The following is a 100,166-nucleotide window of genomic DNA, read 5'->3' as shown; positions in this document are numbered from 1 at the left end:
GGGACGGCGACTGAGGGCCTGTTTCATCCCGGTCGACGTTCCCCCTCGGGCGGGCAGGATCAGGTCGCCCGGAAGGGGCCGTCGGCGACTCCGACTGATCCTGGAACAGGCCGGTTTGAACCTCCCGGCCCCGTCGACCCTTGCCGTCCAGCGCTCGCCCGTTCCGGGCCTTGGGACCTTCTGAGCCCCGCTTCCCGCAACGATCCGCCCGCCGGGCCGGCTCGGCCCCGCTCGGTTCCATCCCCATCGCCTGCTTGGGCCGGTACCAAGAGCCCTCCCCGTGATGGTGACGGTTCTGATTGTGCGGGAGGTTTGAACCCTGGCGCGTTTGTGACGCTGCTTTTTCTTCAGGGCGTTGGAAAGGTTGGGATTCTTCTCGGCGTTCGCGGGGATAAAGGCGGCTTGATMCCCGCGCCGGGAACATGCTCTCACGGCAAGGCGTCTGAAATTCCGCCACGGCGATCGGGGTGAGTGCGTGTCCCCACCTTCGCCCCGAGCGCGTCCGGCAAGTCCACGGCCGACTTTGGGGACACGCACTCACCCAAACGCCACGCAAACCTGGCAGCCGCTTCGTCGTGAGTGCATGTCCCCGCCGGCCCAAGCTGCAGCCTTGCCCCCTTCCCGGTATCGCCCTACCTCAGGGTCGCAAACCGGGAGTCGTCGAATGCGTCCGTGGATCTCCAGCCTCGCCCTCGCCGCCGCCCTGCTGGCGACCACGCCGAGCCTGGCCGCGCCGCCGCCCGTCGCGGTGGCCGCGGCGCCCGACGCGGCCCTGGCCGCCCGGCTGGACAAGGTGGTCGACGCCGCCCTCGCCGAGCAGCGGCTGGTCGGGACGGTGGTGCTGGTCGCCCGCGACGGCAAGGTCGTCTACCACCGCGCCGCCGGCCTGGCCGACCGCGAGGCCGGACGCCCGATGCGCGAGGACGCGGTCTTCCGCTACTCGTCGGTCACCAAGCCCTTTGTCAGCATGGCGGTGATGAAGCAGGTCGAGGACGGCGTGCTGAACCTGGACGATCCGGTGACCAAGTGGCTGCCGGACTTCAAGCCGAAGCTGGCCGACGGGACGACGCCGGTCATCACGATCCGCCAGTTGCTGACCCACACCAGCGGCCTGACCTACGGCCTGGCCGAGCCGCCGTCGCATCCATACCACACGCTGGGCGTCTCGGACGGCATCGACCTGTCCGGCATCACCCTCGACGAGGACCTGCGCCGCCTTGCCCAGGCGCCCCTCGCCTTCCCGCCCGGCTCGGCGTGGCGCTACTCGCTGGCCATCGACGTGCTGGGCGCGTTGCTGGAGAAGGCGACCGGCAAGCCCCTGCCCCAGGTGGTGGCCGAGACCGTGACCGGGCCGCTGAGCCTGGCCGACGCCGGCTTCGTCGCCCGCGACCCGGCGCGGCTGACGGCGGCCTATGTCAACGCCCAGCCCGCGCCCCAGCGGATGACCGACGGCAACCAGGACGTGCCGATCGGCCCGACCGCCGTCCGCTTCTCGCCCACGCGCGCCCTCGACAAGACCGCCTTCCCGTCCGGCGGCGCGGGCATGGTCGGCACGGCCGGCGACGTCCTGACCCTGCTGGAGACCGTCCGCCAGGGCGGTGTCCCGATCCTGAAGCCCGCGACCGTGGCCCAGATGACCAAGGACCAGGTCGGCCAACAGGCCCGGACCCAGGGTCCCGGCTGGGGCTTCGGCTATGGCTGGGCGGTGCTGGACGATCCCGCCGCCGGCAAGACCCCGCAAGGCGCCGGCACGATGGCCTGGGGCGGGGTCTACGGCCACAACTGGTTCGTGGACCCGCAAAGCCGCCTGACCGTTGTGATCATGACCAATACCGCGTTCGAGGGCATGAACGGCCCCTTCACCGCCCAGGTGCGCGACGCCGTCTACGGACGCTGAGGCCGCGCGCCGCGCTTCCGCTGGAGGCCTGCCGGGCGTATCGTGCCCGGGTCGCCGTCACGCGACGGCGCGGCCGTTGGCTCAGGGACCCTCGGCCTCGTGGAGAGGTCCAGATGAAGATCGTTCTGACAGCGCTCGCGTCCGTCAGCCTGCTGGCGACGGCCTTGGCTCCATCGGTCGTTGACGCCCAATCGCGCGGCGGTCGTGGCGGCGGCGGATACCATGGCGGCGGCGGAGGCCACGGCGGCGGCTACGACGGCTACCATGGCGGCGGCGGCTACCACGGTGGCGGGGGCTACCACGGCGGAGGCGGCGGCTACCGAGGCGGCGGATACGGCTACTATCGCGGCGGCTACGGCTACGGCCACGGGTATGGCGGCGGCTATTGGGGCGCCGGCTATTGGGGCGGCGTCGGACTGGGCCTGGCCCTGGGCGCGGCCTATTCCTATCCGTACTGGTACAGCGGCTATCCGGGCTACTACTACGCCTATCCCAGCTACTACGCCGCCCCGCCGGTGGTCATAGAGCGGTCCGAGACGATCTATCGCGACCGCGACGACCGGGCGTCGGCCTATGACGACGAGCGGGCCGATCAGGACGGCGCGCCCTCCCGGGCCTGCGGCGCGTGGTCCTGGGACGCCGCCAGCGACCGCTACGACTGGGTTCCCTGCAACGCCGCGCCGGTCCCTAGCGCGCCCGCCCAGACCCCGCGCGCGTCCCCGCCGCCGAGTTCGTCCCAATCCAAGGGCGGCTGGAGGCCGCCCAGCGAACCGCGTTCAAACCCCGACCCATTTTGACCGCATCAGCGTCCCGCCGACGCCCCAAAGTCACGCCAGCGTAACGAGGCGTCGGGGGAGAGACGCTATTTTTCAAGATGGGAAGCCCATGCGTTCAATTCTGACTCTCGGCGCCGCCGCCCTGGCGCTCGCCGTCGCCGCCCMCGCCCTGGCCCAGACCGCCGCTCCGGCTCAGGACCCCGCCGCCGCGGCCGCTCCGGCGCCCACGGCCGCCGCCGTCGCCGCCGGCCAGCCCGTCAAGGACAATACGGGCGCGGTCATCGGCTCGGTCACCGAGGTCAAGCCGGACGCCACCGGCAAGTCGATGGCCACCATCAAGATGGACGACAAGACCTTCGCCGTGGACGTCAAGAACCTGGCCGTCCAGGACGGCGCCACGGTGATCAACGCCACCAAGACCGAGATCGAAGGCATGCTGGGCGTGAAGAAGTAGCCGGCCTTTCGTCGGGGATGCGCACCCGCGCATCCCCGATCGGATTCAACGCTTCGTCGCGATCAGCACACGCCCACGCGCGCCGGTCTTCACGGGCCTCACGGGCGACATGCTGGGATTGCGGGGATAGCGCGTCCCGTCGAACTTCAGGGCGACCTCATGCGGTTTCAGACCGCCGCCGCCMACCCATACACCGATGTCGCGCCAGCCGTGGCTCGAGCTTGAAAGCATCCGGATCGGCGCCCGGGTGATCGTCGTGTCCATGATCGCCTTCGGACCGGTCGGCCGGCGCTGCAGGACCAGAAGCTTGCAGCCGCCGCTTCCACAGAAGTCTCGTGTTTCCACGTACGCGACGATCTCTCGCTCGCCGTCACCGTTCAGGTCCACCTCGATGACGCGATGGTCCTTGTCGGAGGCCGGCGGCAGGTTGTCGCTTCCGTAGGTCGCGACGAGATAATCGACCACCACCCGCCGGGCTTCCGACGCCAGGGCGGGCGACGTTGCGAGCCCCGGGACGAGCAGGCCAGCGACGAGCAGAGTCCTGCGAACAGCCGTCGCGGTCGGTCGTGACCAACGCGCGGACGGCCCTCCGATCACCCCACCGCCTCCAGCCGCGCGAGCGCCGCTTCCAGCTTGGCCTTGGCCGCTTCGGCCTCGGCGAGGCGTTCGCGGTTCTCCTCGACCACCTCCTCCTTGGCGCGGGCCAGGAAGTCGGGGTTGTTCAGCTTCTTGCCGGTCTTCTCGATCTCGCCGACGTGGCCGGCGATCTCCTTGGCCAGGCGCGCCTTCTCGGCCGTCAGGTCGATGAACTCGGCGATGGCCAGGGCGCCGGTCGCCTCGCCCAGCACGATCGGGACCGAGCCGGTCGGGGCCGTGTCGGCCTCGCGGGCGCTATCCAAGCGCGCCAGGGTCAGCAGCAGGTCGCGGTGACGCGCCAGGCGGGCCTTGGTCTCGGGGCCGGCGCCGATCACCGACAGCGGCGGCTTGGCCGACGGCGGCACGTTCATCTCGGCGCGGATCGAGCGGATCTCGCCGACCGTGTCGACCAGCCAGCCGATCTCGGCCTCGGCCTCGGCGTCGATCCAGCTCTCAGGCAGCTCGGGCCACTTTTCGACGATCAGCATGCCCGTGCGGGGCGCGCCGAACTCGGCGGTCTTGTCCCACAGCTCCTCGGTGATGAACGGCATCACCGGGTGCAGGAGCTTGAGGATCACATCCAGGGCCCAGGCGGCCGTGGCGCGAGTCTCGGCCTTGGCCTCGGCGTCGTCGCCGTTCAGGATCGGCTTGGCCAGCTCCAGGTACCAGTCGCAGAACACGTTCCAGATGAACTTGTAGAGCGCGTCGGCGGCGGCGTCGAAGGACGGGGCCTCCAGGGCCTGGGTGACCTTGGCGACGGTCTTGACCGTCTCGCCGCGGATCCAGCGGTTGATCGGCTGCTTGACGGTCGACGGGTCGAAGCCCTCGACGCGGACGCACTCATTCATCTGCGCGAAGCGGGAAGCGTTCCACAGCTTGGTGCCGAAGTTGCGATAGCCCTCGATGCGCTGCTTTGAGAGCTTGATGTCGCGCGCCTGGCCCGACATCGCCGTCATCGTGAAGCGCACCGCGTCGCAGCCCAGCTCGTCGATCAGGATCAGCGGGTCCATCACGTTGCCCTTGGACTTGCTCATCTTGGCGCCCTTCTCGTCACGGACGAGGGCGTTGATGAACACCTGCTTGAACGGGACTTCGCCCATGAAGTGGATGCCCATCATCATCATCCGGGCGACCCAGAAGAAGATGATGTCGAAGCCGGTGACCAGGGTGCTGGTCGGGTAGAAGCGCGCCAGGTCTTCCGTCTTCTCGGGCCAGCCCAGGGTCGAGAACGGCCACAGGGCCGAGCTGAACCAGGTGTCGAGGACGTCCTCGTCGCGCTTCAGGACCGGGGCTTCGTCGCCGTAGTGCAGGATGGCGGCGGCCAGGGCCTCCTCCTCGGTCTCCTCGACGAAGATGTGGCCGTCCGGACCGAACCAGGCCGGGATGCGGTGGCCCCACCACAGCTGGCGCGAGACGCACCAGGGCTCGATGTTGCGCAGCCACTCGAAGTAGGTCTTTTCCCAGTTCTTCGGCTCGAAGACGGTGTCGCCGTTCTCGACCGCCTTCAAGGCAGGCTGAGCGAGCGTCTTGGCGTCGACGTACCACTGGTCGGTTAGGTAGGGCTGGATTTCGACACCCGACCGATCCCCGTGTGGAACCATGTGGCGTGTCTTCTCAATGGCCCTCAGCCAACCTTCTTCCTCAGCACGGGCCACGATCGCCTTGCGTGCTTCCGAAATACCTAGGCCACGCAATTCAACAGGAATGGAATCAATAGTGGGGGCCGTCGTCAGCTCATCGTCAGCAAATACCGTCCCATCGGGACTGGGCGCGCGGTGACCGAATTCAAAATCGTCTAGAGACGAGCTTTTGATGCGTGCGTCGGGCGTCAGGATGTTGATCGACGCCAGCCCGTGGCGCTTGCCGACTTGGAAGTCGTTGAAGTCGTGGGCCGGGGTGATCTTGACCGCGCCCGAGCCCTTGGTCGGGTCGGCGTAGTCGTCGGCGACGATCGGGATGCGGCGGCCGACGATCGGCAGGATCACGTCCTTGCCGACCAGGTCCTTGTAGCGCTCGTCCGACGGATGGACGGCCACGGCGGTGTCGCCCAGCATCGTCTCGGGACGCGTGGTGGCCACGACGATGAAGTCGCGGGTCTCGAACTCGGTCGGCTTGCCCTCGTCGTCGAAGGCGACCGGATATTGGAAGGTCACGCCGTCGGCCAGCGGATAGGCGAAGTGCCAGTAGGCGCCGTCAACCTCCTTCTGCTCGACCTCGAGGTCGGAGATGGCGGTCTGGAACTGCGGGTCCCAGTTGACCAGGCGCTTGTCGCGATACAGCAGCTTCTGCTTGTAGAGCTGGACGAACACCTTGCGGACGGCGGCCGACAGGCCCTCGTCCAGGGTGAAGCGCTCGCGCGACCAGTCGCAGCTGGCGCCCAGGCGGCGCAGCTGATTGGTGATCGCCCCGCCGCTCTCGGCCTTCCACTCCCAGACCTTCTCGACGAAGGCCTCGCGGCCCATCTCGCGGCGGCCGATGTTGCCGGCGGCGGCCAGCTGGCGCTCGACGACCATCTGGGTGGCGATGCCCGCGTGGTCGGTGCCCGGCAGCCACAGGGCCGACTTGCCGCGCATGCGGTGGAAGCGCGTCAGCACGTCCTGCAGCGTGTTGTTCAGGGCGTGGCCGATGTGCAGCGAGCCCGTCACGTTCGGCGGCGGGATGACGATCGTGAACGTCTCGGCGTTCGGGTCCTCGCTCGGCTTGAAGGCCCCGGAGGCCTCCCAGGCGGCGTACAGACGGGGCTCGACGGATTGGGGATCGAAGGTCTTTTCAAGCATGGCGCTGGGGATATGCCATCTGCGGCCGCCGGGCGAAACCTTGGGCCTTGGTTCATCTGGGATTTTTAGACGGAAAAAGGCGGCCGCCGGAGCGACCGCCTTCCCATGTCTTCGTCACCGCCCCGTCGTCGGACGGGCGATGACGTCGGTTATACGCTGCGGCCGCGGGCGATGCGGTGGACTTCTTCCTCGACCTTGGTCTCGACGATGCGCGGCAGGTTCTGGTCCAGCCACTCCTTGAGCAGCGGGCGCAGCAGCTCGCGCACGACATCTTCCAGGGTGCGGCCGTCCTTGGGCATCAGCAGGGCCGAGCTCAGGCTGCCGAAGGCGGTGGCGGCCAGGCTGGCGGCGTGGTCGCCCACCAGGTTGTCGGCCACTTCGTCGCGCGAGAAGCCCTGGATCGGCTCGGGCTCGGGTGCCGGAGGCGGCGGCGGGGCGGGTTCCGGCTCGGGCTCCGGCGAATAGACGTCGATGTCGCCCATGGTCTCGACCGGCGCGGCCGGCTCGATCGGGTCGGTCAGCTCCAGGACGTCGTCCTCGGCCGGCGCTTCCTCCGCGACCGGAGCGGCTTCCGCCTCCGGCTCGGGCGCCGCAGCGGCCTCCGCCGGCGCGTCATCTTCCGAGATGATGCGTCGGATGGAGGCGAGGATCTCCTCCATCGTCGGTTCTTGGGGGCTCTGGTCGGACATGTGGGGGCCGTCTCGAAAGGGTACGAATCCTGGAGCGCCCAAGCGGGGCGCTTAGCGCGATGGTGCAGACTTGCGCCGGTTAAGCAAGCTCAAGCATCACCGACGCTTCAATTCGCCCTACTTGCCGGCCGCCGGCGTCGTGGCCGCGGGGGCCTTCTTCAGCACCGGCGACGGGGCGCCGACCTTGTCGATCCCCCGCACGACGGGCTCCCACGGCACCCAGCCGAACGAGTGGTTGACCTTGTCGTACGACTTGACCGGGTCGTAGCGCGGGACCTCGGGAGCCAGGTTGGCGACGTTCAGCACGCCCATGGCCTGCAGGACGCTGGCGCTGGCCACGTATTCGTCGCGGCGGGCCACCACCAGGGCGACCTCGGCGTTGGCCAGTTCCAGCTGGGCGTTCAGCACGTCCAGGGTGGTGCGCAGCCCGACCTGCTGCTCCTGGCGCACGCCCTCGAAGGCGATGCGGGTGGCCCGGACCTGTTCCTCGTTCGACACCAGGTTGGCGCGCGAGGCCAGCAGGTTGTTCCAGGCGGTCGAGATCTGCTGCAGAGCCTGGCGCTGCGCGCCCTCCACCGCGATGCGGGCGGCGTTCTCGCGTTCCTTGGCGGCGCGCACCTGCGAGCTGTTGAGGCCGCCGGTGAACAGTGGCACCGAGGCGGTCAGGGCGGCGGTGTAGCCGCGGTTGTAGTCGCCGAAGTCACGGCCGGTGCCGTTGGTGCGGGTCGCGTCCGTGTCGAAGCCCGCGCGGGCGCCGACCGTCGGCAGGAAGGCGGCCTTAGCCGCGGCGACGCGGGCGGCGGCGGCCTGCTCGGTGTAGCGGGCGGCCTGGATCGAAGGGTTGTTCTGGTCGACCAGATCGAAGGCCTGCTCGACGCTGCTGKGCAGCAGGGCGGCCAGCGACGGCTCGGGCGCCAGGTCGGTTGGGTTCTGGCCGACCACGGCGGCGTAGGCCGCGCGGCTGGCGGCCAGGATGGCCTGGGCCGACGACAGGCTGGCCTGGGCCGAGGCCAGGCGGGCCTCCGACTGGGCCACGTCAGTGCGGGTGATCTCGCCGACCTCGAAGCGCGCCTTGGACTCTTCCAGCTGGCGGTTCAGGACGTTGACGTTCTCCTGGGCGATGCGCAGGCGTTCCTGGTCGCGGCGGACGTCGACATAGCTCTGGATGACGTTGCCCAGCACCGACTGCTCGACGCTGCGCAGGTCCTCGCGGCCGGCCAGCACGTCGGCCTCGGCGGCGGTCAGGTTGGCGTTGGCTCGGCCGCCCGTATAGAGCGGCTGGGTCAGGGCCAGGCTGGCCCCGCTGCCGCTGCCGGTGGTGTGGTCGCGAGTGGCGACCTGACCGGCGCCGTTGATGTAGGTCTGGTTGTTGGCCAGGTCGGTGCGCGACACCGTGGCGTCGGCCGTGGCGTTCAGCGTGGGCCGGAAGGCGGTCTTGGCCTGGACCACGCCCTCGTCGGTGACCCGCTGGCTGGCGCGCTGTCCCTGCAGGGTGGGGTTGGTCTGATAGGCCAGGGCCAAGGCGTCCGCCAGGGTCTCGGCCTGGGCGACCGAAGCCAGGCCCGCGACCAGGCCCAGGCTGCAAGCGGCGGCCAGCAAAGCGGCCCGACGGCTGTTCGACATCAAGTTCATTCCCCACGAAACCCCCCGACCCGGAAACCCGGGCCAGAGACTTGCTCAGATCAGGCGCGACGCCCGCACCCTATATGATCGGCTGTAAGGCGAGAGACCATAGGCCGCTAGTTAAGCTTTTTTCACGCAGACGTTGCGTTCTAGTTTCTGGACTGGAAGTCGTCAGAACGCAAAGCCCCGTTCGACGGCGAAACCGGCCAGCAGCGGCGGGGTGGCGTCGAACACGGCGCGACGGCCGACGCCGTCCTCGGCCTGGACGTAGATCACGGCGCGACCGACCGGCCCGTCCCGCTCGATCACCGCCAGGCGGCCGCCCTGGGCCAGGGCCTGGGTCCAACTGGCCGGAGCCCGCGGCACGGCGCCTTCGCAGATGATCACGTCGTAGTTCGCGCCGGGCACGGCGGTCAGGTCGTCGCCGTCCAGGCGGGTGACCTGCACGCCCATCTGCTCCAGCACGGCGGCCGCATAGGGCGCGGCGATGGCCAGGGCCTTGTCGCCCTCGCGCGGACGCAGGTGCTGCAGCAGCTTGCCCACCTCGCGCGGACGCAGCAGCCAGCGGCCGGGGGCGTATTCGACGTCGGCGTCGGCATAGGCCAGATAGCCCTTGCCGGCCGGGACCAGGGTCTCGCGCGGCACGACGCGCAGGGCGTCCTGCAGGGGCAGATCGGTGACATCGGCCGTGCGGATCTGGCTTTCGACCATGTTCAGGCGCGCGGCGGCGAAATCGGAGCTCATGGAATCCCTCGGGGGGCTGGATACTTCAGGGCGCTTATAGGTCCGGCGCTCGGGTCTAGGCAATCGAGGCTTTGCGTCGTCGCGCCCATTCCGAAGCGGCGGCTACCAGCGCCGGTAGCCCGCCACCCTGGCGGCGAACGCCTCGGCGTCCTCGTGGCCGGCCCAGTCGCCGATGGCCGGGGCCAGGGAGGCGGCTTCCAGCAGTTGGCGCTGGGCGTCCTTGTAGCGGGCGGCGCGGGCGTAGCGGGCGGTGTCCAGGATCATGGCCCGCAGCAGCAGGGTGGCGGCCAACGGATGACGGCCCTCGATGGCGCGGGCGGCCGGCTCCAGCAGCTCGGGGCGGTCGCCGTCCAGATCGCTCCAGCGACGCAGCACCAGTCGCGCGGCGCGGTCCCAGGCCGGCCAGCGGATCAGGAAGTCCAGGGCGGCGTGCAGGTCGTGGAAGTCCTCGGCATGGGCCAGCGCCTTGTCCTCGGCCTCGACGTCGTCGAAATCCGGCAGGCGCTTGAGGTAGTCGCGCAGCCGCTCGACCGACAGGCCGCGCTCGAAGCTGGTCCAGCGCATGTCCTGGGCCAGGTCGCCCTGCCCGCGCGCCTCCAGCACCTCGATATAGGCGTCCTCCCAGTCCAGCGCGCCCGGGCCGGGCATCGTCGGGCGCCCCAGCACGGTCCCGACCAGCTGGGCGAACGAGCCGGGCGTCGCGCGGTCGAGGGCGGCCACGGCTTCGTCGTAGCGCCCCGCCGCCGTCAGCCGCCGGGCGATCTGGGCGCCGATCGGCGGCAGCACGGCCTGGGAGTCCGTGAACTGGGCCACATAGCCGTCGACGTCGCCCTGGGCGTCGGCCAGCACCTGGACGGCGGCCTTCAGCGCGCCGCTGACCCGCTTCTGCGAGGCCATGGTCGTCTCCACCCGCGCCCGCAGCCCCGCGACGCCCTCGGCGCCCAGGGCCGGCAGGGCGTTCTTCAGGGCCCGCGGCCCAAGACCGGCGCGGCCATGCAGCAGCAGGTCCAGCAGTTGGTCGCCCAGCACCCTCGGATCGGCCAGGGCCAGGGGCGCGATCGCAGCCACGTCGTCGACGGCGGCGTCGAACACCGCCTCGATCTCGCCCTTGGCGTCGGCCGTGCGGTGCGACACGCCCTCGGCCAGGGCCAGGAACCGCAGCATCATCGGCAGGGCCAGGGCCGGGTCCAGCTCGGCCAGCCGGCCGGCGATCAGGGCGCGCTGCATGTCCAGCTCGCGCACGAACTCCTTGTGCTTGCGCCAGTGGATGCGCGAGCGGGCGTCGGCGACGGTGTCGATGCGCTTGGCCAGTTCGGCGGCCAGGTCCTCGGGACCGATCTCGCCGGCCAGCTCCAGGCGCAGCCGGCGCTTGATCTGGGCGTGGCCCTCGGCGACGTCGATCAGCAGTTCGGCCAGCCGCTCGGCGCCCAGAGCCGCCAGATTGGCCGCCGTCAGGGTCTTGCGCGATCCCGTACGCTTCACCGTCGCCAGCGGAGTTCTCCCGTCCGTGCCCGTCCACCGGCGGCGAGTCGCCGGTTTGGGCGACCTTCCTTTAGCACGCCGATCGGGCTGGGTCCGCGCGGGCTGCGGCGCCCGAGCAACACTCTACAAATGTCAGTGGTTTCAACGGGCTCCGGCGGGAACGCGAAGTCGGCGACGGTGTTGAATCGCCGTTCAGAGGACGTGTGGTCATGGCCAGGGGTTGGGCGAGATCGGGAGCGGCRGCCGTCGCCTTGGCCGCCCTGTACCTTGCCGCGCCGGCCTTCGCCCAGACCTGCCGCGCCCCCGCGCCAGCGGTGGGCCGCACCGTCACCGGCCCCGTCCTGCACGTCATCGACGGCCGCACGCTCTGCGTCGCCCAGGGCCCGACGCCCGACCACTGGATCCCGCTGCGGATCAGCCCGAACGCGCCCGCCCTGCCGGTGGACCGCGAACGCCTTATGGCCGCGACCTTCTCCCAGTCCCTGACCTGCAGGATCACAGGCGCCCAGGGCGCCGTGAAGATCGCCAGCTGCACGGTCGGCGGGCGCTCGCTGGAGGCCCTCCTGACCGAACCGGCCACGATCACCCAGGCCAAGACCTGGCGCTGACCGCGCCTAGGCCGAACGCTTGAAAGGCGTGGCCGGACAATGGGTTCGCAGGAACTCCTCATGGCTGGGCAAGGTCGCCACGAAGTCGGCCAGCATGGGGGCGGACTTGTCCATCAGGTTCATGATCACGCCGAGCGGGATGCGGTCGACCAGCTGCTGGTAGCGGTCGGGCCGCACGCCCATGCCCTCCATCACCGACTGCCAAGCCGAGGCGCGGAACATGTCGTCGACGCCGTCGCGCAGGACGGCGGCGGCCTTGAACAGGGCCATGCGCTCCTTGAGGGTCTGGGGCGGATCCACCTTCTGGTAGTCGCGCCAGAACGGCGTGTCGTCGCGCCGGGTGGTGACGTAGTGCAGGACGATGAAGTCGCGGATCTCCTCGTAGTCGGCGACCATGCGGCGGTTGTACTCGGCCGCCAGGATCGGGTCGGCGTCCATGTCGGGCATGAACCGCAGCAGGTAGTCCATGCCCTTGTAGATCAGGTGCAGGGCCGTGGATTCCAGCGGCTCGATGAAGCCGCACGACAGGCCGATGGAGCACACGTTCTTGACCCACGGCCGCTCGCGCACGCCGGTCTTGAACGGAATGATGTTGGGACCCAGGATCACCTCGCCTTCCAGCTGGCTCATCAGGGTGGCGGTGGCCTCGTCGTCGCTCAGGTACTTGCTGGCGAACACATAGCCGTTGCCCGACCGGTGCTGCAGCGGGATGCGCCAGCGCCAGCCGAAGTCCTGGGCCTGGACCAGGGTGTAGGGATGCGGCGGGCCGACGTTCTCGGTCTGGGCCACGACGGCTCGGTCGCACAGCAGGACGTCGCTCCAGTCGCGGAACGGCTCGCCCAAGGTCTTGCCGATCAGCAGGGCGCGGAAGCCCGAGCAGTCGACGAAGAAGTCGCCCTCCACCTCGCGGCCGTCCTTAAGGATCACCTTGGCCACGCCGCCGTCGGGGCGGGTGGCCACGTCGGTGACGATGCCCTCGGTGCGCTTGACGCCGCGCGCCTCGGCGAACTTGCGCAGATACAGCGCCACCAGCCGCGCATCCAGATGCAGGGCGTAGTTGGCGTGCGAGATCATCGTGCGCTGGGCGGTGTTGGGCAGCATGAACTTGCCGGCGTCGGCCATCACCGCGGCGGGGCTGAAGTCCCGCAGCCTGGATGGATGACCGTTGGCCTTGGCCCGCAGCCAGCACTGATAGAACTCGTGGACGTCCAGCGGACCGCCGATCTGGCCGAACGGGTGGTAGTAGACGTCGCCCTTCTCCAGCCAGTTCTCGAACCGGATGCCCAGCTTGAAGGCGGCCTGGGTTTCCTGAATGAATTCCTGCTCGTTGATCCCCAGGCTGCGGATCATCTGGAGGAACGGCGGGATCGTGGACTCGCCCACGCCGATCGTGCCGATCTCCTCGGACTCGACCAGCTCGACCTGCGTCGGCCCCTTCTGGAAATAGTGGCTGAGCATGGCCGCGCAGATCCAGCCGGCCGAGCCGCCGCCGACGATGACGATCTTGTTCAGGTGGGCCATCCGGCTGCTCCTACTCGGCCGCCACCGGCTGGGGGCGGGCGTACTGTTCGATGAATTCTCCGTGGGTGCGGGTCGCCGCCACGGTGTCAGCCACGGCCTTGCGCATCTCCCCCAAGGCCGCCGACAGCTGACCGGCGTCGAAGCCGTCGACGCTGAGGTCGTAGGTCTGGGGCAAAACGTCGAAGCCCGCATAGATCGCCAACCAGCTGGGCGGGGCGAACATCTCCCAGCGGTAGCGGACGAAATGCCCCTGGGCGCGCCAGAGGTCGGTCTTCTTCTGAAGCGTGTCGGGGACCGACATCTCGCGGCAGTGCGTCCAGAAGCCCGTCGGGTCGTCCATACGCTTGTTGAGCTTGTAGTGCAGGATGATGAAGTCGCGGACGCGCTCCATCTCCAGCCGCGACATCTCGTTGAACTCGTCCACCACCGCCGGGTCGAAGTCGCGGTTGGGGAACAGCTGCTTGATCTTCTCGATGCCCGTCTCGATCAGGGCGATGCTGGTGCTTTCCAGCGGCTCCAGGAAGCCGGAGGCCAGGCCCAGGGCGATGCAGTTCTTGTTCCAGGCCTTCAGGCGGCGGCCCGGGTGGAAGGCGATCTTGCGCGGCTCGTGCAGCAGGCGCTCGTCGAGCGCGCCGGTCAGGACAGCCCTCGCCTGCTCGTCGGTGGTGTGCCGGCTGGAATAGACATAGCCGTTGCCCCAGCGGTGCTGCAGCGGGATGCGCCAGCGCCAGCCGGCCTCGTGGGCGGTGACATCGGTATAGGGCGGCGGAGCGCCCTGCCCTTCGCTCTGCACGGCCATGGCGGCGTCGCACAGCAGCCACTGGCTCCAGTCCTCGTAGCCGGTCTGCAGGGCCTCCTCGATCAGCAGGCCCCGGAACCCCGAGCAGTCGATGAAGAGGTCGCCCGCCACGGTCGCGCCGCTGTCCAGCGACACCGACTCGATGAAGCCGTCCTCGGCGCGCAGGTTGGTCTTGACGATCTTGGCGTCGATGCGGCGCACGCCGTTCTGTTCGGCGACCTGGCGCATGAGCCGGGCGAACAGGCTGGCGTCGAAATGCAGGGCCCAGTCGAACACCGACAGGGTCGAGGGCGGGTTGCGCGACGGGGTGGTGAACTTGCCGGCGGCGGCCAGGCTGGCGCCCAGCGAATAGTCGCCGATCGTCGCGGCCTCGCCCAGGGCGCGCAGGCGCATCCAGTAGTGATGGAACGACACCCCGTTCAGATCCTGGCCGTAGAGGCCGAAGGGGTGGATGAACGACGAACCCGGCTCCAGCCAGTCGTTGAAGCGGATGCCCAGCTTGCAGGTGCCGCCGGTCGCCCGCAGCACGTCGATGTCGGACAGGCCCAGGGCCTGGTAGAAGCGGCGGATGGTCGGGATCGTCGCCTCGCCCACGCCGATCGTGCCGATCTCGGACGACTCGATCAGGGTGATGCTCACCGGCGCCGAGCCGAAATGCTGCTTCAGGCTGGCGGCGGCCATCCAGCCCGCGGTGCCGCCACCGACGATGACGATGTCGCGGATGCGCTGATCTCGTGCGCTGTCCTGCATGGCTGGCTCCCTGCCCTTGCGAAGCTCTCCGGCTCCTCGCCGCGAACGTCGACGCGTTCGCCTCTCTGCGATGCTAACGGCCCCGGGCGGAAAAAAAAGCCGCTGTGACAGGGGTCACAGCGGCCCGCAGGGAAGGGATTGGAGCGCCCTTGGAGAAAGGACGCATCAAGAGGAAGGTCTAAAGCGCGGCCGCCAGGACAAAGGCGGCCGCGCCCCAGGTCTAGATCACCACTTGGCGCGAACGCCGAGGGTCCAACGCGGTTCGAACTGGTTCTGGTTGGCGTACTGAGTCTTACCGTCCGCGAACTTCACGTAGTAATTCTCGATCTCGCCGGTCACGTTCGAGCCGTTGAGGTAGACGATGACGTTGTCGCGAACATCGTAGCTGAGGTTCACGTCGACATAGCCGGTCGACTTCTGGAAGATCGGCAGGTTGTCGCCCGAGCTGCCGCTGACACTGCTGAGGCGGTCGGTGCGGTAGTTGTAGGCGACTCGGGCCTGCCACTTGTCGTCCTGGTACCAGCCGATCAGGTTGTACTGGTACTTGGAGTTGTCGGTGAACGGCAGCTTCTTGCCGTCCAGGCCGACGCGCGACTCCGAGCTGGGCGAGTAGGTGGCGTTGGCGTCGACACCGAAGTTCGAGAAGAAGCCGCCGTCGGTCAGCAGGTCGCTGAACGCCAGCTTGGTGCCGACTTCCAGACCCTTCACCKAACCGCCGTCGCCCTGGATGGGCTGGCTGACATTGACGGTGCGCGGGGTGCCGTCCTCGTCCTTGAACGTGCCGGTGGTGGTGCCGCCGGTGACGAAGCTGTCGATCTTCAGCTTGAACACCGACAGGTTCACCATCGAGGCGTTGCCGAAGTAGTATTCGACCGCCGCGTCGAGGTTGGTCGACCGCCACGGGTTCAGCTGCGGGTTGCCCGACGAGCTGGCGCCCGTCACGCAGCGGCCCGGCTTGGTGCCGCAGTCGGCGGTGGAGATGCTGAGACCCCCGCCGTAGTTCTGCAGGTCCAGCGGCTGCATGGTCTTGGAGTAGCCGAAGCGGAACTTCAGCTGGTCGGTGGCGTCGTAGGTGGCGTTCACCGACGGCAGCCAGTCGGTGTACTTGCGGGTGGTGACCGTGTCGCCGACGTCCAGGTTGGTGTCGCCGTAGTTCTGGGTCGCGCCCGTCAGGTTCTGCTTCACCAGCAGGTGCGTCTGGATCACGTGCAGGCCGACGTTGCCGGTCAGCTTGCCGATCTCGAAGTCGGCGGCGCCGTACGCGCTCTGCTCCTTCAGGGTGACATCATAGGTCACGCCCGGGATCTGGTAGCGGACCGCGGCGCCGAACACGCGCTTCTGGAACTCGGCCACGTTGTCGAAGTCGTGCGGATCGACGACCCAGAAGCCAGGGATGCCCTGGGTGATGCTGCCCAGGTCGTCCATCCAGATGACGTTGTTGTAGGCGTCGATCTTGGTGGGCTTGTTGACGGTGTAGCCCTGGAAGATCGGGGCGCCGCCGGCCGGGTTGGGCACGAACTCGCCCGCCTGGCACTGGTCCTGGTTCATGACGACGTCGATGGCCTTCCACTGGGCGTAGCAGCCCGCGGCCGGAACCGGTTGGCCGTTGGCCTGCACCGCGCCCGGCGTGCCGCCGTAGAAGGGCGAGAACAGGTGGAACGCCTCGACCTCGACCGAGCGGTCGCTCTGGCGGACGCCGGCGTCGATCTTGGTCACGAAGCCCAGCAGCTTCTCGTCGAACTTGTAGTGGCCTTCGGCGCGGAACGCGTTGAAGTCGGAGTCGACCTCGTTGTTGCCCTCGGACGAGAACGCCGCGATGGCGTAGCTGTCCTTGTTGGCCATGTAGTCCTTGAGCGTCTTGCCGGCGCCAAGGCCGCCGACCAGCGGACGGTCGAAGCCGCTCCAGACCGCCTTGTTGCCCCCGATGTTGTAGTGCAGCTGCGGGTTGGCGCCGTAGCCCAGCGGGTTCGGGTTCAGATAGCAGCCGCCGGCGCTGCCGACGACGGCGTTGCTGCGCTGCGAGGCCGGGTACTGCGAGCAGATCGCGGCCGGATAGAACGGGCCGCGGGTGCGGTCGTCGGCGTTGCGGAACAGGTTGAACCGGCCCGGCGCGTACTGCCAGTTGCTCAGGTCGCCCTGGGCCTGGCCGTTCATGCTGAGGCGGTTGCCGCTGGCGCGGATGGCCCGCACTTCGCTCGTGAAGTTGCCGCCGTTGTCGTACTTCAGTTCGAGGTTGTAGTTCTTGGTTTCCGACTTGGTGGTGCGGTTGACCGAGAAGCTGTTCACCCACCAGGCGTCGATGTCGTACTCGTCGACCGCCAGCCAGGGCTTGCCGTTGCCGGTGCTGTTCTGGCCGGTCTGCTCGAACACGGTCGGGGTGGTCCAGACGCCGAAGGCGCCGCCGTCCCAGCGGTTGGAGATGTTGATGCCGGCGGCGCGGTTGTATTCGTCGAGCTTGGCGTAGAAGCCCTCGGCGATCAGGGTGAAGCCCTCGCCCAGGTCGGCCTGGAACGAGACGTTGACGCCCAGACGCTTGCGCTCGACCTCGCGGTGGAAGCTTTCGAAACCGTGCGGCGAGATGAAGTTGTTGGCGGCCGAACCGCCCCAGTCGTTGTTGCCCGACAGGGCGACGACGCCCGACGAGTTGTTGCCCAGATTCACTTCGCTGGCGGTGGCCGCGACCATCAGGCCGACGCGCTCGTTGCGCCAGTTGACCAGGCCGTTGACCAGGTAGTCGTTGTCCTTGGTGCGCTCGCCGCGCTGGCCTTCGACGCCGGCGGCGAAGTGGAAGCCCTCTTCCATGTCGAACGGACGGCGGGTGCGCAGGTCGACGGTGCCGGTGATGCCCGACAGGGCGTTGGTGGGATCGGTCGTCTTGTAGACCACCACCTGGTTCATCAGCTGGGCCGGGACGTCCAGCAGGTTCGGCTGGGCCGTGCCCATGTTGCCGGCGCTCAGGTACTGTTCGCCGTTCAGCAGGGTGATGACCTGGGCCAGGCCGCGGATGTTGATCGTGGCGCCTTCGCCGGCGTCACGCTTGATCTGCACGCCCGGGATGCGCTGCAGCGAGTCGGCGATGGTGGTGTCGGGCAGCTTGCCGATGTCTTCCGCCGAAATCGCGTCGACGATCGAGGCCTCTTTGCGCTTGATGTCKACCGACTTCATCTGCGAGCCGCGGATGCCGGTGACGACGATCTCCTCGACCTGCGAGGACGCGTCCGCCGCCTGGGCGTGGGCGCCGGTGGCCAGCGCCATGGACGAGGCGCCCGCCAGCAGCGCCAGGGTCATGCCCCGGACCAGCGCGGACTGATTTCGTGGATTGGACAAGTTCTTCGCTCCCCAAAAGTATTTTTATGGCCGTTCCCGCCCCCGCCGATTCCGACGTAGGCGGCATCCGCCCTCAGCCGTCGCCGGAAGCGCCGGCCTGCCCGGCGCGCCCCGTTTCGAGTGAAAGCCTGTTGGCGACCCCTGCGTCCCTCGACGCATACGCTGGCTCACGCCCTCCCCAGCCGTGTCTCAAGATTGATAAATGTCCCGGTCGTGTCAATCGAAATGTCAACGTTGTCATTTTGTGGCGGCGACGCACAAAAACGCGACGAACGGCGAGCCCGGCACGCCTTCAAGCGCCCAAATTTGAAAAACATGTCGTTGAATTATATAGTATTTTTCAGAATGTAACTTCGAAGCACCCTCAGCAAGCAAGTGGCAATCTGGCCATTTGCTGCCGACATATCGTGAAAAGAAACAGACACCTTTCAGCCGCATTTTTCCCTTGTGACGTATGGAATTCCGAGATTCCGATGTCCCGCCTTGACCCAAAATGACCCGATGAATGTCCCGTTTGGACAATTTCATGTCCTGGCGCATGACATCGTTGTCGGGCTGAGCTATGGCTTGCTCAAACGGGGCGGCGATCCGGGTGATCGCGCGCGCGGCGCGATCATTTTGTGTTGGGTGCGACAAGGGCATGGCGACGATCCACGATGTGGCGCTGCGGGCGGGCGTGTCCCCCAAGACCGTGTCGCGCGTCATGAACGACCACGAGAGCGTCACCGCCAAGACCCGCGAGCGGGTGCGCGAAGCCATGCGGGCGCTGGACTACCACCCCAGCGCCGTGGCGCGCGTCCTGCGCTCGCAGTCGGCCCCGGCCGTCGGCATCCTGATGGGCGACCCCAGCGGCGGCTACCAGACCCGGATCCACCACGCCCTGATGGTGGCCTGCCTGCAGAACGGCCGCCACCTGTCGGCCGAGCTGGTCGAGGGCGACATGGCCGGCTGGCAGGACCGCATCCGCGCCTTCGTCACCGAGGGCGGGGTCCGCGAGATGGTGCTGCTGCCGCCCGAATGCGATTTCGCCCCACTCAAGGCCCTGCTGCGCGAGCACGGCGTGCGCTGCGTGCTGATTTCGCCCACCAGCCCCGATTCGCTGTCGCCMAGCATCGTCATGGACGACCGCGCCGCCGCCCGCGAGGTGGTCGAGCACCTGTTCAGCCTGGGCCACGAGCGGATCGGCCATATCGCCGGCCATCCCGACCACGCCGCCAGCACCCTGCGCCGCAACGGCTTCAACGAGGCCTACGCCGCCGCCGGCAAGCCGCGCCCCGACACGGCCCTGATCGTGCCCGGCGACTTCAGCTTCAAGGGCGGTCTGGCCGGCGCCCAGGCGCTGCTGGACATGGACAATCCGCCGACCGCCATCTTCGCGGCCAATGACGACATGGCCGCCGCCACCTGCATGGAGGCCCAGCGGCGCGGCCTGAAGCTGCCCGACGACCTGTCGGTGGTGGGCTTCGACGACGCGCCGATCGCCGCCGCCATCTGGCCGTCCCTGACCACCATCCGCCAGCCCTTCGACCAGATGACCCAGCGGGCCATCACCGCCCTGAACGGCTGGAGCGCCAACGAGGCGCTCGGCAAGGGGGCGGCGACCATCCTGACCCAGCACAGCCTGGTGATCCGCGAATCCACCGGCCCCGTCCGGGCCGGTTAGACCCGACGTCCGATCCGCGCTGGCCAGCCCTGGCCCGCGCCAACGATAAATGGGAGGTACTATGAACCGACAGTACTGGCGGGGCCTGACCCTGGCCCTCATGCTCGGCGCTTCCGCTTGCGCCCTGGCTCCCGCCGCCTGCGCCCAGGCGCCCGCCGCAGCCCCGGCCTCCCGTCCCTGGCTGGACCCCAAGCTGGACGCCGACACGCGCGCCGACCTGGCGGTCAAGGCCATGACCCAGGACGAGAAGCTGACGGTCATCTTCGGCTATTTCGGCGCCGACATGGGGACCAAGTACAAGCGCATCGCCGAGGCCCTGCCCGGCTCGGCCGGTTACATCCCGGGCATCGAACGCCTGGGCATCCCCGCCCAGTTCCAGACCGACGCCGGCGTCGGCGTGGCCACCCAGGGCGGCGAGCCCAAGAAGCGCGAGCGCACCTCCCTGCCCTCCGGCATCGCCACCACCGCTACCTGGAACCCCGAACTGGCCCAGGCCGGTGGCGCGATGATCGGCTCGGAAGCGCGTGACTCCGGCTTCAACGTCATGCTGGCGGGCGGCATCAACCTGACCCGCGAGCCGCGCAACGGCCGCAACTTCGAATACGGCGGCGAGGATCCCTGGCTGGCCGGCAAGATGGTCGGGGCCCAGATCAAGGGCATCCAGTCCAACGCCATCGTCTCGACCATCAAGCACTACGCCCTGAACGGCCAGGAGACCGGCCGCTTCGTGCTGGACGCCAAGATCGGCGAGGCCGACGCCCGCACCTCCGACCTGCTGGCCTTCCAGTTCGCCATCGAGGACTCCGATCCCCACTCGGTGATGTGCTCGTACAACCGGGTCAACGGCGACTACGCCTGCGAGAACGACTTCCTGCTGAACAAGGTCCTCAAGCAGGACTGGGCCTACAAGGGCTACGTGATGTCGGACTGGGGCGCGACCCACTCCGGCGCCAAGGCCGTCAACGCAGGCCTGGACCAGGAGTCCGGCGCCGAGGCGTTCGACAAGCAGACCTTCTTCCGCGCGCCGCTGAAGGACGCCCTGGCCAAGGGCGAGGTGTCGCAGGCCCGCCTGGACGACATGGCCCGCCGCATCCTGCGCAGCCTGTTCGCCAGCGGCGTAGTCGAGAAGCCGGTGAAGATCGCCACGATCGACTACGCCGCCCACGCCAAGGTCACCCGCGCCGACGCCGAGGAAGGCGTGGTGCTGCTGAAGAACGACAAGGGCCTGCTGCCGCTGGTGACCAGCGCCAAGAAGATCGTCGTGATCGGCGGTCATGCCGACGTCGGCGTGCTGTCAGGCGGCGGCTCGTCGCAGGTCTATCCGATCGGCGGCCGGGCGGTGACCGGCGAAGGCCCCGCCTCCTGGCCCGGTCCGATGATCTATTTCCCCTCCTCGCCCCTGAAGGCGCTGAAGGCCCGCCTGCCGGGCGCGGACATCCAGTTCGCCGACGGCAAGGACAAGGCCGCCGCCGCCAAGCTGGCCGCCGGCGCCGACGTGGTGCTGGTGTTCGCCACCCAGTGGAACGGCGAGTCGTTCGACAGCCCGCTAACGCTGGAGAACGGCCAGGACGCCCTGATCGACGCGGTCGCCTCGGCCAACGCCAAGACCGTGGTGGTGCTCGAGACCGGCGGCCCGGTGCTGATGCCGTGGCTTTCGAAGGTCGGCGGCGTGGTCGAGGCCTGGTATCCGGGCTCGGAGGGCGGCGAGGCCATCGCCCGCGTCCTGACCGGCGAGGTCGACGCCTCGGGCCGCCTGCCCGTCACCTTCCCGGCGTCTCTGGACCAGCTGCCCCGCCCGACGCTGGACGGCGATCCCAAGAAGCCCGACGACCTGTTCGCCGTGGACTATCGCGTCGAAGGCGCGGCGGTCGGCTACAAGTGGTTCGACAAGAAGGGCCACCAGCCGCTGTTCGCCTTCGGCCACGGCCTGTCCTACACGACCTTCGCCTATGACAACCTCAAGGCCGAGGCCAAGGGCGACGCCCTGACCGTCAGCTTCGACGTGAAGAACACCGGCAAGCGGACCGGCAAGGCCGTGCCGCAGGTCTATGTCTCGCCCAAGGCGGGCGGCTGGGAAGCGCCCCAGCGTCTGGCCGGCTTCAAGAAGGTCGAACTGGCGCCCGGCGCGACCACCAAGGTCACCCTGACCGTCGATCCGCGCCTGTTGGCCACCTGGAACGAGAAGGCCCACGGCTGGTCGGTCGCGGGCGGCGACTACACGCTCAGCCTGGGCGCCTCGTCGCGCGACACGGCCGCCAAGGCCGATGTCACCGTGGCGGCCAAGGCCCTGCCGGCCGGTCTGATGAAACCCTGACGCGGCCCTGGTGCGGTATGGGGGCGCCATTCGGTCGCAGGTGGAATTAAGGCCTGATTAACCATAAAGACCCAATTTCGACTGGTCTTTCTTGAAGACACCCCACCATCACTGACTTTCCACAGCCCGGTCATCGACCGGGCTGTTTTTTTGTCCGAATGCGCTTGCACCGAGTCAAATCGGCGGCTATCACCCGGCCTCTTCCTGAGGCGACCTGTTCCGCGGTAGCTCAGTGGTAGAGCAGCCGGCTGTTAACCGGCTGGTCGTAGGTTCGAATCCTACCCGCGGAGCCACCTCTCCCCTTTTGGGGATTGTTGGGAATTTTCAACAGATTGCGATTTCCAGAGCGCTGCTCGACTAGCAGTGGTCGCGCCGCCTCCGCGTCATCAATTCAAACTGTTGGCTGTTCCGATAGCGGCGGAGTTCTGATCCCGACTGGGTCGATCGTCGTCAAGGCAGGCGTCCAGCTTTGCGCTTCCGGCCTGTCGAAACCCGCGAGCCTTTACGATCGCCTGAAATTCGAGAGGCGTTGACCGGGGCCTCGAGCCATTCCCTGGTCATCAAGCCAAAAGCCGCATCGGTCGATAGCGCCTTTGGCTTAGACCCGTTCCGGTCGCCGCCCTACCTTCAAATCGTGAACGGTCACGCGGCCAGGACGCCGCGACGCCTCGCGGGCGACAAGGACCGACGACGAGCGAGGATTAGATGAGCAGAGTAACGCCGTCCGAAATGGCCAAGCAGATCGGCGGAGGACTCCTGTCGTTCCCGGTCACCCATTTCGACGCCCAGCACCAGTTCGCCGAAGCACCCTACCGCGAACACTGCGCCTGGATGCTGCAGCACGAACTGGCGGGCCTGTTCGCGGCCGGCGGCACGGGCGAGTTCTTCTCGCTGACCCCGCCCGAGGTGGCCCGGGTGGTCAAGGCGGCGGTGGAGGAGACGGCGGGCAGGATCCCGGTCGTGGCCGGCTGCGGCTACGGCACGGCCATCGCGGTCGACCTGGCCAAGGCCGCCCACGCCGCCGGCGCCGACGGCCTGCTGCTGCTGCCGCCCTATCTGATGAACTCCACCCAGGAAGGCCTTGCCGCCCACGTCGAGGCGGTCTGCAAGGCCACGCCGCTGGGCGTGATCGTCTACAACCGCGACAACGCCATCCTGACCGAGGACACCCTCGAGAAGCTGTGCGACCGCAATCCGAACCTCGTCGGCTTCAAGGACGGGGTCGGCGACATTGAGCTGATGATGCGGGTCTACGCCCGGATGGGCGACCGCCTGACCTATATCGGCGGCCTGCCCACCGCCGAGACCTTCGCCCTGCCCTACCTGGAGATGGGTGTGACGACCTATTCCTCGGCGATCTTCAACTTCATGCCGGAATGGGCCCTGGACTTCTACCGGTCGGTCCGCGCCCAGGACCGCGTCGCGGTCATGGCCGGCCTGCGCGACTTCGTCCTGCCGTATATCGCCCTGCGCAATCGTGGCCGCGGCTACGCGGTGTCGATCGTCAAGGCCGGCATGGGCGTGATCGGCCGCGACGCCGGACCCGTCCGCTCGCCGCTGACCGACCTGACCGACGCCGAGCGCGCCGACCTGAAGGTGCTCATCGACCGCGCCCAGAGCCGGCTCCACCCGCTGGCGGCGCAGTAGCCTCCCGTGGGGGTCGCGGTCAGCCCGGCCAAACCCTTGGGCGCGGCTACCGCCCCCGCCGGCAATCGCCTAGCTTCGTCGATCCATGGGATCATGAACGGGCGCTATCCGATGTTCGAGCTGAGCCAACTGCGTTGCTTCGTGGCGACGGCCGAGGAACTGCACTTCGGCCGCGCGGCCCAGCGCCTGAACATGACCCAACCGCCGCTCAGCCGGCAGGTCCAGCTGCTGGAACGGATCCTGGGCGTCACCCTGCTGGACCGCACCAGCCGCTCGGTGCGCCTGACGCCGGCGGGCCGGGCCTTCCTGCTGGAGGCGCGCCGCATCCTGCGCCTGGCCGAGAGCGCCGCCCTGGCCACGCGCCGCATCGCCGTCGGCGACGCCGGCGAGGTGGCGATCGGCTTCACCGCCGCGTCCGGCTACAACTTCCTGCCGCGCCTGGTGATCCTGTCGCGCGCCCGCCTGCCCAACGCCGACCTCACCCTGCGCGAGATGGTCACCCGCGAACAGGTCGAGGCCCTGCTGACCGGACGCATCGACGTGGGTCTCGTCCGGCCGCCGATGGAGCGCGCGGAATTCGCCACCGCCCGGGTGCTGACCGAACCCCTGGTCGCGGCCCTGCCCACCGGCGATCCCCGGCTGGCCAAGGCCTTCCTCACCCTGGCCGACTTCGACGACGCCCCGCTGATCATGTATTCGCCCGAGGGCGCGGGCTATTTCCACAACATGCTGACCACCCTGTTCGACGCCAACGGCGTGTCGCCCCACTACGTCCAGCATGTCACCCAGATCCATTCGATGCTGGCCCTGGTCCACGCGGGACTCGGCGCGGCCCTGGTGCCGGAGGCGGCGATGAGCCTGCACTTCGACGACGTCCAGTTCCGCCCCGTGGCCACCACGCCCGACCGCCCGGTCGAGCTGTACATGGCCTGGCGCAAGGACAATGACAGCCCGATCCTGCAGTCGTTCATCGACCTCTGCATGGCCGAAGCCTCGCCCGCCATCACCGACTGACCGTCCGCTCCCCGTAGCGGACCAGGACATAACGCTTGGGGAGAAGCGCCATGACGACCGACCGCCGCGCCGTGCTGACGGGAGCCGCCGCCGTGGGCCTGGCGGGCCTGGCCCTCCCCGCCGAAGCGGCCTCGAAGTCGCCGATCGCGACCACCGTCTACGGCAAGGTGCGCGGCGCCGAGGTCGACGGGATCAAGCTGTTCAAGGGCGTGCGCTACGGCGCCGACACCGCCCCGCGCCGGTTCATGCCGGCGCTACCGCCCGAGCCATGGAGCGGCGTCGCCGACGCCCTCGCCTACGGGCCGGCCAGCCCGCAGGTCAAGATCCAGGAAGCGACCAGCGAGGATTGCCTGTTCCTGAATGTCTGGACGCCCGCCCTGGACGGCAGGAAGCGGCCGGTGATGGTCTATGTCCACGGCGGCGCCCACGCCAACGGATCGGGGTCTGATCCACTGTACGACGGGGTGAACCTGGCCAGGCGCGGCGACGTCGTGGTGGTGACCGTGAACCACCGCCTCAACGTGTTCGGCTACGCCTATCTCGCCGCCTTGGGCGGACCCGACCTGGCCGACAGCGGCAATGTCGGCAATCTGGACCTCGTCCTGGCGCTCGAATGGGTGCGGGACAACATCGCCGCTTTCGGGGGCGATCCGGACAAGGTGACGGCCTTCGGGCAGTCCGGCGGCGGGGGCAAGCTGGTCACTCTGATGGCCATGCCGGCGGCCAGGGGGCTGATGCACCGGGTGGCCACCATGAGCGGCCAGCACGTCACCGCCATGGGCCCGATCCACGCCACGCTGCGCGCCAAGGCCTTCATGGCGCGGCTGGGCCTGAAGCCCGACCAGGTCGACGTCCTGCGCAAGCTGCCGGCCGAGCAATTGGTCGCCGCCCTGAAGATGCCCGATCCGCTGGAGCGCAAGGGCTCGATCATCTTCTGGTCGGTGATGGACGGCGGGGTCCTGCCGCGCCATCCGTTCTATCCGGACGCGCCGCGGGAGAGCGCCCACATCCCGATGATCATCGGCAACACCCACGACGAGACMCGGGCCTTCCTCGGCGGCGATCCGAAGAACTTCACGATCACCTGGGAGGAGCTGCCCGAGCGCCTGGGGCCCGAACTGGTGCTGGATGTCGAACCGCGCGTCGTCATCGCCCGCTATCGCGAGCTCTATCCGGACTACACGCCGTCGGAGGTGTTCTTCGCGGCGACGACCGCTGGGCGGTCGTGGCCCGGTCACCTGATCCAGGCCGAGCAGCGCGCCAGGATCGGCGCGCCGGCCTGGATGTACCAGCTGGACTTCGGCTCGCCGATCGACGGCGGCAAGCTGCGGGCGTTCCACAGCTTCGACATCGCCCTGGTGTTCGACAACCTCGACAAGCCGGGCTCGAAGACCGGCACGGGTCCGGCCGCCAAGGCGGTGGCCAACCAGATGAGCGAGGCCTTCATCGCCTTCGCGCGGACGGGCGATCCGAACTGCGCGGCGATTCCAGCCTGGGGCAAGTACACCCTGCCCCAACGCCCGACGCTGGTGATCAACGAAACCTCGGCGATGGTCGACGACCCGCGGCGCGAGGAGCGGGAGCTGTTCTCGGTCGCACCGTTCCTGAAGGAAGGGACGTAGTCGCGGTGAACACTTGCCCCCTACGGACCGCTTCGCGGTCGTCTTCCCCCGGAGGGGGAAGAGGGCCAGCGCGCGTCCTCCGCCCCCTATGGGGGCGGACAGACCGCAGGGGCAAGGGGGTGTGATCTCACGCCAAGACCATGCGCGTGTGGAAGGACGGTCGTCGCTTCGCTAAGCCCGATCCCACGGGAAGCTCAGCGTCGGCGCGTTGACGTGGCGCTTCATTTTCAGCCTCAACCGCGCCCCCGCCCCGGCCGCCAGCCGCACGGTGAAGGCCGAGGCGTTCACCGTCACAGGCGCGCCGACATCGGTCGCCACGCTGAGCACCTGGTGCTCGCCATATCCGCCGCCCTGGACGGTCACCGTCCGGGCCTGGACCGGATTGGTGTTGACCAGGGTCACGGTCGCGCCGTCGTCGCCGAGCGTCTCGACCAGGGCGGCGACATCCTCGGGGACACCGGCCCGGCGGCGTTCGGGATCGAAGTAGCGCAGGCGCGCATAGTGCAGCGCCCCGCCCTGGGCCGGCGAGGTCGGCGACCACKGCGGGCGGGCGATGTGGATGCCGCCCTGCATCAGGTGGATCAGCGCCGTGACGCTGGCCGGATTGATGTCGAGCGCGGCGTCCGCCAGGCGCGTGTCCGGGGTGGTGCGGTCGTCGAGGCGCGCCTGGACCCGGGCGCGGACCCGCTCCAGGTCGGCGCGCAGGGCCTTGACCGGGAAGCCGGGGTCCTTGCCGTCCAGATAGGTCAGCCACGGATGCTCGGCCGCGCGGGCCCGGTCAGAGGCCTTCATCGACAGGTACCAGATCTCCAGCCCGTTCAGCCGGTACTCGCCCGGCGCATAGCCGTACCAGCCGTCGTCGCCGTACATGCGCGGGGTGTGGACCTTGCCGTCGATGATCTTCTTCTGGGCGTTGATGACGTCGGCTTGCCTGCGCCAGACCTCCAGGTACTTGTCGTCGCCGGTCAGCAGATAGGCGTTCATGAAGCCGACGATCGAGCGCGGCACGCGGTTGCGGTCCTCGCGTTTGCCGGTCTGGGGCACGATCGGGCTGAAGCCCCAGCCATAGACTCCGCCCCACCACTTGCCGTCGGTCGCGCCGCCGATCTTGCCGTCCAGGCCGATATTGCTGGGCAGCACCCCGCCGTTGGCCTGGGCCCGCTCGGCCCAGGCGTCGACATAGCCCAGCAGCCAGTCGCGGTACTTGCGCTCGTGATCCAGCATGTAGGCGTTGAGCACCAGGCTGGTGACCTGCAGGTTCAGCGGCCCGTCGCCGATGACGTCGGTATAGTCGTCGTAGTGGTGCAGGGTCTCTTCGTAGGTGCTCTCGCCGTGCTCCATGAAGAAGCCCTTCGGGTCGAACGGGTCGCCCGCCCAGTCCAACGGCGTGGCCTTGCGCAGCATCGGGCCGCGGCTGCCGGTGACCATGCTGCGGATGATCCTGTGCTTGGGATCGTAGTTCGGCGCGCCCGGGTCCTCGTTCATGTAGAAGCCCGAGAACCGCTTCACCCGGTCGCGGTAGCGCGCGTCGTGCGGGTCCGACAGCCCCAGCAGGTTGAACACCGACAGCCCCTCGGACAGGTGCTGCCAGTCGGTCATGACCGGGAATTCCTTGTAGTACATGCCCTCGCGGGCGAACGGCACGTCCTTGGTCCTGGCCAGGGTGTACTGGCGCACATTGCCCTCGTAGGCCTTCTTCGACAGCGCCAGCAGACTGTCGCGGCCGCCCAGGGCGTGCAGGTACGGCCAGTCGTTGACGTTCTCGATGGCGTCGTCGGGACCGTCGTTGGCGCCCCAGCGCTCGACCGCCAGCAGGAAGCCGCGATCGTCGAAATAGCGTGCGAAGAAAGCTTCGCAGGCCTCGGCGTTGGCTTTGAGCAGCTCACGCTCCAGCAGCGCCCATTCGGGCGGCGCCATCGGKGTCCTGATCTCCAGCGTCGGCTTCGGCGCGGCGAGGACCGGTGAAGCGACCCCGGCCAGCAGGAGGGCCGAGGCGGTACGGAGGAAGCGGCGGCGCGTGGTCATCGAACGCTTCTCCTCAGGCCGCCGGCTTCAGCACGAGGCGCTGGATCTTGCCGACGATCAGGAAATAGGCGGCGATGGTGATCAGGCAGTGGACGCCGACGAAGATCAGGGCGCCGTCGAACGAGCCGGTGCCCTTGACGATGTAGCCGATGACGATCGGGGTCACGATCCCGGCGATGTTGCCGAAGGTGTTGAAGATCCCGCCCGTCACCCCGGCCATCTCCTTGGGCGAGGTGTCGGCCACGACGGCCCAGCCCAGCGACGCCACGCCCTTGCCGAAGAAGGCGACCGCCATGATCGCGATGACCAGCCACTCCTGTTCCACATAGTTGCAAGCGATGATCAGCGAGGCCAGCAGCATGCCGATCAGCAGCGGCGTCTTGCGGGCCACGTCCAGCGAGCCGGTCTTCTTGAGCAGCCGGTCGGAGATGATCCCGCCCAGCAGCCCGCCGACAAAGCCGCACAGCGCCGGCGCCGCGGCGGTGAACCCGGCCTGCAGGATCGACAGGCCCCGCTCCTTGACCAGGTAGATCGGGAACCAGGTGACGAAGAAATAGGTCAGGACGTTGATGCAGTACTGGCCCAGATACACGCCCAGCAGCATGCGGTTGGTCAGCAGCTGGCGCACGTTGGGCCAGGTGAACGCCGCGCCGTTGCTGGCGACCTTGTCCTCCATGCGCACCAGGCCGCCGCCGGCCTCGATGTAGTCGAACTCGGCCTTGTTGATCGCCGGATGGTCGGTGGGGGCGTGGACGAACTTGACGAAGATGACCGCCGCCACCACGCCGACGCCGCCCATGACGAAGAACACCGAGCGCCAGCCGAACTGATGGACCAACCAGCCCATCAAGGGGGCGAAGGCGACCAGGGCGAAGTACTGGGCGGCGTTGAAGATCGCCGAGGCCGTTCCCCGTTCCGAGCCGGGAAACCAGGCCGCGACGATGCGCGAATTGGCGGGGAACGACGGCGCCTCGGCGATGCCGACCATGAACCGCATGGCGAACAGGGCCCCGGCGGCGGCCAGGCCGGTGAAGATCCCGGCCAGCCCCTGCAGGGCCGTGAACAGCGACCAGACGACCAGGGCCGTGGTGTAGATCTTCTTCGAGCCGAAGCGGTCCAGCAGCACGCCGCCGGGGATCTGGCCCAGCACATAGGCCCAGGCGAAGGCCGACAGGATGTAGCCCATCGCCACCGGGTMGAGACCCAGCTCCTTGGACGCCGACTGCCCGGCGATGGAGAAGGTGGCGCGGTCGGCGTAGTTGATCGTGGTGATGATGAACAGCAGCAGGATGATCAGCCAGCGAACACGGGTTCTCTTGGCGGCGCCGTCGACGGTCTGCGCGGTCATCGTGTCCCCTTCCCTGTCTGCTTTGTTCTGATCGCGGGTCCGATCCGATCGTCTCCCGCGCCACCCCGATCCCGAGGCCTTGAGGTCGAAGCTAGAGACCCCGCGCGGGTCGGTCTAAGTCAAATCGCCTATCGACCGATCCACGGCCAACATCGATGACGGCCTCCCGGCCCGGCGTCACGTCCGGCCAAGGGGCTTCAACGCCCCCGCTTTCGCCCGTTTTCGCCCGTCCTGGCGGGGCGGGCTCCTCCATCGGTGCAGATCATGCATCGGTCCATGCCCGATTAGGATTGGCCCGTTCGGCGAACGCGCTCCTATCCTTTTCCCACAGCAAGAGGTCGGTTTGACCGGCCTACCCAAAAAGAACGACCCGCGAATCGTGGGCATGGGAGGGAACATGGCGCTTCGAAATTCACAGGGCCTGCGGACCGGCCTCAATGGCGCGGCCTCGGGTCTGGCGGTCGCCATGGCCCTGGCCACCGTCGGGCACGCTCAGGAAGCAGCGACGCCCCCCGCCCAGGCGAACCCGTCCGACGGCTCCAGCGAAGTCGAGGAAGTAGTCGTCACGGGCTTCCGGGCCAGCCTGGCCAGCGCGATCAACATCAAGCGCAACGCCTCGGGCGTGGTCGACGCCATCAAGGCCGAGGACATCGCCCAGTTCCCGGACCTGAACCTGGCCGAGTCGCTGCAACGCATCCCCGGCGTCTCGATCTCGCGCATCAACGGCGAGGGCCGGCAGATCTCGGTCCGGGGCCTGGGCTCGGAATACACGCGCGTCCGGATCAACGGCATGGAGGCGATCACCACCACCGGCGGCACCGCCAACAGCGGCGGCACGAACCGCGGACGGGGCTTCGACTTCAACATCTTCGCCTCGGACCTGTTCAACAGCATCGCCGTGCGCAAGACCGCCTCGGCGGACGTCGAGGAAGGCTCGCTGGGCGCGACGGTCGACCTCAACACCGCCCGCCCGTTCGACAATCCCAAGCCCCAGCTCGTGCTGTCGGCCCAGGCCAGCTACAACGACCTGGCCAAGGACGCGGGGCCCCGGCTGTCGGCCCTGGCCAGCCGCACCTGGCGCGACGGCACGTTCGGCGCCCTGGTCTCGGTTGCCTACGAGAACCGCCATCTGCTGGAGGAAGGCGCCAACATCACGCGCTGGACCTACGGCGGCAGCAACGGCGGCTTCAACAACGCCTCCACCCTGCCCGGCTACACCCTGGCCCAGATCAACGACAGCAACCCGGCCACCGCGATCTATCACCCGCGCATTCCGGCCTATGTCAGCTACGACATCGAATCCGAGCGCTTCGGGGCCAGCGGCTCGCTGCAATGGCGGCCGACCGACCAGACCACGGTGTCGTTCGACGCGCTCTATTCCTACCTGGCGGGCACTCGCAAGGAGGCCCAGCTGCAGGCGATCGGCCTGTCGCGCGGCGGCACCGGCAAGCCCCAGACCATCATCCGCGACGGCGTCGTCGATGCGAACCGCAACCTGGTCTACGCCAAGCTCGACAATGTCGATCTGCGCACCCAGTCGGCCTATGACGAGCTGAACACCGAGTTCAAGCAGTTCACCCTGTCGGCCACCCACAAGATCGGCGACAAGGTGCGGCTGGGGGCCATGGCCGGCTACGGGGACTCCACCTTCACCCAGCCTGTGTCGACGATCATCACCTTCGACCGGGCCAACAGCCAGGGCTACTCGTACGACTTCCGAGGCGATCGCCCGCCGGCCATCAACCTCGGCTTCGACCCGACCGACCCGGCCAACTGGAGCGCCGTCAACGGCACGTCCGAAGTGCGCCTGCGTCCGCAGTTCGTCGAGAACCAGTTCACCACCGGCAAGATCTACGGCGAGTACGACCTCAACGACCACCTGACCCTCAAGGGGGGGGTCGACTTCCGCAAGTTCGAGTACGACAGCTACGGCCAGTACCGGACCAGCGAGACCGTGGTCCAGACCCTGACGCCGGCCCAGCTGGCCGCCGTGTCCAAGGTCTATTCGGGCTTCGGCAAGGGGCTGGGCCTGCCGGCCGGCAACGCCACGGCCTGGCTCGTGCCCGACATCGACGCCTACGCCTCGACCTACGGCATCTACAGCAACACCGGCATCTACGCCCTGACCAACACCAACAACAGCTCGGCGCGCGGCCAGTACGGCACGGTCGAGGAAAAGGACACCGGCGTCTATCTGCAGGCGGACTTCAAGTTCGACGCCTTCGGCCTGCCCTTCCGGGGCGACGCCGGCGTGCGCCACGTCCACACCGACCAGGAGTCCGGCGGCTACGCCGTCGTCAACGGCGCCGTGCAGCTGGTCAACGCCCAGCGCGAATACGATATGACCCTGCCGTCGTTCAATCTGGCGGCCGACCTGAGCGATACGGTCGTGGCCCGGGTCAGCGCCGCCAGGACCATCGCCCGGCCGGGCATCGGCTCGCTGTCGCCGGGCGGCGACGTCAGCGTCCAGGGCGCCAACCGGACCTTCTCGACCGGCAATCCGGTGCTCGACCCGACCCAGTCGGACAACCTGGACCTGTCGCTGGAATGGTATCCGGCCCAGGGCGCGATGCTGGCCGGCGGCGTCTTCTACAAGAAGATCGACACCTTCGTGGCCACCCTGCGCACCCAGGTGCCCTACAACACCCTGGGCCTGCCGGACTCGCTGATCGCCGGCACCGGCGCCAACCCGACCGACATCTTCGACGTCACCCAGCCGGTCAATTCCAACGGCGGCAAGCTGAAGGGCTTCGAGATCAACTGGCAGCAGCCGCTGAGCTTCCTGCCCGGCGCCTGGAGCCACTTCGGCTACATCCTGAACTACACCTTCGTGAGTTCGGACATCGAATACCTGACGTCGACGACGCCCGGCGCGCCCACCGTCAACGCCACCCTGGTGGGCCTGTCCAAGCACGCCGCCAACGCCACGCTGTACTACGAGACCGACACCTGGAGCATCCGGGGCTCGGCCGCCTATCGCGACGGCTACCTGACCCAGGTGCCGGGCAACGACGGCAACAGCTATCACGGCACCAATTCGACGCTGAACATCGACATGCAGGCCAGCGTCAATCTCCGCAAGAACCTGAAGCTCAGCTTCGAGGGCGTGAACCTGACCGACGAGTTCAACGACCAGTACGTCGACGTCAGCAACCGCCTGAACGTCTACACCCACAGCGGCCGGACCTACTTCGTGGGCCTCCGCTACAACTTCTAGGGCGCTCCCCCCTCCTCAGGCGCTCTAGACGCGGCGTCGGCTCCTTCCAGCCGGCGCCGCTCTTGTTTCGGCAAACCGTCGCGACGCGGACCTGTTCAAAAAACACCCCCTTCCCAGCTGTTCGGCTCGCGGCCAGATTCTTGGACCGCCCGAGGTGATGCTTTGTCCGCGCGCTACGTCTTAATCCGTGCGCCGACGCTCGGCGCCGACAAGAAGGGTGGAACATTGAAGAGTTCGTGGTTCGCAATGGCGCTGGCTTCGGCAAGCGCGCTCGCCGTCGCCGGCGCCCAGGCCGCGCCGATCAAGGAGGCCGATCGCGCCGAGCTGATCCGCCGGGTCGACGACCGTCAGCCGCAGCTCGCGGACGCGGCCATGAAGATCTGGGACTTCGCCGAGCTGGGCTATCTGGAGACCAAGAGCTCGGCCCTGCTGCAGGACCAGCTGAAGGCGGCCGGCTTCACCGTGACGCCGGGCGTAGCCGGTGAGCCCACCGCCTTCGTCGCCAGCTTCAAGACCGGCCCCGGAACGGTCGTCGCGGTGCTGGCCGAATACGACGCCCTGCCCGGCCTGGCCCAGGCCGCCGTTCCCGAGAAGCAGCCGCTGCCCGGCCGCGACGCCGGCCACGGTTGCGGCCACAACCTGTTCGGCGCGGCCTCGGTCAACGGCGCGATCGCCCTGAAGGAATGGATGGTCGCCCACGGCGTGAAGGGCGAGCTGCGCGTCTACGGCACGCCCGCCGAGGAAGGCGGTTCGGGCAAGGTCTACATGGTGCGTGACGGCCTGTTCAAGGACGTGGACATCGCCATCCACTGGCACCCCGGCAACGTCAACAGCGCCGCCCAGGCCCCGTCCCAGGCCAACCTCTCGGGCAAGTTCCGCTTCCACGGGGTGTCCAGCCACGCCGCCGCCTCGCCGTCCAAAGGACGCTCGGCCCTGGACGGCGTCGAGATCATGGACGTGGCCACCAACTTCCTGCGCGAGCACGTGCCCGACGGCACCCGCATCCACTACGTGATCACCAGCGGCGGCAAGGCGCCCAACGTCGTGCCGGACTTCGCCGAGGTCTATTATTACGTCCGCCACGTCGACCCGAAGATCGTCCGCGACGTCTGGGGCCGGGTCGAGAACGCCGCCAAGGGCGCGGCCCTGGCCACCGGCACCACGGTCGACTGGGAGGTCACCGGCGGCGTCTACAGCATGCTGCCCAACGACGCCCTGGGCCGCGCCATGGACGCCAACCTGCGCCGCGTGGGCGGCGAGCAGTGGACGGCCGAGGAGACCGCCTTCGCGACCAAGCTGGCCACCAGCCTGCCCGACGGCGGCGGCGACCTGGCCTCGGTCAAGACCATCGCCTCCTACGATCGCGGCGGCGCCAGCGGCGGTTCGACCGACGTGTCGGACGTCAGCTGGAACGTGCCGACCGTCGGCCTGGTCACCGCCACCTTCGTGCCCGGCTCGCCCGGCCACAGCTGGCAGAACGCCGCCGCCGCCGGCACGACGATCGGCGTGAAGGGGGCCGTGGTCGCCGCCAAGTCCATCGCCCTGACCGGCGCGGACGTGTTCAGCGATCCCAAGCTGGTCGCCGCCGCCAAGGCCGAGCTCAAGCAGCGCCAGGGCCCGAACTTCGTCTACAAGCCCCTGCTGGGCGACCGCGCCCCGCCGCTGGACTATCGCAAGAACGCCGGCGCCGAATAGCAAAAGGGCCGCTCCTCGGAGCGGCCCTTTCTTCTTTGGCGGCCTTCTCTAGCGAACGGGCGCGGCGACTAGCGCGCGCCCACCACCGCGGCGTCGGGACGGCGGGTGTCGGCCGCGCCGTAGAACAGGCCGCCGTCGATCAGGATCGACTGGGTGCTGCCCATGGTCATCGACGGCGTCACCTTGTGGCCCTTGGCCTCCAGCAGCGGCACGATGTCGGGCGAGAAGCCGGCCTCCAACTCCAGCGGGCCGTCGACGCCCGACTGGTTCATCCGCGGACGCTCGGCCGCCTCGGCCACGTTCAGGCCGTGGTCGATCACGTTGCTGAGCATCTGGGCCATGGTGGCGATGATGTAGCCGCCGCCGGGCGTGCCGGTGACCAGCCACGGCTTGTCGCCCTTGAAGACGATCAGCGGAGTGATGGTCGAGCCCACCCGCTTGCCCGGCTCGGGCTTGTTGGCGGCGTTGTCCTCGCCGCGCTTGCCCCACGAGAAGTTGCCCATCGAGTTGTTGAGCAGGAAGCCCGTGCCCGGCGCCACCACGTGCGCCCCAAACGAGGCGCTGAGCGTGAAGGTGTTGCTCACCGCGTTGCCTTCGGCGTCGGCCACCGAGAAGTGGGTCGTGTTGGGGCTTTCGTAGCGATAGGGATCGCCGCCCTTCAGGTCCTTGCTGGACAGCGAGGCGGTCATCGAGATCAGCTTGGCGCGCTCGGCCGCGTAGGCCTTGCTGGTCAGGCCGGCGACCGGCGTCGTCCACTGCGGCGGCCCGCCGACGTACTGGCGGTCGGTCCAGCCGATCTTCATGGCCTCGGACAGCACGTGCAGGCTGGCCACGCTGTTGGAGCCCAGGTCCTTCATCGGGAAGGTCTCGAGGATGTTCATCACCTCGGCCAGGGTCACGCCCGAGGCGGTGGGCGGCATGTAGGCGATCCTGTGCCCGCGGTACTCGCCCCAGATCGGCGGGGAGACATTGGCCTTGTAGGCGGCCAGGTCGTCCATCGAGATCACGCCGCCGCCGGCCTTGACGCCGGCCACCATGCGCCGGCCGACCTCGCCCTTGTAGAAGGCGTCGACGCCCTTGTCGCGGATCTGGGCCAGGCTCCAGGCCAGGTCGGGCTGCGGCAGGCGCTCGCCGGGCTGGTAGGACGAGCCGTCCTTCTTGAAGAAGGCCTTGGCCGCGCCGGGATCGGCCAGCATCGCCTTGCGCTCGCCGTTCAGGGCGTTGGCCTCGTCGTCGCTGAGGATCACGCCGGCCTTGGCCATCCGCACGGCCGGGTCGACGACCGCCTTCCAGGGCAGCTTGCCGTAGCGGTGATGGGCTTCCCACAGGCCGGCCACCGTGCCCGGCACGGCCACGCCCTTGAAGCTCTGGCTGAGCTTGCCGCCCGCCTTGCCGTCGGGCCCGACCAGCAAGTCCGGCGTCGTGGCCAGGGGCGCCTGGCCGTAATATTCGATGGCGACCGTCTCGTTGGTCTTGGCGATGTGGATCAACATGTAGCCGCCGCCGCCCAGATTGCCGGCGCGCGGCAGGCTGACGGACTCGGCGAAGGCGGTGGCGACCGCGGCGTCCACCGCGTTGCCGCCCTTGCGCAGGATCTCGGCGCCGACTTCGKCGGCGATGCGGTTCTGGGCCACCACCATGCCGCCGCGGCCGATCTCGGGGTGGTGGATCTGGCCGTAGCCGACGATATCGCCGCCGGTGCCCTCCTGGGCCAGGGCCGAAAGCGGCGCGACGCCCAGCGCCAGGACGGCGGTCAGCGCCAGCAGCGGGCGGCGCAGCGGATCGCGGAAGCAGTTACGGATCATGAGGATACTCTGGAAAGCAAGGCGGCCCCGGCGTCGGGGGGGATGACGCCGGGGCCTCGGGGGCGTGGACTAGAAGCGCTTGCGGATGCTGGCGTACCAGTACCGGGCGTAGGGCTGGTAGAGGCTGCCCATGTACCCGTTCGACGAGAGGGGGGGCTTCTCGTCGGTGATGTTCCGCACGCCCAGCTTGAGGCTGGTGTCGGACGCCCAACCGTCCGTGAAATCGTACTGGGCGTACAGATTTCCGGTCAGTTGGGAGTCGACGGTCCAGGCCGCGCCCGCCGAGTCGAGCAGCGAGGTGTCCTGCACGTCGCTGGTGTATTGCGTGAAGGCGCCGACGGTGACCTGGTCGAGGCGCCAGGTCAGGGCGGCGGTCCACTTCAGCTCGGGCTTGCCGTTCTGCTTGAGCAGATCGCCGCCCCCGGTGATGGTCGTGCCGGCGTTGATCTTGCCGGCCGAGCGCGCGGCCAGCAGTTCGGCGATGGCCGGCGACGGCGACTGGTAGAACTTCAGCAGCTGGGCCGCGCCGATGTTCACGTCGAAGTCGCCGAACCGGGTGCCGTGCAGGCGCCACATCAGATTGTAGTCGATGCCGCGGGCCTCTTGCGGCAGCAGGTTCTGGTACTGGTCCTTGACGTACAGCACCGTGCCGACCGGCGTCAGGCCGGTGCCGTTGAAGGCCGCGATGTCGTCGGCGGTCGGGGCCGCGCGCACGACGTTCGGATTCGAGCCGCCCGACATGCGTTCCAGGTAGTCCAGGATCAGGGCGTTGCCCTCGCCGAAGATGCCGACGATGCCCTTCTGCTTCACGCGCCAGTAGTCGACGGTGAAGGTGAAGTGGCCGAACTGGTCGTCGATGAACTTGGGCTCGAACACCACGCCGAAGCCGGTCGAGGTCGAGGTTTCCGGCTTCAGGTCCGGATTGCCCGAGCGCTGGGCGGCCGTGCTCTGGGTGCGGGAGCAGTTGCTGAAGCTGGTGATGCGGTTGGCCCGCAGGTCGGCCTCGCAGCGCACGTAGTCGGTGCGCGTGTTCGAGCGGGTCACCACCGTGGCGTTGATCTGCTCGAGGTTGGGGGCCTTGAAGCCTTCCGACCACGAACCGCGCAGGCGCAGGCCGTCGACCAGGTCCCAGGCCACGGCGACCTTGGGCTTGGCCACGTCGCCGACGTCGCTGTAGTCCTCGTAGCGGCCGGCCAGCTGCATCTCGACATTGCGGACCAGCGGGATGCCCATCTCCGGCGAGATCACCGGCACGGCCAGTTCGGCGTAGGCCGAGGCCACGGTGCGGTGGCCCTTGGTGTCGGGCGAGGTGCTGGTGCCGATCAGGTCGCTGTCATAGGTGATGCCGGTGACCGAGTTGGTGTACTTGATCGTGCCGTCCACGCGGGCGTCGCGATCGTCCTTCTGGGTCTCGCGGCGGGCCTCGATCCCGGCCGCCACGCCGACGTCGCCGGCCGGCAGGTGGAACAGGTCGGCCTTGGAGACCCGGAAGTCCCACGACGCCAGGGTGCTGGTGCTGTCGCGCGTGCTCTTGACCATGATGGCGTTGCGCGACGCGGCGTTGCTGGGCGTGCTGTCGCCGACGCTGGGGTTGGCCAGGTTGCCGCCGTTGAACGGGTTGTAGGCGTCGGGCGTGGACAGGGCGAGTTGCTTCTGCAGCAGGGTCGCGCTGATGCCGTCGGAGGTGTCCTTCACCTCGGCCTGCGAATAGAGCAGCGCCGAGTCCCAGCGCCAGCCGAACTTCTCGCCCTTGAAGCCGCCCAGGAAGCGGCTCTGGGTGTTCTTGACGTCGACCTTGGCCGGGCCGAGGTCGGCGAAGCTGTAGCTGGCCATCGTCACGTTCAGGCCGCCGGCCGGGGCGTTGATGCCCGGCAGGCGGTTCGGGTTGGCCACGCCGTTGAAGGCGGTCGGACCGAAGGGGTTCCAGTAGTTGGTGGTGGGAACCGTCACGACCTGGGCCGAGGTCATGTAAACCGGGCTCTGGAAGGCGTGGGTGGTGGCCGTGTAGTAGCCGACCTCGCCATAGGCCCGGACGTTCTCGGTGATGTCGTAGTTGCCCGTCAGATAGATGTTCAGGCGCTTCAGCTCGGGCATGATCGAGGTGCCCGCGCCCGCTTGCGGATCGTAGCGCAGGTTGCGGTCGTCGCCCGAGGTGGCCACCGTGCCGTCGTCGTAGCAGATGCCCGAACCGGCGCTGGCCAGGCAGCCCGGGTTTGTGGTCGGCTGGATGTGGAAGGCGCCGGCCGAGCTGGTGATGGCCGTGCCGTTCTGCGTCACGCGGGCGGCGGCGGTGAAGTTGCCCCAGGGCGTCGTCGTGGCCCGGCCGTCCAGCGAGGCGGCGCCGTCGAAGCGGGTGYCCGCGAACAGCGGACGCTTGTCGGCCGAGGCGGTGAAGTCCTGGTCGCCCGAGCGCAGGGCCGTGCGCTGGTTGTAGTTCAGGAACACGGTGACGTTGCCGCGCTCGAAGTTGTGGCCGGCCAGGACGTTCAGGCCGTATTCMTTCAGGTGCGTGCCCTCGGCCATGCCGTACTGGGCCTCGGCCTCGACGCCGCTGTAGTTGTCCTTCAGCACCGTGTTGACCACGCCGGCCACCGCGTCCGAGCCGTAGATGGCGCCGGCGCCGTCACGCAGCACTTCCAGGCGCGACAGGCCGGTGGTGGGGATGGCGTTGGTGTTGAAGGTGATCACCGGCACCAGGTTGGAGCCGTCGGCCTGGCTGGTCGGGTGGGCCACGACGCGGCGGCCGTTCAGCAGCACCAGGGTATTGCCCGAGCCCAGGTTGCGCAGGTTCACCGAACCGATGTCGCCCCGCGCCGAGTTGCTGCTGTTGGGGATGTAGCTGGAGTTGTAGTTGACGTCGCCCATCTGGGGGATCGCCCGGAACAGGTCGTCGCCCGACGTCGCGCCGATCGCCTCGATCTGCTTGGCGTCGATCGAGGTCACGGGCAGGGCCGCGGTGACCTTCGAGCCCTCGATGCGCGTGCCGACGACGATGATCTCCTCGACCGCGGCCGCATCGTCCTGCGCCGGAGCCGCCTGACGGGCCAGAGCCTGGCCGCTCCAGACCGAAGCGGTGAGCGCCGTCGTCACAAGCATGGCGGCGCGGATGGAAGTCCTGGTGTTCATTGCGATTTTATCCCCTCGACCGACGACCGTGCGCCCGGGTGCATGTCCGGGACCCCTGACGGCCGCAAAGTCAGACGTAAGCGGCGGAAGGTCCCTCACCCCCGCCCGACGTTTTTTCTTCGCGGGGGCGAATTTTCCGGAGGACGGGGCGCCGGACGCCTAGGGTTTGGTCAGGACGATCTGGTCGGGCGAGCGCCGCGCGACGCGGGCCACGCCGCTGGCCGCCAGGCCTTCGGCCAGGGCCTCGGGGTCGCCGGCCCGGAACACGCCGCTGACCGGCGTGCGGGCCAGGTCGGCGTCGGCCAGCACCAGCTTGCGGCTGGAATAGCGGTTCAGCTCGGCGGCCACCGCGCCCAGCTCGCTCTCGTCGAACACCAGGTCGCCCTTCAGCCAGCGGGCGGCCTGGGTCGTGTCGATCGGGCGCCGCGACCAGGCGCCCTGCCCCGGCGCGACCAGCCGCTCGCCCGGCGCCAGTATGGCCTGGCGGGCGTCCTGGCGCGCGGTCAGCTCGCGCACCGCCACCTTGCCCTGCAGCAGGGTCACGGTGACGGCCGAGGGCTCGAGGTCGACGTCGAACACCGTGCCCAGCGCCGTGACGCTGCGCCCCTGGGCCGTGACCACGAAGGGGTGGGCCGGATCGTGGGCGACCTGGAACTGGGCCCGCCCGCGCGACAGGGTCACGCGGCGCGTCTTGCCGTCGAAGGCGGCGGCGATCGCGGAATCGGCGTCCAGCATGACGACCGTGCCGTCGGCCAGGGCCACACGGCGCACCTGGCCGACCGGCGTCACGTAGTCGACCGCGGCCACGCGCGCCTGCTCGGCCGGCGCGAGGCTGGCCGGCGCCAGGGCCTTCCAGGTGACGCCCAGCGCCACGGCGGCCGCCAGGCCGGCGGCGATCGCGGCCGGCGCCCAGTAGCGCGAGGCGGCGGGCTTGCGCGCCTGGCGACGAGCCTGGGCCAGCGCCGGATGGTCGGCCAGATCGCCGACCAGGGCCCAGGCGCTCTGGGTTTCGTCCCAGGCCTTGCGGTGTTCGGGCGCGGCGTCGATCCAGGCGTCGAAGTCCTGCTGCTCGCGGGCGCTGACCCGCCCCGATCCCAGACGCGCGTGCCAGCCGGCGGCGGCGTCCAGCGCCTGCTCGTCAACCGTTCGCATCGTTCCGCCCTGGATCATCGTCGCTCCGCAGGCGCTCGGTCAGTCGCCGAACCACCTTCATGATGTGTTTCTCGACCGCGCTGACGGAGATCCCCATCACGCGGCTCGCCGCCGAATAGCTCATCTGCTCGAACCGGACGAGGATGAACGCCTGCCTCGACCGCTCGGGCATCGATTCCAGGACGCTCAGGGCCAAGGCCAGCTGTTGCTTGCCTTCCAAGACGCGATCCGGCGACAAAACCTCAACGGGGTGATGAAATTCCGTGAGCTCGGTGTGTTTGGAGCGCTGGCGGGACCGCTCGGCCCGCAGGGTGTCGTTCAGCACGCTGGACGCCACCTGGAAGAGGTAGCCCTCGATATTGTCGATGGGCTCCTTGGCCTGGCGCCGCTCGATGCGCAGCAGCACCTCCTGGACCAGGTCGTCGACGTCGCCGCCCATCCGCCGCATGAAATAGCCACGCAGCATCGGCGCGTACCGCCAGACCTCGGTCGGCCCCGGAGACGGCTCCCCTGCCCCGTTTATCGCCCGTTTCGCGAACACCCGCCCCGGTTCACCCCTGCCCCGCCTCGCGTCAAGTCGCGATCGCGCGTTTCGCCTGCACTTCTAGATTTTTGCCCGATGATCCGCGCTAAGCATCATTGTCGCTCAATCTGAGTACACTGATATACCACGGCCATTCACATCTATCGTCAAATCAACTTGAGCGATATTGTTCAGTAACCTCCCTTGGCGCGCGCAATTCTATTCCTCCTGGGCGCCATTGCCGCGTCTTCGGCCCTTGCGCCCCAGCCCGCCGGAGCGGCGGCTGGGCCCCGTCAGGCGTTCGCGATCCCGGCGTCCAGCCTGGCGGAGGCGATCAAGCGGGTGGCGCTGCAGAGCGGCAAGCAGGTGTTGTTCTCGGCGGCCGTCGTCGAGGACCGGCGCACGGCCGGCCTGAACGGGACCTACACGCTCGAGGAGGCGCTGGAGCGGCTGCTGCGCGGGTCCGACCTCGACTACCGCATCGTCGGCGACCGGATGATCCTGATCACGGCGCGCGCCGCGCCCCCCGCGCTCGAGGTCGCGACCAGCGAACGCCCGCGCGCCTCCGCCGGCGAGTCCAACCCCGTCGACACCGTGATCGTCACCGCCGTCTCCGACGAGGCCCCGCCCAATGTCGAACGCCTGAGCGCCCGCGTCCTGGCCGGCGGCGGCGTGTTCGACCCCGGCGAGGTCGCCCGCCTGTCGCCCGCCCTCAACGCCCTGCCGTCCGGCGCTGGCCAGTTGAAGCTGGCCCTGCGCGGGGTGTACGGCGCGGGCGAGGCGACGACCCCGGTCTATTTCGGCGGCGCGCCGGTCTCGGGCCCGTCCGGCACCAATTCCGACCCCGGCCTGGTGACGCCGGACCTGGCCCTGGTGGACATCAACCACGTCGACGTCCTGCGCGGCCCCCAGGGCTTCGACCACGGCGCCGGGGCGATCGGCGGCGAGCTGCGCATCGAACCCAACCCGGCCGTGCTGGGCCGCTACGCCGGCAGCGTCAACCTGCAGGCCCGCTTCGTCGAGGGCGGCGCGGCCGGCGGCATGATCGCGGTGGCCGAGAACCTGCCGGTCAGCGAAGACCTGGCCGTCCGGCTGGTGGCCTACCGCCGCGACAACGGCGGCTATGTCGACAACGTCCGCCTGGGCCGCGACAACACCAACGACGAGACGACCCAGGGCGTCCGGGTGGCCGTCAAGGCGCGGCTATCGGACCGGCTCGAGGCCTCGGGCCTGGCCGTCTACCAGCAGCGCCGGATCGGCGACACGTCCGTCTGGAACGGCGCGCTGGGGCCGGGCCTTTCCGACCGCTACGGCCTCAACAGCAGCGATCACGACCTGGGCCTCTCCAGCCTGACCCTGACGCTGCGCCTGCCCCACACCGTGCTCACCAGCACCACGGCCTATTACGGCTGGAACCTGGGCCGGCGGCTGGATTCCAGCCAGGTGGTCCTGGGCCTGGCCGACGACCCGGCCGGCTGCCGGCGCTACTTCGCGATCGACGCCGAGTGCGGACCCCAGCAGATCGACGCCTACGCCGCCTACGTCAACAGCCGCGCGCCCAGCGTGCTGGTCCAGGCCACCGAGATCCAGTCGCTGGTCCAGGAGTTGCGCGCCGACGGCGACCTGGGGTCGGGGCGCTGGACGGCCGGCCTGTTCTTCGAGCGCCGGCGCGAGCACACGCGCAGCGCCGCCCACGTGCTCGACGACCAGGGCCAGGTCGACGAGGTCGCCGGCTACACCGGCCTGCGGACCCTGGGGTCGCGCTTCAACCAGGCCGCCGTCTTCGCCCAGTTGGTCCAGCCGATCGGCGAGCGGCTGACCCTGACGGCGGGCGGCCGCTACGCCGCCACCCGGCGGGCGGCCTGGACCGACGTGCTGATCCCCAACATCATCAGCGGCTCGACCACCTCGATGCCCGAGCGCGCGGCCGACGGCGGCGAGTTCAACCTGCGGGTCCGCGCCGAATGGCGGCTGGACGACGACGGCGCCCTCTATCTCCAGGCCTCGCAGGGCGCGCGGCCCGGCGGCGTCAACACCACCCCCGACCCGGCCCAGGCGGTGCAGACCTTCGCGCCGGACCATCTGTGGAACTACGAGATCGGCGCCCGCCGCGCCCTGCTGCACAACGCCGTGCTCGTCGAGGCCGCGGCCTTCCACATCGACTTCCACGACATGCAGTTCGCCAACGCCACGCCCAAGGGCGCGTTCAGCTATGTGATGAACATCGGCTCCACGCGGATCCAGGGCGTGGAGGCGGCCCTCAAGGCCAGCCTGGGTCGCGGCTTCACCCTGGAGTTCAACAGCGCCTTCACCGACGCCCKCCTGACCAGCGTCTCCGACCTGGCGCGGGCGGAATTCCAGGCCGAGCCCGGCGACCGGGCGCCAAACATCCCGCGCTATCGGCACACCGCCACTCTGGCCTATCGCCACACGCTCGGGCCCGACACCTCGGCCCTGCTCAGCTGGCAGAACGAGCGGCGCTCGGCCCTCACCTCGGCCTTCCGCCCCGACGATCCGGACTATCTGTACCTGCCCGCCGGCGCGCTCGACACCGTGACCCTGACGATCGACCACGGGCCGACCAGCCTGGCCGTCGCCGTGCGCAACGTCTTCGACAAGGAGACCCCCGACCGGGCGATCTCCAGCGCCTTCGGCCGCGACCAGATCTACGGCGCGACGCCCCGCACGCTCACCTTCACCGTCCGGCGGTCGTGGTAGCCGGCGCAATTTTCCTCGAAGCGGCGAAAGAAAACCGAAAACGCGCTGTAATCCTTGGGATTTTTAGCCCGCAGTTGAACACCGCAAATCGGGCTGATCAGCAGTGCTCGTTATCGCCGCCTCGGGTTGGATCGTAGCGTCGGCCTTCAACTCGAGGGCTTCCCATGACGCAGCAACCCACCCGCCAACTGAAACTCGGCGCGATCCTGGCCGGCGTCGGCACCGATCACACGCGCTGGCGCGATCCGGCCCTGCCCGGCGACGCCAGCATCGACATCAACTGGTACATCGACAACGCGCGCCTGGCCGAAGCCGCCAAGTTCGACCTGGTGTTCATCGTCGACAGCCCGTTCATCACGCCCGACACCGCGCCCCACTTCCTCAATCGCCTCGAGCCCCTGACCCTGCTGTCGGCCGTGGCGGTCTCGACGTCGAAGATCGGCCTGGTCGGCACCCTGACCACCTCCTATTGGGAGCCCTACAACGTGGCCCGGCAGTTCGGCTCGCTGGACCACATCAGCAAGGGCCGCGCCGGCTGGAACGTGGTGACCACGGGCCTGGAGGGCGCCGCGCGCAACTACGGCCGCGACGAGCACTTCGAGCACGGCGAGCGCTACGAGCGGGCCGGCGAGTTCGTCGACGTCGTCCAAGGCCTGTGGGACAGCTACGAGGACGACGCCTTCCCGCGCGACAAGGCCGCGGGCGTCTTTCTGGACAAGGCCAAGCAGCACGCGCTGAACCACAAGGGCAAGCACTTCTCGGTGGCCGGGCCGCTGGCCCTGTCGCGCTCGCCCCAGGGCCAGCCGGTGATCTTCCAGGCCGGGGTCAGCGGCCCGGGCCGCGACCTGGGCGCGCGCATCGCCGAAGGGGTCTTCGCCGGCGTCGACACCTTCGAGGACGCGGTGGAGTACTACGCCGACCTCAAGGCCCGCGCCGCCGCCCTGGGCCGCGATCCCGACCACATCAGCGTCCTGCCGGGCATCGCCCCGATCATCGCCGACACCGACGAGGAGGCCCAGGCCATCGCCGAGGCCAAGGCGGGCGGCCGCGAGATCGACAAGCTGCTGGTCGAGCTGGGCCGGGCCTTCGGCTACCACGACTTCAAGCAGTACCCGCTGGACGGCCCGTTCCCGGACGTCAGCAAGCTCAGCCTCAACAGCTACAAGGGCCATGCCGAGCGCATCGTCCGGATCGCCCAGGCCGAGAAGCTGACCGTGCGCCAGGCCGCCGAGCGCTTCGGGCGCTGGAAGGCCAATTTCGTCGGTTCGCCCCAGACCGTCGCCGACCAGATCGAGCGCTGGTTCGTCGGCCGCGCCGTGGACGGCTTCATCCTGCATGTCACCGGCCCGGGCGACTTCGCGCTGTTCCGCGAGAAGGTCGTGCCGATCCTCCAGGCCAAGGGTCTGTTCCGCACCGAGTACGAGCACGACACCCTGCGCGGACACCTGGGGCTTCCCGTGCCCGAGCATCGATGGGCCGCCCAGAAGATCGCGGCGGAATGATCGGAGGCGGCCCCGGGCTGGATTAGGCGTCAATTCCTATCTATTAGATAGGTTATGAGCCCTCCGCCCGTTGTCGCGGTGATCGGCGCCGGTTTCAGCGGCGTGATGACCGCCCTGCACCTGCTGCGCCAGTCCGAACGGGTGAAGGTGGCGCTGGTCGAGCGGCGCAGCCCGATCGGCCTGGGCCCGGCCTACGCCACCGACGACCCGGCCCACCGGCTGAACGTGCGGGCCGGCAACATGAGCGCCTGGCCGGACCGGCCCGACGACTTCGCCCTGTGGCTGAAGGACCAGGCCCTGGACGTCGGCCCGGGCGGCTTCGCGACGCGCGGCGACTACGGCCGCTATCTGCAGCGGCAGCTGTCGTCCCTGGCCGGAGGGCCCGAGGCGGTCGGGCGCCTGCTGATCACGCCCGACGAGATCACGGCGATCGTCCCCGACGGCGACGCCTGGACCCTGACCTGCGGCATGGGCCGGCCGATCGCCGCCGACGCCGTGGTGCTGGCCCTGGGCAATCCGCCGCCGCGCGCGCCCGACGCGGTCGGGCCCGAACTGGAGGCGTCCGACGCCTATGTCGCCGATCCCTGGCGCTGGGATCCCGCCGCCGCCCCGCCCGGGCGCGGACCGATCCTGCTGCTGGGCAGCGGCCTGACCATGGTCGACGCCGCCCTGTCGCTGGACCGCCTGGCGCCGGGTCGCCCCCTGATCGCCCTGTCGCGGCGGGGCCTGACGCCGCGCGAGCACCAAGGCGACCCGCCCTCGMCCCTGCCGGCCCCGCCCGACGCCTCGCTCTCGCCCGTCCAGGCCCTGGCCTGGCTGCGCGAGGCGGCCGACCGGCACGGCTGGCGGACGGCGATCGACGCCGCGCGGCCGGTCTCCCAGGACCTGTGGCGCGGCTGGAGCCTGAAGCGGCGCGCCGCCTTCCTGCGCCACGCCCGCGCCTTCTGGGACGTGCACCGCCACCGGCTGTCGCCCCAGATCGCCGAACAGGTGGCGCGGATGCGGGCGGACGGTCGGCTGCGCGTCCTGGCCGGCAAGCTCGAGCGGCTCGACATCCTGGAAGGCGGTCGCGCCGGAGCGGTCTGGCGCCCGCGCGGCGAGACCGACGCCTGGCGGCTGGAGGCGGACCTGGTGGTCAACTGCACCGGCCCGTCGGCCGACGTCGAACGGTCCACCGAGCCGCTGCTGGCCGCCCTGGCCGACCGCGGCCTGATCCGCGCCGATCCCCTGCGGCTGGGACTGGACATCGACGCCGGCCATCGCGTGATCCACGCCGGCGGACGTCCGCATGCGACCCTGTTCGCCGTGGGGCCGATCACCCGCGGCGCGCTGTGGGAGATCAACGCCGTGCCCGACATCCGCGTCCAGGCCGTCCAGGTCGCGACGGCGGTGCTGCGCGCCCTGGAGCGCGCCTGACGGGCTGTCCGGCTCCGTCCAGGGTCTATCAGAAACTCTGATATGAAGCCTGAGGATAAGTCTATTGATCCAGTAGGATTTAAGCGCCCTTCTAGGGACAAAGGCGCTCGCGCCGTAACGGCTCATGTCTCATGCCCCTCGCGGTGATTTCTAGAAATTCTGAAGCGTCCGCCCTGCCCGATCTCGACGCGGTCCTGCCCGGCCTCACCGCCGCCTTCGCCGCGACGGCCGCGCGGCACGACCGCGAGGCCAGCTTCCCGACCGCCAATTTCGAGGCCTTGCGCGAGGCGGGCCTGCTGGCCCTGACCGCGCCCCGGCGCCTGGGCGGGCTGGAGGCCGACCTGCCCACCGCCCTGAAGGTGGTCTCCGCCGTCGCGCGGGGCGAGCCGGCCACGGCGCTGGTCCTGGTCATGCAGTACCTGTTCCACGCCTCGGTCGAGGGCCGCTCGGGCTGGCCGGAGCACCTGAAACAGCGGGTGATCGGCGAGGCGATCCGGGACGGGGCCCTGATCAACGCCCTGCGGGTCGAGCCCGACCTGGGCACCCCGGCCCGCGGCGGCCTGCCGGCCACCGTCGCCCGCCGCACGCCCGAAGGCTGGCGGATCAGCGGCCGCAAGATCTACTCCACCGGCTCGACCGCCCTGACCTGGTTCGTGGTCTGGGCCCGTTCGGACGACGACGAACCCCTGGTCGGCGGCTGGCTCGTCCGCGCCGACACCCCCGGCGTCGTCATCGAGGAGACCTGGGACCATCTGGGCCTGCGGGCCAGCGCCAGCCACGACGTGGTCTTCGAGGACGTGCTGGTCCCCCTGGACCACGCCCTGGACCCGCAACCGGTGGGCGCCCCGCCGCCCTATCCGGCCAGCTTCGCGGCCTGGTCGGCGGTGCTGACCGCGGCGATCTACGACGCCCAGGCCCGGGCCGCCCGCGACTGGCTGGTGGACTTCCTGGCCAACCGCAAGCCGGCCAACCTGGGCGCGGCCCTCTCGACCCTGCCCCGCTTCCAGGAGGCGGTCGGCGAGATCGACGGGCTGCTGCTGTCCAATCGCGTCCTGCTCGATACGGCGGCGCGCGGCGAGGTCGGCGGGGTCGAGGCCAGCCTGGTCAAACACCTGGTCACCGAGAACGCCATCAGCGTGGTCGAGAAGGCCCTGAAACTGACCGGCAATCCCGGCCTGACCCGCCACAACGACCTGGAGCGCCATCATCGCGACGTGCTGTGCGGCCGGGTCCATACCCCGCAGTCCGACGTGGTGCTGACCAGCGCCGGCAAGGCCGCCTTCGCCGCGCGTGACGAGGCCTCCAGATGAGCCGCCTGATCGTCGCCAGCCAGCTGCCCGAGCTGTTCAACAGCGTCTTCGCCCAGCATGTGGGCGACGCCGAGATCGTGGCCGTGCCGCCGGGCCTGGCCGCGCCCCTGCCCGCTTCGGCCAAGGTCCTGGTCGCCGCGCCGTTCCGCAAGGCCGGCGGCGTGCTGCCGCCCGAGCCGCCCAAGGGCTGGCCCTACGACGTCGAGTGGGTGCAGCTGGTCTCGGTCGGCATCGACTTCTATCCCGACTGGCTGTTCGACGGCCCGGTGGTGACCTCGGCGCGCGGCTCCTCCGCCGTGGCCCTGGCCGAGTTCGCCCTGGCCGCGATCCTGGCCGACGCCAAGCGCCTGCCCGACATCTGGATAGACAAGGCCGCGCGCTGGGCGCCGCAACCGCTGAAGCTGATCGCCGGGACCACCCTGGGCCTGGTCGGCTTCGGGGCGATCGGCGAGGCCCTGGCCCCGCGCGCCCAGGCCCTGGGCCTGAACGTCATCGCCACCCGCCGCTCGGACAAGCCGATCCCGACGCCCGGCGTCGAGCGCGTGGCCGACCTGAAGACCCTGTTCGCCCGCAGCGACCACGTGGTGCTGGCCGCGCCCGCCACGCCGGAGACCCAACGCCTGATCGGCCGCGAGGTGCTGGCCGCCGCCAAGCCCGGCCTGCACCTGATCAACATCGCCCGCGGCGCCCTGATCGACGACGAGGCCCTGCTGGAGGCGCTGGACGACGGCCGCGTCTCCCGCGCCAGCTTGGACGTCACCCATCCCGAGCCGCTGACCGAGGGGCATCCGTTCTACAGCCACCCCAAGGTCCGCCTGTCGCCGCACACCTCGGTGCACACGCCCGACACTCGCATCAACCTGGCGACCCGCTTCGCCGAGAACCTCGCCCGCTTCCGGTCCGGCGCGCCCCTGGCCGACGTCGTCGACCTGTCGCGCGGCTATTGAAGGACACCGCCATGACCGCCATCAGCCCGGCCCGGGCCTTCCAAAGCCAAGGGCCCCATCCCGCCAAGATCGAGACCGTGCTGCCGGAGTTCGGCTCCAAGGTCCTGCCCGTCCAGCCCACCCACGAACAGGAGCGGCTCTATCGCAAGCAGCGCCTGGCCGCCTCGTACCGGCTGTTCGGGCGCTACGGCTTCGACATGGGCGGCGCCGGACACATCACCGCCCGCGACCCGGAGCTGACCGACCACTTCTGGGTCAATCCGTTCGGCGTCCACTTCTCGCGCATCAAGGTCTCGGACCTGATGCTGGTCAGCCATTCGGGCGAGATCGTCCAGCCGCCGGCCAAGGTCCCGGCCCGCCTGAACCGCGCCGCCTTCGCCATCCATTCCCAACTGCACGAGGCCCGCCCCGACGTGGTGGCGGCCGCCCACTCGCACTCGCTGTACGGCAAGGCTTGGTCGGCCCTGGGCCGGCTGCTGGACCCGCTGACCCAGGACTCGGCGGCCTTCTACGAGGACCACGCCCTGTTCGAGGAGTTCTCGGGCGTGGTGCTGGACACCAGCGAGGGCCAGAAGATCGCCAAGACCCTGGGGTCGAAGAAGGCCGTGATCCTGCAGAACCACGGCATCCTGACCGTCGGCCAGTCGGTCGAGGCCGCCGTCTGGCGCTATCTGGCGCTGGAGAACGCCTGCCAGACCCAACTTCTGGCCGAGGCCGCCGGCCCGACCAAGCCGATGCCGCCCGAAGTCGCGAAACACACCGCCGGCCAGGTCGGCAGCGAGGCCGGCGGCTTCTGGGCCTTCCAGCCCTACTGGGACGTGGTCACTGAAGAAGAGCCGGACCTGTTCGACTGATGAGCCTTTCCCGTCGCCTCCTCCTCGCCGGCGGCTTGTCCGTCGCCGGCCTCTCGACGCTCGCCGCCTGCTCGCCCAGGGCCGCCAAGACCGGCTTGCTCGAGGACCTGACCCTGCGCGCGGCCACCTATCGCGGCAATCTGGACGCCTTCTTCCCGCAGGCCGGCGTCGCCGACACGCCCTACAAGGTCGCCAAGTCGGAATTCGCCAGCGGCAACCTGATCGCCGAGGCCATCAACGCCGGCGCCCTGGACATCGGGGGCATGAGCGAGATCCCGCCGATCTTCGTCGCCGGCTCGCCGGGCAACCAGGTGCGCATCGTCGCGGTGCTGCAGGGCGACGTGAACAACCAGGTCGTGCTGGTGCCCAAGGACAGCCGGGCCCAGGCCTTCGCCGACCTGAAGGGCAAGCGGATCGGCTATGTGAAGGCCACCACCTCGCACTACATCCTGCTGCGCCTGCTGGACGAGGCGGGCCTGGTCTGGAGCGACATCAAGCCCGTCGCCCTGTCGCCCCAGGATGGGCTGGCGGCGTTCTCCAGCGGGGCGATCGACGCCTGGGTGATCTACGGCGTCGTCGTCCAGCAGGCCCGAGCGGCCGGAGCGCGGGTGCTGCGCACGGCCCTGGGCATCCTGTCGGGCAACTATCTGGTCGCGGCCGCCAAGTCGGCCCTGGACGATCCGCTCAAGCGCCAGGCGCTGGGCGATTATCTGGGCCGCTACGCCAAGGTTGCGCAGTGGGCCAACGCCGACGACGCGCGCTGGGCCCAGGCCCGCAGCGTCGCCACCAACGTGCCCGCGGCGCTGTACCTGCGCGAGTTCAAGGAACGCAGCGCCCCGACCCGGCTGCTGCGGATCAGCGACGCGGCCATCGCCTCGCAGCAGGGGGTCGCCGACGCCTTCGCGACCGCCGGCCTGATCCCCGGCAAGGTCGACGTGCGGCCCCTGTGGGACGACCGCCTGAGCGGCGCCCTGCCGGACAAATAACAGAACTCATCGAATATATTTAAGATCACGATATGAGCTGACCTTAAAGTCTATAGATTTTATATGGTTTGAGGCGCGATCTATATTCGATGCTTATCCCTCGGAACAAGAACGGGGATAATCATGTCGTCACGATACGCTTCATTGTACTGGATCGCGGGAGCCTCCGCCCTGGCTCTGGCCGGCGCGGCCCAGGCCGCGACGCCGGAAGCGCCGGTCGTCGCCGAGGCCGACGCCACGGTCGCGCCGGCGGTCGAACAGGTGATCGTCACCGCCGAACGCCGGGCCACCGACCTGCAGAAGACCGCCATCGCCATCTCGGCCTTCAACCAGCAGGTCCTGGCCGACCGCAAGGTGGACAACATCCGCGACCTGGCGGGACAGGTCCCGAACCTGACCATCAGCCGCGTCACCATCAGCCACACCACCCAGACCTACGCCCTGCGCGGCGTGGGCGAGAGCGATCCGATCCAGGAGCCGGTGCTGGCCGTCTATGTCGACGACGTCTACATCCCGCGCCAGATCGGCTCGATGGTCGAGTTCAACGACCTGGAACGGGTCGAGGTGCTGCGCGGCCCGCAGGGCACGCTGTACGGGCGCAACTCCAGCGCCGGCGCCCTGCGCATCATCACCCGCGACCCGGGCGACGCGGTGCGCGCCAAGGCCGAGGTGGGGTTGGGGAACTACGGCGCGGTCGACGTGCGCGGCCTGATCGAGGGGCCGCTGGTCGAGGGCAAGCTGGCCGGCAGCCTGTCCTACATCCACCACAGCCGCGACGGCGTCACCTTCGACCCGACGCTGAACCACGACGTCAACCGCATCGACCTGGACGCCTATCGCGGCAAGCTGCGCTGGACGCCGGGCGATCGCTGGGACGTGCTGTTCACCCTGAACGCCCTGAAGGACCGCAGCGACAGCCGCAGCTACGTGCCGGTCAACCAGCCCAACGGCGCGCACCGCATCGACCGCTCCTATTCCGAGGTCGAGCCGACCCAGGACCTGGACCAGATCAGCGGCGCCCTGCGCATCCAGTACGAGGTGAACGACAACCTGAAACTGAAGTCGGTCACCTCGTACGGCGGCTTCAACCTCAATCCCGTCTACTACGACAACGACGGCGAGGCGGCGCTGATCCAGAAGAACCTGATCCACTACAACGACCAGTACGCCACCCAGGAAATCCAGCTGAACGGCGACTACGGCAAGCTGACCTTCACCAGCGGCCTGTTCTACCTGCACGAACGGTTCTTCGTTCAGCGCGACGGCTACAGCCGCCGCAACGCCCTGCCGACCGACCCGGTGGCCACGCCCGGCAACTACGGCTTCGCCCGCGCCCACAACATCACCAACACCGACGCCTACGCGGTGTTCGGCGAGGCCAGCTACGCGGTCAGCGACCGCCTGACCCTGACGGGCGGCCTGCGCTGGACCAACGAGGAGAAGGAATTCACCTTCGACAACAAGGTGCTCAACCTGCAGGGCCAGGTGGTGGGCCAGTCGATCGCCGGCCAGGCCGACAAGATCTTCTCGGCCGTCACGCCCAAGCTGTCGGCCCAGTTCCAGTGGACGCCGGACGTCCTGCAATACCTGACCTGGTCCAAGGGCTTCAAATCGGGCGGCTTCGACAATCGCGCCACACGGCTGGACCTGGCCACCCGCCCCTTCGCGCCGGAAGAGGTCGACACCTACGAGACCGGCCTGAAGACCGAGGTGCTGGACCACCGCGCGCGGCTGAACCTGGCGGTGTTCTACAACGACTACCAGGACCTGCAGGTCAGCTACAGCGACCCGGCCTATCCGGGCAATTCGATCCGGGGCAACGCCGGCAAGGCCCACACCTACGGCGTGGAACTGGAGGCCGACGTGCGGGCCACATCGCGCCTGAGCCTCCAGGCCTCGGCGGGCTACCTGTTCGCGGTCTACGACACCTACAAGAACGCCGGCGGGGTCGGGGTGAACGCCGACGGCCACCGGCTGCTGAACTCGCCGCGCTGGAGCCTGTCGGGCGCCGTGACCTACGACGTGCCGATCGACATCCCCGGCGAGCTCCGCGTCGGCCTGAACGCCCAGTTCCAGACCAAGGCCTACTTCAACGCCCTGCAGCGCCCGCAGGACGAGGCCCCGGCCCAGACCTTCCTGAACGGGGTGGTCACCTGGCAGACCCMGGACCCGCGCTGGAGCGTGGTGCTGTCGGGCCGCAACCTGCTCGACTCCGACGAGCCGGTCAGCGTCACCTACACGCCGGCCACCGGGGTCTATTACAAGAACTATCCCGACCCGCGGACCTGGCTGGTCACGCTGAAATACGCCCTGTGATCCCTAGTCGGGGCCCTCGCCGACGAGGGCCCTGGCGTAGTGGTGGCGCTCGAGGATGGGGCGGCAGAACCGCAAGACCCCGTCGATCACCGCGGGCTCGGTGAGGATGGCCTTGAACCAGGCGTTGGCCTCGGCCGTGTTMGCGTGGATCAGGGTGATCCGATAGCTGTGCTTGCCGGTGACGGCGGCGGCGAGCGAGACGTGCGGGTCGCCGGCCAGCCGGTCTTCCAGCCGCCGCAGATCGTCGGCGCTGGCCAGCCTGGTCCGCAGGTCGACGATGCAGTGGCAAGCCGTTTCCGGCAGGCGGACGCGATCCACCAGCCTCAGCATCCCATTCTGGCGCATGCGCGTGAGCATGCGGAAGGCCGTCGTCGGCGAGACGTTGAACAGCCGCGCCATCTCCATGGTCGTCGGCAGGGGCAGGCCCTCCAGCCGGGCCATGATCTGGAGGTCCGCCTCCAGGACATCCCGCGCGGGCGCGGCGCTTCGCGAGGATTGCAGCGGTCCGGGTCTGATCTGGTTCACGGAGGCCTCGCCTGGTCTTCAGACGGACACCCCTCGCCCTTCCGCGACCGGACGACCTAAGCCCAGACCCGCACCGGCCGCAATCGAAATTTTCTGATCAGAGAATTATATCTCGTATAGAGAATATCGTCGGCGTCACGGCTGACCGGCCCTCGGCGTGAACAGCAGGTCCTGGTAGTCCCAGCTGAAGTCGGCGATCGGCGAGACCGGCTTCATCGTCACGCGCTGGACCGCGCCGTCGGCGTCCAGGCCGAACGTGACGTAGGCCGGCTCCAAGGTCTTGTCGTCGAAGCGGGTGACGAAGGTGTCGTACTGCCAGTGCTCCAGCCTGCCGGCCATGCGCGGCGTCGACTTGAAGTCGATGCGCAGGCCGTCGGCGCCTTGGGTCACCGCGATGTCGCCGTACCAGGGATCGGCGTAGGTCCCGGCGTATTTCGCGGTCGGCAGGGACGGGCCAACGCCCGCCGGCTTGGCCTGGACGCCGCCCAGGTTCTTCAGCGCCCCGGCCACCAGCTGCTTCTTGTAGGTGATGTAGCGCTCGGTCCACGGCTCGGGCTTCAGGTCCAGATAGTGGTCCAAGAGCTCGTACATCAGGCCGCGCGGCAGCTCGCCGTCCTCGCTGTTCAGCTCGATCGAGAAGCCGACGTTGCGGCTGGGGATCAKCACCACCACGGTCTTGAAGCCGAACACCGCGCCGCCGTGCCAGACGATCTGCGTCCCGCGATAGTCCTGCAGCTCCCAGCCCAGGGCGTAGAGCGAATAGGTCGGCTTGGTGACCTCCATGCCGGCTGGAACGGGATCGAGCGGCTGGATCGTCTCCGGTCGCCACATGGCGTCGTGCTGGGCCTCGCTGAACAGGCGCTTGCCGTCGGGCAGCGCGCCGTGGGCCAGCTGCAGCTTCAGCCACCTGGCCATGTCGTTGGCGCTGACGGCCATGCCGCCGGCCGGGGCGGCGCTGGTCGCCAGCTCCTCGCGCTCGTCGAGCACCTCCTGGGTCCCCGCCCCGCGCAGGCCGCCGTCCATGCGGGCGTGCGGCTGGGCGCGGTTGGCGATAGCGAAGCGGCGCCCGTCGGTGGTGGCGCCGGTCATGCCCGCCGCCAGCAGCACGTGTTCGCGCGTGTAGTCCTCCCAGGTCTGGCCGCTGACCGCCTCGATCAGCTGGCCGGCCACCATGTAGAGGACGTTGTCGTAGGCGAAGCCGCTGCGGAAGCTGGTGGCGGGCTTGAGGTAGCGCAGGCGCTTCACGGCCTCGGCGCGCGGGATGTTGCTGCGCGGCACGAACAGCAGGTCGCCCTGCCCCAGGCCCAGGCCGCTGCGATGGACCAGCAGGTCGCGCACGGTCATCTCGCGCGTCACCCACGGGTCGTACATCTGGAAGCCCGGCAGGCGGTCGGCGACCTTGTCGTCCCACGACAGCTTGCCGTCATCGACCAGGGTGGCCAGGGCGGCCGTGGTGAAGGCCTTGCCGGTCGAGCCGGTCATGAACAGGGTGTCGGCGTCGACCTTCTCGGGCGCGCCCAGGCGGCGCACGCCCCAACCCTTGGCCAGCACGGTCTGGCCCTCGTCGACGATGGCGATCGACAGGCCCGGCGCGCCGACCTTCTGGCGCAGTTGCTCGACATGGGCCTCGAAGCCCTTGGGCGGCTGGACGACGGGGCCGGCGCCGGCCCCGACAGCGGCAAGCGGCGCGGCCTGGAGGGCGGCGGCGAGGATGAGGCTGATCATGGGACCTCCGGAAGCAGGGCGGGACGTCGTCGGAAGAGTTGGAGCACGCCCACCGTCGCCAGCGGCGCGACGTAGAGGGCGATCAGGGCGTAGGCCAGCAGGCGATAGCCGCCGGCGATCAGGCCGACCAGCCCGACCCGCTCGGCCAGCACCATGCAGAAGACCAGAAGGGTCAGGGCGCACAGGGCCCGGGCCCGGACGCCGAAGGTCCGCCCCAGCCGGGCCTGGAAAGCGCCGGCGACGCGCTCGTTGATGGCGTGGACCGCGCCCGTGCCGCTCTCCAGCAGGGCGGCGAAGACCATCAGCTGGAACAGCAGGCGAAACACGGGCAGGTCCAGCTTGGCCAGCAGCACGTCCGACGGCAGGGCCGCCCCGCCGATCTCCGGCGCATAGGCGCACATGCTGACGAAGAAGACGAAGGCCGGGATCATGGCCAGCGGCCCGGCGATCAGGCCGGCGGTCACGGCGTCGCGGTCGCTGAGCAGGTGCCGGGTGATCGGCAGGACGACGATGGCCCCGATGATGTTGTAGCCGGCATAGGTGGCGCCGCCGACCAGGGCGTCGGCCCCGACCCGGACCGGGACGGCGAAGGCGGCGGCGATGTCGTGGCCGAAGGTCGTCAGGGCCAGCACCAGGAAGACGCCGTAAACGCCGTACAGCAGGATCGAGACCCAGGCGAACAGCTGCTCGACCAGACGGTTGCCGAACGCGGCGAACAGGGTGACCCCCGCCAGCAGGGCCAGCATGCCGGCCCACCGGGGCGCGGCGAACACGGCGTGGCCGATCTCGCCCGCCGCCGCGCCGAACACCGCCAGCACCAGCACGACGAACAGGGCGTAGGCCAGCTCGAAGGCGACCCAGCCGCGCCCCAGCAGGGCCTTGAAGAAGGTGCGATAGTCCCGCGCCCCGCTGGCCCGCGCGAACAGGAAGGTCAGGACGCACATGCCGCTCCAGACCAGCGTCGCCAGGGCCAGGCCGGCCAGGCCACCCCAGGGGCCGGCGGGCAGGAAGAACTCGGCGATCTCGCGTCCGGTCGCATAGCCGCCGCCGATGACGGCCGCCTTGAAGGCCAGGCCGGGCAGCAGCCAGCGGCTGAACCAGCCGGACGCCTTGGCGATCATGGGCGGCCGCTCATGCGAGGCAGGCGTCCAGCAGGCGCTCGAACGCCGGCCCGCCCCGCAGGGGGTCGGCGGTCGGCAGGCCCAGCCGCGCGGCCGTCGCCTCGATCTCGGCCCGGGCCGCTTCGGGCGAAAGCTTGCCGGTGTTGAGGCTGATCCCCGCGCAGCGGATGCTCGGACTGGTCACCCGTCCCAGGGCCAGCGTCGCGGCGATCACCGCCTCGATCGACGGGACGGCGTGGCCGGGATGGCCGAGGATCTCGGTGCGGCCCGGCTCGTGGCAGACCACGAACACGTCCGGCTGGCTGCCCTGCAGCAGGCCCACCGACACCGCGCCATAGCCCGGATGCAGCAGTGAGCCCTGTCCCTCGATGACGTCGATGTGGCTGGGCGCGGCGGCGGGACTGAGCATCTCGGCCGCGCCGGCGATGAAGTCGGACACTACCGCGTCGATCGGCAGGCCCGTCCCGGCGATCATGATCCCGGTCTGGCCGGTGGCGCGGAAGTCGACGTCCAGCCCCCTGCCCTTCAGTCCCCGCGTGATGGCCAGGGCCGCGTACTTCTTGCCCAAAGCGCAGTCGGTGCCGACGGTCAGGATGCGGCGTCCGGACCGCGGCTTGCCCGTGCCGACCGGGATCCCCGCCGGCGGCGTGCGCACGTCGATCAGCCGCCGGCCCGTCCGCGCGGCCGCCGCCTTGAGCTCGGGGATGTCCGACAGGCGGGAATGCATGCCCGAGATGATGTCCAGCCCCGCCTCCAGCGCCTCGACCAGGCCCGCGATCCAGGCCGGCGGGATGACCCCACCGACATTGGCCACGCCGATCACCAGGCCCCGCGCCCCCTCGGCCGCGGCCTGGGCGGGGGTCAGGGCCGGCAGGCCGGTGGTGACACCCGCCCCGGGCAGGGCGAACTCGCCGACGCATCGCTCGGCGACCCAGTCGCGCAGGCCGAACGCGGTCTTGGCGTAGCCCGGCTCGACCGTGTCCCCGAGGAACAGCAGGTAGGGCGACGGCAGGCCGCCCTCCTCCTTCGAGGCCTCGTCACGCGGAACTCTGGCGATGGCGCTCATCCGATCAGAAGCCGGCCGTCAGGCTGACGCCGATGGTGCGCGGCCGGATCACGCCCGTCCCGATCGCCCCGCCCGGATAGATCGGCAGGCCGCTGGAGGTCACCGCGCTGGTCGAGGTCTTGCCGTCGGAGTCGGTCAGGTTCTTGACGTACGCCTCCAGCTCGACCTGGCCGAAGCTGATCCCGGCGCGCAGGTCGACCACTTCATAGGACGCCACCTTKCGCTGCCGACCGTTGGCGGCCTGGAAGTCGGCGTCGTAGGCGCCGGTCTGCTTGCCCATCACCCGCAGCGAGGCGCCGACATAGGCGTCCTTGCCGTCGATCGTCCAGCTGTAGTCGCCGTTGAGACCCAGGCTGACCTTCGGCGTGAACGGCAGCTGGTCGCCCTTCTTGCCGCCGACCAGGTCGCTGGTGTCGCCCGACAACTTGGCGTCGGTATAGGCGCCGTTGGCCGACACGGTCAGGCCGGAGGTCAGCCGCGCGGTGGCGTTGAACTCCACGCCGTTGCTCTTGGCGTCGGCGCCGTTGGCGTTGATGCCGAAGTTGTTGACCACGGTCAGCAGCTGGATGCCCTTCCAGTCGATGTGGTAGGCCGACAGGTCCAGGCTGAAGCGGTGATCGGCGCTCTCGCCCTTGTAGCCCGCCTCGTAGCTGGTGACGGTGTCCGGATCGAAGCTGGCCGGGGTGCCCGCCGGGGCGCTGGGCGGGATCACGTTCGGACCGCCGGGCCGGTAGCCCTTGGCGATCCGCGCGTAGATCGCCCGGCGATCATCCAGCTTGAACTTCGGCGCCAGCGAATAGGTGAAGACGTTGTCGGACGAGCGCAGGTCGCTGGCGACTGGCGTCCCGCCGGCCAGCACGCCGTCGGCCTCCTGGGTGGCGCTCTGCTTGTTGTGGCTGTAGCGGCCGCCGAGGTCGACGTCGAAGCGATCGCCCAGATGCAGGGTGGCGTTGGCGAAGCCGGCGTATTCCTTGTAGCGCGAGTACAGGTTCAGCTCGGCCAGCAGCGGCAGGGTGGTCAGCCTGGTCAGGGTCCCGGGCTGGACGGCCACGTACTCCTGGAAGATCAGGCCCTTCTCGTCGGTGAAGTAGCCGCCGACTAGCCAGTCGAAGGCCGAGCCGGGGTTCGAGGCCAGGCGGATTTCCTGGGTCCATTTCTCGTTGTTGGTGTCCTGGCCCAGATAGAGCTCGTTGGGTTCGCCGAACACCAGCTCGATCAGGGGGCTCAGGAACGTCGCGTCGTCGCTCTTGTTCTGTTTCAGGCTGCTGTAGCTGGTGGACGAGGTCAGGGTGGCCGCGCCGAAATCGTAGTTCAGCACGCCGTTGTAGACGCGGTACTTGATGTCCGAGAAGCTCGGGACGAACTGCGACAGGGTCGGCCGGCCGTACAGGGTCTTCAGGGTGTCCGGATCGCTCTCGACCTCACCCGAAGCGTCGGCCTTGATGTCCTGGGCCATGGCGGTCAGGCGCAGGTCGAAGACGTCGTTCGGCTTGAACAGCAGCGAGGCGCGACCGCCGTAGACCTTGCCGTCGTTGATGTTGCTCTCGACGTCCGAGCCGCCGGTGCCGATCGAGTCGATGAAGCCGCCGTCCTTGCGGTAGAAGCCCGAGGCCCGCACGGCCACCGTTTGGCTCAGCGGGACGTTGACCACCGCCGTGGTGCGGTAAGACAGGTCGCCGCCCTTGGTGTCCTCCAGCGCGACCTGGGCCTTGGCGCTATAGCTGCCGGTGTCGGGCGCGTTGGTCACGAACTTCAGCAGACCGCCCATCGAGCTGGCGCCGTACAGCGTGCCCTGCGGGCCGCGCAGCACCTCGATACGGGACACGTCGAAGGTGTCGAAGTCGCCGGCCAGCACCCCGCCGTTGACCAGGGCGCTGCTCGAGCCGAACGGCGTCTCGTCCATGTAGACCGCCACGGTCGAGGCCACCCCGCCGGCGTTGACGCCGCGAAGGACCAGGCGGCCCTGGCCCGGCGTGGCCTGGACCAGCTGCAGGCCGGGAACCAGCTTCAGGTAGTCGGTGAAGTTGGTGGCCTGCTGGGTCTCCAGCGTTTCGCCCGACACCACCGAGATGGACTGCGGGATGTCGATCAGCGTCTGCTCGCGCTTCTGCGCGGTGACGACGATCTCCTCGACGGTGGTCACGGCCGCCCGGGACGCCTCGTCGGCGGCGAGGGCCGGGGTCTGGGTCAGCAGCGCGCCGATGGCGCTGGAGATCATCAAGGTCGTACGACGAAGCTTCATTTCATTCCCCCTCGTTGAAGCGCCCGACGTCCCCGGAGCGGTGATCGCTCCCATCGGCGCTGGGGTCCGCTCGGGTTTTCCCGTGCTCGACCCACCCATTACGCAAATGTAATCCTAATTAGGTCACTGTTATCCCAATCAGAGAATTGTCAATGACGATTGCGCGGCTAGGCGGACGGTCCGTGCGCTTCGGCTTTGCGCGCCCAAGGATCGATCAGCCGCAGCAGGATCGAGGCCGTAACGGCAAGCCCCGCCAGCAGGGCGAAATAGGCCGTGTGGGGCATCCGGCTCCACAGGGTGCCCACCAGGCCGGCGCTGAGGCTGCCGGCGAAGATCGTCAGGTACCAGGCCGCCACCGTGGTCGCCCCGAACCCGGGCGGGGCCAGGCGCGCGAACAGGCCCAGGCCCGTCGGCAGGATGAACAGCTCGCCGAAGGTGTAGACCCCGAAGAACGCCACCAGCCACAGCCAGTGCGCCTTGCCCCCGGTCAGGGCCGAGACGGCGCAGAGCATCAGATAGGCCCCGGCCACGATCAGGGCCCCGGTCGCCATGCGCAGGGCCGGCGAGGTGTCGCGCCCCGCATCGGCCCGCTTCTTCCAGCCCGCCAGCAGCATCGGCGTCATGGCCATGACCAGCAGCGGGTTCAGCGACTGGAACCAGGTCATCGGCACGGTCCAGGACCCCAGGGTCCGGTCGACGCCGACGTCGGCCCACAGGGCCACGGTGTTGCCGGCCTGCTCGTAGGCCCCGCGGAAGACGGTCACCGACAGGGCGACGGCCGCCAGGACCAGGACGGTCGGCAGGGCCATGCGCCCGCGCGCCGCCTCGGTCGAGCCGGGCCCTGAAGGCGTGACTTGGACCCTGCCCTGCTCGGCCGGCAGGTAGCGCTGGCCCCACAGATAGATCAGCAGGCCCGCCAGCATGCCCAGGCCCGCGGCCGCGAAGCCGACGTGCCAGCCGAACACCTCGCCCAGGGTCCCGCACAGCAGGGGCGCCAGGAAGCCGCCGATGTTGATGCCCAGATAATAGACGTTGTAGGCCCAGCCCCGCCGGGGATCGCCCTCGGCGTAGAGGTCGTTGATCTGGCTGGGCAGGGTCGGCAGGAACAGGCCGTTGCCCAGGGCGATGGTGGCCAGGGCGACGTAGAGCAGGTCCGGGAAGCTCATCATGAAGTGGCCGGCGGCCATGACGCTGGCGCCGATGATGATCGCMCGGCGCTTGCCCAGCAGGCGGTCGGCGATCACCCCGCCGACGATCGGCGTGAAATAGGCGCAGGCCGTATAGGTCCCGTAGATCAGGGACGCCGTGCCCTGGGCGATCAGCAGCTGCTTGGTCATGTAGTAGACCAGCAGAGCGCGCATGCCGAAGTAGGAGAACTGCTCCCACATGTTCGTCAGGAACAGGACGGTCAGGCCGCGCGGCTGACCGAACCAGGGCGGGGCGTCGAGCGCGCTCCGGCTCATGCGGCGGCCGCCGAGGCCGGAGCGCCCCAGACCTCCTCGCCGGCCCAGACGGTCCCGTCGCGATAGACGACGCCGGGCGGACGGTCCTGGGCCAGGAAGGTCGGGCCGTCCAGGTCGACCAGGTCGCAGACCTGGCCCAGAACGAAGCCCGGGCCGGTGGACAGGCTGGTGCCGACCATGGTGCCGACCATGACGCCCAGGCCCAAACGCCGCGCCTTGGCGGCCATCAGCAGGCCCTCGGTCAGGCCGCCGCACTTGTCGAGCTTGATGTTGATCACCTGGAAGCGATCCACCGCCGCCGCCACGTCKGGCAGACACACCGCGCTCTCGTCGGCGGCKATCGGGATCGGGCTGTCGAAGCCCTCCAGCTCGTGCTCATGGCCCCGCGCCAAGGGCTGCTCCAGCAGCGAGACCCGCTGCTCGACCAAGGTCTCGACCAGGGCGTCCAGGGCCGCGCGGACGAAGCCCTGGTTTCCGTCGACGCCCAGCCAAGCGTCGGGCCGGGCCGCGCGGATCGCCCGCACCCGCGCCTGGTCCAGGGCCAGGTCGCCGGTCAGCTTGATCTTGATCGACCGCGCCTGGGTGTAGCCGACCGCGCCCTTGGCCATGGCCTCGGGGCTATCGGCCCCGAGGGTGAAGGTGGTGCGCAACGGCCGGGGGGCGTCCAGCCCCGCCAGCCGCCAGACCGGCTGGCCGGTCACCGCCGCCTCCAGCTCCCAGAGGGCGCAGTCGACGGCGTTGCGAGCCCCGCCCGGCGGCAGGATGAAGCGCAGGGCCTCGCGGGTCGGCCAGGCCTCGATCGCCTCCCGCACCGCCTCGATCTGGGCCCGCATGCCCTCGACCGTCTCGCCCAGGAAGAAGACCCCGGACGCCTCCCCTCGCCCTCTGGCCCGGCCGTCCGACAGCGTCACGACGATGATGTCGGACGTGTCGAACACGTGGCCGGCGATCCGGAACGGCTGGGCCAGCCGCAGCGTCTCGCTGGCGATGTCCAGGGTCAGCCGGCCCATCAGTAGTGCACCGACATCGCCAGGAGGTGGAAGGTCGCGGCGACGTACAGCAGCAGCAACGACGCCAGCAGCATCAGCACGCTCCACAGCTTGCGCGCCCAGCCGCGGCCGTCGGTCCAGGTCAGCCACAGGTTCCAGCCCGCGGTGACCAGGGCCAGCGGCAGCACGACCCAGCCCAGGCCCTGGAGCAGCAGCAGCACCCCGTCCATCCCGCCGGCCATGGCCGCCGCGCTGGAGGTCAGTTTGGTCACGCCCACGCCCCAGCCGACGATCAGGGCCAGCAGAAGGCCCGCCCCGCCGCGCGCGGCCCGCGAGGCGGTCAGCGCCTTGCCCGAGATGTCGGCCTTGGTCTTGTAGCGACGACGCACCAGGGCCACGACCGGCCAGTAGAGGAAGGTCAGCAGCAGGACGCCGACGCTGACCCCGATAGCCGGCAGCAGCCAGGCGCCGTCCTGGCCCGCCGGGATGCGGTCGAAGACCATGAAGGGCGAGCCGAAGTCCCAGCTCCAGCGGACGGGCTTGCCGTCGACCACCTGGGCGGCCAGGCGATCGTGACCGCCCACCTCGCGCCAGACATAGGGAGCGATCTCGACCCACTCCTTCGGGCGGCCGTTGGGGCCCAGCAGGCTGGGGACGATCAGTTCGCCCTTGGGCCCCACCGCGACCTTGGCCTGGCCCATCATGTAGAACAGCGACAGGAAGGTGCTGTCGGCGCGACGGCTGACGTCCCACGTGCCGGCCACGGCCTTGGCGTGCTCGGCGGCGGTCTTGGCGTCGACCTTGCCGTCCGCCGCCGGGGCGATGGGCGGCAGGTAGCGGTCCGAGAAGTCGCGGAAGATGGCCGTGCGCAGCACGCCCGCCGCCCCCTCGCGCCCGCCGCTGTTCAGCGACAGGTACAGGCCCACGCMGTCGTTCAGGTAGAGGTGCAGCGAGGAGTGGAAGCCCTCGGTGTCGCCCAGGTGGCCGATCACGGTGCGGCCGTTGATCGAGGTCTGGAAGAAGCCCAGCTCCATGCGGTCCAGCGGGCCGATCAGCGAGCGCGGATTGACCTTGTCCACGGGACTGTCGTGCATCAGGCGGGCCGTTTCAGCCGACAGGATGCGCTGGCCGTCCAGCTCGCCGCCCTGCAGGTGGGCGATCATGAACCGGCCCATGTCGGCGCCGGTGGACGAGGCCGAGCCAGCCGGGAACGGGCCGACGATCTCGAAACCCTTCGAGGGCTTGCCGGGCTTGTCGTAGCCCGTGGCGTCATGGCCGGCCAGGTTCGCGGGCAGCGGCTGCCGGAACGTGGTGTTTTCCAGCTTCAGCGGCCCCATCACGTGGCGGTCGAGATAGTCCTGGAACTTCTCGCCCGACACCCGCTCGACGATGTAGGCGGCCAGGGCCGTGCCGTAGTTCGAATAGGCCGGCGTCACGCCCGGGTCGAAGATGCGCTTGGGCACGTGGTTCTTCAGGTAGGCGCCCAGCTCCGGCTCGGGCTTGCCATAGAAGATCAGCTCCTTGACCACCTCCTCGAAGCCGGCCGTGTGGGTCATCAGCTGGCGGGTCGTCACTGGTTTGCCGTCGCGCGGCGGAATCTTGAAGTCGAGATAGGTGTTGATGTCGGCGTCCAGGTCGATCTTGCCGGCCTCGACCTGCTGCATCACGGCCGTCCAGGTGAACAGCTTGGAGATCGAGCCTGGACGGAACAGGGTCTTGTAGGGATCGACCGGCGTGCGCTTGTCGCGGTCGGCGTAGCCGAAGCCCCGCGTCGTCAGGATCTGGCCGTCCTTGACCACCGTGACCACCGCGCCGGGGATGTCGCCCGTGCGCAGGGCGTAGGGCATGTAGCCGTCCAGCCAGAGGTCGACGTCGGCCTTGGTCAGGGCCGGCGCCGTGCTCGGGGCGACCGCCGGGGTCGCCGCGGGCGCGGCGGCCGCCTTGGCGACCGGCGGCGGCGCCGTTTCCTGCCGCGTCTGGGCGTGGACGGAGCCCAGCCCCGCCACCAGAGCGCACGCCGCGATCGCGGCCCCCTTGATCGTTCGCATTCCTTGGCTCCCCTCACCTGCCGGTAGGATTGCCCCCGCTCGGCCCAGCCGATAGATTGGGAATGAACAATCCTGATCAGGACAATTGCTATCCTGATTGGAAAATCCGTCAACCGCCTTGAGGAGTCACGGCGCTTGCCTTCCAACGCCCACACGCTCGGAAAACTGCTTCGCGGCCTGCGGGACCGGGAGGGTTGGACCCTCAAACAGATGAGCGAGAAGAGCGGCATCCCCGTCTCGACGCTCTCCAAGGTCGAGCACGACCGGCTGACCCTGACCTACGACAAGCTGCAGCTGCTGGCCCAGCGCCTGGGCCTGCGGATGTCCGAACTGTTCGCCGAGGAAGAGGCCAACCAGCCCCAGACGGTCACTGCCCGGCGCAGCCTGGGCGAGGTCGAGCGCGCCGTTCGCGTCGAGACCCCGAACTACGACTACTATTACCTGTGCACCGAGCTGCGCGGGAAACGCATGATCCCGGTGATCACCAAGATCCGCGCCAAGAGCGCCGAGCAGTTCGGCGACCTGGTCCGCCACGCAGGCGAGGAATACATCTTCGTCCTGAAGGGCCGGATCGTCGTGAACACCGAGTTCTACGATCCGGTGGTGCTGGACCAGGGCCAGTCGATCTATCTCGACTCCAGCATGGGCCATGCCTACCTGGCGGCCGAGGGCTGCGACGAGGCCGAGGTGCTGGGCGTGATGTCCAGCGAGGACGAAGAGCTGATGAAGGTCCTGCTCGACATCCACGAGGACCAGAAGCAGGGCCGCCCCGCGTAAGAGCGCCTACCGAGCGCCCACCCGCCGCTCGTCCAGGCGTCGCCGGATGAAGCCCGCCGCCAGCTCGATCGACTGCCGGGCCTTGGGCGTGTTCATCCGCTCCCAGAAATGGGTCTCGTCGGCCCAGTGGCGCAGGGTCAGGTCGCCGCCGACGTCGCGCACCTTGTCGGCCAGGCGCATCGAGTCGTCGTAGAGGATGTCGGTCCGGCTGGCGTGCACCAGCAGCGGCGGGAAGCCGTCGAAGCTGCCGAACAGCGGCGAGGCGATCGGCTCGATCGCCGAACGGCCCTGCAGGTAGAAGTGCGCGAACATCGCCAGCGACTCCATGGTGTGCGGCGAGGTCTTGGCGATCGAGGCGGCCATGACCGACCAGCTCTGCAGCGACAGGTCCAGCCAGGGCGACAGCAGCACGATGCCGGCCGGCATCGGCTCGCCCCGGTCGCGGATCACCTGGAAGGCGGCCATCATGATCGCCGCCCCGGCCGACTCGGCCAGGGCCACCACCGGCTCGTTCGGCCGATGACGCTGCTGCCAGCGCCAGGCCTCGACGATGTCGTCCACGGCCGCGGGACAGGGATGCTCGGGCGCCAGGCGGTAGGACGGCGCGTAGACGCTGGCCTCGGCCGCCGCGGCGAACCGGCCTACCAGCTGGCCGATCCTCGGGCTGCGCTCGGCGACGAACGAACCGCCGTGGACGTAGAAGACCGTGCCGCGCGGCGCCTTGTCCCGCGGGGCGAACCAGTCGGCCCGGGTGGGCGGCGCGGGGGCGACGTAGTCGGGCGTCTCGCTCCAGGTGGCGTCGACCTCCAGGGACGGCAGCACGCCGTCATAGCGGTCGTGCCAGGCCCGGGCCTTGCGCAGGAACTCGGCGAACTCGGCCTCGCCCTTTGCGTGGCAGGCCAAGCCCTTGCGCAGCTGGCCCATGATCACCCGCTGGGCGATGGCGTAACTGGCTTTTTGTCGGAAGTCGGCGAACGGCCTGCGCGGCGTTTCCGGCGCGGCTTTCATTTCGACCAGCCCTTGACGCGGGACGGCCGCTGTAATCGATACCATTGTAACGCGAACGCTCCCCAGGCCACGCTTTGTGTCAAACAAGAAACAACAAGACGCCCTGTTCGACAACCTAAAGCCGCTGACGCGGGTCTATCCGAGCCTGGAGGCGCGGCTGGCCAAGGCGGCTGCGGACGGCCATCCCTATGTGCTGCGCGCCCTGGAAATCTTCGGACGCGCCAAGGGCCGCTCCGAGGAGCAGGCCCTGGCGTCCTACCGCGAGGACCACGGCCTGACAGAGGCCGAGGCCAAGCTGGCCTATTTCCTGGTCGAGGGCGGCACCCTGGCCGGCTACGCCCTGATCACCAACCTGTCGCGCAACACGGTGCGCTCGTACCTGAAGTCGGTCTTCAGCAAGACGGGCGCGACCCGTCAGGCCGAGCTGGTGCGGATGCTGGGCGAAGACCGGTCGAGGACGCGCTAGGCGCCCTCGACCGTCCCCCCAGGAAGCGTCCCAAGAACGCCTCCCCCCAGCCCTAGAAGCGCCAAGCCCCGCCGGCGCGGATGGCCTGGGCCTCGAAGCGGTCGCCGTAGGTCCCTTCGTAGGTGACCCCGAACCGCGCCCGATCGCCCGACACCAGGTCGGCTCCCAGCTGGACCGCCAGGGCGCCGGCGTCGGACTTGGCGCCGCTGATCACGAAGCGGGTCGTCCCGCTGGCGAACGCGTTGGCGGTCTGGCCCGCCAGGTCGCCCGTGGCCATGCGCCAGGCGACGGCGGCGCGCGGCCGCAGGACCGAGGTCGCGCCGAGGCCGAACTCGCCCTTCACCTTGACCCCGACGTCGACCAGGCCCAGCTCGCGGGTGACGCCTTCGACCTTCAGCGCCGCGAAGCCGCCGGTTTCGTTGAAGTCGTCGCTCTTCACGCGCAGATAGCTGCCCGCCACGAAGGGCTCGACAACGCCCGCGCCCAGGGCCACCGGCGCGGACACCTGGCCGAACACCTGGCCGACGGTGGCGTCGTACTTGCCCTTCACGCGGTCCTGGGCGCCCGGGAACACCACCACCCGCTCGGCGTCGATCGACGACCAGGCGTAGGCCGCGCCCACGTCGGCGCGCAGCGGTCCGAAGACGCTGGCGGCGTAGGCCGCGACCTGGCCATTCTTGCTTTCGGCCCGACTGTTCCGCGCCGAGACCGTCCCGTCGGCCTCGCCATAGGCGGCCGCCAGGCCCAGGCGGGTGTCGCCCAGCACCCTGTCGCCGCCGACCGCCAGACCCGCGCCGCTGACCTTCAGGCCCGCCGCGCCGGCGCCGGCGTCGACCTTGCTCCACCCCGCCAGGACGTCGCCCCAGCCGCCGGACACCTCGGCCGGGGCCGAGGTCCGGGCCTGGATCGCCTGCCGCAGCCGGCCCGCCTCTCCCGCCAGGACGGTCGAGACGTCGGCGTAGATCTGGCCGTCCAGGGCGGCGTAGCCCTGGGCCGACCCGCCCGCGTTCTGGGTGACCAGGGCGTCGTAGACCGGCGCGCCCAGGCCCAGGGCCTCGGCCGCGTCGGCCACGCGAGCCTGGTTCGAGGTCGTGGCGAAGCTGGCGAACCGGATGTCGTTGCGCACCAGGTTCAGGCGCACGGCGTTGGCCGTGTAGGTCAGGCTGGGCGTCAGGAACGCCATGTCGCTGGTGACGCTGGAGAACCGCCCCGTGATCCCGCCCGCCGAGGTCAGGATCCCGTACTGGCTCAACCGGGCGTACTGCGAGGCCGGGCCGCCGGCCAGCACGGCGACCTTGGCGCCGCTCTGGATGGTGGTGGCGCCGCCCACGACGATCAGGTCGTGCTCGCCGGTCGGCAGCACCTCGACCTGGTAGGTCGAGCCCGCGGCGAAGGTGAAGTCGCCGGCCACGGTCAGGGTGCCGGGCGAGTTGCCGGGTGTGACCTGGCCGCCGCCCTGCACGACGACGTCGCCGCCGATCACGCCCGAGCCGCCCAGGGCGCCGGCCGCGCCCACGGTGACGTCGGAGGTCACCGAACCGTTGACCTTCAGCTTGCCGGCCGTGACCGTGGTGTCGCCGGTATAGGTGTTGGCGCCGCTGAGCTCGATCACGCCGCCGCCGGTGACCGTGAACGAGCCCGAGCCGGTGATCGAGCCGGCGAAGGTGGTGCTGCCCGACTGGTTGACGGTCAGGGCGCCGCCGCTGATGTCGACGCCGCCCGTCGCGCCGCCGCTGAGGTTGGTGATGGTCTGGGTCAGGCCGCTGAGGTCCAGCACGCCATTGTCGACCTGGACCTGGGCGGTCTGCGGCAGATGCAGGATCCGCACCGAGCCGCCCTGGACGGTGGTCGTGCCGGTGAAGCCGTACTGGCCCGACAGGGTCAGGCGCGCGGCCCCCTTCTTGACCAGCTCGCCCGCGCCGGTGATGTCGCCGCCGTAGTCATACTCGTCCGACCGGTTGAAGATCGTCGTGCCGGCGACTGCCAGGTCGCCCGTCAGCTCGCCGGTCGTTCCGCCGTCGCCGATCTGCAGGGTCGCGCCCGACGCCACGGTGACGTCGCTGGTCATCGAGCCCTTCAGCAGCAGCACGCCGCCCGACACGGTCGTCGGCCCGGCGTAGGTCGCCGCGCCCGACAGGGTCAGGGTCGCCGCGCCGGACTTGACCAGGCCGCCCGCGCCGCTCAGGTCGCCCGAATAGCTCGTGGCGTTGACCTGGGCCACCGTCAGGGTCCCGGCGCCGATGTCGAGGTCGGCGTCGCCCGAAAGCCCGCCGGTCTTCTTGGCGCCCGAGCCGAGGGCGAAGGCCTCGCCCATCAGGGCCAGGCGGGAGTCGGCCGACAGGTTGGCGATCGTCACCAGGCCGCCGCCGTTGACCAGCATCCCCGTCCGCGAATAGGCGCCCGACAGGGTCAGGTCGCCGCCGCCGGCCCAGATCACCTGGCCGCCCGCGCCCGACAGGGCGTTGGTCAGGGTGTAGTCGCCGTCCTGGCCCAGGAAGAACTGGCCGCCGTCGACCTTCAGGCCGCCCGCGAAGCTTCCCGTCGTTCCATGACCAGCGACCTTCACCGTGCCCAGCCCCGCGTCGTCGACCGCGTAGTCGGCGCCCACGACCACGACGCCGCCGGTCTGCTCCAGGCCGCCGCCGATGTCGGTGACCACGTGCAGCTCGCCGCCGCTGACCCGGGTCGCGCCCGTATAGGTCCAGGCGCCGGACGCCAGCATGGCGCCGGACTGCAGCTCCACGTCGCCCGTCCCGCTGATCGAGAGCGTGCCGCTGTCGGCGTAGAGGCTGTCGTCGAAGCTGCGGGAGATCAGCGTGCCGTCGTTGTGGACCGATAGGCCCGCGCCCGGCGTCGTCGTCTCGAGCCAGGCGTTGCGATCCTGCTTATCGTCGATCCGCAGGGTCGCGCCCGACGCGATGGAGAGGCTGTCGGCCTGCAGCAGGCCGGTCAGGGTCCAGTCGCCGGTCGCGACCGTGGCGGTCTCGAAGTTGAGGACGCCGCTGAACGTCTGGCTGGCCGACTGTTGGCCGGAGGTCCCCTTCAGCACCAGGGTGTCCAGCCCCGCCCCGCCGTCGACGGCGCCGGCGAAGCTGGCGCCGGTCAGCAGGGTCAGGGTGTCGTCCCCGCCCGCGAACTTGACCGCCAGGGCGCCGGGCGCCCCGCCGATGTGGCCGGCCGTGGTCAGGCTGGCGCCGTAGCCGGCGGCGGGCGAGCCCGAGCCGCCCGGCACGGGCACGGCGCGGAACTCGACCCCGACACCGCCGGTCGCGGTGATCGAGGCGTCGGCTCCGACGGTCATTTCGGCCTGGTTCAGGGCCGAGACCCGGACGCCGATCAGGGCGCCCGAGGTTTGACCGGTGACGGTCAGGGTCGCGTCGTGGTCGGCGAACAGGTCGATGGCGATGCTGCCCGTCGCCGTGGCGACCGCACGCCCGGAGGTCACCGTCAGATCGCCGCCGTTATACGCCACCGCCTCGAGGGCCCGAGCGTTGGCGCCGGTGATCTCGGCGTCCTGGCTGACGATCGTCACCCTGTCGCCACGGCCGGTGACCGCCACCGTGCCGTCGCTGCTGGCGCGCGCCTTGCCGCTGTTGATCTCGACCTCACCGCCGGTGGACTGGGCCCAGACCGCCGAGGCGTACTGGCCGACCACCGCCGAGTCGGCGCTGGTGACCTTCACGTGGCCGCCGTTGGTCGAATAGCCGCCCACCCCGTCGGCGGTGAAGCCGCCGTGCAGACCGGTGTTGGCCGTGCGGGTCACGTTGGCGTCGATGGTGATGTCGCCTGTCGTGCTCTGGGCGAAGACACCGACGTCGCCCTGGGTCCCGGCCGAGACCGTCCCCGTGGTGACGTGCACCGCGCCCTCGCGGCCGTAGACCACCACGCCGGTCCCGCTGGCCGTGACCTTGTCGGCCGAGACGTCCACCGTGTCCTTTCCATAGACATAGAGGCCCACGCCGTTGCCGGCCGTGATCTCGCCGGCGTCGATGCTGATCGGGCCGGCATAGTCGGCCCAGACGCCCATGGCGCCCGAGCCGGTGGCCGAAACCTTGTCGGCGACGATGCTCAGCGTCCCTGCCCCGCCGGCCGGGACGTGCGGCGTGCCGAACACCAGCGCCCCGTCGGAATCGACCATGATCCCGTGGGCGTTGGCGCCGGTGGTGGCCACCTCGCCGCTGTGGATGTCGATGTCGCCGTTGGACCAGGCGTAGATGCCGCGCGCGGCGTCACCTGAGGTGTGGACCGAGCCGCTCTCGATCGAGGCGCTGGCCCCGCGGGCGTAGAGCCCGGTCGAGCCCTGGCCGGCGGTGGTCACCGAACCGCTGTCGATCGACACCGCGCCGGTCTGGCTGATCGCATAGACGCCGAAGGCCGAGCGGCCGGTCGTCTGGGCGTCGCCGCTGGTGATGCTGATGTCGCCGCCGGTCGAGATCCCGCCCACGGCGTCGGCGGTGAAGCCGGTCAGCATGTCGCCCTGGGTCTTGGTGGTCTGGGCGCTGATCACGATGTCGCCGCTGGTGGTCTGGGCGAAGACGCCTACGTCGCCCTGGGTCCCGGCCGAAACCGTCCCCGTGGTCACGTTCACCGCGCCCTCGCGGCCGTAGACCACCACGCCGGTGCCGGTCGCGGTCACCTTGTCGGCCGAGACGTCCACCGTGTCCTTGCCGTAGACGTAGAGACCCACGCCGTTGCCGACGGTGATCTCGCCGCTGTCGATGCTGATGGGACCCGCGTAGTCGACCCACACGCCCATCGCCCCGTTCCCGGTGGCGCTGACCTTGTCGCTGACGATGGTCACCGTCCCAACGCCGCCGACCGGGACGTGCGGCGTACCGAACACCAGCGCTCCGTCGGAATCGACCATGATCCCGTGGGCGCTGTTCCCCGTGGTGGTCACCTGGCCGCTGTCGATGGCGATGCCGCCGGTCGTCCAGGCGTAGATGCCGCGAGCGCCGTTCCCCGTCGTGCTGGCCGAGCCGCTGGTGATGTCGATGTCGGCCGTCTTGTTGAAGGTCAGGGCCATGATGGCGTCGGCGGCGTTGGACCCGCTGGGCGCGCCGGTGGTMGAGGCCACGTCGCTGCGGATCGTCACCCCTTCGCCGCCGTTGGCGTAGATCGCCCGGCCGCCCGCGCCGGCCGCCGTGGCCGTCCCGCTGTCGATGCTGATCGCGCCGTTGCCCGCCGAGGCGTAGATCGCCCAGGACTGGGCGCCCTGAGCGCTGGCCGTGTCGCTGGTGATGTCGATGTCGCCCAGGAAGCTCTGGGCGCTGATGGCGTTGGAGAACACCTGGACACCGCCCACGGTGATCGCGCCGCCCGCGGCCGAGGCCTCGCCGCTGTCGATCCTGATCGACCCGTCGCCCCTGGCCAGGATCGCCGAGGCGCCGTCGCCCGTCGCCGTCGCATGCTGAGAGGTCACGTCCATCAGGCCGCCCGCCTCGACGCGGATGGCGTCAGTGTAGTGGGTCGTACCGTCGTTGGTCACCTTGCCATGGGTGGTCGTCGTGTCAGCCACGACCTTGGCTGTGCCGCCGGCCCGCACATAGACGCCGTAGGCCCCGTCGCTGGCCGTGGTGACGGTCCCGCTCTCGACGGACGCGTCGCCCGCCAGAGCGGTGGCGGTCACGCCCAGGAAGCCCACGCCGCTGGTCGACAGGTCGTCGACCTTGACGGCGACGTCGCCGTTGTAGCTGCGCGCGCCGATCCCCTGGCCGAAAGAGGTGTGGCCGGCGGGACCGACAGCCGGGCCCCCGGTCCCGACGATGTGACCGGCGGTCACGGAGACGTCGCCGAAGCCGACGGCCCCGATGACGCCGTTGGCCTGGCTGGTCGAGGCTTCGCCGACCACCACCGTCACCTTGCCCCCGCCCGTCGGCGTGGCGCTGGGACCGTCCAGCGAACGGGCCAGGACGATGCTGCCGCCCAGACCCGAGGAGGAGATCGTGTCGATCTCGACCGTGACGTCGCCGGTCTTCGATTGGGCCGCGACGCCGGACGTGTAGACCCCGACCGTCGAAACCTCGCCGGCCTTGACCTTGACCGCGCCGCTGTCCGACAGCGCGACGATCGCGTCGTTGGTCATCTGGTTGACCATGTCGGTTCCCGACGTGGCCGCCTTGGTCACCGTGACGTCGATCGCGCCGCTGGTGGTGGTGACGAACAGGCCGGGGGCTTCGTTTCCGCTGGTCGAGATGTCGGCCGCCACGACGCTGACCTTCCCGGCCCCGCCGACGACATCCACCGCGATCGCGCCGGAATTGGACGTCGCGGCCGGCAGGTTCAGGATCAGGTCATCGATCGTCGTGTAGCTGACGCCGGTGGTGACGGGCGCCGGACAGGTCACCACGCCGGCGGCGGGCGGGCCGCACTCGTCGGCGGCCAAGGCTGCTGCGGGCTGCACCAGCAGAGAACATCCGAGAGCCGTCCCCGCCAGCCACAGGGCTCGCGGACTGCGCGGACTCTTGCCGCGGCTATGTTGGATTCCCGACATATTTCACCCCATTTAACCACTTATGCGCACGCCGTTCCCCGAACAGCGACCGCCCGAGCTAGCGAGGGGCGGGCCTGGGCCACAACCCTCGTTTGGGGGGTGTGGGCGCGAACGCGTCGGCGCGTGATCCGTGGGACCCAGGGTGTTCGAAGGCCTCGAACCTCGACGGCGCGAGGCCTTCTGGGCGCCGAGCCTAGGCCGTGGGGCAGAGCTGGTCGGCGAGCGCCATCAGCAGTTTCAACGCCTTGGCGACGGCCGGCCCGACGCCGGGAATCAGCGCGATGACCGGGAGCAGCGCCTTGATGCTGGGGGCGATCGACCGATAGGTCTTGCACAGATCGTCGCCGGCCGACGCGCCGAACGCCTCGGCGTCGGGCAGAGCCGCTTCGATCTGGTCGGCCAGCGCCAGGGCTTCCTTATTGCTGAGCATGGAATTTCCTCCGTCCAGGATGGCGACCGCGCCGAACCGCCGGCGGGCGACGCCCCTTCCGGTGAAGATGCGGAGGGCGGAAGGCGGACGCTGTGCCGCCGGTCACACGGACGGCGTGAGTTTCCACACGGGTCCCGACCGCCTCGATTCGCCCCGGAAGGCTGCGCGAAGGCGGTCATTTCGGCGCGGCGACGGCTGCGCTTCGGGATCGACTTCCTCCTAAACGGGCGCCGGGCGCGAAAACATGCCACCCTCGCGGCAACTGGCGCCCTGTTTTTCAACGACAACGTTGTCATTGAAAACATTGGTCTTTTCCCCTCGATTCCTCACGCTATGGTGCGCGCAAGGCGAGCAATAGTTTCGCCAACTTGCAGCAGGACGTGAAATGCAGAACCAAGGGCTGGGCGCTAACGCGCCCCCGACGAAACACGCGCGTCTATTGGCCTGGGTCGACGAGGTCGCCGCCCTGACCAAGCCGAAGGCCATCCACTGGTGCGACGGCTCCGACGCGGAATGGGCCGCCCTCACCGATGAACTGGTCGCCCTCGGCACGCTCAAGCGCCTCAATCCCGAGCTTCGCCCCAACTCGTTCMACGCCGCCTCCGACCCGCGCGACGTCGCCCGCGTCGAGAGCCGCACTTTCATCTGCTCGGCCGACCAGGCCGACGCCGGTCCGACCAACAACTGGCGCGACCCGGACGAGATGCGCCGCACGCTGAACGGCCTGTTCGACGGCTGCATGCGGGGACGGACGATGTACGTCGTGCCCTTCTCCATGGGCCCCGTCGGCTCGCCGATCAGCGCCCTGGGGGTCGAGATCACCGACAGCGCCTATGTCGCCGTCTCGATGCGAGTGATGACCCGGATGGGCCGGGCGGCCCTGGACGCCCTGGGCGAGGATGGCTTCTTCGTGCCGGCCCTGCACACCCTGGGCGCGCCCCTGGGCGAGGGTCAGGACGACGTCGCCTGGCCGTGCAACGACGACAAGTACATCGTCCACTTCCCCGAGAGCCGCGAGATCTGGTCCTACGGCTCGGGCTACGGCGGCAACGCCCTGCTGGGCAAGAAGTGCTACGCCCTGCGCATCGCCTCGGTGATGGCCCGCGACGAGGGCTGGCTGGCCGAGCACATGCTGATCCTCAAGCTGACCTCGCCGGCCGGCAAGGTGCGCTACGTGGCCGCCGCCTTCCCCAGCGCCTGCGGCAAGACCAACATGGCCATGCTGCAGCCCACCCTGCCCGGCTGGAAGGCCGAGACCATCGGCGACGACATCTGCTGGATGCGGTTCGGGCCGGACGGCCGTCTGTACGCGATCAATCCGGAAGCCGGCTTCTTCGGCGTCGCGCCGGGCACGGGCGTCAAGACCAACCGCAACGCGGTCGACACCCTGCATTCCAACTGCGTCTACACCAACGTGGCCCTGACCGCCGACGGCGACGTCTGGTGGGAGGGCCTGACCGAGACCCCGCCCGAGGGACTGACCGACTGGAAGGGCCGCGCCTGGACGCCGGAGAGCGGCGAGCCCGCCGCCCATCCCAACGCCCGCTTCGCCGTGCCCGCCGGCCAGTGCCCGGTGATCGCCGACGAGTGGGAGGACCCGGCCGGGGTGCCGATCTCGGCCATCCTGTTCGGCGGCCGCCGCGCCTCGGCGGTGCCGCTGGTCACCGAGGCCTTCGACTGGGAGCACGGGGTGTTCCTGGCCTCCAACGTCGCCTCGGAAGGTACGGCGGCGGCCGAGAACAGCATCGGCGAGCTGCGCCGCGATCCCTTCGCCATGCTGCCGTTCTGCGGCTACAACATGGGGGACTACTTCAATCACTGGCTGAAGGTCGGCGCGTCGGCCGATCCGGCCAAGCTGCCCCGCATCTACTTCGTCAACTGGTTCCGCAAGGACGAGCGCGGCAAGTTCGTCTGGCCGGGCTATGGCGAGAACAGCCGGGTGCTGAAGTGGATCGTCGACCGCCTGGAGGGCGAGGCCGAGGCCATCGACAGCCCGATCGGTCGTCTGCCCGCCCGCGACGGCCTGGACCTGACGGGCCTGGACCTGACCGACGCCCAGCTGGACCTGCTGCTGACCGTGGACCCCGAGATCTGGCGCGCAGAGGCCGCCCTGATCCCGCCGGCCTACGAGACGTTCGGGCCCCGCCTCCCGCCCGCCCTATGGGAACAGCTGGCGGCGCTGGGCGCGCGACTGGCCCGCCACGACCACCCCGCCAAGATCCCCGAACCGGCCTGACCGCCCTTCCCTCGCCCTTTGAAGACACAGGCGCCGGGCAGGACCGGCGCACGGAGACCGAATGCAGCTCGCTATGGATAAGCCCGCCCGGAAGTTCGTGGTCGGAAACTGGAAGATGCACGGCGGCCGCGACGCCCTGCCCGTCCTGGACGCCATCGAGGCGGCGGCGCGCCAGACGCCCGCCGTCGACGTTGGCGTGGCCGTCCCCGCCACCCTGATCACCGCCGCCTGGCAGGCCGCCGACGCGCTGCACGTCGGCGCCCAGGACATCCATGCCGCCGACAAGGGCGCGCACACCGGGTGCCTGTCCGCGCCGATGGTCAAGGACGCCGGCGCGGCCTTCACCATCGTCGGTCACAGCGAGTGCCGGGCGGGCCGCCAGGAGAGCGACGCCGAGGTGCGCGGCAAGGCCGAGGCGGCGCGACGGCACGGCCTGTCGGTGATCCTGTGCGTGGGCGAGGCGCTGGACGTCCGCGAGKCCGGCCTGGCCGAGACGGTGGTCGGCGCCCAGCTGGAGAACTGCCTGCCGGCCGACGCCGACGGCGACTGGCTGTCGGTGGCCTACGAGCCGATCTGGGCCATCGGCACGGGTCGCTCGGCCACGGACGCGGACATCGCCGCCATGCACGCCGTGCTGCGCGAGACCTGCCGCGCGACGCTGGGTCCGGCCGGCGACCGCATCCGCCTGCTGTACGGCGGCTCGGTGACCCCGGCCAACGCGGCCGGCATCCTGGCGACCCCGAACGTCGACGGCGTGCTGGTGGGCGGCGCCAGCCTGACGGCCGAGACCTTCCTGCCGATCATCGCCCACGCCTAGGCGTTCAGCCGAGCGACCGCTTGAGGAAGGCGCGGATGTTCTGCGCCAGGCGCGGCGTCAGCGGCCCCAGCACGCCCTTGCGCTCGTCGGGCAGGTGGGCGGCGGGATCGCCGTCAGCCTCGAACAGGTAGTGGTCGAAGATCGCCCGCCAGGCGTCGCGCTGCGGCTTGGGCAGGTGGCGCACGGCCAGCAGGCCGTGGACCAGCACCTCGAACGCCGACCCGGCCTCGGGCGGCAGCTCGCGCCACCAGTAGTTCACCAGCACGTTGAAGCGGGCGAGCGACTGGACGTGGTGCCACCAGGCGGTGGGGATGTAGATGGCGTCGCCGGGACCGAGCTCGGCCGAGCGGCCGTGCTCGATCGCCTCGGCGAAGCGCGGATAGCGGTCCAGGTTGGGCGCCTCCAGCTCGACCATGCTGATCGGCTGACCGGCCAGGGTGAAGTCCAGCGGCCCGACATAGAGGTTGGCCGTCTGCTCGGGCGGGAACAGGGTGAAGCGCCGGCGACCGGCCGTCACCACGGCGATGTTGTCGGCCATGTCGTAGTGGGTCTGCACCCTGACGGCGTTGCCGAACCAGATGCGCGGCTCGACCGGCACGGCCAGCAGGTCGTGCGTGTTGGCCTCGGCGAAGCCCGGCAGCACCCGCTCCGTCGGGGCCGAGCCGACATAGACCGACGGCGGGTTGGCCTCGGCGCCCAGGGCCAGGATGTCGTCGACGATGGCCGAGACCCCGCCCTGCCGCCGCTCGAAGTTCACCGCCCGCTCGGCGTCGCTGTAGAAGAAGCGTCCGTTGATCTCCGGCGCCCCGACGAAGGCCTCGACGGCCACGCCCTTGTCGAAGCCCTTGATATAGGCCGCCGCCGCCGCCGGTCCCTCGAGACCGGCCCGGGCCGCCGGCCAGTCCGCCGCGAAGCCGCGCAGCACCACGGGCCGGTAGGCCGGGACGATCTCGGCGCGCAGGATTTCCCGCGTGACGTTCGAACGCTCTTCGAGGGGCGGAAAGGACAGGCTCATGCGACGCTCTTGCGGGACTTGGCGAAACGAACTCAGGGGCGCTCAAGATAGCGCGAAGCGAAGTCCAGGAAGTAGGGCCAGTTCGGGCCGGGCGTGTGACCGCCCTCGTGCTGCCGGAACGCTAGCTCGCCCTCGGCCACCAGGGTCAAGGGCTCGGGGAACACCGTGACGCCCAGGTCGCGCGCGCCCAGCAGCCGGTAGACCGGCCCGGCGGCGACGGCGGCCATGAACATGCCGCGCGAGTCCACCCAGCCGTCGGCCTGGTCGTTGCCGACGCTGATGAACAGCGGCCGGGGCGCGCACAGGGCGATCAGTTCGTGGGCGTCGACAGGCAGGTCGTCGACGGTCAGCGGTCCGGCGTAGCGCAGGAAATTGCCGGCCATCCAGTGGTACTCGCCGCTGGCCGCCAGGTTCTCCAGCTGCTCGCCGCGCTTGCGCCGATGCAGCTTGGCCCCGCCCTCCCCCGACGAGGCGACCAGGCCGGCGGCGAAGCGCTGGTCGTAGGCCATGGCCACCAGGGCGGCCTTGCCGTAACGCGACAGGCCCTCGATCGCCACGCGGCGGTCGTCTACGGCGGGATCGGTGGCCAGGAAATCCAGCACCCGGCTGGCGCCCCAGGCCCAGGCGCGCAGGGCGCCCCAGTCGCCAGGCGCGCGGGGACGGCCGTGATTGACCAGGCCGATGACGCCCCGGCTCAGCCCCGCGCCGTTGTCGGGCTGGACGCTGGTGGGGTCGAGGATCGCATAGCCCCAGCCCCGCGCCAGGACCAGGTCGCGCCAGTCGGGCCCGGGCGGCGCCGGTTTGCCCTTCATCCAGGGCGCCCCGTCGGGGAAGCCGAACTCCAGAACCAGGGGCCGCCTCCCCTTGCCTTCCGGCGTGACCAGCAGCAGGTCGAGACTGACCGAGACGGCGGGCCAGGCGCGGTTGTCCAGGTCGCCGGCCAGGCGTCGCTCCAGCACCGCCACGCCGTTGCGGACGTCGCGCTTCTCGCTGACCACCCGCCAGCGGACCGCCGGCGTGCGCCTGGGCACGCGGCCGTGCTCCTCGCGCGAGAACAGTTCGACCAGTTGCGGACGGCGGCGTTTCCACCAGTCGTCAGGCGTCGCCACCGGGCGGCCGTCCGGGAAGACCAGCGGGTCGGGCAAGGGACTGAACGGCCCGGCCTTGGCCTCATCCTGGTTGACGAAGTTGGGGGCGGCGGAGTTGTAGCCGTCGACGCCCGGCCGCAGCGTCTTGATCCCCAGCCGGTCCAGCATCAGCCTGTGGTCCTGCTCGGCGGTCAGGCCGCCGGTGGACCCCGAGGTCTGGGCGCGCGGCGCGGAAACGCCGGCGAAGGCCGCCAGCGCGGCGCCGAGCAGCGCCGCCCGGCGGTTCACGCCCRCACCGGCGCCGCCCGGAACGCCGCCGCCACCGCCTCGCGCAGCGGCTTGGGCTTGTAGGCGTCGTCATAGAGCGTGGCGCGCTTGGGCAGGCCGTCCTTGCGGGGCGTGAAGCCCTGCAGCMAGGAATATTTGTCGACCATGCCCCAGGCCAGGACCTCCTTGGTCTGCCGGTAGTCCAGCATCAGGTCGAGATAGGCCTTGGTCAGCGCGGCGCCCGCCGCGTCGCGACCGGCGACGTCGCCCGGCAGGTTCTGGTCGTTGACGTCGAATTCGGTGATCAGCAGGTCGTAGCCCATGCCCGTGGCCTCATCGAGGAAGGCCCGCCAGGCCTTTTCCTGCGGCTGGCCGAGAATGGCCGAGGCGCCGGGATCCTGGGTGCCCAGGTGGCTCTGGACGCCCAGGGCGTCGACCGGCGTCCCGCGCTTGCGGAAGCCTTCCAGCAGCTTCAGCACGCCGGCGCGGTGCGCCTCGTTGCCGGCCTCCCAGCCCATGTAGTCGTTATAGACCAGCCGGGCCTTGGGCGCGGCGGCGCGGGCGGCGTGGAAGGCGACGTCCAGGGTCCGCTCCTGGCCCATGGCGTCGGAGAAGACCGTGCGGCGGATCGCGCCGTCCTTGGGATCGATCGTCTCGTTGACCACGTCCCAGCTCTGGATCTGCGGATAATGGGCCACGACCTTGGCGATGTGGTCGGTCAGCATGGCCTCGGCGTTCTTCGCCGCGGCGGGGCCCGTTCCGAAGTCGTAGCTGTTGAGCCAGGCCGGGAACCACTTCGGGTGGTGCCACAGCAGGGTGTGGCCGCGCAGGGCGATGTCGTGGGCCTTGGCGAACGCGGCGATGCGGTCGGCGCGCTCGAAGGCGAAGGTCTTGGCGTCGGGCCGCAGGACGTACCACTTCAGCTCGTTCTCGGGCACCAGCACGCCGCACTCGTCGATCAGCACCTGGCGATAGCCGGGATCGTTCAGCGTGCCGTTCTTGCCCGTTCCGACCGCGCTGCCGAACCGGAAGCCCTTGGCCTTGGCCAGGGTCGCCAGCGAGGGCCCAGCGGCGCTTTCGGCGGCATGGGCCAGGCCCGGAGCCGCGCAGGCCGCCGCGGCGGCGGCCCCCAGCTCCATGAAACCTCGCCTGGAAAAGACTGAGCGGCGGAACGTCACGATGAAGCCCTCTCAAGAACACCGCGCAACGTCGGGAACGTTGCGCGGTGAGTTTTGGGATAGAAGAAAATGCGCCGGAACGCCTCCGCCGGACCAGGCCGACGGAGGCGCCTCGGGGTCTAGAAGGTGGCGCGCAACACGAAGGTGTAGCGCCGGTCGTTCATGAACCAGGACCGTCCGGCCTTGAGCAGTTGGTTGTTCAGGACCTGGGTGGTCTTGGTGACCTCGTTCGTCAGGTTCACGCCCTGCACGCCGACCTTCACCTTGTCGTTGACGGTGTAGAACAGCGAGCCGTCCAGCTGGCCGGTGGCCTCGTTCATGATCGGCGCGTAGGGCACGATCACGTCGCGGACCGTCAGCAGGAAGTCCGAACGCCAGTTGTAGGCCAGGCGAGCCGAGATCTTGCCCTTCTCGTAGATGGCCGCGAAGTTGGCGTTGTGCTTGGACAGGCCCTGCAGCGGCAGCAGGCTGGTGTCGACCGTCGAGACGCGGCCGGCGGCCACGTCGGGGTCGGTCGCCGACAGCGTGCTTTGCGGCACGCCGCTGCTGTCGATGTAGCTGTAGTTGGCGTTGATGCCGAAGCCGTCCAGCGGCTTGGGCAGGAAGTCGTAGAACTGCTGGTAGGCGACTTCGAAGCCCTTGATGTGGGCGGTCTGGTCGGAGTTGCCCGGCGTGGTGACCGCCACGTTGAACGTCGCGCCGTTGTTGGTGAACGGGACGCGCGCGGTCGTGTTGGTGGCGACGTCCTTCAGTTCCTTCCAGAACAGCGCGAAGGTCAGCKAGCCGACCGGCGCGAAGTACCATTCCGCTGAAGCGTCCAGGTTTATCGACTGGGTGGGCTTCAGGTACGGATTGCCGACCGTGACCGTGCCGCTGAGGCTGTCGGCCGTGACCGGGTTCGAGATCGCCGCGTCCGTCGTGTCCAACTTGACGTCGTAGTAGTTGCGGGTCAGGCCGATGTCGGGCGGGGTGATGGTCTTCGAAGCGGCGAAGCGCAGCTGCAGCTTGTTCGGCAACGCGACCTTCACGTTCAGGCTGGGCAGCCAGTAGTCGTAGGTCAGGTGGGCCGTGTTCGGGTAGGTCGCGCCGTTAGAGAAGGCCACGGCCGCGGCCTGCACCGACGAGGGAAGCTGGCAGTAGTCGGTGGGCGTGAACACCGGCTTGGGATCGGGCAAGGCCTGCCACCGCGCCAGGGCGTCCGCGCAGGCCTGCGGGTTCGTGGAGGACTGCGGGAAGGTCAGATAACCCGAAGCCTCGCGTTTGGTGCGGGTATAGCGCAGGCCGATATTGCCGCTGACCCGGACGTCGCCGTCGAAGTCGTGCCCAAACCGCAGCATGCCGTAGGCCGACTGGGTCGTCTCGTTGACCGGGTTGATCTCGCCCGGCCGGAACGGCGACCCGGCGTTCACGCCGCAGCGCTGCGCCAACGGCACCCAATTCTGCGGGCAGTGGTTGGCGTCGAGACGCGCCCGCCATTCGTCGCCGACAGCCAGGCCAAAGGCCGACATCGCGGCGTAATCCCGGGCGGGGTTGCCGTTGTAGAACGGACGGGCGTCGAGACCGGTCGGAACCGGCACTTCGCCGCGCATGAAGTCGGTGAACGGATAGAGCTCGGTGTGGGCGACGCTGTTGCTGCCGCCCGGCGTGGCCGGGTTGCCGTTGACTGGATCGTCGAACCAGACCGGACCGCCGCCGCCCCAGATTTCGCTCAGCACGCCCCAGTTATAGGCTGTGAACCGGGTGGTCTGGTCGCGCTCGGACCAGCGGACGCCCACGCGGGCCGAGTCCAGCCAGCTATTCTCGGCGAAGCGGTAGTCGACGTCGATCTTGGCGGCGTCTTCCTTGCCCTCGCTCTGCTCGATGTGGTCCATCGCCGAGCGCCAGAAGCTGTTGTACGGGTCCTGGAAGCTGTTGTGGGTTCCCCGGAAGTAGGTCGAGCAGCTGCTGCTGGGCGGCGCGCAATTCGACACGGCCGCGCCGCTGGACGGCGGCAGGAACGTGAAGACCGGCATGTCGGAACCGTTCAGCTTCAGGTCCAAGTTCTGGAACGTCGAAGCCCAGACGCCAACGTCCAGGTTGTCGACCGTCGAGTCCACGTGCTGGTAGTCGAAGACCACGCCCCAGCGCTCGTTCGGCGTCCACTTGAAGTTGAAGCCGTAATCCGAGGTGACGTACTTCTGCTCGACGCTGCGGGTGATGTTGTTGCTTTGCAGGCCGTTGCTGGGCGTACGCGGATCGGTGGCGCTGTTCTGGTCGTCGCGCCAGCCTTGCGAGCCGGTGATGACGCCGTTGGTGAAGATGCCGCTGCTGTCGACGCCGAAGGTGGTGCCGTCGATCGGGCGCGAGTCGCCGTTCGAGGTCACGTTGTCGGTGGCGATCTCCATCGCGTGTTCGGTCCAGTGCTGCTCCGATTCCGAGCGGAGGTACTGGAAGGTCGCCAGCATGGTGTCGTCGTTGCTGCGCCATTGGCCGGCGGCCGCATAGCCCGTGCGGTCGCGCTCGGTCTCGGTGCTGCGGAACGCCGCGCCGCGCGGGAACCACACGCCCTTGCCCCGATTGTCCGGGCAGTCGACAGCCTTGGGATTGGTGGTTTGGGCGGTGGTGAAATCGGTGCGGCAGCCGAAGTTCGACACCTGGGTGCCGTCGGCCCGGGTCCAAAGCTTGGAATCGACCGCGCTGAGCAGCAGGCCGAACGTGCCGGCCTCGGTGTCCCACTGATTGCTGTAGAGGGCCGAATATGTCGGGGCCCACTTCTTGACGAAGTCGCCGTAGCTGGCTTCGGCCGACAGCGAGATCACCTGCTTCTTCTGGTCGAACGGCAGGCGGGTGCGCAGGTTGACCGTGCCCGAGATGCCGCCCTCGATCATGTCGGCCGAGGGGCTCTTGAACACATCGACGCCGCCCATCAGCTCGGACGGCACGTCCGCGAAGCTCAGGGCGCGACCGTTGTTGGCCGAGAACGTGTCGCGGCCGTTCAGTTCCGAGCGCACGAAGTTCAGGCCGCGCACCACGACGCCGCTGCCTTCGGTCGAGAAGTGGTCGGGGTCGACGCCGGCGGCGAAGCGGTTGATGGCCACGCCCGGGATGCGCTGCAGCGCCTCGGTGACCGAGCGGTCCGGCAGGGCGCCGATGTCCTCGGCGGTGATCGAGTCGCTGACGACCTCCGAGCTTTGCTTGAGCTGCTGCGAGCTCTTCAGGCTCTGGCGGATGCTGGTGACAACCACCTCGTCGACCGTCGCCGCGTCATCGGCGGGTTTGGTCTGGGCCAGGGCCGGCCCGGCGATCAGCACCACGCCCAGCGCCAGGGCGGATACGCCGTACTTGAGTTTTGAAATTGAATTGCCGCTCGCGCATGCGGGCGCGCCTTGGACGTAGTCCATTTCGTCTGCCTCCCCAGTTATTCTTCCTGGCAGCGGGTTACCGCTACCATTGGTCTATTGAATCGACCATTATGGTCAGATGATATGGCAAAGCCCGCCGACGTCAAGGTACCGGTAACTTGACTGTCAAAAAGAAGATGATCATCGATCAAKCTTCTGTTTTAGCGGGAAAATTTGGTTGCTCCCACGTGTTGCAACCAGGAAAAACAGGTCAGCGGGCGACGCTTTCCCCCAACTGGGAACGTACGTCCTCTGACCAATCCGCTTGGACCTCGACGTCCATTCGGGCCAGACGGGATGACCGCCCATAGAAGGCGGGGTACGGTCGCGAGAGGGGGAACGCATGACGGATCGAGCCGTCCGGAACATTCTAATCGTCGGCGGCGGCACCGCCGGCTGGATGACGGCCGCGGCCCTGTCGGCCAAGCTGGCCGGCCTGCCGATCGCCCTGCGCCTGGTGGAATCCGCCGAGATCGGCACCGTCGGCGTCGGCGAGGCGACCGTGCCGCACATCCGCCATTTCAACGCCGCCCTGGGCCTCGACGAGGCCGATTTCATGCGCAGGACCCAGGCGACCTACAAGCTGGGCATCGAGTTCCGCGGCTGGGGCAAGCCAGGCGACAGCTACATCCACCCGTTCGGCGCCTATGGCGCGGCGATCGGCGGGGTGGGCTTCCACCACCACTGGCTGCGGGCCCACCAGGGCGGGGATCCGACGCCGCTGGAGGCTTATTCCCTGCCGGTGATGGCCGCGCGAGCTGGCAAGTTCGCCCCGCCCTCTTCCGACCTGCGCTCCGTGGCCTCGACCTACAACTACGCCTACCAGTTCGACGCCGGGCTCTATGCGGCCTATCTGCGCGCCTATGCCGAGGCGCGAGGCGTGGTCCGCACCGAGGGCAAGGTCGCCGACGTGGCCCTGCGCGGCGCGGACGGCTTCATCGAGGCGATCACGATGGAGAACGGCGAACGCATCGAGGCCGACCTGTTCATCGACTGCTCCGGGTTCCGGGGCCTGCTGATCGAACAGGCCCTGAAGGCCGGTTACGAGGACTGGACGCGCTGGCTGCCCTGCGACCGGGCCGCCGCCGTGCCGTGCGAAACGGTCGAGGCCTCGACGCCCTACACCCGCTGCACGGCCGACGAGGCCGGCTGGCGCTGGCGCATCCCGCTGCAGCACCGGGTGGGCAACGGCTACGTCTATTCCAGCGCCCATATCAGCGACGACGCCGCCGCCGCCGCCCTGCTGGCGGGACTGGAGGGCAAGGCCCAGGCCGACCCGCGCTTCCTGCGGTTCGTCGCCGGCCATCGCAAGAAGCAGTGGAGCAGGAACTGCGTGGCCGTGGGCCTGGCGTCAGGCTTCCTGGAGCCGCTGGAAAGCACCAGCATCCACCTGATCCAGGTGGCCGTGACCACCCTGCTGGAACTGTTCCCCGACCGCGACTGCGCCCAGGCCGACCAGGACGAGTACAATCGGGTCATGACCCTGGAGTTCGAGCGGATCCGCGACTTCCTGGTGCTGCACTACCACGCCAACCAGCGGGTCGGCTCGCCGTTCTGGGACGACCGCCGAAACCTGCCTATCCCCGACAGCCTGGCCTACAAGATGGACCTGTTCCGCGACCGGGGCGTGGTCGTGAAGTACAAGGACGGCTTCTTCCTCGAGCCCAGCTGGCTGGCCGTCTATCTGGGCCAGAACATCGTGCCCGGGATGTACKACCCGGTCAGCGACAGCGTGCCCGACGCGGCCCTCGCCCAGCGCCTGAAGGCGATCCGCGAGTCGGTCGCCGAAACGGCGCGGGCCATGCCGACCCACGACGACTGGATCGCCCGCTTCTGCGCCGCCTCGGGAGCCGCCGCATGAGCCGCCCGCCCCTGAACAGCGTCGCCGTCCTGGGCGGCGGCGTCGCCGGCTGGATGACGGCCTGCGCCCTGGCCCGGGTGCTGCCCGGCGACCGGACCCTGCGCGTGGTCGAGACCGCCGCCTCGGCGCCCTGCGGAGCCCTGTCAACCCTGCCCGCCCTGCGGACCTTCCACGGCCTGCTCGGCCTGGACGAGGCCGCCCTGATGCGGAGCGCGCGCGGGACCTTCAAGCTGGGCGCGCGCTACAGCGGCTGGACCGGGACCGGCCACGACCATGTGGAAGGCTTCAGCGACGCCGGCGCCGGTCTGGACGGCGTGGCCTTCCATCATCACTGGCTGCGCGCCTGCGAGCGCGGCGACGCCGGCCGATACGAGGACTACAGCTTGGCCGCCGTGGCCGGACGCCTGGGCCGGTTCGCCCCGCCCAGCGAAGACCCCCGCTCGGTGCTGTCGACCCTGTCCTACGGCCTGCACCTGGACGCCGCCGCCTATGTCGCGGCGCTGCGGGCGACGGCGGGCCGCGTGGAGGCCCGCGCGGGCGAGATCGCCGACGTCGTCCTGGCGGCGGACGGCCGGATCGCCGCCGTGGTCCTGGCCGACGGCGAGCGGGTCGTCGCCGACCTGTTCATCGACGCCACGCCGGACGGCCGGCTGATCGGGGCGACGCCCGACGCCGGCTGGATCGACGAGCCCGCCCTGCCCTGCGACCGCCTGGCCCTGCGCGAGGTCGCACCCCGCGCCAACCCGCCGCCGCTGACCGAGTTCGAGGCGATCGCCGAGGGTTGGCTGCGGCGCGTCCCGCTGCGCGGCGGCGACGCCGTGGCCCTGGGCTATGCCGGAAGCTTGACCTCTGACGACGAGGCGCGCGACATCCTGGGCGGCGAGGCCACGATCGTTCCCGTGCGCAACGGTCGCCGCCGACAGGTCTGGTCCGGCAATTGCGTGGCGATCGGCCCGGCGGCCGGCCAGCTGGAGCCGCTGAACGGCGACGACGCCCAGGCGATCCAGAGCGGCGTCGGCCGACTGATCGCCCTGCTGCCCACCGCCGACGGCTCGCCCCTGGCGGCGATGGAGTACAATCGGCTGATGGCCGAGGAGCAGGACCGGGCCCGCGACCTGGCCGTGTTCCGCTACGCGGCCGCCACGCGGACCGAGCCGCTGTGGGTCCAGGCCCGGCGCGCCGCGCCCTCCCCGGCCCTGGCCTACAAGCAGGCCCAGTTCGAGAGCCGGGGCCGCGTGGTGCTGTACGACGAGGAGACCTTCGTGGAAGGCGCCTGGGTCGGGGCGTTCCTGGGCCACGGGATCACGCCGCGCCGGCACGACCGGCTGGCCGACCGCATTCCCGCCGCCCAGGCCGACGCCGCCCTGGCCCGGCTGCGCGGGATGATCCATCAGGCCGCCCAGGCCATGCAGCCGCACGCCGACGCCCTGAAGGACCGCTCATGACGCCCGCTCCCATCCGCAAGGTCCTGGTCCTGGGCGGCGGCACGGCCGGCTGGATGACCGCGGCCGCCCTGTCCAAGGTGCTGAACGGCCAGGTCGAGGTCGTGCTGGTCGAGTCCGAGCAGATCGGCACGGTCGGCGTCGGCGAGGCCACCATCCCGCCCATCCTGACCTTCAACGGCATGCTGGGGATCGACGAGCGCGAGTTCATGCGCGCCACCCGCGCGACCTTCAAGCTGGGCATCGAGTTCCGCAACTGGACGCGCCTGGGCGACCGCTACATCCACCCGTTCGGGAGCTTCGGCCTGGATATCGAGGCCATCAAGTTCCACCAGGTCTGGCGCAAGGTCCGCGACCGGGTCGGGCCGATCGAGGACTTCAACCTGGCGGCCGTGGCCGCGCGCCAGAACCGCTTCGCCATGCCCGATCCCGATCCGGCCAAGGTGCTGTCCAGCCTGAAATACGCCTTCCATTTCGACGCCGGCCTCTACGCCCGCTTCCTGCGCGCCTTCGCCGAGAAGCGGGGCGCGACGCGGATCGAAGGCAAGGTCGCCGACGTGGCCCTGCGCGGCGAGGACGGCTTCATCCAGTCGGTCACCCTGGAGGACGGCCGCGTGATCGAGGCCGACCTGTTCATCGACTGCACCGGCTTCCGCGCCCTGCTGATCGGCCAGGCCCTGGGCGGGCGCTACATCGACTGGAGCCGCTGGCTGCCTAACGACCGGGCCGTGGCCCTGCCCTGCGCCACCGGCGGCGACGGCCTGACGCCCTATACCCGCGCCACCGCCGACAAGGCCGGCTGGCGCTGGCGCATCCCGCTGCAGCACCGCACCGGCAACGGCTATGTCTATTCCAGCGCCCATATCGGCGACGACGAGGCCCTGGCCGCCCTGACCGCGGGACTGGACGGCCTCGCCCAGGCTGACCCCAATTTCCTGCGCTTCCAGGCCGGTCGCCGGGACCAGGCCTGGATCAAGAACTGCGTCGCCATCGGCCTGTCGTCCGGCTTCCTGGAGCCGCTGGAAAGCACCAGCATCCACCTGATCCAGGCCGGGATCACCAAGCTGCTGGCGCTGTTCCCGGACAAGGGCTTCGATCCGCTGGAGATCGACGAGTACAACCGCCTGACCGCCCAGCAGGTCGAGCTGGTCCGCGACTTCATCATCCTGCACTACAAGGCCACCGAGCGCTCGGACACGCCCTACTGGGACTATGTCCGGACGATGGAGATCCCCGACAGCCTGGCGCGCAAGATCGCGCTGTTCGCCGGCCGGGGCCGCATCTTCCAGTCCGACTACGACCTGTTCGCCGAGCCCAGCTGGATCGCCGTGCTGCTGGGCCAGGGGATCGTGCCGCGCCAGTACGACGCCCTGGTCGACACCCTGCCCGAGGCCGCCCTGGTCCATCGCCTGAAGCGGATGGCCGACCTGATCGGCCAGACGGCCCAGGCCATGCCCGACCACCAGGCCTTCATCGCCCGCTATTGCGCCGCCGACCTGGCCGCCAACATCCCAGCATGAGTTCCCGCATGACCAATCAACGCCTGCGCAAGGTCGTCATCGTCGGCGGCGGCACGGCCGGCTGGATGACGGCGGCGGCGCTGGGCCGCTTCCTGAAGGACGGCTACACCCAGGTGACCCTGGTGGAGTCCGAGGAGATCGGCACGGTGGGCGTGGGCGAGTCCACGATCCCGCAGATCAAGATCTTCAACCGCATGCTGGACCTGGACGAGAACGACTTCGTCCGCCGCACCAAGGCGACCTTCAAGCTGGGCATCGACTTCGTCGACTGGAAGACGATCGGCCACCAGTACCACCACCCGTTCGGCCCCTACGGCGTCGACATGGAGGGGGTGTCGTTCCACGCCTACTGGCTGCGGCTGAAGGCCATGGGCGAGGCCGGCGACCTGGGCGACTACTCGCTGCAGGCGGTGGCGTCGGCGCAGGGCAAGTTCATGCGGGCCAACAACCAGCCCAACTCGCCGCTGGGCAAGATCGATCACGCCTACCACATCGACGCCGGCCTCTACGCGCAGTACCTCCGCGGCTACGCGGAGACACGCGGGGTGCGCCGCCAGGAAGGCCGGATCGTCGAGGTGCACCAGCGCGCCGAGGACGGGTTCATCGAGGCCGTGACCCTGCAAGGCGGCGAGCGGGTCGAGGGCGATCTGTTCATCGACTGCTCGGGATTCCGGGGCCTGCTGATCGAGCAGACCCTGAAGACCGGGTTCGAGGACTGGTCCCAGTGGCTGCTCAACGACCGCGCCGTGGCCGTGCCGTGCGAATTGGGCGGCTCGACCAACCCGGTGACCCGCGCCACCGCCCGCCCGGCCGGCTGGCAGTGGCGCATCCCGCTGCAGCATCGCCTGGGCAACGGCTACGCCTATTCTAGCGCCCACATCAGCGAGGACGAGGCGACGGCCTACCTGCTGGCCAACCTGGACGGCGCTCCGCTGCGCGATCCCTTCACGCTCCGCTTCACGGCGGGGCGGCGCAAGAAGAGCTGGAACAAGAACGTCGTGGCCATCGGCCTGTCGGCGGGCTTCATGGAACCGCTGGAAAGCCAGAGCATCCACCTGATCCAGGTCGGCATCTCGCGCCTGCTGGCCATGTTCCCCGACAGGCGGTTCGAGCAGCCCGACATCGACCGCTACAACCGCGTGATGCAGTTCGACTACGAGACGATCCGCGACTTCCTCATCCTGCACTTCCACGCCACCCGGCGGAACGACACGCCCTACTGGGACTATCTGCGGGAGATGCCGATCCCAGACTACCTGGCCGACAAGATGGCCGTGTTCCAGAGCTACGGCCGGGTGTTCCGCGAGAACGACGAGTTGTTCACCGACACCAGCTGGTTCGCGGTGATGATCGGCCAGGGGATCGAGCCGCGCGGCCACGACCCGATGGCCGACGTGATGTCCGACCAACAACTTCGCGCCAACATGGACAACATTCGCGGCGTCATCGCCAAGTCCGCCCAGGTCATGCCCGACCACATGACCTTCATCGCCGACAACTGCGCGGCCGTCTAAATCGCCCAGGACTCTTCTGTCTGACATCTCGGATCGGCGCGGCCGCGTCGGTCCGGACCGATTGCCTGCGCGCCCGACCAAATTCCGTGCATCTTCACCGATCGCGCATTATTGGTAAGACCATTCGCATGGCCTCATTTGTCAGACATTTGCCGTTTTCCCTTCGATGTTCACGTTCCCTTGGGTGATCGGCCAGCAACACCGGACCGCAAATGGTCGGACATTGGTTTTTCTAGAGGTATGACCTCGTTGACTTGCGAGGCCTTACCTCGTAACGATCACCTTGTGACCGCTACCATGACCATTCGATCGCCGCCGTGCGCGGACGACCGAAGGAGGGATTGGGAAGGGGGCAGAACGACAGGTGCGCAGAGCACCGAGACGTCAAGGGGAGAAACATGGTCCACTCATTCCACTCGCGCGCGTTGCGTCTGGCGCTGATCGGCGCCAGCTGCCTGACCGGCCTGGCCGCCGCGCCGGCCTTCGCTCAACAGACCGCGCCCGCCGCCGCCACCAACTCCGACACGGTCGAGGAAGTGGTCGTCACCGGCTTCCGCAAGAGCCTGGCCGACGCCACCAACGCCAAGCGCGAAAGCATCACCTTCCAGGACTCGGTCTTCGCCGAAGACATCGGCAAGTTCCCCGACCTCAACATCGCCGAGTCGCTGAACCGCATCCCGGGCATCCAGCTGACCCGCGAAATCAACGGCGACGGCCTGAACATCGCCGTGCGCGGCCTGGGCACCAACTTCACCAAGATCCTGCTGAACGGTTCGCAGATCGCCGTGGCCTCGTCGGGCCGCACCGACGCCCAGAACCAGAACCGCGAAGTCGACCTGAACCTGTTCCCGACGGAACTGTTCACCCGCCTGGACGTCGCCAAGACCCCGACGGCCAGCCAGGTCGAAGGCGGCGTCGCCGGCGTGGTCAACATGCGCAACGCCCGTCCGCTGGATCGGCCCGGCCGCCACTTCACCTATTCGACCCAGGCCAGCTACCAGGAGAGCGCGGGCAAGTGGAGCCCCCGCGGCGCCATCCTGGCCAGCGACTCGTGGGACACCAGCCACGGTGAGTTCGGCCTGCTGCTGGGCTATGCCGGCGTCCGCACCAAGAGCCGCACCGACGGCTTCGAAACCATCGGCTGGACCAACGCCAACCTGACCTACGCCCAGTGCGGCACCACCCCGACCGGCACGGCGACCCCGACCTCGGCCGACCCGACCTGCAACAGCGCCGTCGGCGGCAACGGCTTCAAGTTCGCCGACACCGTCCCGGCCAACGCCGGCAACGGCCTGATCGCCGGCACGCCGGTCACCAAGGCCTATCTGGAAGGCTTGAACCCCGGCACCACCGCCCAGCAACTGGGCGACGGCCTGCTGCCGCGCCTGGGCCGTCAGTCCTACAGCGAAGGCAAGCGCAACCGCGACTCGCTGCTGATCTCGGGCGAATGGCGCCCGAACGACGCGCTGGCCTTCTATGTCGACCTGCTGGGCGGCAAGACCCACAACAACTTCAACCGCCTCGACATGGACTGGATCGTCCGCAACTCGAGCGGCATGGTCCCGTTGAACGTCAAGGTCGACAGCAACAACGTCGTCACCAAGGGCACCTTCGCCAACTCCCAGTTCTTCCTGGAAGCGCGGCCCTATGACGAGAAGACCGAGTTCTACAACTTCAACCCGGGCGGCTCCTGGCAGATCAATCCGTGGCTGCTGCTGGACGGCCAGTTCAACCTGAGCCGCAGCGTGTTCTTCCGCGAGGCGCCGACCATCCTGGTCAACTCGCCCAACGGCCTGACCGTCGACTTCGACAACACCGGCGGCGACATGCCGCTGATCAAGACCGCCGCTAACCTGAACGATCCGAACCTGGGTTGGACCTTCGCCGGCGGCCGCCTGAACATCCAGAACGAGAAGCGCGTCACCTCCAACAAGGGCACGCACTGGAACCTGAAGATCGGCGAGGACAACGAGAACTACATCAAGGTCGGCGTCGCCTACGACGACATCAGCCGCTCGATCCAGGCCCTGGACAACAGCGCCGCCTGGCAGACCTTCACCTGCGGCGGCGGCCTGGTGAACAACGCCGTCCCCTCGCCCACCCCGGCGTGTAACGGCCAGGCCGGCTCGGCCATCACCCAGGCCCAACTCGCCTCGTACCTGCGTCCGGGTCCGCTGGGCTTCATCACGGTCGACTACGACTCGTTCAAGAAGGCCAGCCAGTTCGACCGCTTCAACGACACGGCCCCGGCCGTGGCCACCGCGGCGACCGCCGCGGCGTCGGGCTTCATCGAGGAAGAGACGACCGGCGCGTATATCGAAGGCAACGCCGTCACCCAAATCCTGGAACGCGACCTGGCCTTCAACTTCGGCGGCCGCTACGTGAGCACCGACCAGACGATCCGCGGCCCGCAGACCGTCAACGGCGTGACCACCCTGCTCGAGCGCCAGACCCGCTACGACGCGTTCCTGCCGGCCTTCAACGCCGTCTACAAGGTGCGCGACAACATCAACCTGCGCATGGCCGCCTCGCGGACCATCACCCGGGCCAACCCCAGCGCCATGCTGCCGGGCACGACGTTCAGCGACCCGTCGGCCCAGTCGGCCAACCAGGGCAACCCGGCGCTCAACCCCTACACCTCGAACAACTTCGACATGGGCGGCGAGTGGTACACCGGCGGCGCCGGCTACTTCGGCGTGGCCCTGTTCCAGAAGGTGATCAACGGCTTCACCGTCCAGGGCACGAACACCATCCCGTTCAGCCAGCTGGGCGTGGCCTACGCCAACCTGACCCAGCAGCAGCAGGCCGCCATCGACCTGCGCGGCGGTCCGAACGTCGCGACGGTCACCGTCAGCCAGCAGGTCAACGCCGGCGGCACCCTGACCATCMGCGGCTACGAACTGAACTGGGTCCAGCCGCTGGACTTCCTGATCCCGGGCACCGGCTTCACGGCCAACTACACCCGCATCAACCAGAGCGCCAACGGCAGCGGCGCTCCGGCCGTGGCGGTCGGCGTGTCGCCCTACACCTACAACATCACCGGCTACTACGAAGGCCACGGTGCCACGGTCCGACTGTCGTACAACTACAACGACGCCCAGATCAGCTCGGACCCCAACCAGAACAGCGTGCCGGTCGCCCGTCTGAAGACCGACGCCTACAAGCAGGTCGACCTGTCGGCCAGCTACCAGCTGCCCTGGAAGTACGCGCCGCAGATCACGTTCAACGCGATCAACATCACCAAGGAAAAGCAGCGCCAGACCTTCCAGTACAACAACGCCGCCTTCACCCTCTACGACCCGGGCGCCACCTATCTGATCGGCATCCGCGGCCAGTTCTAGGAACCTCAAACGCGACACCTTCCTTCCTCGCGTTTCCCCAGCGGCGTGTCTTCGGACACGCCGTTTTTTTGTGCCCGTCGCCCCACGGGTTGACCGCCCCACGCATGGCGCGTCAAAGTTGTTTTCACGCCAAGGACAAGGGAGGGGCGAGATGAGGCTGGGCATACCCGTCTACGAGGGCGTCGACCTGCTGGACGTCATGGGGCCGCTCGAGATGTTCCACTGGGCCGGCAAGGACCAGCCGCTGGAGACCGTGATCGTCTCGCAGGACGGCGGGCCGGTCACCGCCCTGAGCGGCGTCCGCTTCGAGGCCCAGGCCAGTTTCGACGACGTCCCGGAGCTCGACATCCTGTGGACGCCCGGCGGCGATCCCGACGTGCTGGGCCAGATCATGAGCGATCCGGACTCGCCCTACCTGGCCTATCTGCGCCAGACGGCCCAGAACGCGACCTGGGTGTGCTCGGTGTGCGAAGGCGCGCTGCTGCTGGCCCAGGCGGGCCTGCTGGACGGCTACAAGGCCACCACGCACTGGGCGTTCATCGCCTGCCTGCAGAGCTTCTACGAGATCGACGTCGACACCAGCAATCCGCGCTTCGTGGTGTCGGGCAACCGGCTGACCGGCGGCGGCATCTCCTCGGGGCTCGACGAGTCCCTGCAGCTGATCATGATGCTGTTCGGCCAGGCGGCGGCCGAGAGCGTCCAGGTCACCACCCAGTACTTCCCCCAGCCGCCGGTGATGGGGACCATTCCCCCCACCCCGGCGTGCCCGGTGACCTGGTCGTCGCAACCGACTTACTTCCAGCAGAACGAAAGCCGGCTCATCTGAAGACGGCGCGCGGGATCAGGCCTCAGCCGCCGCCCGGCGCGTAGGGGAAGTTCAGGCCCTCGTAGTAGTCCAGCGGATGGGCCGGGGGCGCTTCCCCGGCCGGCAGGGGCAGGCCCGAGAAGGTCTGGAAATAGGCGATCGAGGCGTCGCGCCACCACTGGGCCTCGTTGCGCTGGATGGCCAGGAAGTCGGCGACCTGGGCGTGGCGCTCGGCGTCGACATAGGGCGAGAGGCTCGCCCAGGTCTTGCCCATGCCGTCCACCGTGGCCACGCCGTGCGAATAGTGGGTCACCAGGCCGTCCCACAGGGTCTGGCCGGACTTCAGCCTGTAGGTCCACGGCAGGTGGTGGAACCACAGCAGGTCCTTCTCGTCGATCGCCTTCAGGTCCGAGAAGCGCTTGGCGACGATGGGGGCGTACTGAGCCGTGGCGTTGCTGCCCGTGGCGGTGCGGTCGAAGCCGATCCCGTCCTTGCCGGCCTTGGCGTAGTAGACGCTGGTCCAGTCGGCGCGCGGTCCGCCCGTCACCCACGGCCCGGGGCCATAGTGGTGGCTGCGGCCCATCTGGTGGTGCAGGCCCAGCGGGGTCATGTAGTCCACCGCCGCCTCGCGCGAGCCCATCATCATCGCCACGGCGGGCGCCACGAAGCGCGGGTCGGTCGAGAAGGTCATCTTGGCCCAGTCGGCGGCGATGTCCTGGGTCGAGGCCTCGGGATCCCAGGCCAGGCGGCCGAAGACGTACCAGTTGGCCTGGTCGAACTGCGAGCCGGTCCAGTTGCGGTCGCGGCCGATGTTCGAGACCCCGGCCATCAGGGTCAGGGGCCGGTTGTCCAGCGCGCCGTCCACCACCTTGGCCACGGTCGAGCCCTGGCCCTTGGCGTAGGTGTCCGACTTCAGGGTCTCCTCGTAGAGCGGGCCCAGATAGACCAGGTGGGTAGCGAAGCCGAGGTATTCCTTGGTGATCTGGAACTCCATGCCCAGGTTGGTCTTGGGCATGGCGCCGAACAGCGGGTGGAACGGCTCGCGCGGCTGGAAGTCGATCGCCCCGTTCTTGACCTGGACGATGACGTTCTCACGGAACTGGCCGTCGAACGGCTTGAACTCGCTGTAGCCCTGCTTGGCGCGGTCGTCGGGCTGCTCGTGCGAATAGACGAAGGCCCGCCACATCACGATCCCGCCGTGCGGCCCCACGGCGTCGGCCAGCGTGTTGGCCCCGTCGGCATGGGTGCGGCCGTAGTCCTGCGGACCGGGCTGGCCTTCGGAATTGGCCTTCACCAGGAAGCCGCCGAAGTCGGGGATGGCCTTGTAGATCTCGTCGGCCTTGGCCTTCCAGAACGCCTTCACGGCCGGGTCCAGCGGGTCGGCGGTCTTCAGGCCGCCGATCTCGATCGGGGCCGAGAACCGGGCCGACAGATAGACCTTGATGCCGTAGGGCCGGAACACGTCGGCCAGGGCCGCGGCCTTGGCGATATAGGGCGAGGTCAGGCTGTCGGCCTTGGCGTTGACGTTGTTCAGCACCGCGCCGTTGATGCCGATCGAGGCGTTGGCGCGGGCGTAGTCGACGTAGCGCGGGTCCTTGTAGTCCGGCAGCTTCCACCAGTCCCACAGCGAGGCGCCGGCGTAGCCGCGCTCCACATGGCCATCCAGGTTGTCCCAGTGGTTCAGCAGGCGGTGATTGACCTTGGGGGCCGACAGCACGTCCAGCTTGTCGACGCCCTGCCCCGTCTGGACCAGGCGCAGATAGGCGAAGACGCCGTACAGCACGCCGACGTCGCTGTTGGCGGCGATGACCGTGGTCTTGCCGACCGTGCGGATGAGGTAGCCCTCGTCGCCCGCGCCCTTCAGCGGCAGGTTCAGGGCGGCCACGGCGGGCGAGCCGGCGGGGGTGCCGATCAGGATCGAGGGCGCGTCCGAGGCCGGGGCGCCGCCCACCAGGCCGTCCAGCCCGCGCTGCAGCTCGGCGCGCGCGACCTTCAGGGTGGGCGTGTCGGCGCTGGGCGCGATCGTGCGGATCGCCGGGCGCTGGGCCGCCGGCAGCGGCCGGTAGCGCAGCCACAGGTCATAGCCGTCCTCGGCGTGGGCGACCGAGGCCGCCAGGGACGCCGAGATCAGGCCGGCCGCCAGGCAGAGCCCCCGTACGAAAGACACAAGACGCATGTTTTCTCCCTGGCGACAGCATGCCGTGCGGCGCGAGGGGGCGCGACGGTCTTGATCTTGTGATACCGCTACCTTTAGCAAAGGTCGAGACACCATGACGCCAGTGGTCAGACCAATAGGTTGACAACTGTCCCGTCTGATTTAGACCGATACCGCTACCATCCGACTTTTGCCAATTGCGTCAACGTCGGGTCAACGAAAGCGTCCCATGCCGAAGATCACCGCCGCTCGCGTCATCGTCACCTGTCCGGGGCGCAATTTCGTCACCCTGAAGATCGAGACCAGCGACGGCGTCCACGGCGTCGGCGACGCCACGCTGAACGGCCGCGAACTGTCGGTGGCCAGCTATCTGGCGGATCACGTGATTCCCTGCCTGATCGGGCGCGACGCCCATCAGATCGAGGACATCTGGCAGTACCTGTACAAGGGCGCCTACTGGCGTCGGGGCCCGGTGACCATGGCCGCCATCGCGGCGGTCGACATGGCCCTGTGGGACATCAAGGCCAAGATCGCCGGCCTGCCCTTGTACCAGTTGCTGGGCGGCGCCTGCCGCACCGGCGTGATGGTCTACGGCCACGCCAACGGCGCGACGATCGAGGAGACCCTCGAGAACGCCCAGGCCTATGCCGAGAAGGGCTACAAGGCCATCCGCCTGCAGTCGGGCGTGCCCGGCCTGAAGGGCGTCTACGGCGTCTCCAAGGACAAGTTCTTCTACGAGCCGGCCGACGGCGACCTGCCGACCGAAAGCCTGTGGTCGACCGAGAAGTACCTGCGCAGCGCCCCGGCCCTGTTCGAAGCCGCCCGCGACAAGCTGGGCTGGGACCTGCACCTGCTGCACGACGTCCACCACCGCCTGACGCCGATCGAGGCCGGACGCCTGGGCAAGGACCTGGAGCCCTACCGCCCGTTCTGGATGGAGGACGCCGTCCCCGCCGAGAACCAAGCCAGCTTCCGCCTGATCCGCCAGCACACCACCACCCCGCTGGCCGTGGGCGAAATCTTCAACTCGATCTGGGACTGCAAGCAGCTGATCGAGGAACAGCTGATCGACTACATCCGCGCCACGGTGGTCCATGCCGGCGGCATCACCCATCTGCGCAAGATCGCCAGCTTCGCCGACCTGCACCACGTGCGCACCGGTTGCCACGGCGCCACCGACCTGTCGCCGGTGTGCATGGCCGCGGCCCTGCACTTCGACCTGTCGATCCCCAATTTCGGCATCCAGGAATACATGCGCCACACCGAGGCGACCGACGCGGTGTTCCCCCACGCCTACAGCTTCGCCGACGGCATGCTGCATCCGGGCGAGGCGATCGGCCTGGGCGTGGACATCGACGAAGCCGAAGCCGCCAAGCACCCCTACAAGCGCGCCTACCTGCCCATCGCCCGTCGCGAGGACGGCTCCATGCACGACTGGTGAGGCTGTCGCGACATCGTTTTTCGCCAAGGCCTTAGGACGAAGGTCGGGGTTTGGGGACCGGTGTCAAAAATAGCCCGCGCGGGTCAGGTCGGTTATGCTATCGCGAGTCTGAGGGGCCCTCGGGTCCGCCGCCGAGAAACTGACGAAAAGACATGGCCGAGAACGTCAAGCTCTACCGCCGCATCGCCGACTCGATCGCCGAGGCCATCGAGGGCGGCCAGTACAAGCTTGGCGACCGCCTGCCCACGGAACGCGAGCTGGCCGAACAGTTCGGCGTCAGCCGCCCCACCCTGCGCGAGGCCATGATCGCCCTGGAAATGCTGGGCATGATCGAGGCCCGCCACGGCCTGGGCATCTATGTCACCGGCGACGTCCGTCCCGTCACCCCGGCCAGCGCCGAGCCGGCCTTCGAGATCGGGGCGTTCGAGCTGATCGAGGCCCGCCGCCTGTTCGAGGGCGAGGCCGCCGCCCTGGCCGCCACCGCCATCACCGACGACCAGATCCTCGAGCTCGAGGCGCTGATGGAGCGCATGGCCCGCGAGGAGGAGATCCTCGGCGAGGACGCCGACCGCGAGTTCCACATGGTCATCGCCCGCGCCTCCGGGAACGGCGCGATCATCGCCACGATCGAGAACCTGTGGGACTGGCGCAACCGCTCGCCCCTGGCCCGCAACATCCTGACCCGCGCCCGCGGCATGGGTCTGGAGCCGCGCATCGTCGAGCACCGCCGGGTGTTCGAGGCCCTGAAGGCCCGCGACCCGGCCGCTGCGCGGCAAGCGATGCGCGACCACCTGGAACGGGTCATCGACCACCTGCTGCACGCCACCGAGACGGAAGCCGTCGAGCGGGCCAAGCAGGAGACCGGCGCGAGGCGCAGCGCCATCGCCAAGCGTGTCGCCATCTGACAGCGCTATCCCCGGAGGCGGTCATGCTCGGTCTGATCCTGATGCTGCAGACGGCTCCCCTCCCGGATGCTCCCACGCCCGTCGCCCCGGTGACGGTCTCGCCCGAGAAGCCGACGACCCGACCCATCCCGCTGTGGGCGGAGAAGGTCCAGCCGCGCGACTGGCCGTTCCTGGGCGGCGTCCAGGACCGCTCGATCCTGGTCTTCGCCAAGACCGCCGCCAACCCGCCGGGCTCGCCCTACCAGCAGGTCTGGGTCCGCCACGAATACCAKACCGTCCAGACCGACGCCGCCGACGGCGTCGCCCTGGCGCCCTACCGCTCGGAGAAGCTGGTCGAGGAGGTCGACTGCGCCCGGCAGGTGTTCCGTAGGCTGAAGGCCTATCGCCACGCCGACAACAACCTGGAAGGCCAGGCCCAGGCCCTAGGCTTCACCGAGGCCGCCTGGACCGCGCCGGAACCCGACACCTTCGACGCCACGATCGTCCGGGACGCGTGCCTGTAGCCGCCCTCARCTKACCCGATGGCCCAGGGCGGCGGTCACCCCATCGGTCAGGCGATCGTAGAACGCCCCCTCGCCCACGGCGTCGACGATTCCGGCGCTTTGCAGCCTGTCCTTGATCGGATCGCGCATACGGGCGAAGGCCAGCGCAACGCCGTCGTCCTTCAGGCCGCGGATCAGGCGCAGCAGAACGTCGCACGCGCTGCTGTCGACCAGGCTGATCGCGCTGGCGTCGATCAGCACGTGGGTTATCGGCGGAGAAGCCCGGGCGACGGCGGCCTTCAGCTCCCGCTCGAAATGGCCGGCGCTGGCGAAGAACAGGTCCCCGCCCGGATTGAAGATCAGCAGCCCCGGGAAGGTCCGGGCGTCCGGGTGCAGGCGGATGTCGCGATAGGCCTGCTCCTTCGGCAACTTGCCCAGCACCGCGCTCTTCGGGTGGCTGGCCTTGTAGATCAGCATCAGCAGCGAGAGCAGCACGCCCAGGGCGATCCCCTGCATCACGCCCAGGACCAGTTCGCCGACGATCACCACGGCCATCATCGCGAACTCCCCGGGGGCCTCGACCGCCAGCCGGCGCAGATAGGCGGGCTTGGACAGGTGGAGCATGGCGGCGATGACGATCGCGGCCAGGGTCGGATGCGGCAGCCCCTGGAACAGGGGCGTCAGGAAGATCAGGGTCAGGAAGCACAGCAGCGCCGCGACCAGGTTGGCGACCTGGGTCCGGGCGCCGGCGCCGATGGCGACCGAGGTCTTGGACAGGCTGCCCACGGCCAGGAAGCCGCCCAGGACGCCGCTCAGGAGGTTGGCGAAGCCGTGGGCGATCAGTTCCTGGTTCGGGTCGACGTCGTCGCCGTCCGCGTCGGCCCGGGCCGCGCCCAGCGCCTCGGCGTAACCCACCAGGACGATGGACAGCGCGCCGGGCGTCAGGGCCAGCAGCAGGTCCGGCGACACGCGCGGCAGGGTCAGGTGCGGCAGGCCCGACGGCAGCGGCCCGACCACGCTCACGCCCGCCGCCGTCGCGCCCAGCAGGGCCGCCAGCGCCGTGCMGGCCACCGCCACGATCAG

General features: G+C 69.3%; 65 protein-coding genes and 1 tRNA gene (1 of these 66 only partly in view). 33 read left to right on the top strand and 33 right to left on the bottom strand.

All coding sequences use genetic code 11. From position 1 onward, the window contains the following. Positions 1-664 precede the first annotated feature (664 nt). The 3 genes from AC1U89_RS15225 (at position 665) to AC1U89_RS15215 (ending at position 3,127) form a co-directional block, all read left to right on the top strand. Positions 665-1,897 carry a serine hydrolase domain-containing protein gene (locus tag AC1U89_RS15225; RefSeq protein ID WP_479900534.1) on the top strand — a complete coding sequence of 411 codons (1,233 nt, stop codon included), beginning with the start codon at positions 665-667 and terminating at the stop codon, positions 1,895-1,897. Positions 1,898-2,010: 113 nt separating this feature from the next. Beyond that, on the top strand, positions 2,011-2,694 hold the full coding sequence (locus AC1U89_RS15220; protein ID WP_479900533.1) for a hypothetical protein: 684 nt from the start codon (positions 2,011-2,013) through the stop codon (positions 2,692-2,694). Positions 2,695-2,782: 88 nt separating this feature from the next. Beyond that, positions 2,783-3,127, top strand: coding sequence for a hypothetical protein (locus AC1U89_RS15215; RefSeq protein WP_479900532.1), 345 nt, complete (start codon positions 2,783-2,785; stop codon positions 3,125-3,127). Positions 3,128-3,172: 45 nt separating this feature from the next. Here the strand turns inward: AC1U89_RS15215 and AC1U89_RS15210 are convergent, their stop codons facing one another. The 6 genes from AC1U89_RS15210 to AC1U89_RS15185 all read right to left on the bottom strand — a co-directional run bounded on the left by AC1U89_RS15210 (position 3,173) and on the right by AC1U89_RS15185 (position 11,078). Further along, the gene (locus AC1U89_RS15210; RefSeq protein WP_479900531.1) at positions 3,173-3,592 is read right to left on the bottom strand and encodes a hypothetical protein; all 420 of its coding nucleotides are present in this window, start codon (positions 3,590-3,592) and stop codon (positions 3,173-3,175) included. Positions 3,593-3,720: 128 nt separating this feature from the next. Next, complete coding sequence (locus tag AC1U89_RS15205; RefSeq protein ID WP_479900530.1) at positions 3,721-6,540, bottom strand: valine--tRNA ligase; 2,820 nt, start codon at positions 6,538-6,540, stop codon at positions 3,721-3,723. 149 nt (positions 6,541-6,689) lie between these two features. Next, a complete protein-coding gene (popZ, locus tag AC1U89_RS15200) occupies positions 6,690-7,229 on the bottom strand; it encodes a pole-organizing protein PopZ (protein WP_479900529.1) in 540 nt (179 codons plus the stop codon). A gap of 117 nt (positions 7,230-7,346) precedes the next feature. Beyond that, positions 7,347-8,852 carry a TolC family outer membrane protein gene (locus AC1U89_RS15195; RefSeq protein WP_479900528.1) on the bottom strand — a complete coding sequence of 502 codons (1,506 nt, stop codon included), beginning with the start codon at positions 8,850-8,852 and terminating at the stop codon, positions 7,347-7,349. A 171-nt stretch (positions 8,853-9,023) separates the two neighbouring features. Next, positions 9,024-9,596 (bottom strand): protein-L-isoaspartate O-methyltransferase family protein, encoded by a 573-nt coding sequence (locus AC1U89_RS15190; protein ID WP_479900527.1) that lies wholly within the window; start codon positions 9,594-9,596, stop codon positions 9,024-9,026. A gap of 102 nt (positions 9,597-9,698) precedes the next feature. Continuing rightward, positions 9,699-11,078 (bottom strand): DUF6880 family protein, encoded by a 1,380-nt coding sequence (locus tag AC1U89_RS15185; protein WP_479900526.1) that lies wholly within the window; start codon positions 11,076-11,078, stop codon positions 9,699-9,701. Between the two features lie 251 nt (positions 11,079-11,329). Between AC1U89_RS15185 and AC1U89_RS15180 the strand changes: the two genes are divergently transcribed. Beyond that, on the top strand, positions 11,330-11,686 hold the full coding sequence (locus AC1U89_RS15180) for a hypothetical protein (RefSeq protein WP_479900525.1): 357 nt from the start codon (positions 11,330-11,332) through the stop codon (positions 11,684-11,686). A gap of 6 nt (positions 11,687-11,692) precedes the next feature. Here the strand turns inward: AC1U89_RS15180 and AC1U89_RS15175 are convergent, their stop codons facing one another. The 4 genes from AC1U89_RS15175 to AC1U89_RS15160 all read right to left on the bottom strand — a co-directional run bounded on the left by AC1U89_RS15175 (position 11,693) and on the right by AC1U89_RS15160 (position 18,725). Next, a complete protein-coding gene (locus AC1U89_RS15175; protein ID WP_479900524.1) occupies positions 11,693-13,207 on the bottom strand; it encodes a tryptophan halogenase family protein in 1,515 nt (504 codons plus the stop codon). Between the two features lie 10 nt (positions 13,208-13,217). Further along, the gene (locus AC1U89_RS15170; RefSeq protein WP_479900523.1) at positions 13,218-14,756 is read right to left on the bottom strand and encodes a tryptophan halogenase family protein; all 1,539 of its coding nucleotides are present in this window, start codon (positions 14,754-14,756) and stop codon (positions 13,218-13,220) included. A 225-nt stretch (positions 14,757-14,981) separates the two neighbouring features. Beyond that, a complete protein-coding gene (locus tag AC1U89_RS15165) occupies positions 14,982-18,044 on the bottom strand; it encodes a TonB-dependent receptor (protein ID WP_479900536.1) in 3,063 nt (1,020 codons plus the stop codon). Between the two features lie 276 nt (positions 18,045-18,320). Beyond that, positions 18,321-18,725 (bottom strand): hypothetical protein, encoded by a 405-nt coding sequence (locus AC1U89_RS15160; protein ID WP_479900522.1) that lies wholly within the window; start codon positions 18,723-18,725, stop codon positions 18,321-18,323. Here AC1U89_RS15160 and AC1U89_RS15155 point away from each other — a divergent pair. The 6 genes from AC1U89_RS15155 to AC1U89_RS15130 all read left to right on the top strand — a co-directional run bounded on the left by AC1U89_RS15155 (position 18,724) and on the right by AC1U89_RS15130 (position 26,343). Next, the gene (locus AC1U89_RS15155) at positions 18,724-19,746 is read left to right on the top strand and encodes a LacI family DNA-binding transcriptional regulator (RefSeq protein WP_479900521.1); all 1,023 of its coding nucleotides are present in this window, start codon (positions 18,724-18,726) and stop codon (positions 19,744-19,746) included. The genes AC1U89_RS15160 and AC1U89_RS15155 overlap by 2 nt on opposite strands. A 61-nt stretch (positions 19,747-19,807) precedes the next feature. Continuing rightward, complete coding sequence (locus AC1U89_RS15150; protein WP_479900520.1) at positions 19,808-22,060, top strand: beta-glucosidase family protein; 2,253 nt, start codon at positions 19,808-19,810, stop codon at positions 22,058-22,060. Between the two features lie 218 nt (positions 22,061-22,278). Next, positions 22,279-22,353 (top strand) — tRNA-Asn (locus AC1U89_RS15145). 412 nt (positions 22,354-22,765) lie between these two features. Then, entirely contained in the window at positions 22,766-23,707 is a 942-nt protein-coding gene (gene kdgD / locus AC1U89_RS15140) for a 5-dehydro-4-deoxyglucarate dehydratase (protein WP_479900519.1), read from the top strand. A gap of 93 nt (positions 23,708-23,800) precedes the next feature. After that, complete coding sequence (locus AC1U89_RS15135; protein WP_479900518.1) at positions 23,801-24,721, top strand: LysR substrate-binding domain-containing protein; 921 nt, start codon at positions 23,801-23,803, stop codon at positions 24,719-24,721. Between the two features lie 50 nt (positions 24,722-24,771). Beyond that, positions 24,772-26,343: a carboxylesterase/lipase family protein gene (locus AC1U89_RS15130; protein WP_479900517.1), complete on the top strand. Its 1,572-nt coding sequence runs from the start codon at positions 24,772-24,774 to the stop codon at positions 26,341-26,343. Positions 26,344-26,514: 171 nt separating this feature from the next. Here the strand turns inward: AC1U89_RS15130 and AC1U89_RS15125 are convergent, their stop codons facing one another. Together AC1U89_RS15125 and AC1U89_RS15120 are read right to left on the bottom strand one after the other, a co-directional pair. After that, positions 26,515-28,368, bottom strand: coding sequence for a DUF8034 domain-containing protein (locus AC1U89_RS15125; RefSeq protein ID WP_479900516.1), 1,854 nt, complete (start codon positions 28,366-28,368; stop codon positions 26,515-26,517). A gap of 13 nt (positions 28,369-28,381) precedes the next feature. Further along, a complete protein-coding gene (locus AC1U89_RS15120) occupies positions 28,382-29,716 on the bottom strand; it encodes an MFS transporter (protein ID WP_479900515.1) in 1,335 nt (444 codons plus the stop codon). 397 nt (positions 29,717-30,113) lie between these two features. On the opposite strand from AC1U89_RS15120, the gene AC1U89_RS15115 reads away from it, so the two are divergent. Both AC1U89_RS15115 and AC1U89_RS15110 read left to right on the top strand, forming a co-directional pair. Next, positions 30,114-32,933: a TonB-dependent receptor gene (locus AC1U89_RS15115; protein WP_479900514.1), complete on the top strand. Its 2,820-nt coding sequence runs from the start codon at positions 30,114-30,116 to the stop codon at positions 32,931-32,933. 246 nt (positions 32,934-33,179) lie between these two features. Further along, positions 33,180-34,628: an amidohydrolase gene (locus AC1U89_RS15110; RefSeq protein WP_479900513.1), complete on the top strand. Its 1,449-nt coding sequence runs from the start codon at positions 33,180-33,182 to the stop codon at positions 34,626-34,628. Positions 34,629-34,696: 68 nt separating this feature from the next. Here AC1U89_RS15110 and ggt read toward each other — a convergent pair whose 3' ends face one another. From ggt to AC1U89_RS15090, 4 genes are all read right to left on the bottom strand, one after another. Then, entirely contained in the window at positions 34,697-36,433 is a 1,737-nt protein-coding gene (gene ggt / locus AC1U89_RS15105) for a gamma-glutamyltransferase (protein ID WP_479900512.1), read from the bottom strand. A gap of 69 nt (positions 36,434-36,502) precedes the next feature. Further along, the gene (locus AC1U89_RS15100) at positions 36,503-39,559 is read right to left on the bottom strand and encodes a TonB-dependent receptor plug domain-containing protein (RefSeq protein ID WP_479900511.1); all 3,057 of its coding nucleotides are present in this window, start codon (positions 39,557-39,559) and stop codon (positions 36,503-36,505) included. Between the two features lie 159 nt (positions 39,560-39,718). Then, positions 39,719-40,711: a FecR family protein gene (locus tag AC1U89_RS15095; protein WP_479900510.1), complete on the bottom strand. Its 993-nt coding sequence runs from the start codon at positions 40,709-40,711 to the stop codon at positions 39,719-39,721. After that, positions 40,698-41,177, bottom strand: coding sequence for an RNA polymerase sigma factor (locus AC1U89_RS15090; RefSeq protein ID WP_479900509.1), 480 nt, complete (start codon positions 41,175-41,177; stop codon positions 40,698-40,700). The genes AC1U89_RS15095 and AC1U89_RS15090 overlap by 14 nt, the downstream gene beginning before the upstream one ends. A 399-nt stretch (positions 41,178-41,576) precedes the next feature. Between AC1U89_RS15090 and AC1U89_RS15085 the strand changes: the two genes are divergently transcribed. From AC1U89_RS15085 to AC1U89_RS15050, 8 genes are all read left to right on the top strand, one after another. Beyond that, positions 41,577-43,952 (top strand): TonB-dependent receptor, encoded by a 2,376-nt coding sequence (locus AC1U89_RS15085; RefSeq protein ID WP_479900508.1) that lies wholly within the window; start codon positions 41,577-41,579, stop codon positions 43,950-43,952. A 164-nt stretch (positions 43,953-44,116) separates the two neighbouring features. Continuing rightward, complete coding sequence (locus tag AC1U89_RS15080) at positions 44,117-45,454, top strand: LLM class flavin-dependent oxidoreductase (RefSeq protein ID WP_479900507.1); 1,338 nt, start codon at positions 44,117-44,119, stop codon at positions 45,452-45,454. Positions 45,455-45,508: 54 nt separating this feature from the next. Further along, positions 45,509-46,870, top strand: a complete 1,362-nt coding sequence (locus AC1U89_RS15075) for an FAD/NAD(P)-binding protein (RefSeq protein WP_479900506.1) — start codon at positions 45,509-45,511, stop codon at positions 46,868-46,870. Positions 46,871-47,001: 131 nt separating this feature from the next. After that, on the top strand, positions 47,002-48,180 hold the full coding sequence (locus AC1U89_RS15070; protein ID WP_479900505.1) for an acyl-CoA dehydrogenase family protein: 1,179 nt from the start codon (positions 47,002-47,004) through the stop codon (positions 48,178-48,180). Next, complete coding sequence (locus AC1U89_RS15065; protein WP_479900504.1) at positions 48,177-49,127, top strand: D-isomer specific 2-hydroxyacid dehydrogenase family protein; 951 nt, start codon at positions 48,177-48,179, stop codon at positions 49,125-49,127. The genes AC1U89_RS15070 and AC1U89_RS15065 overlap by 4 nt, the downstream gene beginning before the upstream one ends. An 11-nt stretch (positions 49,128-49,138) precedes the next feature. Beyond that, positions 49,139-49,981 (top strand): class II aldolase/adducin family protein, encoded by an 843-nt coding sequence (locus AC1U89_RS15060; protein ID WP_479900503.1) that lies wholly within the window; start codon positions 49,139-49,141, stop codon positions 49,979-49,981. Then, complete coding sequence (locus tag AC1U89_RS15055; protein WP_479900502.1) at positions 49,981-50,967, top strand: ABC transporter substrate-binding protein; 987 nt, start codon at positions 49,981-49,983, stop codon at positions 50,965-50,967. Before AC1U89_RS15060 ends, AC1U89_RS15055 begins: the two co-directional genes overlap by 1 nt. Before the next feature lie 123 nt (positions 50,968-51,090). Next, entirely contained in the window at positions 51,091-53,283 is a 2,193-nt protein-coding gene (locus AC1U89_RS15050) for a TonB-dependent receptor (RefSeq protein ID WP_479900501.1), read from the top strand. 3 nt (positions 53,284-53,286) lie between these two features. Here AC1U89_RS15050 and AC1U89_RS15045 read toward each other — a convergent pair whose 3' ends face one another. The 8 genes from AC1U89_RS15045 to AC1U89_RS15010 all read right to left on the bottom strand — a co-directional run bounded on the left by AC1U89_RS15045 (position 53,287) and on the right by AC1U89_RS15010 (position 64,462). Further along, the gene (locus tag AC1U89_RS15045; protein ID WP_479900500.1) at positions 53,287-53,808 is read right to left on the bottom strand and encodes a hypothetical protein; all 522 of its coding nucleotides are present in this window, start codon (positions 53,806-53,808) and stop codon (positions 53,287-53,289) included. A 135-nt stretch (positions 53,809-53,943) separates the two neighbouring features. Further along, positions 53,944-55,533 carry a serine hydrolase gene (locus tag AC1U89_RS15040; RefSeq protein WP_479900499.1) on the bottom strand — a complete coding sequence of 530 codons (1,590 nt, stop codon included), beginning with the start codon at positions 55,531-55,533 and terminating at the stop codon, positions 53,944-53,946. After that, entirely contained in the window at positions 55,530-56,654 is a 1,125-nt protein-coding gene (locus tag AC1U89_RS15035; RefSeq protein WP_479900498.1) for a YkvI family membrane protein, read from the bottom strand. Before AC1U89_RS15035 ends, AC1U89_RS15040 begins: the two co-directional genes overlap by 4 nt. 10 nt (positions 56,655-56,664) lie before the next feature. Continuing rightward, positions 56,665-57,720: an N-acetyltransferase DgcN family protein gene (locus tag AC1U89_RS15030; RefSeq protein ID WP_479900497.1), complete on the bottom strand. Its 1,056-nt coding sequence runs from the start codon at positions 57,718-57,720 to the stop codon at positions 56,665-56,667. 4 nt (positions 57,721-57,724) lie between these two features. Continuing rightward, positions 57,725-59,962, bottom strand: a complete 2,238-nt coding sequence (locus AC1U89_RS15025; RefSeq protein WP_479900496.1) for a TonB-dependent receptor — start codon at positions 59,960-59,962, stop codon at positions 57,725-57,727. Between the two features lie 167 nt (positions 59,963-60,129). After that, positions 60,130-61,425 carry a peptide MFS transporter gene (locus tag AC1U89_RS15020; RefSeq protein ID WP_479900495.1) on the bottom strand — a complete coding sequence of 432 codons (1,296 nt, stop codon included), beginning with the start codon at positions 61,423-61,425 and terminating at the stop codon, positions 60,130-60,132. Continuing rightward, positions 61,422-62,435, bottom strand: coding sequence for a dipeptide epimerase (locus tag AC1U89_RS15015; protein WP_479900494.1), 1,014 nt, complete (start codon positions 62,433-62,435; stop codon positions 61,422-61,424). The genes AC1U89_RS15020 and AC1U89_RS15015 overlap by 4 nt, the downstream gene beginning before the upstream one ends. Next, a complete protein-coding gene (locus AC1U89_RS15010) occupies positions 62,435-64,462 on the bottom strand; it encodes a serine hydrolase domain-containing protein (protein ID WP_479900493.1) in 2,028 nt (675 codons plus the stop codon). Before AC1U89_RS15010 ends, AC1U89_RS15015 begins: the two co-directional genes overlap by 1 nt. A gap of 135 nt (positions 64,463-64,597) precedes the next feature. Here AC1U89_RS15010 and AC1U89_RS15005 point away from each other — a divergent pair, with 135 nt between their 5' ends. After that, a complete protein-coding gene (locus AC1U89_RS15005; RefSeq protein ID WP_479900492.1) occupies positions 64,598-65,239 on the top strand; it encodes a helix-turn-helix domain-containing protein in 642 nt (213 codons plus the stop codon). Between the two features lie 6 nt (positions 65,240-65,245). Here the strand turns inward: AC1U89_RS15005 and AC1U89_RS15000 are convergent, their stop codons facing one another. Then, positions 65,246-66,247, bottom strand: a complete 1,002-nt coding sequence (locus AC1U89_RS15000) for an alpha/beta hydrolase (RefSeq protein WP_479900491.1) — start codon at positions 66,245-66,247, stop codon at positions 65,246-65,248. Positions 66,248-66,323: 76 nt separating this feature from the next. Here AC1U89_RS15000 and AC1U89_RS14995 point away from each other — a divergent pair, with 76 nt between their 5' ends. Next, the gene (locus AC1U89_RS14995; protein ID WP_479900490.1) at positions 66,324-66,713 is read left to right on the top strand and encodes a helix-turn-helix transcriptional regulator; all 390 of its coding nucleotides are present in this window, start codon (positions 66,324-66,326) and stop codon (positions 66,711-66,713) included. A 52-nt stretch (positions 66,714-66,765) separates the two neighbouring features. Here the strand turns inward: AC1U89_RS14995 and AC1U89_RS14990 are convergent, their stop codons facing one another. Further along, complete coding sequence (locus AC1U89_RS14990) at positions 66,766-73,116, bottom strand: autotransporter domain-containing protein (RefSeq protein ID WP_479900489.1); 6,351 nt, start codon at positions 73,114-73,116, stop codon at positions 66,766-66,768. A 283-nt stretch (positions 73,117-73,399) separates the two neighbouring features. Next, entirely contained in the window at positions 73,400-73,636 is a 237-nt protein-coding gene (locus tag AC1U89_RS14985) for a hypothetical protein (RefSeq protein WP_479900488.1), read from the bottom strand. Positions 73,637-74,021: 385 nt separating this feature from the next. Here AC1U89_RS14985 and AC1U89_RS14980 point away from each other — a divergent pair, with 385 nt between their 5' ends. After that, the gene (locus AC1U89_RS14980) at positions 74,022-75,872 is read left to right on the top strand and encodes a phosphoenolpyruvate carboxykinase (GTP) (RefSeq protein ID WP_479900487.1); all 1,851 of its coding nucleotides are present in this window, start codon (positions 74,022-74,024) and stop codon (positions 75,870-75,872) included. Between the two features lie 61 nt (positions 75,873-75,933). Next, on the top strand, positions 75,934-76,689 hold the full coding sequence (gene tpiA, locus AC1U89_RS14975; RefSeq protein ID WP_479900486.1) for a triose-phosphate isomerase: 756 nt from the start codon (positions 75,934-75,936) through the stop codon (positions 76,687-76,689). Between the two features lie 4 nt (positions 76,690-76,693). Here the strand turns inward: tpiA and AC1U89_RS14970 are convergent, their stop codons facing one another. The 4 genes from AC1U89_RS14970 to AC1U89_RS14955 form a co-directional block, all read right to left on the bottom strand. Next, positions 76,694-77,704 (bottom strand): cupin-like domain-containing protein, encoded by a 1,011-nt coding sequence (locus AC1U89_RS14970; protein WP_479900485.1) that lies wholly within the window; start codon positions 77,702-77,704, stop codon positions 76,694-76,696. A gap of 32 nt (positions 77,705-77,736) precedes the next feature. Beyond that, on the bottom strand, positions 77,737-79,080 hold the full coding sequence (locus AC1U89_RS14965; RefSeq protein WP_479900484.1) for an alpha/beta hydrolase family protein: 1,344 nt from the start codon (positions 79,078-79,080) through the stop codon (positions 77,737-77,739). After that, entirely contained in the window at positions 79,077-80,198 is a 1,122-nt protein-coding gene (locus AC1U89_RS14960) for an endo-1,4-beta-xylanase (protein WP_479900483.1), read from the bottom strand. The genes AC1U89_RS14965 and AC1U89_RS14960 overlap by 4 nt, the downstream gene beginning before the upstream one ends. Before the next feature lie 158 nt (positions 80,199-80,356). Beyond that, on the bottom strand, positions 80,357-83,617 hold the full coding sequence (locus AC1U89_RS14955) for a TonB-dependent receptor (protein WP_479900482.1): 3,261 nt from the start codon (positions 83,615-83,617) through the stop codon (positions 80,357-80,359). 343 nt (positions 83,618-83,960) lie between these two features. Here AC1U89_RS14955 and AC1U89_RS14950 point away from each other — a divergent pair, with 343 nt between their 5' ends. The 6 genes from AC1U89_RS14950 (at position 83,961) to AC1U89_RS14925 (ending at position 94,121) form a co-directional block, all read left to right on the top strand. Further along, positions 83,961-85,478, top strand: a complete 1,518-nt coding sequence (locus AC1U89_RS14950) for a tryptophan halogenase family protein (protein ID WP_479900481.1) — start codon at positions 83,961-83,963, stop codon at positions 85,476-85,478. Then, a complete protein-coding gene (locus AC1U89_RS14945; RefSeq protein WP_479900480.1) occupies positions 85,475-86,923 on the top strand; it encodes a tryptophan halogenase family protein in 1,449 nt (482 codons plus the stop codon). The genes AC1U89_RS14950 and AC1U89_RS14945 overlap by 4 nt, the downstream gene beginning before the upstream one ends. After that, positions 86,920-88,440 (top strand): tryptophan halogenase family protein, encoded by a 1,521-nt coding sequence (locus tag AC1U89_RS14940; protein ID WP_479900479.1) that lies wholly within the window; start codon positions 86,920-86,922, stop codon positions 88,438-88,440. The genes AC1U89_RS14945 and AC1U89_RS14940 overlap by 4 nt, the downstream gene beginning before the upstream one ends. Positions 88,441-88,448: 8 nt before the next feature. Then, positions 88,449-89,954, top strand: a complete 1,506-nt coding sequence (locus AC1U89_RS14935) for a tryptophan halogenase family protein (protein WP_479900478.1) — start codon at positions 88,449-88,451, stop codon at positions 89,952-89,954. A gap of 398 nt (positions 89,955-90,352) precedes the next feature. Continuing rightward, positions 90,353-93,295: a TonB-dependent receptor gene (locus AC1U89_RS14930; protein WP_479900477.1), complete on the top strand. Its 2,943-nt coding sequence runs from the start codon at positions 90,353-90,355 to the stop codon at positions 93,293-93,295. A gap of 151 nt (positions 93,296-93,446) precedes the next feature. Next, positions 93,447-94,121 carry a DJ-1/PfpI family protein gene (locus AC1U89_RS14925; protein WP_479900476.1) on the top strand — a complete coding sequence of 225 codons (675 nt, stop codon included), beginning with the start codon at positions 93,447-93,449 and terminating at the stop codon, positions 94,119-94,121. 22 nt (positions 94,122-94,143) lie between these two features. Here the strand turns inward: AC1U89_RS14925 and AC1U89_RS14920 are convergent, their stop codons facing one another. Next, complete coding sequence (locus AC1U89_RS14920) at positions 94,144-96,276, bottom strand: alpha-glucuronidase family glycosyl hydrolase (RefSeq protein ID WP_479900475.1); 2,133 nt, start codon at positions 96,274-96,276, stop codon at positions 94,144-94,146. A gap of 208 nt (positions 96,277-96,484) precedes the next feature. Here AC1U89_RS14920 and manD point away from each other — a divergent pair, with 208 nt between their 5' ends. The 3 genes from manD to AC1U89_RS14905 all read left to right on the top strand — a co-directional run bounded on the left by manD (position 96,485) and on the right by AC1U89_RS14905 (position 99,104). Further along, positions 96,485-97,696, top strand: a complete 1,212-nt coding sequence (manD, locus tag AC1U89_RS14915; RefSeq protein WP_479900474.1) for a D-mannonate dehydratase ManD — start codon at positions 96,485-96,487, stop codon at positions 97,694-97,696. 152 nt (positions 97,697-97,848) lie between these two features. Further along, positions 97,849-98,601, top strand: a complete 753-nt coding sequence (locus AC1U89_RS14910) for a FadR/GntR family transcriptional regulator (protein ID WP_479900473.1) — start codon at positions 97,849-97,851, stop codon at positions 98,599-98,601. Between the two features lie 23 nt (positions 98,602-98,624). Beyond that, positions 98,625-99,104 carry a surface-adhesin E family protein gene (locus tag AC1U89_RS14905; protein WP_479900472.1) on the top strand — a complete coding sequence of 160 codons (480 nt, stop codon included), beginning with the start codon at positions 98,625-98,627 and terminating at the stop codon, positions 99,102-99,104. 6 nt (positions 99,105-99,110) lie between these two features. On the opposite strand, the gene AC1U89_RS14900 is transcribed toward AC1U89_RS14905, so the two are convergent. Next, positions 99,111-100,166: the 3' portion of a SulP family inorganic anion transporter gene (locus AC1U89_RS14900; protein WP_479900471.1), read on the bottom strand. 633 nt of this gene lie beyond the right edge of the window; 1,056 of the gene's 1,689 nt are visible here — the last part of the coding sequence; its start codon lies beyond the right edge, outside the window; its stop codon occupies positions 99,111-99,113.

The organism is Caulobacter sp. 05T431 (assembly GCF_056665975.1).
The sequence above is the reverse complement of the archived record's forward strand: the minus strand, read 5'-3'. Positions and strand labels throughout refer to the sequence as shown.

Coding starts and splice junctions, on each gene's coding strand:
- AC1U89_RS15225 (WP_479900534.1), top strand. CDS start 665: ATGCGTCCGTGGATCTCCAGCCTCGCCCTCGCCGCCGCCCTGCTGGCG.
- AC1U89_RS15220 (WP_479900533.1), top strand. CDS start 2,011: ATGAAGATCGTTCTGACAGCGCTCGCGTCCGTCAGCCTGCTGGCGACG.
- AC1U89_RS15205 (WP_479900530.1), bottom strand. CDS start 6,540: ATGCTTGAAAAGACCTTCGATCCCCAATCCGTCGAGCCCCGTCTGTAC.
- popZ (WP_479900529.1), bottom strand. CDS start 7,229: ATGTCCGACCAGAGCCCCCAAGAACCGACGATGGAGGAGATCCTCGCC.
- AC1U89_RS15190 (WP_479900527.1), bottom strand. CDS start 9,596: ATGAGCTCCGATTTCGCCGCCGCGCGCCTGAACATGGTCGAAAGCCAG.
- AC1U89_RS15175 (WP_479900524.1), bottom strand. CDS start 13,207: ATGGCCCACCTGAACAAGATCGTCATCGTCGGCGGCGGCTCGGCCGGC.
- AC1U89_RS15170 (WP_479900523.1), bottom strand. CDS start 14,756: ATGCAGGACAGCGCACGAGATCAGCGCATCCGCGACATCGTCATCGTC.
- AC1U89_RS15160 (WP_479900522.1), bottom strand. CDS start 18,725: ATGCCCTTGTCGCACCCAACACAAAATGATCGCGCCGCGCGCGCGATC.
- AC1U89_RS15150 (WP_479900520.1), top strand. CDS start 19,808: ATGAACCGACAGTACTGGCGGGGCCTGACCCTGGCCCTCATGCTCGGC.
- kdgD (WP_479900519.1), top strand. CDS start 22,766: ATGAGCAGAGTAACGCCGTCCGAAATGGCCAAGCAGATCGGCGGAGGA.
- AC1U89_RS15135 (WP_479900518.1), top strand. CDS start 23,801: ATGAACGGGCGCTATCCGATGTTCGAGCTGAGCCAACTGCGTTGCTTC.
- AC1U89_RS15115 (WP_479900514.1), top strand. CDS start 30,114: ATGGCGCTTCGAAATTCACAGGGCCTGCGGACCGGCCTCAATGGCGCG.
- AC1U89_RS15110 (WP_479900513.1), top strand. CDS start 33,180: ATGGCGCTGGCTTCGGCAAGCGCGCTCGCCGTCGCCGGCGCCCAGGCC.
- AC1U89_RS15095 (WP_479900510.1), bottom strand. CDS start 40,711: ATGCGAACGGTTGACGAGCAGGCGCTGGACGCCGCCGCCGGCTGGCAC.
- AC1U89_RS15090 (WP_479900509.1), bottom strand. CDS start 41,177: ATGCTGCGTGGCTATTTCATGCGGCGGATGGGCGGCGACGTCGACGAC.
- AC1U89_RS15080 (WP_479900507.1), top strand. CDS start 44,117: ATGACGCAGCAACCCACCCGCCAACTGAAACTCGGCGCGATCCTGGCC.
- AC1U89_RS15070 (WP_479900505.1), top strand. CDS start 47,002: ATGCCCCTCGCGGTGATTTCTAGAAATTCTGAAGCGTCCGCCCTGCCC.
- AC1U89_RS15065 (WP_479900504.1), top strand. CDS start 48,177: ATGAGCCGCCTGATCGTCGCCAGCCAGCTGCCCGAGCTGTTCAACAGC.
- AC1U89_RS15060 (WP_479900503.1), top strand. CDS start 49,139: ATGACCGCCATCAGCCCGGCCCGGGCCTTCCAAAGCCAAGGGCCCCAT.
- AC1U89_RS15055 (WP_479900502.1), top strand. CDS start 49,981: ATGAGCCTTTCCCGTCGCCTCCTCCTCGCCGGCGGCTTGTCCGTCGCC.
- AC1U89_RS15035 (WP_479900498.1), bottom strand. CDS start 56,654: ATGATCGCCAAGGCGTCCGGCTGGTTCAGCCGCTGGCTGCTGCCCGGC.
- AC1U89_RS15030 (WP_479900497.1), bottom strand. CDS start 57,720: ATGAGCGCCATCGCCAGAGTTCCGCGTGACGAGGCCTCGAAGGAGGAG.
- AC1U89_RS15000 (WP_479900491.1), bottom strand. CDS start 66,247: ATGAAAGCCGCGCCGGAAACGCCGCGCAGGCCGTTCGCCGACTTCCGA.
- AC1U89_RS14985 (WP_479900488.1), bottom strand. CDS start 73,636: ATGCTCAGCAATAAGGAAGCCCTGGCGCTGGCCGACCAGATCGAAGCG.
- AC1U89_RS14970 (WP_479900485.1), bottom strand. CDS start 77,704: ATGAGCCTGTCCTTTCCGCCCCTCGAAGAGCGTTCGAACGTCACGCGG.
- AC1U89_RS14945 (WP_479900480.1), top strand. CDS start 85,475: ATGAGCCGCCCGCCCCTGAACAGCGTCGCCGTCCTGGGCGGCGGCGTC.
- AC1U89_RS14940 (WP_479900479.1), top strand. CDS start 86,920: ATGACGCCCGCTCCCATCCGCAAGGTCCTGGTCCTGGGCGGCGGCACG.
- AC1U89_RS14935 (WP_479900478.1), top strand. CDS start 88,449: ATGACCAATCAACGCCTGCGCAAGGTCGTCATCGTCGGCGGCGGCACG.
- AC1U89_RS14925 (WP_479900476.1), top strand. CDS start 93,447: ATGAGGCTGGGCATACCCGTCTACGAGGGCGTCGACCTGCTGGACGTC.
- AC1U89_RS14920 (WP_479900475.1), bottom strand. CDS start 96,276: ATGCGTCTTGTGTCTTTCGTACGGGGGCTCTGCCTGGCGGCCGGCCTG.
- manD (WP_479900474.1), top strand. CDS start 96,485: ATGCCGAAGATCACCGCCGCTCGCGTCATCGTCACCTGTCCGGGGCGC.
- AC1U89_RS14910 (WP_479900473.1), top strand. CDS start 97,849: ATGGCCGAGAACGTCAAGCTCTACCGCCGCATCGCCGACTCGATCGCC.